Source organism: Paraburkholderia sp. BR14312 (assembly GCF_040948675.1).
Taxonomy (GTDB): Bacteria; Pseudomonadota; Gammaproteobacteria; order Burkholderiales; family Burkholderiaceae; genus Paraburkholderia; species Paraburkholderia nodosa_A.
On the sequence record NZ_JBFPKI010000008.1, the window covers coordinates 1 to 111,128 of the forward strand.

116 protein-coding genes and 1 pseudogene (1 of these 117 running past the window's edge) are annotated in these 111,128 nt (G+C 63.3%); 85 read left to right on the forward strand and 32 right to left on the reverse strand.

Annotation, left to right across the window (positions count from 1 at the left end; genetic code table 11):
- Both AB3X98_RS22495 and AB3X98_RS22500 read right to left on the reverse strand, forming a co-directional pair.
- The coding region (locus AB3X98_RS22495) for a ParB N-terminal domain-containing protein (protein ID WP_368603267.1) at positions 1–244 on the reverse strand (244 nt) is incomplete at its 3' end.
- Between the two features lie 221 nt (positions 245–465).
- A complete protein-coding gene (locus AB3X98_RS22500) occupies positions 466–699 on the reverse strand; it encodes a hypothetical protein (RefSeq protein ID WP_368603689.1) in 234 nt (77 codons plus the stop codon).
- Between the two features lie 247 nt (positions 700–946).
- On the opposite strand from AB3X98_RS22500, the gene AB3X98_RS22505 reads away from it, so the two are divergent.
- Together AB3X98_RS22505 and AB3X98_RS22510 are read left to right on the forward strand one after the other, a co-directional pair.
- On the forward strand, positions 947–1,279 hold the full coding sequence (locus tag AB3X98_RS22505) for a hypothetical protein (protein ID WP_368603688.1): 333 nt from the start codon (positions 947–949) through the stop codon (positions 1,277–1,279).
- A gap of 23 nt (positions 1,280–1,302) precedes the next feature.
- Positions 1,303–1,611, forward strand: coding sequence for a hypothetical protein (locus AB3X98_RS22510; protein WP_368603687.1), 309 nt, complete (start codon positions 1,303–1,305; stop codon positions 1,609–1,611).
- 400 nt (positions 1,612–2,011) lie between these two features.
- On the opposite strand, the gene AB3X98_RS22515 is transcribed toward AB3X98_RS22510, so the two are convergent.
- Both AB3X98_RS22515 and AB3X98_RS22520 read right to left on the reverse strand, forming a co-directional pair.
- Positions 2,012–2,242: a hypothetical protein gene (locus AB3X98_RS22515; RefSeq protein ID WP_368603686.1), complete on the reverse strand. Its 231-nt coding sequence runs from the start codon at positions 2,240–2,242 to the stop codon at positions 2,012–2,014.
- Positions 2,243–2,348: 106 nt separating this feature from the next.
- Entirely contained in the window at positions 2,349–2,696 is a 348-nt protein-coding gene (locus AB3X98_RS22520) for a hypothetical protein (RefSeq protein WP_368603685.1), read from the reverse strand.
- A 165-nt stretch (positions 2,697–2,861) separates the two neighbouring features.
- Here AB3X98_RS22520 and AB3X98_RS22525 point away from each other — a divergent pair, with 165 nt between their 5' ends.
- Positions 2,862–3,812: a LysR family transcriptional regulator gene (locus AB3X98_RS22525; RefSeq protein WP_368603684.1), complete on the forward strand. Its 951-nt coding sequence runs from the start codon at positions 2,862–2,864 to the stop codon at positions 3,810–3,812.
- 35 nt (positions 3,813–3,847) lie between these two features.
- Here AB3X98_RS22525 and AB3X98_RS22530 read toward each other — a convergent pair whose 3' ends face one another.
- Positions 3,848–4,207, reverse strand: a complete 360-nt coding sequence (locus AB3X98_RS22530) for a helix-turn-helix domain-containing protein (protein ID WP_368603683.1) — start codon at positions 4,205–4,207, stop codon at positions 3,848–3,850.
- Between the two features lie 657 nt (positions 4,208–4,864).
- Between AB3X98_RS22530 and AB3X98_RS22535 the strand changes: the two genes are divergently transcribed.
- The 3 genes from AB3X98_RS22535 (at position 4,865) to AB3X98_RS22545 (ending at position 6,586) form a co-directional block, all read left to right on the forward strand.
- A complete protein-coding gene (locus AB3X98_RS22535) occupies positions 4,865–5,155 on the forward strand; it encodes a hypothetical protein (protein ID WP_368603682.1) in 291 nt (96 codons plus the stop codon).
- A 643-nt stretch (positions 5,156–5,798) separates the two neighbouring features.
- A complete protein-coding gene (locus AB3X98_RS22540; protein WP_368603681.1) occupies positions 5,799–5,975 on the forward strand; it encodes a hypothetical protein in 177 nt (58 codons plus the stop codon).
- Positions 5,975–6,586: a hypothetical protein gene (locus AB3X98_RS22545; RefSeq protein ID WP_368603680.1), complete on the forward strand. Its 612-nt coding sequence runs from the start codon at positions 5,975–5,977 to the stop codon at positions 6,584–6,586. Before AB3X98_RS22540 ends, AB3X98_RS22545 begins: the two co-directional genes overlap by 1 nt.
- An 89-nt stretch (positions 6,587–6,675) precedes the next feature.
- Here AB3X98_RS22545 and AB3X98_RS22550 read toward each other — a convergent pair whose 3' ends face one another.
- Both AB3X98_RS22550 and AB3X98_RS22555 read right to left on the reverse strand, forming a co-directional pair.
- Positions 6,676–6,963, reverse strand: coding sequence for a hypothetical protein (locus tag AB3X98_RS22550; RefSeq protein WP_368603679.1), 288 nt, complete (start codon positions 6,961–6,963; stop codon positions 6,676–6,678).
- Positions 6,964–7,512: 549 nt separating this feature from the next.
- Complete coding sequence (locus tag AB3X98_RS22555; protein ID WP_368603678.1) at positions 7,513–7,821, reverse strand: hypothetical protein; 309 nt, start codon at positions 7,819–7,821, stop codon at positions 7,513–7,515.
- A 187-nt stretch (positions 7,822–8,008) separates the two neighbouring features.
- On the opposite strand from AB3X98_RS22555, the gene AB3X98_RS22560 reads away from it, so the two are divergent.
- The 47 genes from AB3X98_RS22560 to AB3X98_RS22790 all read left to right on the forward strand — a co-directional run bounded on the left by AB3X98_RS22560 (position 8,009) and on the right by AB3X98_RS22790 (position 44,421).
- The gene (locus tag AB3X98_RS22560) at positions 8,009–8,530 is read left to right on the forward strand and encodes a phage regulatory CII family protein (protein ID WP_368603677.1); all 522 of its coding nucleotides are present in this window, start codon (positions 8,009–8,011) and stop codon (positions 8,528–8,530) included.
- Complete coding sequence (locus AB3X98_RS22565) at positions 8,527–9,675, forward strand: hypothetical protein (protein WP_368603676.1); 1,149 nt, start codon at positions 8,527–8,529, stop codon at positions 9,673–9,675. The genes AB3X98_RS22560 and AB3X98_RS22565 overlap by 4 nt, the downstream gene beginning before the upstream one ends.
- Positions 9,676–9,692: 17 nt before the next feature.
- Entirely contained in the window at positions 9,693–10,037 is a 345-nt protein-coding gene (locus tag AB3X98_RS22570; RefSeq protein WP_368603675.1) for a hypothetical protein, read from the forward strand.
- Between the two features lie 3 nt (positions 10,038–10,040).
- Entirely contained in the window at positions 10,041–10,397 is a 357-nt protein-coding gene (locus AB3X98_RS22575; protein WP_368603674.1) for a DUF2591 domain-containing protein, read from the forward strand.
- Positions 10,394–10,567 (forward strand): hypothetical protein, encoded by a 174-nt coding sequence (locus tag AB3X98_RS22580; RefSeq protein ID WP_368603673.1) that lies wholly within the window; start codon positions 10,394–10,396, stop codon positions 10,565–10,567. The genes AB3X98_RS22575 and AB3X98_RS22580 overlap by 4 nt, the downstream gene beginning before the upstream one ends.
- A 47-nt stretch (positions 10,568–10,614) precedes the next feature.
- The gene (locus AB3X98_RS22585) at positions 10,615–11,178 is read left to right on the forward strand and encodes a hypothetical protein (protein WP_368603672.1); all 564 of its coding nucleotides are present in this window, start codon (positions 10,615–10,617) and stop codon (positions 11,176–11,178) included.
- On the forward strand, positions 11,175–11,693 hold the full coding sequence (locus AB3X98_RS22590) for a hypothetical protein (protein ID WP_368610320.1): 519 nt from the start codon (positions 11,175–11,177) through the stop codon (positions 11,691–11,693). The genes AB3X98_RS22585 and AB3X98_RS22590 overlap by 4 nt, the downstream gene beginning before the upstream one ends.
- Before the next feature lie 319 nt (positions 11,694–12,012).
- Positions 12,013–12,315 (forward strand): hypothetical protein, encoded by a 303-nt coding sequence (locus AB3X98_RS22595; protein ID WP_368610321.1) that lies wholly within the window; start codon positions 12,013–12,015, stop codon positions 12,313–12,315.
- Entirely contained in the window at positions 12,312–12,671 is a 360-nt protein-coding gene (locus tag AB3X98_RS22600) for a hypothetical protein (RefSeq protein WP_368603669.1), read from the forward strand. The genes AB3X98_RS22595 and AB3X98_RS22600 overlap by 4 nt, the downstream gene beginning before the upstream one ends.
- Positions 12,671–13,039, forward strand: a complete 369-nt coding sequence (locus AB3X98_RS22605) for a hypothetical protein (RefSeq protein ID WP_368603668.1) — start codon at positions 12,671–12,673, stop codon at positions 13,037–13,039. Before AB3X98_RS22600 ends, AB3X98_RS22605 begins: the two co-directional genes overlap by 1 nt.
- 197 nt (positions 13,040–13,236) lie before the next feature.
- Positions 13,237–13,632 carry a hypothetical protein gene (locus tag AB3X98_RS22610; protein WP_368603667.1) on the forward strand — a complete coding sequence of 132 codons (396 nt, stop codon included), beginning with the start codon at positions 13,237–13,239 and terminating at the stop codon, positions 13,630–13,632.
- 484 nt (positions 13,633–14,116) lie between these two features.
- Entirely contained in the window at positions 14,117–14,782 is a 666-nt protein-coding gene (locus tag AB3X98_RS22615; protein ID WP_368603666.1) for a hypothetical protein, read from the forward strand.
- A 140-nt stretch (positions 14,783–14,922) separates the two neighbouring features.
- Complete coding sequence (locus tag AB3X98_RS22620) at positions 14,923–15,477, forward strand: hypothetical protein (protein ID WP_368603665.1); 555 nt, start codon at positions 14,923–14,925, stop codon at positions 15,475–15,477.
- Positions 15,467–17,476, forward strand: coding sequence for a phage terminase large subunit family protein (locus tag AB3X98_RS22625; protein WP_368603664.1), 2,010 nt, complete (start codon positions 15,467–15,469; stop codon positions 17,474–17,476). The genes AB3X98_RS22620 and AB3X98_RS22625 overlap by 11 nt, the downstream gene beginning before the upstream one ends.
- A 19-nt stretch (positions 17,477–17,495) precedes the next feature.
- Positions 17,496–17,699: a hypothetical protein gene (locus AB3X98_RS22630; RefSeq protein ID WP_368603663.1), complete on the forward strand. Its 204-nt coding sequence runs from the start codon at positions 17,496–17,498 to the stop codon at positions 17,697–17,699.
- 1 nt (position 17,700) lies between these two features.
- Positions 17,701–17,973, forward strand: coding sequence for a gpW family head-tail joining protein (gpW, locus tag AB3X98_RS22635; protein ID WP_368603662.1), 273 nt, complete (start codon positions 17,701–17,703; stop codon positions 17,971–17,973).
- Between the two features lie 7 nt (positions 17,974–17,980).
- Positions 17,981–19,645: a phage portal protein gene (locus AB3X98_RS22640; RefSeq protein WP_368603661.1), complete on the forward strand. Its 1,665-nt coding sequence runs from the start codon at positions 17,981–17,983 to the stop codon at positions 19,643–19,645.
- Between the two features lie 74 nt (positions 19,646–19,719).
- Positions 19,720–20,508 carry a S49 family peptidase gene (locus tag AB3X98_RS22645; RefSeq protein ID WP_368603660.1) on the forward strand — a complete coding sequence of 263 codons (789 nt, stop codon included), beginning with the start codon at positions 19,720–19,722 and terminating at the stop codon, positions 20,506–20,508.
- Positions 20,509–20,529: 21 nt separating this feature from the next.
- Entirely contained in the window at positions 20,530–21,192 is a 663-nt protein-coding gene (locus tag AB3X98_RS22650; RefSeq protein WP_368603659.1) for a hypothetical protein, read from the forward strand.
- A 37-nt stretch (positions 21,193–21,229) separates the two neighbouring features.
- Positions 21,230–21,898 (forward strand): head decoration protein, encoded by a 669-nt coding sequence (locus tag AB3X98_RS22655; protein WP_368603658.1) that lies wholly within the window; start codon positions 21,230–21,232, stop codon positions 21,896–21,898.
- Between the two features lie 68 nt (positions 21,899–21,966).
- Complete coding sequence (locus AB3X98_RS22660; RefSeq protein WP_368603657.1) at positions 21,967–23,019, forward strand: major capsid protein; 1,053 nt, start codon at positions 21,967–21,969, stop codon at positions 23,017–23,019.
- Complete coding sequence (locus AB3X98_RS22665; RefSeq protein ID WP_368603656.1) at positions 23,016–23,354, forward strand: hypothetical protein; 339 nt, start codon at positions 23,016–23,018, stop codon at positions 23,352–23,354. Before AB3X98_RS22660 ends, AB3X98_RS22665 begins: the two co-directional genes overlap by 4 nt.
- 12 nt (positions 23,355–23,366) lie before the next feature.
- Positions 23,367–24,074, forward strand: a complete 708-nt coding sequence (locus tag AB3X98_RS22670; protein WP_368603655.1) for a hypothetical protein — start codon at positions 23,367–23,369, stop codon at positions 24,072–24,074.
- Position 24,075: 1 nt separating this feature from the next.
- Positions 24,076–24,270, forward strand: a complete 195-nt coding sequence (locus AB3X98_RS22675; RefSeq protein WP_368603654.1) for a DUF2635 domain-containing protein — start codon at positions 24,076–24,078, stop codon at positions 24,268–24,270.
- Positions 24,271–24,293: 23 nt separating this feature from the next.
- Positions 24,294–25,778: a phage tail sheath subtilisin-like domain-containing protein gene (locus AB3X98_RS22680; protein WP_368603653.1), complete on the forward strand. Its 1,485-nt coding sequence runs from the start codon at positions 24,294–24,296 to the stop codon at positions 25,776–25,778.
- Between the two features lie 64 nt (positions 25,779–25,842).
- Positions 25,843–26,217 (forward strand): phage tail tube protein, encoded by a 375-nt coding sequence (locus AB3X98_RS22685; RefSeq protein ID WP_368603652.1) that lies wholly within the window; start codon positions 25,843–25,845, stop codon positions 26,215–26,217.
- A gap of 10 nt (positions 26,218–26,227) precedes the next feature.
- Complete coding sequence (locus AB3X98_RS22690) at positions 26,228–26,500, forward strand: phage tail assembly protein (RefSeq protein WP_368603651.1); 273 nt, start codon at positions 26,228–26,230, stop codon at positions 26,498–26,500.
- A gap of 141 nt (positions 26,501–26,641) precedes the next feature.
- Positions 26,642–29,026: a transglycosylase SLT domain-containing protein gene (locus tag AB3X98_RS22695; protein ID WP_368603650.1), complete on the forward strand. Its 2,385-nt coding sequence runs from the start codon at positions 26,642–26,644 to the stop codon at positions 29,024–29,026.
- The gene (locus AB3X98_RS22700) at positions 29,023–30,381 is read left to right on the forward strand and encodes a DNA circularization protein (RefSeq protein WP_368603649.1); all 1,359 of its coding nucleotides are present in this window, start codon (positions 29,023–29,025) and stop codon (positions 30,379–30,381) included. Before AB3X98_RS22695 ends, AB3X98_RS22700 begins: the two co-directional genes overlap by 4 nt.
- Positions 30,378–31,463, forward strand: a complete 1,086-nt coding sequence (locus AB3X98_RS22705; protein WP_368603648.1) for a phage baseplate assembly protein — start codon at positions 30,378–30,380, stop codon at positions 31,461–31,463. The genes AB3X98_RS22700 and AB3X98_RS22705 overlap by 4 nt, the downstream gene beginning before the upstream one ends.
- A 3-nt stretch (positions 31,464–31,466) precedes the next feature.
- Positions 31,467–32,051 carry a phage baseplate assembly protein V gene (locus AB3X98_RS22710; RefSeq protein ID WP_368603647.1) on the forward strand — a complete coding sequence of 195 codons (585 nt, stop codon included), beginning with the start codon at positions 31,467–31,469 and terminating at the stop codon, positions 32,049–32,051.
- Positions 32,048–32,479, forward strand: coding sequence for a phage GP46 family protein (locus tag AB3X98_RS22715; RefSeq protein ID WP_368603646.1), 432 nt, complete (start codon positions 32,048–32,050; stop codon positions 32,477–32,479). Before AB3X98_RS22710 ends, AB3X98_RS22715 begins: the two co-directional genes overlap by 4 nt.
- 1 nt (position 32,480) lies before the next feature.
- Positions 32,481–33,635, forward strand: coding sequence for a baseplate J/gp47 family protein (locus AB3X98_RS22720; RefSeq protein WP_368603645.1), 1,155 nt, complete (start codon positions 32,481–32,483; stop codon positions 33,633–33,635).
- Entirely contained in the window at positions 33,636–34,277 is a 642-nt protein-coding gene (locus tag AB3X98_RS22725; RefSeq protein WP_368603644.1) for a YmfQ family protein, read from the forward strand.
- Between the two features lie 12 nt (positions 34,278–34,289).
- Positions 34,290–35,639, forward strand: a complete 1,350-nt coding sequence (locus AB3X98_RS22730) for a hypothetical protein (RefSeq protein ID WP_368603643.1) — start codon at positions 34,290–34,292, stop codon at positions 35,637–35,639.
- 2 nt (positions 35,640–35,641) lie between these two features.
- The gene (locus tag AB3X98_RS22735) at positions 35,642–36,190 is read left to right on the forward strand and encodes a DUF4376 domain-containing protein (protein WP_368603642.1); all 549 of its coding nucleotides are present in this window, start codon (positions 35,642–35,644) and stop codon (positions 36,188–36,190) included.
- Between the two features lie 16 nt (positions 36,191–36,206).
- Positions 36,207–38,492, forward strand: a complete 2,286-nt coding sequence (locus AB3X98_RS22740) for a beta strand repeat-containing protein (RefSeq protein ID WP_368603641.1) — start codon at positions 36,207–36,209, stop codon at positions 38,490–38,492.
- Between the two features lie 67 nt (positions 38,493–38,559).
- Positions 38,560–38,781 (forward strand): hypothetical protein, encoded by a 222-nt coding sequence (locus AB3X98_RS22745; protein WP_368603640.1) that lies wholly within the window; start codon positions 38,560–38,562, stop codon positions 38,779–38,781.
- Positions 38,778–39,416: a glycoside hydrolase family 19 protein gene (locus AB3X98_RS22750; RefSeq protein WP_368603639.1), complete on the forward strand. Its 639-nt coding sequence runs from the start codon at positions 38,778–38,780 to the stop codon at positions 39,414–39,416. The genes AB3X98_RS22745 and AB3X98_RS22750 overlap by 4 nt, the downstream gene beginning before the upstream one ends.
- Before the next feature lie 66 nt (positions 39,417–39,482).
- Positions 39,483–40,121, forward strand: coding sequence for a hypothetical protein (locus tag AB3X98_RS22755; RefSeq protein WP_368603638.1), 639 nt, complete (start codon positions 39,483–39,485; stop codon positions 40,119–40,121).
- A complete protein-coding gene (locus AB3X98_RS22760; protein ID WP_368603637.1) occupies positions 40,118–40,336 on the forward strand; it encodes a hypothetical protein in 219 nt (72 codons plus the stop codon). The genes AB3X98_RS22755 and AB3X98_RS22760 overlap by 4 nt, the downstream gene beginning before the upstream one ends.
- Before the next feature lie 72 nt (positions 40,337–40,408).
- The gene (locus tag AB3X98_RS22765; protein WP_368603636.1) at positions 40,409–40,876 is read left to right on the forward strand and encodes a hypothetical protein; all 468 of its coding nucleotides are present in this window, start codon (positions 40,409–40,411) and stop codon (positions 40,874–40,876) included.
- Positions 40,876–41,451 carry a lipase gene (locus tag AB3X98_RS22770; protein WP_368603635.1) on the forward strand — a complete coding sequence of 192 codons (576 nt, stop codon included), beginning with the start codon at positions 40,876–40,878 and terminating at the stop codon, positions 41,449–41,451. The genes AB3X98_RS22765 and AB3X98_RS22770 overlap by 1 nt, the downstream gene beginning before the upstream one ends.
- Positions 41,452–41,537: 86 nt before the next feature.
- Positions 41,538–42,332 (forward strand): DNA adenine methylase, encoded by a 795-nt coding sequence (locus AB3X98_RS22775; protein ID WP_368603634.1) that lies wholly within the window; start codon positions 41,538–41,540, stop codon positions 42,330–42,332.
- Positions 42,333–42,429: 97 nt separating this feature from the next.
- Complete coding sequence (locus tag AB3X98_RS22780; protein ID WP_368603633.1) at positions 42,430–43,098, forward strand: hypothetical protein; 669 nt, start codon at positions 42,430–42,432, stop codon at positions 43,096–43,098.
- Positions 43,099–43,129: 31 nt separating this feature from the next.
- On the forward strand, positions 43,130–43,657 hold the full coding sequence (locus tag AB3X98_RS22785; protein ID WP_368603699.1) for a PAAR domain-containing protein: 528 nt from the start codon (positions 43,130–43,132) through the stop codon (positions 43,655–43,657).
- Positions 43,654–44,421 (forward strand): hypothetical protein, encoded by a 768-nt coding sequence (locus tag AB3X98_RS22790; RefSeq protein ID WP_368603632.1) that lies wholly within the window; start codon positions 43,654–43,656, stop codon positions 44,419–44,421. Before AB3X98_RS22785 ends, AB3X98_RS22790 begins: the two co-directional genes overlap by 4 nt.
- Positions 44,422–44,868: 447 nt before the next feature.
- Here AB3X98_RS22790 and AB3X98_RS22795 read toward each other — a convergent pair whose 3' ends face one another.
- Entirely contained in the window at positions 44,869–46,134 is a 1,266-nt protein-coding gene (locus AB3X98_RS22795; protein WP_368603631.1) for a tyrosine-type recombinase/integrase, read from the reverse strand.
- A 311-nt stretch (positions 46,135–46,445) separates the two neighbouring features.
- Positions 46,446–47,096 (reverse strand): SGNH/GDSL hydrolase family protein, encoded by a 651-nt coding sequence (locus AB3X98_RS22800; RefSeq protein WP_368603630.1) that lies wholly within the window; start codon positions 47,094–47,096, stop codon positions 46,446–46,448.
- 114 nt (positions 47,097–47,210) lie between these two features.
- On the opposite strand from AB3X98_RS22800, the gene AB3X98_RS22805 reads away from it, so the two are divergent.
- The 4 genes from AB3X98_RS22805 to AB3X98_RS22820 all read left to right on the forward strand — a co-directional run bounded on the left by AB3X98_RS22805 (position 47,211) and on the right by AB3X98_RS22820 (position 50,266).
- Positions 47,211–47,813: a TetR/AcrR family transcriptional regulator gene (locus AB3X98_RS22805; protein ID WP_069267360.1), complete on the forward strand. Its 603-nt coding sequence runs from the start codon at positions 47,211–47,213 to the stop codon at positions 47,811–47,813.
- A 148-nt stretch (positions 47,814–47,961) separates the two neighbouring features.
- Positions 47,962–48,645: a type 1 glutamine amidotransferase domain-containing protein gene (locus AB3X98_RS22810; protein WP_368603629.1), complete on the forward strand. Its 684-nt coding sequence runs from the start codon at positions 47,962–47,964 to the stop codon at positions 48,643–48,645.
- 181 nt (positions 48,646–48,826) lie between these two features.
- Positions 48,827–49,924 carry an NADH:flavin oxidoreductase/NADH oxidase gene (locus AB3X98_RS22815; protein ID WP_368603628.1) on the forward strand — a complete coding sequence of 366 codons (1,098 nt, stop codon included), beginning with the start codon at positions 48,827–48,829 and terminating at the stop codon, positions 49,922–49,924.
- Positions 49,925–49,966: 42 nt separating this feature from the next.
- Positions 49,967–50,266: a putative quinol monooxygenase gene (locus AB3X98_RS22820; RefSeq protein ID WP_368603627.1), complete on the forward strand. Its 300-nt coding sequence runs from the start codon at positions 49,967–49,969 to the stop codon at positions 50,264–50,266.
- Between the two features lie 102 nt (positions 50,267–50,368).
- Here the strand turns inward: AB3X98_RS22820 and adhP are convergent, their stop codons facing one another.
- On the reverse strand, positions 50,369–51,397 hold the full coding sequence (adhP, locus tag AB3X98_RS22825; protein WP_069267483.1) for an alcohol dehydrogenase AdhP: 1,029 nt from the start codon (positions 51,395–51,397) through the stop codon (positions 50,369–50,371).
- Positions 51,398–51,624: 227 nt separating this feature from the next.
- Here adhP and AB3X98_RS22830 point away from each other — a divergent pair, with 227 nt between their 5' ends.
- The 4 genes from AB3X98_RS22830 (at position 51,625) to AB3X98_RS22845 (ending at position 61,532) form a co-directional block, all read left to right on the forward strand.
- A complete protein-coding gene (locus AB3X98_RS22830) occupies positions 51,625–53,979 on the forward strand; it encodes a tetratricopeptide repeat protein (RefSeq protein WP_368603626.1) in 2,355 nt (784 codons plus the stop codon).
- Between the two features lie 223 nt (positions 53,980–54,202).
- Positions 54,203–60,100 carry an excinuclease ABC subunit UvrA gene (gene uvrA / locus AB3X98_RS22835; RefSeq protein ID WP_368603625.1) on the forward strand — a complete coding sequence of 1,966 codons (5,898 nt, stop codon included), beginning with the start codon at positions 54,203–54,205 and terminating at the stop codon, positions 60,098–60,100.
- 305 nt (positions 60,101–60,405) lie between these two features.
- Positions 60,406–60,636: an H-NS histone family protein gene (locus AB3X98_RS22840; protein ID WP_069267441.1), complete on the forward strand. Its 231-nt coding sequence runs from the start codon at positions 60,406–60,408 to the stop codon at positions 60,634–60,636.
- A gap of 317 nt (positions 60,637–60,953) precedes the next feature.
- Positions 60,954–61,532: an NnrU family protein gene (locus AB3X98_RS22845; RefSeq protein ID WP_069267442.1), complete on the forward strand. Its 579-nt coding sequence runs from the start codon at positions 60,954–60,956 to the stop codon at positions 61,530–61,532.
- 169 nt (positions 61,533–61,701) lie between these two features.
- Here AB3X98_RS22845 and pcaG read toward each other — a convergent pair whose 3' ends face one another.
- Both pcaG and pcaH read right to left on the reverse strand, forming a co-directional pair.
- Positions 61,702–62,289, reverse strand: coding sequence for a protocatechuate 3,4-dioxygenase subunit alpha (gene pcaG, locus AB3X98_RS22850; RefSeq protein ID WP_069267443.1), 588 nt, complete (start codon positions 62,287–62,289; stop codon positions 61,702–61,704).
- A 3-nt stretch (positions 62,290–62,292) separates the two neighbouring features.
- Positions 62,293–62,997: a protocatechuate 3,4-dioxygenase subunit beta gene (pcaH, locus tag AB3X98_RS22855; protein ID WP_368603624.1), complete on the reverse strand. Its 705-nt coding sequence runs from the start codon at positions 62,995–62,997 to the stop codon at positions 62,293–62,295.
- Positions 62,998–63,137: 140 nt separating this feature from the next.
- Here pcaH and pcaQ point away from each other — a divergent pair, with 140 nt between their 5' ends.
- The gene (gene pcaQ / locus AB3X98_RS22860; RefSeq protein WP_069267445.1) at positions 63,138–64,154 is read left to right on the forward strand and encodes a pca operon transcription factor PcaQ; all 1,017 of its coding nucleotides are present in this window, start codon (positions 63,138–63,140) and stop codon (positions 64,152–64,154) included.
- A 40-nt stretch (positions 64,155–64,194) separates the two neighbouring features.
- On the opposite strand, the gene AB3X98_RS22865 is transcribed toward pcaQ, so the two are convergent.
- Positions 64,195–64,857 carry a helix-turn-helix domain-containing protein gene (locus AB3X98_RS22865; RefSeq protein WP_368603623.1) on the reverse strand — a complete coding sequence of 221 codons (663 nt, stop codon included), beginning with the start codon at positions 64,855–64,857 and terminating at the stop codon, positions 64,195–64,197.
- Positions 64,858–65,210: 353 nt separating this feature from the next.
- On the opposite strand from AB3X98_RS22865, the gene AB3X98_RS22870 reads away from it, so the two are divergent.
- Positions 65,211–65,414 (forward strand): hypothetical protein, encoded by a 204-nt coding sequence (locus tag AB3X98_RS22870; RefSeq protein ID WP_342946330.1) that lies wholly within the window; start codon positions 65,211–65,213, stop codon positions 65,412–65,414.
- Positions 65,415–65,614: 200 nt separating this feature from the next.
- Here AB3X98_RS22870 and AB3X98_RS22875 read toward each other — a convergent pair whose 3' ends face one another.
- From AB3X98_RS22875 to AB3X98_RS22885, 3 genes are all read right to left on the reverse strand, one after another.
- Positions 65,615–66,121 carry a metal-dependent hydrolase gene (locus AB3X98_RS22875; RefSeq protein WP_069267448.1) on the reverse strand — a complete coding sequence of 169 codons (507 nt, stop codon included), beginning with the start codon at positions 66,119–66,121 and terminating at the stop codon, positions 65,615–65,617.
- 131 nt (positions 66,122–66,252) lie between these two features.
- Positions 66,253–66,507, reverse strand: coding sequence for a sugar ABC transporter ATPase (locus AB3X98_RS22880; protein ID WP_256094947.1), 255 nt, complete (start codon positions 66,505–66,507; stop codon positions 66,253–66,255).
- 296 nt (positions 66,508–66,803) lie between these two features.
- Complete coding sequence (locus AB3X98_RS22885) at positions 66,804–67,967, reverse strand: porin (RefSeq protein WP_368603622.1); 1,164 nt, start codon at positions 67,965–67,967, stop codon at positions 66,804–66,806.
- Positions 67,968–68,639: 672 nt separating this feature from the next.
- On the opposite strand from AB3X98_RS22885, the gene AB3X98_RS22890 reads away from it, so the two are divergent.
- Positions 68,640–69,161 carry a hypothetical protein gene (locus AB3X98_RS22890; protein WP_069267451.1) on the forward strand — a complete coding sequence of 174 codons (522 nt, stop codon included), beginning with the start codon at positions 68,640–68,642 and terminating at the stop codon, positions 69,159–69,161.
- Positions 69,162–69,179: 18 nt separating this feature from the next.
- On the opposite strand, the gene AB3X98_RS22895 is transcribed toward AB3X98_RS22890, so the two are convergent.
- The gene (locus tag AB3X98_RS22895; protein WP_368603621.1) at positions 69,180–69,614 is read right to left on the reverse strand and encodes a hypothetical protein; all 435 of its coding nucleotides are present in this window, start codon (positions 69,612–69,614) and stop codon (positions 69,180–69,182) included.
- A gap of 212 nt (positions 69,615–69,826) precedes the next feature.
- On the opposite strand from AB3X98_RS22895, the gene AB3X98_RS22900 reads away from it, so the two are divergent.
- The 7 genes from AB3X98_RS22900 to AB3X98_RS22930 all read left to right on the forward strand — a co-directional run bounded on the left by AB3X98_RS22900 (position 69,827) and on the right by AB3X98_RS22930 (position 77,538).
- Positions 69,827–70,528, forward strand: a complete 702-nt coding sequence (locus AB3X98_RS22900) for a CDP-alcohol phosphatidyltransferase family protein (RefSeq protein WP_342946641.1) — start codon at positions 69,827–69,829, stop codon at positions 70,526–70,528.
- Entirely contained in the window at positions 70,525–71,334 is an 810-nt protein-coding gene (locus AB3X98_RS22905) for a 2OG-Fe(II) oxygenase (protein WP_368603620.1), read from the forward strand. Before AB3X98_RS22900 ends, AB3X98_RS22905 begins: the two co-directional genes overlap by 4 nt.
- The gene (locus AB3X98_RS22910; protein ID WP_368603619.1) at positions 71,331–72,341 is read left to right on the forward strand and encodes a flippase-like domain-containing protein; all 1,011 of its coding nucleotides are present in this window, start codon (positions 71,331–71,333) and stop codon (positions 72,339–72,341) included. Before AB3X98_RS22905 ends, AB3X98_RS22910 begins: the two co-directional genes overlap by 4 nt.
- Positions 72,342–72,368: 27 nt before the next feature.
- Positions 72,369–73,148, forward strand: coding sequence for an NTP transferase domain-containing protein (locus AB3X98_RS22915; protein WP_069267455.1), 780 nt, complete (start codon positions 72,369–72,371; stop codon positions 73,146–73,148).
- A gap of 228 nt (positions 73,149–73,376) precedes the next feature.
- A complete protein-coding gene (locus tag AB3X98_RS22920; protein ID WP_069267456.1) occupies positions 73,377–74,780 on the forward strand; it encodes an MFS transporter in 1,404 nt (467 codons plus the stop codon).
- A gap of 135 nt (positions 74,781–74,915) precedes the next feature.
- Positions 74,916–76,646, forward strand: coding sequence for a gamma-glutamyltransferase (gene ggt, locus AB3X98_RS22925; protein WP_368603618.1), 1,731 nt, complete (start codon positions 74,916–74,918; stop codon positions 76,644–76,646).
- A 349-nt stretch (positions 76,647–76,995) separates the two neighbouring features.
- Positions 76,996–77,538 carry a LuxR family transcriptional regulator gene (locus AB3X98_RS22930; RefSeq protein ID WP_069267457.1) on the forward strand — a complete coding sequence of 181 codons (543 nt, stop codon included), beginning with the start codon at positions 76,996–76,998 and terminating at the stop codon, positions 77,536–77,538.
- Between the two features lie 18 nt (positions 77,539–77,556).
- On the opposite strand, the gene AB3X98_RS22935 is transcribed toward AB3X98_RS22930, so the two are convergent.
- From AB3X98_RS22935 to AB3X98_RS22945, 3 genes are all read right to left on the reverse strand, one after another.
- Complete coding sequence (locus AB3X98_RS22935) at positions 77,557–77,748, reverse strand: hypothetical protein (protein WP_368603617.1); 192 nt, start codon at positions 77,746–77,748, stop codon at positions 77,557–77,559.
- Between the two features lie 34 nt (positions 77,749–77,782).
- Positions 77,783–79,486, reverse strand: a complete 1,704-nt coding sequence (locus AB3X98_RS22940) for an FAD-dependent oxidoreductase (RefSeq protein WP_368603616.1) — start codon at positions 79,484–79,486, stop codon at positions 77,783–77,785.
- A gap of 176 nt (positions 79,487–79,662) precedes the next feature.
- A complete protein-coding gene (locus AB3X98_RS22945) occupies positions 79,663–80,481 on the reverse strand; it encodes a helix-turn-helix transcriptional regulator (protein ID WP_368603615.1) in 819 nt (272 codons plus the stop codon).
- 229 nt (positions 80,482–80,710) lie between these two features.
- Here AB3X98_RS22945 and AB3X98_RS22950 point away from each other — a divergent pair, with 229 nt between their 5' ends.
- Positions 80,711–81,733 (forward strand): VTT domain-containing protein, encoded by a 1,023-nt coding sequence (locus AB3X98_RS22950; RefSeq protein WP_133184787.1) that lies wholly within the window; start codon positions 80,711–80,713, stop codon positions 81,731–81,733.
- A gap of 39 nt (positions 81,734–81,772) precedes the next feature.
- Here the strand turns inward: AB3X98_RS22950 and AB3X98_RS22955 are convergent, their stop codons facing one another.
- Positions 81,773–83,200 carry an MFS transporter gene (locus AB3X98_RS22955; RefSeq protein WP_368603614.1) on the reverse strand — a complete coding sequence of 476 codons (1,428 nt, stop codon included), beginning with the start codon at positions 83,198–83,200 and terminating at the stop codon, positions 81,773–81,775.
- Positions 83,201–83,487: 287 nt separating this feature from the next.
- On the opposite strand from AB3X98_RS22955, the gene AB3X98_RS22960 reads away from it, so the two are divergent.
- Positions 83,488–84,513 carry an aldo/keto reductase gene (locus tag AB3X98_RS22960; RefSeq protein ID WP_069267463.1) on the forward strand — a complete coding sequence of 342 codons (1,026 nt, stop codon included), beginning with the start codon at positions 83,488–83,490 and terminating at the stop codon, positions 84,511–84,513.
- Positions 84,514–84,540: 27 nt separating this feature from the next.
- Here the strand turns inward: AB3X98_RS22960 and AB3X98_RS22965 are convergent, their stop codons facing one another.
- The 7 genes from AB3X98_RS22965 to AB3X98_RS22995 all read right to left on the reverse strand — a co-directional run bounded on the left by AB3X98_RS22965 (position 84,541) and on the right by AB3X98_RS22995 (position 91,586).
- Entirely contained in the window at positions 84,541–84,717 is a 177-nt protein-coding gene (locus tag AB3X98_RS22965; protein WP_154677984.1) for a hypothetical protein, read from the reverse strand.
- Between the two features lie 574 nt (positions 84,718–85,291).
- On the reverse strand, positions 85,292–85,993 hold the full coding sequence (locus tag AB3X98_RS22970; protein ID WP_069267464.1) for a carbonic anhydrase: 702 nt from the start codon (positions 85,991–85,993) through the stop codon (positions 85,292–85,294).
- 340 nt (positions 85,994–86,333) lie between these two features.
- Entirely contained in the window at positions 86,334–87,167 is an 834-nt protein-coding gene (locus AB3X98_RS22975; RefSeq protein ID WP_368603613.1) for an ABC transporter ATP-binding protein, read from the reverse strand.
- Positions 87,168–87,204: 37 nt separating this feature from the next.
- Complete coding sequence (locus tag AB3X98_RS22980) at positions 87,205–88,038, reverse strand: ABC transporter permease (RefSeq protein ID WP_368603612.1); 834 nt, start codon at positions 88,036–88,038, stop codon at positions 87,205–87,207.
- Between the two features lie 48 nt (positions 88,039–88,086).
- A complete protein-coding gene (locus AB3X98_RS22985) occupies positions 88,087–88,950 on the reverse strand; it encodes an ABC transporter permease (protein ID WP_368603611.1) in 864 nt (287 codons plus the stop codon).
- A 21-nt stretch (positions 88,951–88,971) separates the two neighbouring features.
- Positions 88,972–90,048, reverse strand: coding sequence for an ABC transporter substrate-binding protein (locus tag AB3X98_RS22990; protein ID WP_069267468.1), 1,077 nt, complete (start codon positions 90,046–90,048; stop codon positions 88,972–88,974).
- 290 nt (positions 90,049–90,338) lie between these two features.
- A complete protein-coding gene (locus AB3X98_RS22995; protein WP_342946318.1) occupies positions 90,339–91,586 on the reverse strand; it encodes an MFS transporter in 1,248 nt (415 codons plus the stop codon).
- 106 nt (positions 91,587–91,692) lie between these two features.
- Here AB3X98_RS22995 and AB3X98_RS23000 point away from each other — a divergent pair, with 106 nt between their 5' ends.
- Together AB3X98_RS23000 and AB3X98_RS23005 are read left to right on the forward strand one after the other, a co-directional pair.
- Positions 91,693–92,574 carry a LysR substrate-binding domain-containing protein gene (locus AB3X98_RS23000; protein ID WP_069267470.1) on the forward strand — a complete coding sequence of 294 codons (882 nt, stop codon included), beginning with the start codon at positions 91,693–91,695 and terminating at the stop codon, positions 92,572–92,574.
- Between the two features lie 480 nt (positions 92,575–93,054).
- Positions 93,055–93,453 carry a BON domain-containing protein gene (locus AB3X98_RS23005; RefSeq protein ID WP_069267471.1) on the forward strand — a complete coding sequence of 133 codons (399 nt, stop codon included), beginning with the start codon at positions 93,055–93,057 and terminating at the stop codon, positions 93,451–93,453.
- Between the two features lie 157 nt (positions 93,454–93,610).
- Here AB3X98_RS23005 and AB3X98_RS23010 read toward each other — a convergent pair whose 3' ends face one another.
- Positions 93,611–94,564 carry a LysR family transcriptional regulator gene (locus AB3X98_RS23010; protein WP_069267472.1) on the reverse strand — a complete coding sequence of 318 codons (954 nt, stop codon included), beginning with the start codon at positions 94,562–94,564 and terminating at the stop codon, positions 93,611–93,613.
- A gap of 345 nt (positions 94,565–94,909) precedes the next feature.
- On the opposite strand from AB3X98_RS23010, the gene AB3X98_RS23015 reads away from it, so the two are divergent.
- Both AB3X98_RS23015 and mmsB read left to right on the forward strand, forming a co-directional pair.
- Positions 94,910–96,436, forward strand: coding sequence for a CoA-acylating methylmalonate-semialdehyde dehydrogenase (locus tag AB3X98_RS23015; RefSeq protein ID WP_368603610.1), 1,527 nt, complete (start codon positions 94,910–94,912; stop codon positions 96,434–96,436).
- Between the two features lie 51 nt (positions 96,437–96,487).
- The gene (mmsB, locus tag AB3X98_RS23020) at positions 96,488–97,378 is read left to right on the forward strand and encodes a 3-hydroxyisobutyrate dehydrogenase (protein ID WP_368603609.1); all 891 of its coding nucleotides are present in this window, start codon (positions 96,488–96,490) and stop codon (positions 97,376–97,378) included.
- A 62-nt stretch (positions 97,379–97,440) separates the two neighbouring features.
- Here mmsB and AB3X98_RS23025 read toward each other — a convergent pair whose 3' ends face one another.
- Complete coding sequence (locus AB3X98_RS23025) at positions 97,441–98,496, reverse strand: phytoene/squalene synthase family protein (RefSeq protein ID WP_368603608.1); 1,056 nt, start codon at positions 98,494–98,496, stop codon at positions 97,441–97,443.
- Positions 98,497–98,567: 71 nt separating this feature from the next.
- Here AB3X98_RS23025 and AB3X98_RS23030 point away from each other — a divergent pair, with 71 nt between their 5' ends.
- The 3 genes from AB3X98_RS23030 (at position 98,568) to bamA (ending at position 102,396) form a co-directional block, all read left to right on the forward strand.
- Complete coding sequence (locus AB3X98_RS23030) at positions 98,568–99,311, forward strand: hypothetical protein (protein WP_368603607.1); 744 nt, start codon at positions 98,568–98,570, stop codon at positions 99,309–99,311.
- Between the two features lie 238 nt (positions 99,312–99,549).
- Entirely contained in the window at positions 99,550–99,942 is a 393-nt protein-coding gene (locus tag AB3X98_RS23035) for a hypothetical protein (protein ID WP_368603606.1), read from the forward strand.
- A 138-nt stretch (positions 99,943–100,080) separates the two neighbouring features.
- Entirely contained in the window at positions 100,081–102,396 is a 2,316-nt protein-coding gene (gene bamA / locus AB3X98_RS23040; protein ID WP_083245500.1) for an outer membrane protein assembly factor BamA, read from the forward strand.
- Positions 102,397–102,994: 598 nt separating this feature from the next.
- On the opposite strand, the gene AB3X98_RS23045 is transcribed toward bamA, so the two are convergent.
- On the reverse strand, positions 102,995–103,723 hold the full coding sequence (locus tag AB3X98_RS23045; RefSeq protein ID WP_368610331.1) for a LysR substrate-binding domain-containing protein: 729 nt from the start codon (positions 103,721–103,723) through the stop codon (positions 102,995–102,997).
- Positions 103,724–103,819: 96 nt separating this feature from the next.
- Positions 103,820–103,945, reverse strand: a pseudogene (locus tag AB3X98_RS23050) (LysR family transcriptional regulator); the annotation flags it as partial.
- A gap of 121 nt (positions 103,946–104,066) precedes the next feature.
- Between AB3X98_RS23050 and AB3X98_RS23055 the strand changes: the two are divergent.
- From AB3X98_RS23055 to AB3X98_RS23075, 5 genes are all read left to right on the forward strand, one after another.
- On the forward strand, positions 104,067–105,242 hold the full coding sequence (locus AB3X98_RS23055) for a M20 aminoacylase family protein (RefSeq protein WP_368603605.1): 1,176 nt from the start codon (positions 104,067–104,069) through the stop codon (positions 105,240–105,242).
- 63 nt (positions 105,243–105,305) lie between these two features.
- Positions 105,306–106,631 (forward strand): MFS transporter, encoded by a 1,326-nt coding sequence (locus tag AB3X98_RS23060; protein WP_069269307.1) that lies wholly within the window; start codon positions 105,306–105,308, stop codon positions 106,629–106,631.
- 138 nt (positions 106,632–106,769) lie between these two features.
- The gene (locus AB3X98_RS23065; RefSeq protein ID WP_368610322.1) at positions 106,770–107,129 is read left to right on the forward strand and encodes a hypothetical protein; all 360 of its coding nucleotides are present in this window, start codon (positions 106,770–106,772) and stop codon (positions 107,127–107,129) included.
- A gap of 519 nt (positions 107,130–107,648) precedes the next feature.
- A complete protein-coding gene (locus AB3X98_RS23070) occupies positions 107,649–109,163 on the forward strand; it encodes an efflux RND transporter periplasmic adaptor subunit (RefSeq protein ID WP_368603603.1) in 1,515 nt (504 codons plus the stop codon).
- Between the two features lie 3 nt (positions 109,164–109,166).
- Positions 109,167–111,128, forward strand: the 5' portion of a protein-coding gene (locus AB3X98_RS23075) for an efflux RND transporter permease subunit (protein ID WP_368603602.1). 1,203 nt of this gene lie beyond the right edge of the window; only the first 1,962 of its 3,165 coding nucleotides appear in the window; its start codon is at positions 109,167–109,169; its stop codon lies beyond the right edge, outside the window.

The following is a 111,128-nucleotide window of genomic DNA, read 5'->3' on the forward strand; positions in this document are numbered from 1 at the left end:
CAGGCTTGACGTGGCCCTGCGAGAGCAGCAGCCCGAACGCGCGCAGCCGTCGGCCGCCGTCGGCCACGCCATAGTCGTCGCCATCGGGGTGCACGACCATGTTCTGCAGCTGACCTTGCGATCGCAGCAGCGCCGCGAGCCCGGTGACGTCGGACGTGTCGTTTGGGCGTGCGTTGCGCGCGGAGACATGAAGCTTGTTGAGCGGGATCGCGATGATGCGGCCCGCGGCAGAAGATTTAGCCATATTGGATCCGGATAGGTGAGGGGATTCGGGAGCGGTCGGCGTTTTCATGGCCTTGGCCTCTTCGATTGATGCGTCATGCGCTGGCGCGTGGCGGCGCGCAACTGCGCGCGTGCAATTCGGTATGCGTCCCGGAAATCCAGGCTCCCGTCGTCGACGGCAGCAAAGAGCTGGAAAAGAGTCGGTGCGGGCGCGCGGCGTCTACCGCGGACTATGCTCATGGATCACTTCCCAAGCCGTTGCAACGCGGCGTCGCGCTCTTCCTGCGTGAGCACCTGCACGACACGAACGATGCGAGCGCGGCCGGATGCGGGAATGACCTCGTACACGGCAGCTGTCGGAGCGGGCACCGTCGCGGCATCGTCGAATGCGGCGTGAGCGTCCGTCGTGACAACCTTGGGCTGAAGAAGGTACTGGCCTTGTTGAAGGTGGCCAGCTCCACCGTGGTAGTAGCGCATGCACTACTCCTCATCAAAGTCGTTGGCGGCCCGACGCTTCAGATCCTCGAACACACCGCCGAAAGCGAAAGACGTCGGTGCGCACGGCTGGCGGCGGGGCGCTTTGCGGTTCGGCTGCATCCCGGCGCGAGTTGCTCCCTGTACGGCGGCACGAGTGGCCTCGTTTAGACGCTCGGGCTCTTCGAGCCCCATCGCGCGGCACACCGGAGCGAGCAGCTCATCCGGAAGTCGTGCTGGAGTCGGACGCATGGCAATCTCAAATGCAACGCGTGAGGGTGCAGGACACGTCACCAGCTTCGATTCGGTCTTCGTACTGCATGAAACCCGTATAGAGCAGGTACACGAACAGCACACCGAGAATCGCGAAAACATTGCGCGCGACTCGTATAACTGCCTTCGTAGTCCTAATTGCATGTTGCTTGCGTTGGGATTGCTGGAGTTCCATGTGCGTACCCCTTTACGACGACTGGAAAACTGCTTTTCGCGAATTGTTAAGGCGCGCCTGACAGTCTGGGTTGGCGGGCGATTCCCCGATGGCACAATGAAAGAGCCGGACCACCAAGAACGGCATTTTCATTAACCCTGTTGCACGAGGAATCTCCCATGAACGAGATCGACAAACGCGTTGCCGCGCTGGAGCTGGTTATTTCGCGTCTTCTCGGCCATTTGACGCCGAACAATCAATCGAAAGTCGTCCATTCCATCGAGTTGGAGTTAGATGCGCATCGACAAAAGTCGAGTCCTCCGGCCACATTACGCGCGACTTCCCTTTACGGTCGACAGAACGGGGTCCAGGAGCGTCCCAATCCGGAGGCCTGGCGTAAAGAGTGGCGGGAGAGAGAAGCAGTTTTGCAGCTTGCGTTGCTGCTAGCCGAGTCTGGGTCAGAGCATCCGAGAGAGGAAACACGCTAACGGCGACGACGGCCGCGTCTCGGTGATTTTCGGCAAATTCAGGACAGTTAAGGATTTCGAGGCGTTCTGCTCGAACGTCGTTAATCCATCCCCATCCCGGATAACCGATGGAATCGCTGATAAGCGCAGCGAGTCGTGGGGGGACGGCTTCCTCATACGGAAAATCTTCGAACGTGGCGATGCCATCGAGACAGCGACGGTCGCCATCGACAACGACGACATACGGCCCGGGAGTGGTCACATCGTAACGCCAGATCAGTACAACGGTTTTGCGATCACGGGCTTTTTGCAAGTCCGCCTCGGTCCATGGATTCACATCGCCCACTGCGTGGGGCGTAACTTCCCACGTTTCTCTCTGAGTCGAGTCCATCATCTCTTCTCCCTATGATTGCGTAAGCGATTACGGTGCGACGCCGCGCACTTGAGCCAGCTTCGCGTTTGCGAAGCGAGTTACTTCGTTGAAGTCGAGCTGACCGAGGCGGGTGCGTTTTGCCAAACCGGCAATGTAGCCGCGAAGGTTCACGAGCGGGTCATTGCTGCGAGCGAGGCGCTCGATGAATTCGAGTTCACTCGCGGTGCTCCAGCTGCCATGAGCGAGCCGCGCGGGTGGGGACTGCTGGAGGTGCGTCATTCGTGCGTCCATTGAAGGGTTGCGTGCTGCGATGGACGAATAATAGTAGGACTGATTTATATAGTCAATAGTAGCTACACTAATATTGCAAGTCGAACAAACGGCTTCAAGTTGCCTCGTTGTGCAAATGACGCGTGAACTCCACTAGTTGTATGGCTGCAGCGGTGGCGTCGTCCTCCACATCGAGGTAGATACCATCGATCGAAATGTGGATGGAGCCGTCTGGAAAGTGCTGCAGCCGAAGCTCGCCGTCGGGTAGTGCAAGTTCAGCTAGAGTCGGCGCACGGTGTATGCACTCGTCTTCAGCAATCTGAATCGATCGCCGTTTGAACTGCAGAACATTCGCAGCGGCGTTCGGCGCCACGGAGGCGTGGCTGCCGGTCTGGTTCCCCGTAGTGAGCTGCATCGACCGTTCGTCGACCACTTCTTTGATGCTTTTTGCATATTCCGACATAAACTTTTTGTAGGTAATTGGGCTAACCGAACAGTAATGCTGTTTCCGTCTTATGAAAAGATCGGCAAAACCGAACGCTCCCCCAAACGCCGTACACCATGACGATTTCGGTGTAGGTATGAGAGATATTCATGTGGTCGACTCCTCAGGCGGGGAGATCTCGCAATGACTTTTGACGAACTGCGGGTGTTTGTCGCCGTCGCAGACACTGGAAGTTTCCGGGGTGCTGCACGGATGCTCGGCATGGCCGCGTCATCGGTCAGCGACAGCGTGCGCAATCTGGAGGAGCATTTCAAAGAAGAACTCGTGACTTCTTACGTCAAGGGAATCGCCTTGACCGAGTGCGGTACGGCTCTACTCGTTCACGCGCGGTTTATCCTCGCCGAGTTTGATAGGGCACATCATGCGCTTCAAGCGGTGCGCGGGGAACACCCCGGAAGGTTGTCAGTCGCGATCGCGCCGTGGATCACGATGACCTTTCTAGCCGCCGCCGCAAAACGCTTTCTTGCCGAGCTGCCGGAAGTCACGCTTGATTTGTATGAGGGTTTCGTCGCGAGCGCCAACCCACTCATTCGAAACGGCACCATTGAGCTATTTATTGGCAGAGGCGAGGTGCCAGAGGTTAGCCAGGATCTGGATTTCCGACCCTTGCTGTCGACAAGCTACGCAATTGTTGTGCGGGAGGGGCATCCACGCGCCGAGAGTCGATCGCTAGCGGAGTTGCTGGACTGTGAATGGCTTATGCCCCGGCATCCGTACTCAGAAGGGCAAGTGAAGTACGGCTTGTTCGAGAACAACAAGCTCCCGCTTCCCAGGCGCATTCATTTCATGCACTCCCTCACTTTTGTTTTCGCCCTGCTTCCGCACAGCGATATGGTGGGATTGCTGCCGTGGCCGCTGGTTGAACTGTTCGCGAAGCAGGGCGGTTTGCGAGCTGTTCCGATACGCGAACAACTGGATGAGATGGTGGTCGGCGTCGTTTCTCGCTCGGGCCGGCCTATGAGTGCCTTGGCCGAGTGCTTTCTCGAATTCCTGATGGAGGAAATCAAAGAGCGTATCTCTGTAGGCAACGGGGGCGCGGCCCCGGGGTTGCATTCGATCGAGCTTCTCTTTTAGGGCGAAGCCAGCTCGAGATAAAGGCGGTAGATCACTTAGACGGTCGGTGCAGCACGCAGGGCCTCGATCGCTGCGGCGATCTGCTTGACTTGCTCTATTGTTAATCCTCTCGCAGCAAAGCGTAGCTGATCGAGTGCTGCATCCAGTTCCGTGGGGCCGTCCGAGGGAAGTCCATTTTCCACCATCGGCCCTTCCCCGGTCGCAAGCCACTGAGGCCGAATGCCGAGGGCAGCCGCGATCTCGACGGCTCTTGACGTCTCCGAACCGCTCTCAATTTTCCCGATCATCGGCTGAGAAATCTGCACCCGCTCCGCAAGTTGTGCCTGCGTCAGGTGGGCTCTCTTTCGAGCAAAGCGGACGCGATCCGCGAGGGTTTCCAATTCACGTTTTGCCATGTCGGGAGCCAAGTTATGCCGTGCAGGTACTAGCCAGCTTGTCGATGGCGATCGCGAGGCCGGCGCGGAACGGTGTCTCGCACCTCGCCGGACGGTGAAATCGTGCGCGTCGCCGCACCTTTGGATCGACTGCGCTCCCGCAACGTCTCAATTGTCCCGGCGATCTGTTCAATCTGCTCTGCACTCAGCCCTTGCGTCGCGTCGCGCAATCGACGAAGCGCAGACGCCATATCACGCTGAGCGGGCTCTTCGACGTCCGGACGGGGGGGCACTTTGGCCTGGCGTCCTCGCGACTGCGAGCTGTGGGACATCGCAAGTTGCGCCCCTAGCACTGGACTGATTGACGATGGTTCCGCCCCCAATACCCGCGAAAATGAAAGTAGCGCGGGGAGGTTCAGCGGGATCTTCCCGTTAAGGTACTGATTCACCGCAGCCTGGGTTTTCCATCCACATTGGTCCGCGAGCCACTCTTGGGTCGACTCGGGGTTACGGAGCTTGAAGGCTGTCCAGGTAGCCCGCAGCCGCGCTGCGTCGGCGATCTGGTCCGGTGTCAAAGGTTTTGCTGGCATCTACGGAATTTATTAGCGACGCTTATGTTTTGCAAATAGCCCAACTATTCTCTTGCGCGCAAATAACAGTCGGACTAATATACGGCGCATGCGACTCGAAGACTTCATGCGTAAGCGCGGACTCACGCAAACTCAGCTCGGTGCCCTGCTTGAACCGCCCGTTACGCAGGGGCTGGTAAGCCAATGGATCCAGGGCAAGGTACGCGTGATGCTTGACCAAGCGTTGCAAATCGATCACCTCAGTGGTGGCCTTGTCACGCCGCGTGAATGCGCCGAAATGTATGACGCGAAACGGCCGATCAAATCGAAAGGCGATCCGCATGTACCAGCCCCGGCAGACACAGAACAGGCACCTCAACCCAGAAAGGAGGTGGCGTGAAGTACTTGTACGCACGTCTTGTCCTTTGGCTGATCCAGCCAGCGCTTGATGTTCGTTGGGAAGTAACGGATCGGGCGCAAGCGGCGAGTCGCAAGCTGGAGCATTCGCCGCTGTGCGCGAGAACTGATGTCTCCCCGGAAGAGTGTGGGTGCTGGGAGGTTATCTCTGCCGTTGAGTGATTTGGCTAACGGTGGAATTTGACATGACGACGGGATCGATCTGGGCGCCGAGTACGGTATTGCATGAGGGGCAACAGAGGGTAATGCATCTCCAGTTCCGCTTTGACGTGACATTTCCGATTGTCCCCCGAATGGTGAGCTCGGTGATTGGTGCGCGGCATTGCGGGCAGCGACCGGCTTCCGAATTCTTTGCTGAAGTTTGACTGTTTTGATTGGATGAGTCGTTCATATGCGTGTTCCTTGTTTGCCGGATGGCTTCTTTGCGCGGGGCCAGGCACCTCAACCCACAAGAGAGGTGGCGTGATGTCATCGCGGCAACTTCCCGACGATGGTTCTGATACGGCTAGCTTGATTGGCGAGGGCGCATCACTTGCTCGATTTCGTCAGTGATTTTTCGAATTTGTTCGGAGTTTTTCATGGGCGTTCCTTGTCATTTGCCACCTGATAGGGCGGAGGTGATACCTGTGATCGCGTTGTCAGCGGCGCGAGGCGATGGCAGCGAGGGGAATCCCGAGCGCACCATCAACCTGTATTTCTCCCTCGACGGCCGCATGCTTGCCTGCTACGACCCGCTGAACGGGCCGCCGGATGGCTTCTTTGCGAACGGCCGGGCACCCCAACCAACAAAGGAGATGACGTGATGTCCTCATTTCGTCGATTTGATGCGACCCTCGGGGCTCTCTTCGCCATCCCCCCAGCAACCCGTCACGACCGCTGCGTGATTAAGCGCACGCGCAACGGTCTCCGCATCAAGCTCAGGCGCTTTTCTCACATCGGTCAGTTCGTTGAGCAGGACCAAATGCGCGTAGATGAAGTAGGCCGTCGTACGCGGGAGCGGAAGGTTCTTCTCTCCACGTTTGAAGCTCGCCTCGTAGGAATCAATCTGAACTCGAAATTCGGCCATTCCCGCTTCGTAGGCTCGCTCGATCAGCTGCTCGCGACGTCGCTGTCGCGCAACTTGACGACCGATTGCAAGGTTCGTTATCGCGCTGATCGCAGCGCCACCTACGGCGCCGGCCGCGGCGGCCACAGCTATAAGTATTCGGATTTCCATGCTCGTTTTCCTTTCGATGAAGCGGCGCTGCGCAGGAAATTTCCGTTGGAAACGGCTAGGGTGCTCGCCGATGTTTATTTCCCGCCTCGCCGTAGTGCGTTCGACGGTGTGCTCCGCTTCTTCCGCGGCGTGTTTCGTCGCGTAGGCGGCAACAGGGGGCTCGCACGGGCACCTCAACCCAGAAAGGAGGTGGTGTGACATGCGCCACCTCAGATTTGCATTCAAGCGCGAGCTCAAGTTGCTGCGAAGACAGCGGCTGCGACCGAAGGTGGAAGACAGCGGGCTGCTCACTCTTCAGCGGGAGGTTCAACTGGACGTTCTTTGGGCACAAATGGATGCTCCGTTTGCGCCCTATCAGCCCACACCTGCATCCACGCTGTGGTATCGCGTACCGCTTGTTGGTAGGGTCCGTCGTCTCCTCTCATGGCTCCGCGTAATGCGCGCTGGTCCAAGACGTCGGCCGTAGCCTGCGCGGGAAGAATGCCGTTGTCGTGAAGTGCACGGATCAAATACAGCACCGTCAACATAGCGGGGTTTGTGGGCTGCTCCGGTTGCGTTTCGTGATCGAAAGTCATGAGGGTTCCTCCAGAGATGGAAGTGAAAGAGGTTTGTGTGAGAGCTGCTGATTTTGCTGGCGAGAGCCGAAACCCTCACCCCAATACAAAGGAGAGTGCCTGAAATGGGCAACGCACCTAGCGAAAACAAGCTGCTACGTGAGCACGCGGTATATCGCGCATTCGACGCAGCCCGTGACAAGTCGGAAGACTGTTTTTGGACCGTACCCGCGCGACCTAAGCTGCGGCTCAACCGCCGCAAGCAGAAGAAGCGCAAGGCACTACCTCGACACGAGCCGAGCGGTGCCCGATTCATCCGAAGGATCCGCAAGCGCATGCACCAAGGGCGAGAAGTGAAAGGGCCCATGCGAGCGGCGCTTCGTGCGCTCGAAGAGCTGGACTCGACGGAATCCCGCGATTCGATGAGCGACACGCCGACACTGGTGTGCCACGCGGTGCGTTGGGGCGATAGCACCGATTCGGAGTGGCGGGAACTGCTCGACCAACGCGCACGTGAGGCCGAGGCGCTTCGTAGTCGGGGACTCCAGGCGGAACCCATATCACGCGCAGCTAGTTCTTCTTCGGTGGCGGAAGGATGCAGCCTTTTGCCCAACCAATGCCACGGAGATATTCGTCGGAGTTCTGGCTGTGCAGCCCGATTGCGGAGAGCCTTTCGACATTTCTGGCGACGCATGCAGCCGAGGCGGCCGGATCGGGCGACGCAAGGATGAGCGCCCGCAAGGCAGCTTGCGTGCCGATGAGCTGTCCTTCGAGGAAGTCGATCCTTGAGAGGTAGGCCGCCTTGTCCTCGATGGCCAGCTTCGCCAGTTGAGCAAGCTTTGCTTCGAGAGTTGCGACGCGCTCTTCCGTGTTGCTCATGAGGGTCCGTCTTGTAGGAATGGTTTGTGTAGGAGCCACCAATTCTACGGGCGAGAGCGGAGGCCCTCACCCTAACTGTTAAATATTTGTCAAGACGCACGCTGCTTACTCCATGTGGACTACTAAACACGCAAGCGGCCAATTTAATGGCAGAGGTCGTGCCAAACAACATTCGTTTGGAGCAGCGGTGAACACAGCAGATGCGGCATACGCAGTCGCGCACGATTACCCGGGTGGTACTGAGGCGCTCGGCCCGCGGATGGGCATCACGCCGGCGGTACTGAGAAACAAGGTGAACCGCAACCGCGACCCTGAGAATCGGAATGTGCTTTCGCTTGCCCAGGCCGTCGCGATGACGGATCTATCGAACGACGAGCGGATTCTCGAAGCATGGGCCGCGCAGCGCAACGCCGTGCTCGTGAAGCTGCCGGATGCGCAGCCCGGCGACCATGACGCACTGGTGTCGAAGTTCAACGAGCTCTATGCCGAGCTCGGCGACCTGTCACGGGATTTCTCCCGCTTCTCGGTGGACAACGAGATCGATTCGGCAGGGATGGGCGTGCTTGAGGCTGATGGCATGCGCGCTATTCGCACGGTGGAAGAGCTGCTGATGCTGATCAGAAAGCTGTACGCGCGCGAGGCAGAACCCGGTTCGCTTGGGAAGCCGACTGGATCTCGCGTGAAGGTTCTGCCTCAGGGTGATGCATGAGTAGCAACGCAGTCACCTGGGCGCGCGCGCAAATCGTCGGCGACGGCACAGCGAAGGCTGTGCTGAAGGAGTACGCGCACTGGGCCAGCGAAGACTACTCGTCATGGGTCAGCAATCCGACGCTGATCGAAGTGCTCGAGCTGAACATCAAGACGATCCGGGCGGCGCGCGATCGCCTCGTCGAGTTGGGGTTTCTGATCGAGACGAAGAAGCGCGCCGGCGGCACCGGGAACATCGTCGTCTACCAGATGTTGGCGCCCGAGGGAGCGTCGATGGTCCAGGCACTCGATCGCCGAACTGGTGAACCGATCTCTCTCAGTCCGCCATCGCTCGACGAGTACAAGTCCAAGCAGGACCAAAAACGGAGCCCCTCCAAATCTGGTACCCCTAAGGGGCACCAAAAGCGGAGCCCCTCCAAAAACGGAGCCCCTCCAGATTTGGATCAAAGGGGTACCAAAAACGCCCTTCAAGGGGTACCAGATTTTCCTCAAGGGGTACCAAATCTGGACCCCGATTTTAGTGATTTAGGTTTTGAGTTTAGTGAGTTGGGTGAGACGCGCGCAAGCGAGGTCGACAACGCCGACAAAACCTCGCACACACTCAACGAGAACCCCATACCTCAATCGAGCGGCTTTGAGCGCTTCTGGTCCGCATGGCCAGCGGCAAGCGGCCGGAAGCAGGCGCGCGACGTCTGCCTATCGCACTGGATCGCGAAGGGCCTCGAGACGGACGCCGAGCTGATCGTCATGCACGTCGAGGCGATGAAGCGCACGCAGCACTGGAAAACCGGTGGCGATCCGACGCCGATTCGATATCTCGAAGGTCGTCGCTGGCGGGATTGCTCGCCGGAGGAGGTGGCTGCGGCAGGTCAGGAAGCCGGAAAAGATGCGAACGACGGCAACGGCGAGTGGCATTTGAGCGATTCGAGCATTGGCGAGCAGGGCAAGCGTGTGCGCGTGGAGCGGCGACCAAACGAGTCGACGCCTGAGTACCTGATCCGCGTGGCTGCAGCGAGCGGCCGTGGGCCATGGATCGAGGCGGCGCTGCGCCGCGCACGTGGCATTGGCGATGCGTTTTACCGGCAGGTCTATGCGCATTTTTCGGAACTGGATCTGCTTTCGCCGGACCAGTGCGTGACATCGTGATTTTCAGGGGGTAGGCAATGGCAAGGAAGAAGGGTATTGCGGTAACGCTCGACGACGTGATGGCGAAGATGCGCGCGGGCCGCGTGTACACGGCGCCGGGTCTGGCGAAGCTTTGCGAGCTGAGTGAATCGACGATTCGCCACGTGCTCGCGAGCGACCGCGCGATTACGGCGTTGGACTGGCACGCACGCACAAAGGGGGCGGGTGGGCGATCGGTCTCGCTGGCTGGCACGATCGTGAACGAGCGGCGACATGTCGACACGCGTGTGCGCCCGGACCTGACGTCGACGATCCGCGGCTACGACGCATCGCTGCGCACGGCCGGTGATCTCGCCATGCTGACACGCTGCCAATCGAGGTGAAGCATGAAAGTGAGCGAACTGCATGGTGCGCTGCTCGATTTCTGGGTCGGGCGTTGCCAAGGCTGGCATCCGAGCATCATCGGTGATCGATGTATGCAAGGGCGTGAGACATCTCACGAATGGATCGAATTCGAACCGTGGTCGCCGTCGACGGACTGGAGCATCGGCGGTCCGATCATCGAACGCGAGCGCATCGAGCTCGCTCCTTGTTCCGATCTGGATACGTTCCTCGCATCGATCAAGCCGGTGCGCGTTTTCTTTTACGACGAGGGCCTGCATCCCCAGTTCGGACCGACGATGCTTGTTGCAGCCATGCGCTGCTACGTCGCCTCGAAGTTTGGTGAAGAGGTGCCGGCATGAAAGTTATTGCTTTCGCGATCTACAGCATCTTCTTCGAAGCGATCGTGTGGGGAATCTTCGGTTACGCGGTGTTCTGGCAGGGGCACTCCGGATGGTGGGCGCTCCTCGCTGTGTTTGTTTCGTCGCGCCAGATGAGACCCAAGCATTTCGGCATTCGAGTAGCCGAATGAGTAAGGGAACCATTCGTCTGCCCGCCAGTGCGATCACGGGCGGCCGCGTGGGCACGGCGCGGGTCCGCGAGCAGATCGCTGACGCGGCGCGCGAGCTGGCGGACTCAACGCCTGTCCCGCTCGACAAGCCGATGCGCACCCTCGCGGCAGGCCTGATGACGCTTGATGAAGCGTTTGGGGCGCCGCCCGGTACGGTTGCCCGAATAGATGCCATCCGCGCGAAGGAGCTGGCGGCCTTCGCACCTTCGGTCGCGCTGTCGCCAATTGAGCGCATGCAGCAGCTCGGCCGCATGCCATGCGGCGCCATGAACAAAACCGAGGCCGCATATGCGCAGCTCCTCGACGCAAGGCTCGCCGCTGGCGAGATCCTCTGGTACCGCTTCGAGGGAATCAAGTTGCGGTTGGCGGCGCGCACGTTCATCACCATCGACTTTGCCGTAATTCCGCGTGGCGCTCCGCTCGAATTCCACGAAGTAAAGGGTCGATGGACCGACGATGCAAGGGCCAAAACGAAGGTAGCGGCCGAACAGTTCCCATTCCGTTTCATCGCTATTCAGCGCGACGGCCGTCACGGCTGGCGCACCGAAGATCTCACCAGCCGCAGCTGGTGACCCTCAAACCACCACGAACAATCAGACCCATGAAGAAAATAAACATCATTGACGCGTGCCTGTGGTTGGGCGGCATCCTGACCATTGTGCTGCTGATCGGCGTGCTCGTATCCTGTGACAACCGACCGTCGGGCTACGCGCCCGCCGCGCAGCTCGCGCCGCAGGTTGGTCAGCCGGCTCCCGTCATTGTTCAGCAGAGCAACGACGGCTTCTGGCAGGGCTTGATGCTCGGCCACATGTTCGGCAGCGGCCCGACGGTCGTGCACCACTACGACAGCCGTCCAGCCTATGTCGCGCCGCGCACCACGACGGTGATCAACAACACGACGGTCGTGAACAAAACTGTTGTGCGACCAACGTCACCGGCGCCCGCGCCGGCGCCTCGCACCACTTACAGCGTTCCTTCGTACAGTGCGCCACGCGCTTCGTCGTACAGCGGCAGCTATTCGTCGCGCTCATCGTATTCGAGCTATTCATCCCGCAGCAGTTACAGCGGGTTCAGTTCGCGCCGCTGATCAAGGGAGAGCGAATTGCACAAGCCAATACTACGCCCACCAGTTCAGGCTGAACAATGCTCGCGCGCCGGCAAGCTGATCGGTGGATGCCAGTTCGAGCCGCGCTATGACGAAGTTCCGCCCAAGCTGCGGATTGGCCTTTTCGAACCGCCCGTCGGCTTAAGAGAGATCGAGGCGCTCACTGAGCGCCGATACGTCCGAGACGTTTGCACGCGTTGTGGCAAGACCGTCGAGCGAGATGGTCCATGAAGCAGATGTCCATCGACGAACTGTTCGCCCGGGTGCTGATCGAGCGCTCGGACCTCGTGCTGAAGGATAGATGGCCAGCATGAGCCATCGATCGAACAAGCGCGAGAGCGCGCACATGGGCCGGGTCGCGGCGATGCAATGCATCTGCTGTTTCCTCCTCGATCGCAAGCAGGAAAGCAAGACTGATGTGCATCACGTTCGCGTCGGCCACGGCGGCGCGCAACGCGCGGGCGACTTTTGCACTGTGCCTCTCTGCCACGACGACTGCCATCAAGGGAGGAACGGCGTGCACGGGGATCAGACCTACCTGCGCATCCTGAAGATGACGCAAATCGACTTGTTGAACGCAACACTGGAGAGGTTGTACGGATGATGATGCGAACCCCAATGACGCTAACGGTTGACGTTGCGGCGCTAACTGTCGAGATGTCCGGCCGTTACCGGAATCGTCCAGTCTCAATTATTGGCCCGACAACAGTGGACAAGACGGTGCTGGCGGTGCGGCGGATTGTCGAAAACGGCGCGGTCGATGAGGATCGCGTTGAAGTCGAGTTCTTTGTGCCGGAAGGCGAGCGCGGTATGTATGACGTGGCGGGGATGAAGCGCATGCGCGGGGAGTGGCCCCACGGCATCAAGGCGGGCATTCTGCGCACGACCGCGCAGGTGAGAAACAATCCCAAGACCCTGGCTCCGTTTCTTGCGAGCGGCGAAATGGAGATGACGGCTTGATGGAGCAATTGATCCTCGATGTGAAGCTGACTTTACCCGGCGATCATTCGCGTCACCCCGGACGCATGTGCGGCGGGCCGCCGCCGGTGTATGTGTTTGAAGCGAGAGTGCTGGTGCTGCAACGAATCATGTGGGGACCAAATCAGTTCTATGGCAGTGCGATTCGCGTGCTCGCTGTCGTGCCCGAGGCGTTCCGGATGCATCTTCCGTCGCTAAATTCGAAACGTGTAACAAGCATTAAGCGCGTGTCCGAAGACCAGTGCTGGCTGACGGCCGACATCGACGGGCGAAATGAAAGCAACGCCGCGAAGACGCGCCCGTTCATCGCGAGCCGCGCCATGGAGTTGGACTTGAGGACGCAGGCATGAGCGAACTGAGGCGCGGCGAGTATCGCGATCCGTCGCTCGTACTTGCCGCCCGCGAAATGCGTGCGTGCGCCGGGTGCCCGCACGAGCGTATCTACCAGTTCGTCGACACAGCGCAGGCGATTTGCGCGTTGGGCCGCCATCACGGCAGACGTTGCGACCAATACGGAAAGAGGCAAAAACGGATGACAACGGACGCAATGGAAATCGACGAGATCGACGCAGTCCTGATTGACTGGTACGAGTGGAGCGAGGGCTACGCGCCGGCGCTCGGATATGGTCGTGCGGACGCCACATGTCGCGGCTTCAAGATCAGCAGGCAATGGATGGAGTACGACGACCTGTCAAGCGCGGTCGACGGGCAACTACGCGCGTCGACGGGTAAAGCTGTCGAGCCGATTGTTTTGGGGTTGGCGCTCCACCATCGCATCGCAGTCACGACGGCTGTCCGGAATTTCATTGCGGGCGGGGTCGTTTTCCGGAACCCGCGAAGCCCGGAAACCCAGGACGCGGACTATGCGGATGCGAAGCGTGCGATGATGCCCGCGCTCGTTGTCAAGGGGCTCATCCGCGGCAAAGATAGAAAACAGTTGTAAACCCGCAGTTCTTTTGTTATTGTCGTGTTCGTGGGGGCGTTCGCACGCCCATACGAAACGCAAGCCCGCCAGGTGAAAGCCTCGCGGGCTTTTTGCATTTCCCGGGGCCTCACCGGGCGTTCACGCTTGCGGGCGGGTGTGGGCGGCCAATTCCCGTGCAGCTGTCGCACGATGAGGCGAGACAGCGAACCGTGGCTTGCAGCGCCTGGCAGTGCCTTGCGTGAGCCGGATGCACGCCGAGCGCCAGCATGGCGCGGAGCTGGTGGAAACCCAGCGCCTTCACGCATGAAGTCGTGCGCCGACTTCATGCGTGAGGGTGACAGCCGCAATCGATCATTGATGCACCAAGGCGTCCCAGAGACCAGGGTCGAGTGCATTGCCGCATGTGATGTGGCTCACTAGATTGCGCCGCCGGTTAGGCAAACGCAAAGAACCGCGACCGCCGTTACGGATTCCCTCAACCTGTTGCGAGTTCCTCTTCGAGATGCTTGATATCTCCTTCAAATCGAACGTCGACGTGATATCGCGTCAGCTATCGGCGCTCGCGTACAAGCAACTGCCGTTCGCCGAAGCCCGCGCCGCCACCGAGCTGGCGAAGCTTGCAGCGACGGCGGAGAAGGCAGCAATTCCGGCCGTGTTCGAAAAGGCCACGCCATTCACAGTGAATTCGGTAGGCGTGCAGGCAGCACGGAAGGAATTGCCCATCGCGCGCGTGTACATCAAGGACAAGGCTGCCGAATATCTCGTGCCATACGAATTCGGTGGCACACAGTTCGTCGGCAAGAAGCCCGGAGACCTCGTACCAGTTGGTGCGGCTGCGAATCAGTACGGCAATCTGCCACGCAATCTGATCCGGCGATACCTCAACCGCAAAGACTGTTTTCTGGGTACGGTGAAGACGGCGCGCGGCGACGTGTTTGGACTGTGGCAACGCCCAACACCGACTGCGCCAGCGACGAATCGGCGACGCAAGAAGGTTGCGATGGAAAACACAACCGGCAAGCTCAAGCTGCTCGTTGCTATTCATGCTCCAGTCGCGACGAAGAAGCGGCTCAAGTTCGGCGATCGCGCGCAGTCGGTGGTCGCAGCGAACTTCAGTCGCGTGTTCGGCGCCGAGCTGGCGAAGGCGATCGCGCGGACGCGGGGATGAAGGCCGAGATGGCGGAGGGTGCGGAGGGTGATCAGTGCTGAAGGGAAATTGTCAGGGTCCTCCCTGAGCCCTCCCGCATCGGGGGCAATTGCGCCCCGCGATCTTTCCCTAGGTTTGAGGAGTTGAAATTTGGGTAACACATGGCCACGATGAATCAGGCGAAGTTCGCGGAGCTTCACGGTGTCTCCCGCAAGACGGTCACCAAGTGGAAAGAGCGCGGCTGGCTTGTGTTTGCGGGCAATGAGGTCGATGTCGACGCGTCGAACGAGGTCCTGAAAAAGTATCGGCGCGATGGCGTGGAGATTCCTGTTACCCAGGAGCGAGGTAACACGACAGGTAACAAGCTCGTCGAGCTGGCGGCGAAGGCTGGCGAGTCGCTGGAAGACGCAGCGCTGCGCGTGCTCGAGACGAACGGCGCGACCATGAACCTGGACGAGGCCCGCCGCGTCAAGGAAAACTATCTGGCGCTGCTGAACCAGCTCGAGTACGACGAGCGGTCCAAAGCGGTTGTGGCCGCCGATGAGGTGGCGAAGGCGGTCGGGTCTGAGTACGCGAGGGTGCGCACCCGGCTACTGGCCATCCCGGCCGAGCAGGCGCCGCGCCTGCATCGTGCGAAGACCGTTGTCGAGGTGCAGGACGCTCTGCACGAAATCATCACGGAAGTGCTGGAGGAGTTGACGCGAGATGAAGCTTGATCTTCGGCGGTATGCCATCGGGTATGACACCCTGCGGCGCGGGCTCGCGGTGGCGCGACGTGAGAACCTCCTGCCGCCGCCCAAGCTGTCGCTGAGCCAGTGGGCGGACCGTTACGCGGTCCTGTCGCGTGAAACGAGTGCACAGACCGGTCGGTTCCGGGCGTTCCCGTACCAGAACGGGATGATGGATGCGATTACCGACTCCACGGTGACGAAGGTCACGGTGATGAAGTCAGCCCGCGTGGGCTATACGAAGATCCTCGACCACATCGTTGGCTTCTTCGTGCACCAGGATCCATCACCGATCATGGTTGTGCAGCCCCGCGTTGAAGACGCCGAGGACTACAGCAAGACTGAACTGGTTCCGATGTTCCGTGATACGCCGGTGCTTGCCGCGATCGCAGGCAGTCCGAAGTCGAAGGACAGCAACCAGACGATCCTCAAGAAGACGTTTCAGAATGGCGCGAGTGTGACGCTGGTTGGCGCGAACTCCCCTGGTGGCTTTCGCCGCATCACGGCCCGGATCATCCTGTTCGATGAGGTGGACGGCTACCCGGCCGACGGCGCGGGCAACGAAGGCGACCAGATCGCGCTGGGTTCGAAGCGCAGTGAGACGTTCTGGAACCGCAGGATCGTGCTGGGCTCGACGCCGACGGTCAGGGGCTACAGCCGGATCGAGAAAAGCTGGGCGGAAAGTGATCAGCGTCGCTATTACGTGCCGTGTCCGCACTGCGGTGAGTTTCAGGTGCTCGAATGGGGTGGCGTCGACACGCCGCACGGCATGAAATGGGACAAGGACGAGAGCGGTAGCGGCGTTCCTGAATCCGCGTACTACGTCTGTCGGCACAATGGTTGCGTGATCCACGAAGCCGACAAGCCGGACATGGTAGCGGCCGGTGAGTGGCGGGCGACGAAGCCCTTCAACGGGCATGCCGGGTTCCATATCTGGGCTGCGTACTCACTGTTCCCGAATGCGTCGTGGCCGAATCTGGTGGCGGAATGGTTGCGGGTAAAGGATGATCCGCTCGCGCGGCAGACTTTCATCAATCTCGTGCTCGGCGAGCCCTATGAGGATCGGGGCGAACGCGCGCTGAACGAGACTACGTTGGCGGCGCGCACCGAGGTGTGGGCGGCGGAGGTGCCGGATGGCGTGGCCGTGCTGACGGCTTCCGGTGACACGCAGATCGATCGGGTTGAGATCGAGGTTGCCGGCTGGGGGCGCAACGAGGAGAGGTGGTCGATTGCTCACGAGGTGTTCGAAGGCGATCCGGACAGCGATGAGCTGTGGGATCGCGTCGACGCTTACCTGAAACGGAGATGGACGCGTGCGGATGGGCGTCCGTTCGAGATCATGGCGGCGTGTATCGATTCGGGCGGCCGTAGCACGCAGAAGGTTTATGAGTTCTGCAAGGCGCGTTTGGGTCGCCGGATCTGGGCCGTCAAGGGCGCCTCCGAGCGTGGTGGCGCGCGATCTCCGGTGTGGCCGACGAAGAAGCCGGTGCACCGCACGCGCGCCTCGTTTCGGCCCGTCGTCATCGGCGTGAACGCAGCGAAGGATGTCATCCGCAACCGGTTGCATATCGAAGAGCATGGGCCTGGATATATGCATTATCCGGCCGATCGCGACATCAACTTCTTCGCGCAACTGGTTTCCGAGCGCTCCATCACGAAGTTCGTGAACGGGCAGAAATTCCGCGTCTGGGAACTCCAGCGCGGACTGGCCAATGAGGCGCTCGACCTCACTGTCTATAACTACGCCGCGCTGTGTGGCCTGATCCACTTCGGATTCAAGCTAAACCAGACGGCGGACAGGGTGGGTGCTGCGTATGCGTTGCCACCTGCTGAGCCGCGTCCGGCAGTTGTAGTTCCGGACGCGGCCACAGCGCCATCGCAGCAGGTGACGCAGCCGGCCGCAGTCACACCACAGGCGCTGCCGCCGGCGGCACCGCCGCCGCCGAAAAAGAGGAGCCTGAAGGCGCTGATAAGCCGGCTGGCCTGATCAATCTCGAGTGTTGAACATGCTTACACAGACGAAACACGGACACGTGGTGTTCGAACACGACGATGAGTTCCGCGGCGAAGTGCGAATCATCAAGGGCGACGTGACGGTCAAGGTATCGATGGACGCACTACGTGCGCTCGTCGCCGAGAGCGTTCGCCACGATATGACGGCTCGCGTCCTGAAGATGAAGGCAGCGGACCTGCTGCGCGGGGTGGCGTGACATGGCGTACAGGTCGACCAGCATTCTCGATGGCGTGTCGGTTACCGCGTTGCAGGCTCAGCTCGTGCAGATGCAGCAGGCGTATCTCCAGCTGACGTCTGGCGGGAAGATTGAATCGGCATCCTATGCGCAGGCGGACGGTAGCCGGTCGATTACGTACACGCGCGCCAATATCGCGGATCTGACCCAGGCAATTCTCGCCGTACAGACTCAGATCGACCAGCTGAGCGGGCAGCGCATCAACCGCCGCAGGCCGCTGCGCCCTTACTTCTGAGGTTCCCATGGGTGTAATCGTAGGCACGGACGGCCAGCCGCTAGCAGGCCGAGGGAAGGCGCGCGCCGACGTCGGGATGCCAGGCATGCCGCTGGGGAGCGTGTCTTATGCTTTTCCGTACGACGCCTCGAGCTGGACATCGCAGGAGATGGGCAACTGGTTGCCCGGGATCCGTTCGCCCGATACCGAGATCAATCCTTACCGGGACCGGGTCGTTGCGCGTGCGCGCGACCTGTCCCGCAACGACGGGTGGATTAACGGTGGCGTTACCCGAATCCTCGATAACACAATCGGCACGAATCTCAAGCTGTCAGCAAGTCCGGACTATCGGGCGCTCGCGCTGCGCTTTGGCATCGGGGCATTTGATGCGAAGTGGGCCGACGAATACCGGCGGACGGTCGAGGCGCTGTGGCGTGGTTACGCCGAAAACGCAGGTCGCTACAACGACGCTGCCCGACAGCTAACGGTCGGTCAGCAGTTCCGTCTTGCGATGCGACACAAGTTGATCGACGGTGAGTCCCTTGGACTGGTCTACTGGATGGATGACCGGGTGGGATTTGGAGGCGCCGATTATGCGACGGCGCTAATGCTGGTTGATCCGGACCGTCTGAGCAATCCAAATCAGCAGATGGATACGCGTTATCTGCGCGGGGGTGTCGAGATTGACAATCACGGCGTGCCGATTGCATATCACATCCGGGAGGCCGAGCAGAACGACATGTATCTGGCCATCGAGGCCAATACGTGGGAGCGCGTCGAGCGCGAGGACGAGGACGGCTGGCTGCGCGTTCTGCACGACTACGATCGTGACCGCGCGGGCCAACATAGGGGCATCGGCGTGTTCACGCCGGTGCTCGCGCACGCGAAGATGCTCGCGCGTTACTACGGTGTCGAGTTGCAGGCTGCGACCATTGCGGCAACGCTTGGTACGTATATCACGAGCCCCTACGATCCGAAGCTCGTGCAGGACGCGATCGCTCCCGATGATCCAGCGCTCGAGGAGCTGCTGACGTACCAGTCACTGAGGGCGGAATGGGCGGACGAGCGTCCCGCGATGCTCAACGGTGCGCGAATTCCGACGTTGGCCACCGGGGAGAGCATCCAAAGCGTGTCGAGCGCGCATCCGCACGGCAACTTTGAAGGGTTTACGCATGAGATGCAGCGCTTGATCGCAGCATCGATCGGCCTGAGTGCCGAGCAGGTTACGCAGGACTGGAGCAAGACCAATTACAGCAGCGCGCGGGCGGCGTTGCTCGAGTCGTGGAAGACGCTGCAGCGCCGTCGCGATGAGTTCTGTCTGAACTTTGCTTCACCGTTCTACGCGACGTGGCTGTGGGAAGCGATGGACCGCGGCGAACTGCCGTTGCCGGCCGGGGCGCCGTCGTTCATCGAAGCACGGTCGGCATACGCACGTTGCTCATGGATGGGTGTCGCGCGCGGCTGGGTCGATCCGGTCAAGGAAAAGGCCGGCGCCGTAATGGGCCTCGATGGTTGCCTGTCGACACTCAAGCGCGAATGTGCTGAGCAGGGACTCGACTTTGAAGAGGTGCTGCATCAGCGCAAGGTCGAGCTCGACCTGATGGCCGAGCTCGGAATCAAGCCGCCGGACTGGGCAGGCGAGGTTGCCGCGGCCGAGGCCTCGAAACCGGAAGAACCTCCGAAACCGCAATGAAGAATCTCCCGTTTCTCGCGCAGCGGCTGTTCAATACGCCGCTTGCGATTACGCCAGCGAAGGCCGAGCTGGTGATGGCCGCGCTCGCTGATCGCTTTGGCATCACGAAGCTGTTCCGCGCGAACGGCGAGGCTGTCGCCGCGAGCGAATTCGGTGTCGAGGATGACGACGAGCCCGACTACCGCTATTACGACGTGGTCCAGGGCGTTGCGATCATCCCGATCAGCGGCACGCTGGTGCAGAAGTCCGGCTACATGCGGCCGACCTGCGGCATGACCGGGTATGACGGCATCCGGGCCAACCTCAGCATGGCGCTCGAGGATCCGGCTGTGGGCGCGATCCTGCTCGACATCGACAGCGGGGGCGGCGAGGTTGCCGGCTGCTTTGATCTGGTCGACGCGATTTACAGTGCGCGCGGCAGGAAGCCCATCTGGGCCGTGCTCTCCGAAAGCGCGTACTCGGCAGCCTACGCGATCGCCAGCGCGGCAGACAGAATCACCGTCCCGCGTACGGGCGGCACCGGGTCGGTTGGCGTCATCTGTGCTCACGTCGACTTCTCGAAGGCGCTCGCAAAAGAAGGTATCACGGTGACGATGATCCACTACGGCGCGCGCAAGGCCGATGGCAACGAGTTCAGTCCTCTGTCGGACGAAGCGCTGGCGCGCTATCAGGCCGATGTCAACGCGATGGGCGAACTGTTCGTGAAGACCGTCGCCCGAAACCGCAAGCTGTCTGTAGCCACGGTGCGCGGCACCCAGGCCACGACATTTCTTGGTGCCGATGGCGTCGAAATCGGTTTTGCGGACGCCGTAATGGCACCAGACGAAGCATTCCGCTCCCTGCTCGACGAGCTGGGTCAGTAGCTAAAAACAGAGAGGTATCCAATGGCATCTGCAGTGAAAAGAGTGGCGGGCGCTCTCGGCTTTGCCCATTTTGCCAAGATCGGTGCGCGTGCGCGCGCTGACGACGACAAGCCTGAAGACGAGCGGGCTGAAGACGACGAGCAGGACGATTCAGATCGCAACGACAGCAACGACAATGGGTCGAAAGGCAAGAAGGGCCGAAGGGCAGACGACTGCACCGACGACCCGGATGCCGAAGACGATGACCCGGATGCCGACGACGATCCGGACAACGACGACTCCGGCAAGGGCAAGAAGGGCAAAAAGGCCAAGGGCTCGCATGCCGGTGACGAAGGCGACGACGAAGACGCGGAAGACGACGACGAGTCCGAGATGCGCGGTAGCTCGACCGCGGCGGCAGCGCGCCGTCGAGAGCAGGCCCGTTGTGCTGCGATCTTCGCCTCGAAGGCTGCGGGCCGCAATCTGCAACTGGCCGCGAATCTCGCCTTTAATACGCGCATGACCCGCAAGGAAGCGCTCACCGTGCTCGAGAGCACGCCCGCGCCAGCCCAGTCGATTGCGCCTGACCGTGCCGCGCGCAACCCGCGCGTGGGCCCGGGCGCCAGCTCGCAGCCGAGCTCGAAGCAGGCTGTCGACTCATCGTGGGATCGCGCGTTCGCATCGGTCAATCGCCGTTCGCGCTAACCGCTTCTTCGGAACCAATCAGAAGGACAATTGAATTATGGGCAATCCAACTATGATGCCGCTGACCGAGCAATGGCACGATGGCGGGTTTCTGGTCTCCGAGGCGAACGGCCACCAGTCGCGCGACCAGGTCACGCTGACGGGCGGCATGCTGACACTCGCTGGCACCGTGCTCGGGCAGATCAGCGCGACGGCCGCTCCGAGCGCTACCGTTACGCCGGGCGCAACAAACACCGGCAACGGGGCATTGACGGTCGGCACGCAGCCTGTGGCAGGTGAGACGCCGGCAGGTATCTACACCGCTACCTTCACGGGCGCAAACACATACGACGTGAGTGGTCCGGGCGGGCTGCTCGACCGCGACCAGCAGGTTGCCTCCAACTTCGACGCCGACGGCATGGTCTTCTCGATCGCAGCTGGCGCCACGCCGTTTGTTGCGGGCGATACCTTCACGATTGCCGTTGCGATGCCCGGCACGGCGGGCGCATGGGCGCCGTGGAATCCCGCGGCGGCAGATGGATCGCAGGTGGCCGCCGGTGTCATCTTCGCGACAAAGAACGCCACGACAGGCGACTGTCCGGCACTCGCGATTACGCGCAACGCGGAAGTCAACGCCTCTGAGCTGATCTGGCCGCCGGCAGCGACGCAGGCTCAGATTGTCGCGGCGACCGCGCAACTGCAGAAGGTCGGCATCCTGGCACGCTGATCCAGCGTCCGCAACTGCTCAGACGAAACCGCCTCCGGGCGGTTTTTCATTTTCAGAAGGAGCCAGCGATGGCCGAAATTCTTGACATCTTTCACCAGGATCCGTTTCGGGCTGTTGCCCTAACCGATGCGGTTCAGCGCAATCCGTTTCAACCAGTCGGTCTCGGTGAACTGGGTATTTTCGATCCCAATCCGATCCGGACAATTGATCTGGCGATCGAAGAACGCCGCGGTCAACTGAAGCTCATCGGCTTCAGCGAGCGTGGTGCCGAGGGAACCCAGCGCACGATGGAAAAGCGCGACATGCGCTACTTCAGCGTGCCGCGCCTTATGCACGACGACACGATCCACGCATACGAACTGCAGGGTATCCGCGAGTTCGGCACCGAAAGCGTGCTGATGCAGATCGAGCAGGAAGTTGCGCGCCGTCTTTCGGGACCGACCGGCCTGCTGGCCTCTGTGGAATATACGAAGGAATACCTGCGCCTCGCAGCGCTGCAGGGGCTGGTACTTGATCCGAAGAACGGCAGCATCCGCTACAACATGTTCGACGAGTTCGGGATTGCAACGCCGCAAGCTATCGAGTTTGATCTCGGTGTGAACGACGCAGGCAAGCCTAATGTCCCGCTTCGGCCGATCTGTAACGGCATCATCCGGTCGATGGCGCGCAAGGCGCAGGGCGCATTCACAGCGACCACCACGGTGCATGCGATGTGTGGCGATGCGTTCTATGACGCGTTCACGAATCATCCGGATGTGATCCGCACGTTCGTGAACTGGTCGGATGCGAAGGCGCTGCGTGATAACTCACAAGGCGCTGCGTTCGATGCCTTCGATTTTGCCGGCATTCGCTGGTTCAACTACCGCGGCTCGGACGACAACACGACGATCAAGGTGCCGGACAACGAGGTCAAATTCTTCCCGGTCGGCGCGCCGGGAGTGTTTCGTGAAGCGATGGCTCCGGGTGAAACGGTGGACTGGATCAACACGCCGGGCAAGCCTGTCTATGTGCTGCCCATCTTCGACATCCAGCGTCGCTCGTACTGGAAGATGGAGACGTATGCCTATCCGCTTTTCATCTGCACACGCCCCGAAGTGTTGTTCTCCGGCGAGATGAAATGATCGACTGGGACGGCGTTTTGCTGGGGCCGGTCGAGGGTGTGTTCGGGCAACCGGCGGTCTACCAGACCGCTGATGGGCGTTCATTCCCGTTGAATGGGGTGTTCGACGAGGCATTCACGGATGTCGACGTCGTCAACGGGGAGCAGGTGACCACGACCAAGCCCTGTTACGGCTTCCGTGTCGCCTCGCTTCCGGTGCCTCCGCGCCAGAAAGACAAGCTCTTCATTCCCTCCGCGCCCGGCGCGCCGCTCGTCGACACCACCTACGTGATCAAGAAGGCGCCGCAGATCGACGGTCATGGATGGTGCCTGCTCAAACTCAACGTAGCCAGCTGAGTTCTCCTTCAGATGAAACTGATTCAGCCACAACCGATGTGCGGTCGCCGCCAGTTGCGACTCGCCGCAATAGGTGCATTGCAGAAGGCCAGTCTGCAGGTGAGCGGCACTGCGGTCGAAATCGTATCACCAGGCGACTGGGATGCATCGCCGGAGGATCTGCCGGCGATCTTCGTGCGAACCGGTCACGAGACGAAGGCCGCGATCCTGCGCGGGCCGTCTGAGGACACCACGACCTGCAATCTCGAAGTCAAGGTGATTCTCGAGGCAGGTACGGCGGAGGCGGCGCAGGATGCGATTGAGGCCCTCTGGTACGACGTCGAAAACGCGTTGCTCACCAACTATTCGCTGCTCGGCATGCTTCAACAGATATCGGGCATCGAAAGCGCACTTCAGATCAGTGCCGAAGGTGCGCGGCATCTCGCGGGCCTGGCGGCGGTGCTGCGCTGCGAGTTCTTCGAATCGTTCGATCCGCAAGGTACGTCTGGCCCGAAGGACCTCTACGACCCAGCTAGCGGAGCGGCGGTGTGGCCCAACGATGCCGCCGCACCGGTGCCGCTTACGGGGGGCGGCATTACCGTGGATCCCACCAACGTCGCGGACCCGTCGGGCACTTATCCCGATGCGCCGTTCCCGCAGGCTGTGACGCCCGCGCCGCGCACTCAAGGCCCTGATGGGCGCAGTGAGGGCGTGCTCGATATACCGCTTCAAGGAGCATGACATGCATGTAAAACCCGCTGCGGGCCTGAAGGTCCGCGATCCTGATCTGCGCGATTTTCTGCCCGACGAAGGGCGCGTCGTGCCCGATTCGCAGTACTGGCTGCGTCGCTTGCGCGATGGCGACGTCGTGCCCGTTGAGCCGGCGAACACGCTGGCCTCGCCGGCGCGCGTCACGAAGGCTGCTGACGCGGCCTGATTCTCATCCGGAGAAACCTCTTCATGGTTCCGTTTACCAAACTCCCCGCGAATACCCGCGTGCCGTTGTTCTACGCGGAAGTCGACAATTCGCAGGCCAACAGCGGGCAGTTGAACCAGCGCACGTTGATCATTGGCCAGATGACGGCCGCTGGCACCGGCACGCCAAATGTGCCGCGCATTAGCGCGGGAGTCGGCGATGCGCAGACGCAGTGGGGTCCAGATTCGATGCTCGCCGCAATGACTTCTGCATACCGCGCGGCGGACGACTTCGGCGAGCTTTGGTACCTGCCGCTCGACGATGACCCTGGCGCGATCGCGGCGACCGGAAGCGTGACGATCAACAGCGCACCGACGCTCTCTGGCGCGCTTTCGCTGTATATCGGCGGCACCCGTTACCAGCAACCCGTACTGCCGACCCAGACGACGGCGCAGATCGCCGCGGCGCTGGCCGCACTTGTTTCAGCGGACGCGCTCGCGCTGGTGGAAGCGACGGCGGCGAACAACGTGGTCACGCTGACCGCAGTAAACAAGGGGCTCGTCGGCAACGAGATCGACCTGCGCATGAACTACCTCGGCGCGACGGGCGGCGAAGTGACGCCGACGGGCCTGGCTGTCACGCTCGCACCGATGTCCGGGGGCGCGATCAATCCGACGACGGCGTTGCAGACGGCACTGGCGAACTGCGGTGACCAGGCATTCGATTTCATCGTGTGCCCGTACACCGACACGGCGAGCCTGGACGCGCTCAAGGCGTTCATGAACGACCAGGCCGGACGCTGGGCGTGGAGCCAGCAGATCTACGGCCACGTGTTCGCGGCTTACCGCGGCACGCTTGCAACCTGCACGACGTTCGGTACGGCGCGAAACAACCAGCACGAAACGGTGCTGGGCTACTACGATTCGCCAACGCCCGCGTGGCTTGTTGCCGCGCAGCTTGTCGGCTCGATCGCGCCTGCGCTGCGCGACGACCCGGGTCGCCCGGTGCAGACGCTGCCGATCATCGGCATGATGGCGCCGCCTGTTGTCTCGCGGTTCCAGCTGACTGACCGTAACACGCTGCTGTACGACGGCATCAGCACCTTCACGGTGGGTGACGATGGGACGTGCTATGCGGAGAACATCATCACGACCTACCAGAAGAATGCGTTCGGAGATCCGGACGACAGCTATCTGGAGCTTGAAACATTGTTCCTGCTCATGTACGTGCTGCGCGCAATGCGCACCATGGTCACGAGCAAGTACGCGCGCATGAAGCTGGCCGCAAACGGGACGCGCTTCGCAGCTGGCAGCGCGATCGTCACGCCGAACATCATCAAGGCGGACATCATCGCGAAGTACCAGGAGCTGGAATTCAACGGTTACGTGCAGAACAGCGACGCCTTTGCCACGCAGGTGATCGTTGAGCAAAACGCGCAGAACCCGAACCGCGTCGACTGCCTGTGGCCGGGAACGCTGATCGACCAGCTGCGCGAGTTCGCGCTTCTCGCGCAGTTTCGCCTGAGCTGAGCGTCACGCCGACAAACCAAGGGCCGCCTTCGGGTGGCCATTTCGTTTCTGAAGGAGCCACTCAATGGCTGCCAATCCGAATCGTCTTGCCGGGATTGCCTATATCTCGGTTGACGGTCAGAACTACATGCTCGCGGCCGATCTCACGTATTCCACGGCCGATGTCTCGCGCGAGTCGCTCCTCGGGCAGGACCGCGTCCACGGCTTTGGCGAGAAGCCGCGAGCGCCGTTTATCTCATGCTTGTTTCGCGATGCCGGCAACCTGACGGTCAAGACGTTCAACAGCATGACCGACGTCACAGTTACATGCGAGCTGGCCAATGGCAAGACGGTGGTCGGCCGCAATATGTGGACTGTCGAGGCGCAGGAAGTCAAGACCGCGGAAGGCACTTTCGAGGTGAAGTTCGAAGGCTTCTCGGGCAGCGTCACTGAACAATAAGGAGAGTTAAATGAGTGAAGTCAATGAAGCCAATGAAGTGAACGAGGAAACCGGGGTGCTCGAGCTCAGGGCGCCCGTTGACGGTGTGACCGAAATCACGTTGCGCGAGCCGACGGTGGATGAGATCGCGACGATCAACGAACAGACCCAGAAGTTCGGTGCCGTGCGTGCGATGAAGAACATCATCGCGAAGATGGCAAAGATCGAGGTCGCAACGGTGGGCAAGATGGGCGCGCGTGACTTCAACGCCTGCAACAAGTACCTGTCGGGTTTTTTCGACTAGCGCCCCCCAACCTTGATGAACTCGTCGCGGACGTGACCGAGTTCTATAAGTGGGGGCCTCGTGAGGCCGGTTCGCTGACATGGCGCGAACTGGAAAAGTGGCTGGCACAGGCGCAGCGCATCATTGACGTACGGAGAGGCGATGACGGCTAACCAGGCAATCCAGTTCACGATCTCGACCGTCGACAAGGCGACGGCCACCATCAACCGGATCAACAACACGGTCTCTAAGATGGTGCGCCCGTACGAGAATCTCGCAAAGAGCGTCAAGCGCTTCTCGCAGGCCTCGGGCCTTACCGAAATGGCGAACAAGCTGGACGTGGTCGCGAAGAAGGCGAAGGCGACCGCGGCGAGCATCGGAAGGATGGCCACTCCGCTGCTCGCCATCGTCGGCGGCGGCACGCTCGCAGGCCTTGGCGAAATGGTCGTGCACTGGGAGCGCATCGGCGCGGAGACCGAGCGCACGTCGCGGATGCTCGGCATCACCGCTGACCAGCTCACGAACATGCGCAGCGCGGCGACGCTCATGGGCGTGTCCGCCGACTCGATGACGTCCGGCTTCCGGTCGTTTGCGGACACGCTGCAGGACGCGAAGTGGGGGCGCAACCAGGGGGCGTATGCGATGCTGCAGGCGCTCGGCATCACGCTGCATACAACCAAGACTGGTGCCATCGACGCACAGGCGGCGATGTATGACCTTGCGGACCGCATTCAGCGACTGCAGAAACGCGATCCTGCTGCCGCGCGCAATCTGGCGCGCTCGCTTGGCGTCGAGCAGCTGCTGCCCATGCTGGGTCTTGGCAGCGAGGGTATGCGTAAGTACGAAGCCGAGGCGCGCCGGCTGCGTGGCGAGTTCACGCCGGAGATGGCTGCGCGGGCGCAGGCCTTCTCGACGTCGCTCAATATGCTGGGCGTTGCCTCCGATGGCCTGAGAGCATCGATCGCAGACCGGCTCGCGCCGATCATCCAGCCCGTTATCGACCGGATGAGCGACTGGATTTCGAAGAATCGCGAATGGATCTCGCAGCGGGTTGGTGAGGTCGTCGATCACCTCGCGAAGATGCTCGACAAGGTCGACTGGCCAACGTTCATCAACGGCTTTGCACGTGCAGTGGATAAGGCGGTCGATTTCGCCGGCTGGATCCTCAAGGTCATCGACAAAATCGGCGGCTTGAAGACGGTGCTCGTTGCCGTCGGCGTGTATATGGCTGGCGGATTTGTTCTGTCCGTTGGCGCAGCGGTCGTGAGTATCGTGGCTCTGATCGGCAAGATCGGGCTGCTCATCGGGAAGTGGAAGGGTGCGGGTGCTGCGGCCAGGGACGCAGCGTCAACCATGAATGCGGCAAGCAGCGCAGGCGGCGCGGCGGCGGGCGTGAGCCGGGCTGCGAGGGCGATGGGTGGTCTGAAGGCCGGGCTCAAAGGCGGTGCGGTGCTCGCCGGGATTGTGGGTGCGGTCGAACTGGGGGGCATCGCGATGTCCAACGAATCGAGCCAGCAGAAAAAGCGCGATGCATCGGGTGCCGTGGGCGGAACGGCAGGCAGCATTGCCGGCGCAGCGCTCGGTGGCGCAATCGGATCGGTACTGCTGCCCGGGATTGGCACGGCCATCGGCATGTCGCTCGGTGGCGTGGCGGGTGATGCGATTGGTCGCTATATCGGCAATGCCGCCGGCCGGGCAATGTTCGGTCACGCTCAAGGGAAACAGGCCGCAGGTACGAACAGTAAGCAGGCCCAGGCGTCGGGCGATGACGCATCATCGCCTGGTGACAAGCGCTCACTTGCCGCTCGCGTGACCGATGCGGCGGATGCTTTTGCGAAGAAGATCAGCGAGGCGGCCGACGATCTGGTCGACCGCCTGGGACAGCTTGGTGGGAGCATCGCATCGGGTGTGTCGAGCACTGCTTCGGGTGTTGTCTCTGGTGTCATGTCGACAGCTGGACGGTTCGGCCGCGGTGTGAACGACCAGGTCAAATCGCTGGCGTCGAAGCTCAATTTTGGGGGCCTTGAGAAGCAGTACGGCCTGCAGTCCGGGCTGCTGTCAGCGATCGCGATGCAGGAGTCGGGCGGCAACACCAATGCCGTGAGCCCGACGGGCGCCTCGGGCCTGTTCCAGTTCACGGGCGCAACGGCGAAGCAGTACGGCATCACGAACCGCTTCGACCCGGCGCAGGAAGCCCAGGGCGCGGCGAAATACATGCACCGGCTGCTTGACATGTTCCACGGCAACCTGCGACTCGCGCTCTCGGCATACAACGGCGGCGAAGGCAACGTCATGAAGTACGGCCCGAACTTCCGTGCGGAGACGGCGAACTACGCGCCACAGGTGCTGTCGCGCCTCCCGTCGCTCAACTCGGGCGAGCCGGTGCCGTCGCTGAACCAGCGGGCGCAACAGGTCGCGCCGACTGCGCCGGAGGTGCACGTGCATAACCAGGTGCATGTCGCGAGGGATGGGGGCGTGACGGTTCGGACGCAGACTCCGAGTGGCCTGAAAATCGCTAGACCAGTGGCCTCTATGGTGAACGCATGATCAACCTGCCATTTTTCAGTGCGCTGCAAACAGCGTCATGGCGAGGCGTGCCGTTTGGCGTGACGTCATCGACCTTGAAAGTAGGGCGGCGCAACGTCGTGCACGAATACCCGTATCGCGACGATGTCTGGGTCGAGGATCTCGGGCGCGCGGGGCGGCGTGTCACGCTGACCGGCTTCCTCGTTCAGGACGCTGTCTATGGGGGCGGCGACGTCATCGCGCAGCGCGCGTCGATGATCGCTGCGTGCGAGCAGCAGGACGACGGCGCTGGGGAGCTGGTACACCCGTCGCTCGGGCGCCTGACCGTTTCGCTGGTGGACTTCGAATGCGAAGAGCACGCCGAGCGCGGTCGCGTTTTCGAGCTGCGCTTCTCGTTCATCGAATCGGGCGAGCAGCAGTTTCCGACGCTGTCGATCGCCACGCAGGCATTGACGGAACTGTCGGCGGTGGCTGCCTTCGCCGCGGCGGCGGAGGATTTCCTCAGTGGCATTTCAGCGCTGCTCGAGACGCCAGCAATCATCGATGAGGTCGTGGGCGTCTTGGAGGGGTTCGTCACTCAGGCGCAGGGGATCGTGCAGCGCGCGACCAGTCTGCTCTCGATGGTCGCGACGCTGCCGGGGCAGTTCGGGCGTTTCGTGGGGCAGTTCACCACGGGCGTCACGCGCCCCGCCGCGACGTTTCAGGGGCAGGGAACAGCCGGTGCCGGAGGTTCTTCGGTGGCAATGCAGTCGTTGATCGGCGCTGGCGCCACGGCGCGTGCCGCAGTGGCCACCTGCGGCACGACACTGATTGCCGCCGCATCGGGCTCAAACCATACGGGCGTGGCGAGCGCCGCACAGTCGCTGGTCACGGCCGTGCGCACCGCGAATGCCGACCCGCATCAGGCGGTGCAGTCGCTGCTCGCGCTACGGGCCGGATCGAGTGCTCAGGCCGGCACCACGTCCGCGTTGACGACAGCCAACACCGTCACGGTCGCATTGTGCCGACGCAGTGCAGTGATCGCGCTCGCACAGTGCACGGAGAACTACGCGCTGACGTCTTTCGATGACGCACAGACCCTGCGCACGATGGTGTGCGATGCGCTCGACACGGAGATCGTGACGGCGGCCGACGCGGGCGAAGACGCGACGTACAACGCGCTGCGTGCGCTGAAGGTGGCGGTGGTGCAGGATCTGACCACGCGCGGCGCATCGCTTGCGGCGATGCAGACTGTGACGACGCTGCAACCGGTACCGCTCATCGTGCTGTCGCAGCGTCTGTATCAGGACATTGCGCACTATGACGCGCTGGTGCAGCAGGCCGATCCCATTCACCCGGCGTTTTCGCCGACCAGTTTCAGGGCTTCACTGGCATGAGTGACGACGTTTCACTGACCGTCAATGGCATGACCATTGCGGGCTGGAAGAGTGTGCGCATCACGCGTGGCATTGATCGCATCCCGGCCGACTTCGAGATCGGACTTACTGAGCGCTTTCCGAACGTGACAGAAGTGGTGGTGAGCGAGGGCGATCCGTGCGTGGTGAAGATCGGCGACGATACGGTGATCACCGGCTACGTCGACCGTGTTTCAGAGGTGATCAGCGCGAAGGACCACGTGCTGAGCATCTCCGGGCGGGGCAAGTGCGAGGACCTGGTTGACTGCTCGGCGCAGATCGATTCGTTCCAGTTGCTGAACGTGCAGACGGCCGATCTCGCGAGGCAGCTCGCGGCGCCGTTCGGCATCAACGTCAAGGCGCTCTCGTCTGGCATCGTGCACCCGCAGATCTGCCTGAACGTCGGCGAGCCGCCGTTTTCGAAGATCGACATGGCGTGCAAGCTGGCCCAGCTGCTGTGCTACGAGGATGCCGACGGCGATCTCGTGATCGGGCCGCTGTCGACGGATGAGGCGGCAAGCGGGTTCCAGCAGGGTGTGAACGTCGAGCACGCGAGCTATACACGCGACATGTCGCAGCGCTTCAGCGAGTATCGCGTGTACCTGATCGGTACGGGCATCTTTCTCGAATCCGGGCAGCAGCCTCTCGCGGAATACACCGTGGTCGACGATCTGATTCGTGCCATGCGCCGCGACGACGGGGCGTCGCGTTACCGGCCGAAGGCGTTCATCGCACAGAACGGCGATGCGGGCGCTGTGGTGTCGAACGCGCACGCGCTGTGGGAATGCAACCGACGCATCGGTCGCGGCAACGTCATTACGGTCACCACGAGTTCGTGGCGTGACAGCGCCGGTTCGCTATACACGCCCAACACGCTCGCTCCGCTGTCACTGCCGACCCTGAAGGTGATCGACGGGTCGAAGTGGACTATCGGTGAAGTGACCTACCGCCGCGACATGGGCGGTACCGCGTGCGAGCTCGCGCTGATGCCACCGCAGGCATTCCAGCCCGAACCGATCCTCTACATGCCATTGCCAGCTGACGCTGCGCCGGCGCTTCGATAAGACATGGAAAACCTTTTCTGGAGTCTCGTCCGCTCGCTCGGACGGGGACGGCTCACGCGCGTCGATGACAGTGGGCCGACCCAACTCGTGCAGATGCAGTTGTCTGCGAACGAGACACGGGACCACACACCACGCCTCGCCCAGTACGGATTCCAGTCGAATCCTCCTGCGGGCAGCGATGCCATCGCGGTGTTCTTCGGCGGCGATCGCACGAACGGTGCGGTGATCGCATGCGGGAATCAGGAGTACCGGGTCAAGGGGCTTGCGACAGGCGAGGTGTGCATCAGCGACAACAGGGGACAAAAGGTCTACCTGACGCAGGCTGGCATCGTGATCGACGGTGGGGGGTTGCCGATGCGGTTCACGAATTCACCCCAGGCAACGCTCGACATACCGACGGTGCACTGCACGGGCGACCTGAATGTCGATGGCAACGTGACGAGCGGCAAGAGCGTCACGGCGGCTCAGGACGTGGCCGACCAGGGCGGCACGAAAACGATGGCCGGCATGCGTGAGACGTTTGACGGCCACGACCACGACGTGCCGCAGGGCGGTGTGACCTCGAACCCGCTGCAGAGGATGGAATGAGTGACATCACCACCGTCTGGAACGTTGCACGCATGCACGGCGATTGGGTATTGCAGGGACCGTCGCTTCAATCTGGCGAAGACCTGCAGACGTCTGTTCTCATCAGCCTCTTTACGGACCGCCTGGCACTGCCGAGCGACGAAACACCCGACGGCAACCGGCGCGGCTGGTGGGCCGACGATCCGAAATATCCGATTGGCTCGCGTCTCTGGCTGCTCGAGCGCGTGAAGGGACCACGCGACGTGCCGCAGCGAGCCTTCGACTATGCCACTGAGGCGTTGCAGTGGTTGATCGATGACAACGTGGTCGCGCGCTTCGATATCACCACACAGTGGGCGTCCCGCAGCCGCCTCGATCTGCAGGTGGTCGCCAACCGGCGCGACGGCACGCGCATCGCCATGAAATTCGAACAGGTCTGGACAAACTGACATGCCTTTTGCACGACCCACACTCACGCAGTTGCGCAACCAGGTGGCGCAGGACCTGAATGCGAACCTCACGGGGGCAGACGCGCTGTTGCGCTTCTCCAACCTCCGCGTGCTTGGCGAAGTGCTCGCCGCGCTCGCGCAGATGCAGTACGGCTATACGGACTGGGTCGCGAAACAGTCCAACCCGTTCACGGCGACCGATGAGTATCTCGACGCGTGGGCGGCGCTCAAGAACGTGCTGCGCAAAGCAGCAACGCAGGCCGGAGCAGAGACGCCGGGACAGGTGACGTTTCCTGCAACGAACGGTGTTGTGTTGCCGGCTGGCTCGTCGATCACGCGCGGCGACGGAGTCGGCTATACGACGTCCGCAGATGCGACGGCGGCGAACGGGGCTGTTACCGTCAATGCTGTGGCCAACGAGGACCCGACGGGCTTGACCGGTGCGTTCGGCAACTGCGTCGCCGGGACCGTGATGACACTCGGCACGGCAATCGCGGGCATCACGTCAACAGGCTTGGTAACGACCGCCTTCACGGGTGGTGCTGATATCGAGACCGACGACAGCCTGCGCTCGCGCATGCTCTTCGCCTACCAGAACCCGCCGCAGGGCGGAGCGGTAAAGGATTACATCACGTGGGCGCTGCAGGTCGCGGGCGTCACGCGCGCGTGGTGCAATCCGAACGGTTTTGGGCCCGGCACGGTCGTCGTGTACGCGATGCTCGACAGCGCCGAATCCGGCAACGGCGGCTTTCCTGTCGGCACCGATGGTGTCGCGGCGAACGAGTCGCGCGGTATCGCGGCGACGGGCGACCAGTTGACGATCGCAAACTGGATCTACCCGCTGCGCCCGGCCACGGCACTCGTCTACGTTTGCTCGCCTACCCGCAAGGTGGTCGACTTCACGATCACCGGCTCTGGAACTTTCTCCGCGGCGACGAAGGCGTTGATTGCCGCGGCGATCTCGGGCGTGTTCGTCATGTATGGCGACCCTCTGGGCAGTGAAGACCTGGGTGGCGGCATAGATCTGTCGTACATCGGGTCGGCCATCGCGGCGATCTCGGGCACTGCAGGTTTCGTCATTACCTCTCCGGCGGGGAACATCGTTGGCACAACTGGCCAACTGCCCGTATTGGGCGACATCACCTGGCTTCCTTAAATGGCCGCACCGAACTATCAGGCCTCGGATTTTGCCGGGGTCATCCACGCCCTACTGCCGCGTGGACTCGTGTGGCCGCGTGACCCGCACACCGTCATGGCGCAGGCGATCGCAGGCCTCGCGCCGACGTGGGCGCGCCACGCGCAGTCGAACGGCGATCTGCTCGTCGACGCGTTTCCCGCAACCGCTGTCGACCTGTTGACGGAGTGGGAGGAAACATTGGGTCTGCCGGATCCGTGCGCCGGTGAGTCCCCCACGCTGCAGCAGCGGCAGGCGCAGGTGGTGGCGCGCCTGACAAATACCGGCGGCCAGTCCGTACCGTTCTTCATCGGCTATGCACAGACCCTCGGTTACGCAGTAACGATCACCGAATTCACGCCGTTCCGTGTGGGTCAGCAAACAGTCGGCGATCCCGTCGGAAGCGTCGCCTGGGCGTTCGCCTGGCAAGTCAATGCGCCTCCGGTCACCGTGGAGTACTTCCGGGCGTCGCGCTCGGCGGTGGGTGAACCCCTTGCGTCATGGAACAACGCGGTGCTGGCTTGCGAGATGAACTCGCTCAAGCCGGCCCATACGACCGTGATCATCGCCAACACTGGCTTTCTCGATACGACATTCAGACTCGATTCATCAACGCTGTCATGAACAGGACCTTAGATGTTTGCCATTGATCAACAAACGGCGGCGTCCGCGTTACCAGCGCCGAGTGCGGCCGGTACACCGGGCTATTTCACCGGCGGGAATCCCGCGACCGCCGAGCCTGCGACGATCCTCGATCCCGACTGGTGCAATATGGTGCAGGAGGAGTTGCTCAACATCGTTGCGGCAGGTGGCCTCACGCCCAGCAAGACAACCTACAACCAGGTGCTCACGGCGATCAAGGCGATCGTGCAGTCCGGAACTTCGCAGTTGTGCGCCGATACCGGTGCGGCCAACGCCTATGTCACCACGATGTCGCCGGCGCTCGAGGCACCCGTCGACGGCGCACCGTTCTGGATGAAGGTGGCCAACGCGAACACGGGCGCATCGACGCTCAATGCCACTGGCACCGCTTATCCGCTCGTGGGCGCCGGCCACGCCGCGCTGCAGGGCAATGAGATGGCGAAGAACGGGTGGGCCCTGATCGAATTCGATTCGTCGATCGGCGCTAACGGTTCTTACGTTCTGCGGCACTGCACGGGCGGGATCATGCAGGTTGCCGGGTTGTACGCCTCGGGGATCCTGTGCGGGGTCAACCTGCCCAACATGCTTTTCAATGGCTCAGCGGAATACGGCAACGCGGGCTGGACCCCGGGCAACTTCAGTGCAGTGGCGGGGCTGGCGGGCGAGGGGACGTACTGGACGAACACGGCCGCTCTGGCAGCGACCGCACAGGATACATCCGGACAGGTTGCTGTTGGCGCTGGTGTGCCGCTGACCCTTTCGCTGGACATCTATGCCGCGGGCGTGACTGCGGGGCGTGCTTACGCATATATCGAGGCCTTCAGTTCCGCAGGCGTGTCGCTCGGCTCCGTCTGCGCAGCGTACGGCACGGCAGGCTCCGGCTGGAAGCGATACTCTGCGTCGGGCACCACACCCGCGAATACCGCGTTCTGCGTCCTTCACAGGCTGGTGGACACAGCGCCCGTCGTCAGTGCCGCGGGCGTTGGATTCCGCCGGATCAAGGTGGAGGGCGCCACGCAGCAGTCACTGTATTCGATGGAGGCGAGCCTGGCCGCGTTCGGCGCAACGCTGGCCACCAATAGCTATCAGAAGCTGCCGAGCGGCTGGATCATCCAGAAGGGCGTCGCGGGACTGGCCACTGGAAACGGCGACGTGGTGACGTTGCCGCTCGCATTCCCGAACCAGTTTTTCGGTGTTGTCGGCTCGGATCAGGGCGGTGGCTGCAATTCCACCAGCTGGGCTCGCAACGGGTCGTCGCTCTCCACCTTTCTCGGTTATGGGAAAGCGGCCGGCACGAACACCAACTCTGCAACCACCTACAGCTATATCGCGATTGGATGCTGATCATGGGACAGAAATTCGCAGCAAAGGACGCGCAAGGCAATCTTGGGTTCTACGACAGCGTCGACAGCCCGTTGCCGGAAGATGCAACGGATGCTGTCGCGATTACCGACGAGGAGTGGGAGGCGGCGAAGGTCACTCCCGGCTACGCGATCATGAACGGCGTGTTCACGCCGCCGTCCGCGGACGTGCTCCTCGAGCAGGCGCGTGTGCAGCAGATAGCGGTATTGCGCGCAGCGTACAACACCGCCATCCAGCAGCCGGTTAGCTACACGAGCAAGGCAGGCGTGACGAAGGGCTATCAGACCGACTCGGTTAGCGTGTCCAACCTCTCGCAGATGATCCTCGCCTTTCAGGCGACGGGTGCAGTGCCGGACGGCTTCTACTGGGTGGCTGCTGACAACACGCAGGTGCCATTCACGTATGCCGATCTGCAGGGCCTGGCGCAGGCAATGGGCGCGCAGGGCGCGGCAGCCTTCCAGAAGTTCCAGACGCTTAAAGTCGAGGTGGCTGCAGCGGCGACCATTGCCGCAGTGCAGGCCATCGACTGGTAATTGTTCAAGGCAGATCATGCTGAAAAAAATCCTTACCTTTGTCACCCTGGCGTGCCTGGCCGTCTCTCAGCTGGCGCTCGCGCAGTTCGTGCCGGGCCAGATACTCACCGCGACACAGCTCAACGCTGCACTTGCTTCGCCGCACATCACTGGCGGTACGATCAGCGGGCTGTCGACGCCCGTTCCTCTCGCATCGGGTGGAACGGGGGCCACTACTGCACTCGGCGCGACGGCGGCATTGCAATACCAGAATGCCGCATCAGGCAGCACCTCGCGTGCAGTAAGTGCAAAGCTTGGCGATCTGGTGAGCGTGCTCGACTTCGGCGCCGATCCGACCCATACGAAGGACAGTGCGTCGGCATTTGCGGCCTGGTATGCCTATCTCCTCTCGACCGGCAAAGCTGGCTATATCCCTGCGGGTAACTACCAGATCGCGAGCAGCGTCACGTGGGATCAGGCCACTGTCCGGACCAGGGGGGTGAAAATCTATGGCGACGGGCCGCAATCCCATCTTGATCTGACGTCGATCGGCTCGGGAATTCCGTTCCAGGTGCTCGACTCGGGAAACACCGGCTGCTTCTATACGGTGCTCGAAGACTTTTCCATCGAGACCAATGTGAATGGCCCTGGCGTTGTGCTGGGGCAGGAGAGCAACGCCGATGCGCTGAACGCGTTCCGGATCAGCCTGGTCATCAATAACGACAACACGGGGTCCAGCGCGACGGCCGCTGAGCTGAACTACGTCGTCAATTCGAACATCTACATCGTCGCGAACGTCGAAGGGCCGAGTGCCGGTGAAGCGCTCCGGATGCGGCAAGCGCAGTTCAACTACATCGGCGGCTCGTTCTCGAACGCTCTCACCGGATTGCACCTGACGGCGGGTTATAACTACGGGAATATCTTTCTCGCCCCGGATATTGAAGTCGTCGGTACCGCTGTTTCAATCGACACCGCAACGGCTGTTCACAACACGATGCTGGGCGGGACGCTCGTATGGAACACGGTTGCGATCAACGCCACGGCCGGCAATGCGAACCGCTTCGTCGGGGTCAATTTTGGCAGCGGATCGGGGGTGCCGACAAACGGGACCGGCGTCATCATTGATGACATCGGGTACGGTGCCTATCCCATCGGCGTAGCGAACCCGAACACGGGAAATTTTACGTCGCTTGGCGCGGCGAGCCTCAACGTTACGGGAAGCACGACGCTTGCCGGTCTGACTGCAAGTGGCGTGGTCTCCGTCAACAGCCTGTCCACGTCCAGTGCTACGATCAGAGGCGGGACCATCGATGGCACGCCAATTGGGGCGACCACCGCGAGCACCGGTTCGTTCACGACTCTTGCTGCGAGTGGCGCTGCTTCGCTCGGCAGCCTGTCAAGCGCTAACGCGACGATTACCGGCGGCTCGATCAATGGCGCACCGATAGGGGCAACTGCCGCGAGTACCGGTGCATTTACCACGCTCGCCGCGAGCGGTGCTGCCACGTTGAACACGCTCGCTAGCTCCGGCGTGACGATCACTGGTGGCACGATCAATGGTGCAACGATCGGTGGTACGACGCCACAAAATGGATCGTTCACGACCGCGTACCTGACGCGGCCGGTGGGAACCGACCGGGACGTTGTTTTTCAATCGGCGGGCTCGACGCGCTGGCAGTTGAGAGTGCCAGGGACGGCCGAAAGCGGCTCGAACGTGGGTTCCGATTTCAGCGTTGATCGATTCAGCGATACCGGGACGTTTCTCGGCTCGCCACTAACGATCACGCGCGCGAGCGGCCTGGTGACCATTGGCTCGCTCGGCAGCTCCGGCGTGGCAATCACTGGCGGCGCAATCAACGGTACGCCAGTTGGCGCGAGCACTGCGAGTACTGGTGCTTTTACAACGCTCACTGCAAGTGGCACGGCCACATTGAATACGCTCGCCAGTTCCGGAGCAACGATTACCGGCGGATCGATTAACGGCACGCCTGTGGGCGCCGCGACCGCGAGCACGGGTGCGTTCACCACATTGAGCGCCAGCAGCCTGTCGGTCGGCAGCACGAATGTTCTGCCGAACCTCGGTGGCACGACTGGCAGCATTGGTGGTAGCTCACTTGCGGCGGGCGCGTGCACATCTGGAACTGCATCGGTAAGCGGTGCAACGAGCGCGATGGGAGTTGTGGTCACGCCGTCCACATATCCCGGCGATGGCTTTCTCTGGGAGGGATATGTGTCATCGAGCGGTGCCGTGACCGTGAAAGTGTGCGCGGCCTCTGCCGGGACGCCTACCGCGTCCACCTATAACGTCCGTGTGCTGCAATAAGCAACTCCGCATCAGATCAGGCCGCCTTCGGGCGGCCTTTTTTATTTCCATCTTCGACGGAGGTCGCGTGAGCAATCACGACGAGATGAACACCGCGATTGCGGAAAACGAGCGACGCATCGATGTGCACGAAGCCGTGTGTGCCGAGCGCTACAAGGGTATCGAGGATGCGTTCCGCAGAGGGGACAGGCGGATGCAGCGAATCGAGTACGTGATCTATTTCCTTCTGCTTGCGGTGGTCTTTGGGCCTGCCGGCGGCCTGAAGGCATTCGAGGCGTTTATCAAATGAATCTCACTGTACCCATCATCGCCGCCGGGTGCGGCGCCCCGATTGCATCTGCAACGCAATGGGCCCCTTTACTACAGGCCGCGTGCGACAAGTTCGCCATCAATACGCCGCTTCGCGCAGCAGCATTCCTCGCCGAGATAGGTGTCGAGAGCGCGCGGCTGACGGCCATCGTCGAAGACCTCAACTACAGCGCCGAGGGTCTGCTCTCTTGCTTCCCCGGACACTTCACCGAGGCGCAGGCGCAGCAGTATGCGAACAAGCCGCAGTCGATCGCGAATCGTGTCTACGCGAACCGCATGGGTAATGGCGATGAGGCGAGCGGCGACGGATGGAAATATCGCGGCCGCGGCTGCATCCAGCTCACTGGCCGCGATGAATACGCGCTCTGTGAGATGGGCCTCGACCTCGACCTCCTCAACCATCCCGAGCTGCTCGAGCAGCCCGCGAATGCCGCGATCGCGTCTGCCTGGTATTGGGCGAATCGTGGTCTCAGCATCCTGGCGGACACAGGTAATTTCCTCGGCATTTCCAGGGCGATCAACCTCGGCAGCGCGACGGCGTCTGGGACTCCCGGACAGTACTCGCAGCGACTTGCGCTCTACGGGGCGGCAAAGAAAGCGCTCGGTATCGCCTGAATCTCCCGCTTGCGATTTTGCGCAAGTTGCCGCCTTCGGGCGGCTTTTTCGTTTCTGGAGCATTCCATGCCCCGATGCAGTCACAGCGTGCCGCTCGCGCACGCGAGCAAAGGCCCGGCTGAAGGCCTCGCAAAGGCCCCGGCGATTACCGGTGAGCACCTCGTGAAGGTCACCGATGTCGAGCTGGAGTACTACCCGGACCACGCCGAGCCGCGCACGGAGTCAGCGACTTTCCGGCACACCAAGCAGGCTGGCCACAAGGCGGCACTGCGTTGCGCAGTCAGTGGCCAGCCGGCACCGGAATACCACCACCTCTTCTGCGAATGGGCCGACGCCGATGCCGTTGACTGGACGATCGTGAAGGCGATCGCGGTGGGCGAGATCACCGAAATACCGGTGCTGGACCTCGTAACCGATCAGCCGACTGGAGAAACCTTCCCCGCCGAGCAGTCGCTCATCTGGCTGATCTGCAAGCTCGCGGAGCTGCGCGGCTTCGACTGGCATTCGTTCGATCCCGCCGAACCCTCGACCTTCGTTGACGGCATCGCAAATATGCTGCCGCTCGTCGCGAAATTTCACCGCTCGCCCACACACGGAATCCATCACCGCTCGTGGCCGACCTTCGTGTTTCAGGCGTACCCGCGCAAGGCCGGGTTCGTCTTTACCCCTGACGAGTTCGTCAGTCCTTCCAGGGAGCATCCATGAATCGAACTTCCCCAGCCGCAACCGGTACCGCAGGCGCGGCGATCGCATGTCTTGTCGCTGTCATTGCGTCAGTGAACAACTACTTCGACCTTGGTATTTCAGCGCAGGATCAGGTGTCGCTCGCCGGCGGCATCGTGGTCGGAGTGCACTGGCTCGCGCAGCAGTACGCCGCGCGCGTCGCTGCGAAGCAACCCACAGCACCTGCCCAGCAGTAACCCTCTCTCCGCGCGCGCGGCTCTTATAGGCAGTAACCAAACAGAAGGATCTATCCCATGAAACGCTCTCGTATGCTGCTTGCGGCAGGCCTCGTCGCGTCTGTCGCTTTCGCAGGCTGTACGCTGACTCAGTTGCAGAACACTCAGACGGCCGCCCAGAAGTTCCAGGGTGAAGTTACGGCGGCCTGCAATGTATTCCAGCCTGCGATCGCTCCATTTGCCCCGTTCTTCATCGGCAACGCGCCGGTGACGGCGTTCAACTCTGATGTTGCGCTGGCATGCGGAAGCAATGCGCTCGTGAATCTCACGTCGATCAACAACGTGATCAACAGCTCGGCTGCCGCGGCGAAGGCCGTGATTCCGCAATTCAAGCACCTGACACCTGAGCAAGTGGCCCTCGTTCAAGGCCTGATCGGGGCATTCGAAGGTTCGCTGAGGAACGCCATCGCTGCCTATCAGGCGTCGACGGGCGCTGTGCTGACAACCGCCCCGGCTGTCACTTCGGCTGTCGCATCGTCCCCTGTCGCAGCGATCCAGTAATGACGCCTCGCGACTATGCGTTGCTCGCGCAGCGTGCGTACAGTGAGCCGCCCAAAATCGGCCTCGAGGCGAGCGCCGCGCGCGCGATAGTGGAGGGCACAGCGGTCGCCTTTCCCGGCACAAATAACGTTGCCTGCTGGCTCGCCGATCTCGACGCGGCCACGGTCAACGTGCCGGGCTATGGCACGCTGCATGCGGGATTCTGGAGGGCGTTCTGCTCAATCCAGGGGCCGTTGTTGCTACTGCCGACGCCCGAAGTGACTGTGGGGCATAGCGAGGGCGGGGCGCTTGCGATCCTGTTTGCCGCGGCATTGTGCCAGGCGAGGCGGCCGCCGAAGGAGGTCTACGCATTCGAGCCGCCGCGTGTGAGCGCGGACGGCACGCTTGCCGCGCTATTCCAGGCGAACGGCGTCGCCGTGCATATCTACCGCAATGGCGAGGACGTCGTGCCGCTCGTACCGCGCGTGCTCCACGCGTGGCAGCACCCGGCGCCAGTGATCCCCATCGGCAAGGCGTCCCTGCCGGTGCCGAACGTCGAGGACCACTTCATCGATCATGTTGTGGCGGCGCTTTAACGCACAACTGACGTGCACAAAGATCTGCACGTCCCCCCGCTACGGCGGCGTGCGATCCAAACGAGACCAGAACAATTCGCACATTCATGACACAACCTATCATTCCCTGGCTTGGCGGCAAGCGCCGTCTGGCCGATCAGCTCATTCCGCTCTTTCCGCAGCACGAATGCTATGTCGAGGTCTTCTGCGGCGGCGCTGCCCTGTACTTCCTGCGGCCGATGCCAGCACCGGTCGAAGTGCTCAACGACATCAATGGCGAGCTGGTGAACCTCTATCGCGTCGTGCAGCACCACCTCGAAGAGTTCGTGCGCCAGTTCAAGTACGCCATTTCGAGCCGGCAGGTGTTCAAGTGGCACCAGCTCGCAGTCCCGGAAACCCTCACCGATATCCAGCGCGCGGCGCGCTTCTATTACCTGCAACAGCACGCGTTCGGCGGCAAGGTGGACGGGCAGACGTTCGGCACGGCCACCACCGCGCCATCCGTCAATCTGTTGCGCATCGAGGAGGCGCTGTCGGCCGCGCATCTGCGACTCGCGGGCGCGCACGTCGAGAACCTGTCATGGCAGGAATGCATGACGCGATACGACAGGCCGCACACGTTCTTCTATTGTGATCCGCCGTACTGGCAGACAGAAGGCTACGGTGTGCCTTTCCCGTTCGAGGAATACGAGCGCATGGCGGCCGTGATGCGTTCGTGCAAGGGCAAGGTGATGGTCAGCGTCAACGACCATCCAGACATCCGGCGCGCTTTCGACGGCTTCCCGATGCTTGGTCTCTCGATCAAATACAGCGTGAATAACAACAGCGGCGGGCCGTCGACGAGCCGCGAGCTGGTCATCACCAACTGGGAGCCGGGAACCCAGACGGGTGGGCTCTTCTAGTTTTTGTGTTTACTTGTCAAGAAGGTCAAACATTGCAAGGGCTGGTTTCTCCGCTTGTTTCCGGTCTTAGGATGGGGCCTTTAACCCCATCCTTCTCATGAGTGACCAAGTCCACGAAGATTGCCCGTACCTCTTCCATTCATCGCTGAAACTGTATGCGATGGTGCACAAGCCGCTTGATACACCGTCCATACCGTCTGGCACGACGTACTGCGGCGACATGCAGATGCTCTGCCATCGTTCGCAAGGCGAGCGCCTGATCTGCACCTACCTGAGCCCGCTCGATGCGGTTATGGGATCGAAGGGCTTGAGCGGTGACGATCACTTCTGGCCAATTGATTTTCGATGCGTCGATACCCGTCACTTCATGGAGCTGCATGGTCGTCTTACGGTATCCGTGAACTATGCGTACGCGGCCGACCGGAACCGTCTTGTGATTGGAGAGCGCGGTGAACCGGTCATGGTCTACACGGGTGACACGTTCGACGTGCCCCCCGACTTGCGTGACCACTTCACGATCCGCTTTTCTGAACGCGTGCCGAACCTGATCAACGAAGTCTACGAGAAAGCGGGCCTCTTGAATTTTGCGGACACGCTGGATGCGATGGATCGATGGTCGGCCGCGCAGATCGCCGATGCCGAGGAGCAGGCACGCTCCAGGCTGCCACCGACGGTCCACGTTGACGATATCGGTAAAACCTCGATGGATCAGTGTGCGATCTACGACCCGGAATCGGGTGATTGGGTGTTTGTGAACTTTGACTGAAGGAGGCTTGGTGAGGCGATATTTCATCGTGATGGGCGACAAGACAACGGCTGGCGGCGTCGTGATTCAAGGCGAGGAAAGCTGCAGGAACGACGGTAAGGCATTGGCCTATCACGGAGCGCAGATCTATTGTCATGCATGCAAGACGACCGGCTACATCTGCAACGTGCCCCCGTATCGACCGATGCTCCTGATGGGCAAGCAGGTCGCGATGGAGAATGACATCTGTATCTGCAAGTGCGATCCGCCGCCGCGTCTGATCGCGTCTCAGAACAACGCATCCATGTCGTTCGATTCAAGTGAAGCTGCCGCAATGTTGTATGGGGCAAGCGAGAGGGGTTCTGACCAGCGTGGAGCAACTGAGGATACTGGCTTCGACCGTCATTTTCGCTTTGTCGATGAGAGTGGTCATTCGGTTTCAGGAATTCGAGTTCATCTAATCGACACGAGCGGCCAGAGCCGCGCGATAACGACCGACAGCTCGGGTCAAACGCCCAAAATTTCGGGGAGCGAGGGACAACAAATTGGCGTGCGCCTTTCGAGGAGGCAGACGCAATGAGCAACGTTATTTGGGCACCGCTCACACGCAAAGAGGATGAGTCTCCGCACACTTGCAGGCTGAAGGTCTACTGGAAGACAACGAAGGAATGGACGCCCGCCGACATACGCGCATATCACGCTTCGATTCCCCAGTTGGCTGAAAGCGCGAGAGTTTCTGGACGGCGATTCACATGCGAAGATTTCGCACTGGAGCTGCTTTGCGAGTTCGCTTCAACACGGGGGTTGCCTGTCAAGCTTACAGACGGGGTCCGTGAGTATCGCAACATGGACATCTATGATCCGAACTACCACGAAAATTATCCACAGACGCCGCGCGGGTTTACCACAATGGTCATGGTTAGCTTTGGCGCTCCCGATATACAGCGAAGCGGAAGCAATACTGAGCGACTTAGCAGCGCGTCCGATCTGCTGCCCGGCGATCTACTGGCCCTAGCGCTAGACGCGAAGGGTCGAGCATCGGGGAACCGGGCTCACCACGTCCAAGTGGTCGTAGAAAAGACGGACGCGAAAATCCGCATCTATCAGGGCAATTCTGACTGGACGATTCATAAGCCCATAACCTGGTTTAATCAGGCGTTAGGCAGGAACTCGGCGGATCCGGATCAGAGTGCCTACGCGGGAATGTCGCCTGAGACCGGGCAGTTCACGAGGATAAATGGCATCCAATGGGACTACCGAAACAGCATCACTGGCCACGAGGAGACGGATTTCCTGAGATATTTTGAGTTCTACCGATGGAACTTCATGGAGTTTAACGATTGAGCGCCTATTCTCAGAATGTCGCATACGCCGCCGCGTTGGCCGATGGGGATGCCTCGTATTTTCTATGGATTATCGGTGCGCTGTGCCTGATGACCTGGGTTGTTGGGCTTAGGAAGGCGGTACGAGAGAGCGGATGGTACCGGCTACTGGCCACAGTGGCCCTCTTGGCGCTTCCAGCGCTGCTAATCGTCGGCATGGCTGCGTCTATGATGCCGGCCGCATAGCTTCCCCTACGACATTCCCACGTTTTTAGAACCACAACGCCCGGTTGTTGAAAGCCACCTTTGGGTGGCCGCCTGAGCTTGGTCTTGACCGTGCAGAAGGCCCTTGTCATGACAGTGGACCGAGAGAAGCAACGAGTGCCGATTGGTGGCCGCTGCGTAGCCGATCGTCGAATGCCTGTATAAAAACACAGTGCGGCCCGGGTCCCGCTACCTTCTCGGCAGCCTATGCAGCTCTTCGCGGCTTGAACTGCACAACGTTCGAGGTGCGATCCTCGTGCGGCGTCGTTCCATCGCAGCAATCGCTAATGAACTTCGCCCATGCTTCCATGGCGTGCCGGCGCTCCGGTATCTCTTCGCGCACGTCGTAGACACCTTCGATGCCCGGGAGCTTGTGATTGAGTGCGATTTCGCTGATTTCGCGCGAAAAGCCCAGGTTGCGCAGGTGTCCCTTCGCCGTCGAGCGCGTGTCGTGCGGCGTGAAGCGGCGCACGTCGAAGTCCTCCCGCTCGAACGCGCGCCGGATGGCGTGCTGTAAGACACTGCGGCCGACGCGCCCAGAGTGGCTCGTCGATCTGCGCGCCGGGCATAGCCATTCGGAGTCGCCCGCCATCGCGATGAGCTCGCACATCCACTCTACGACGAGCGGTGCGAGAGGCACGAGGAACGCCTCACGCGTCTTTGTTGTATCGGCCTCGATTAGCCAACTCCCGCGCGCCAGGTCGATCGCATCTTTCCTGCTCCGCACGAGTTCCGCCTGACGTACGCACGTCGCGAGAAGGATGCGGAACATGAGGCCGTCTTGGCGCCCGAGCTTGTCGTCGAGCCCCGGCAGGACGGTGGCCAGTTCATTCTCGGAGAGCATGATGCGCTTGCGCTTGGCGGGCTGCTTGCCCTTGATCGTCGAGAGGTCGATGCCAGCAGCCGGATTGACGTCGATCAAGCGCTTGCCGATCGCATGAGCGAACACCTGACGCGTGAGCCCGAGCAGCGCCTTGGAGGTCGACCACGGGCGGCCGGCGCATTCGATCATGTAGACGACGTCTGACGGGCGTACGACATGGGCGTCAAGCGCGCCGATCGCGGGCTTTACCAGCGTGGCGATCAGCCATTTATATTGGGACACGCTCGAGTGGGACAGATCGGGATAGCGCTTGTCCTCGAAGTCGTCGCAGAGCTTGCTGACCGTCATTGCCGCACGCACGCGCGCCTTTTCGACCTTTCGGTCGGTCGCCGGGTCTTCGCCAGCGTCGATGCGAGCGCGGTACATTCGCGTCTGCTTGCGTGCCTCGGAGAGTGTCAGTTCGGGATAGCTGCCGAGGGTCATCTCGCGCCGGCGGCTACCGCGGCTGTAGCGCAGCACCCAGGTTGCGGCCCGGGTGTCCGACAGCGTGAAGGTGAGGCCGTCGCCGTCTGCTCGGGCGACGGGTTCGCCCGCGGCGAGCCAGCGGCGCAGTTGGAGCTCGTCGAGGACATGGTGATTGCGTGCCATTGCGTTATGTGTGAAGTGATCGCACGCGGATTATGTTTCGTGCTCCAGCTACCAGTCCACCCACCATGCGGAGGCGTGTCTGTGTGACTCATCGTGATCCAACGTGACACGTTCAACCTTAGGAAAATCAGGGGCTTAGCCGCACTGATGATCCGTCGTGACTCGTCCTGATTCAACCAATAACATGATGTCGCGTTAAGCGTTCATCGTTGCTGGACTTGCGCTTCGCCCGCTGCGGGTGAAGCGCAAAAGAAAAACGCCGCCAGGCCTTCAGGCCGGCGGCGTTTTTCTTTTTGCGGCCCGATGTGCGCTTATGCGCCGAAGCGCTGGCGCACGACTTCCGCGACGGCCTTGCCGAGCCGGTGGTGTTGCGAGGCTTCGTAGTGAATGCCGTCGGTGGGGCTAACAGTGGCGAATTCGCCGGCGTCGAGAAACGCCGAGCCGTATTTGACGGCTACGCGCTCATAGAGCGGCGCAAGCAGGCGCGATTTCGCGGCGCCCCCCGTGAAGATATCGCCGAGAAAGCCAATCTCTTCGATCGGCACCGGCGACATGAGCAGCACATGCGGCGTCGAGCCGCCCGGACCCGCCCGGCACGCGACGAGCGTTTCGAGCAGCACATCGACCGAGTTCGCAACGTCGGTGGGCGTGACGGAAAAGCGTGTCTTGAGGTCGTTGGTGCCGAGCATCAGCGCGACCACATCGATGGGCAACTGGCTTTCGAGGCATGGGCGCAGATAGGCGAGACCGTTCTTGTGCCGGCCTTCGATGGGATCGTCGTGAACCGTGGTGCGCGCGGGCAGGCCTTCCTCGATGATCGCCCAGCCCGGCCCCAGCGCCTCGCGCAGCACGCCGGGCCAGCGGTCGGCGGGGCCGAATCGCTCGGACACACCGGGCACGGTCAGCGGCTTCGTGCCGTGCGTATTGGAATCGCCGTAACAGAGCAGGGTGCGTGACGTCATGGGTTGCCTCTTCCTGGTTACTGGTTAGCTGGTTGCGGGGTGCGATGCAATGCCATTACTCATCGTGGGAGATTACTAGACGACTGGTCTAATCGCTCTGTACCATGTCACCTCATGAATGCAGCGGCAGCCGTCGAAGTGCGGCAACACATACTCGATACCGCCATGCCCATTCTGCTGGGCAAGGGCTTTTCCGCAGTCGGTCTCAATGAGATCCTCGCGGCCGCCGGTGTGCCTAAAGGGTCGTTCTATCACTATTTCGGCTCGAAGGAAGCGTTCGGCGAAGCCTTGCTCACGTCGTATTTCGACGAGTATGCGGAGCGTCTCGACGATCTGCTGGTGCGGGCGCCGGGCACGGCGGCCGAGAAGCTGATGCGCTACTGGGACGAGTGGCGCCTGATCCAGTGCGCCGACGATCCCGTAGGCAAATGTCTCGCGGTGAAGCTGGGCGCGGAGGTGAGCGACCTTTCCGAGGCGATGCGCGAGGCGCTGCGTCTTGGCACCGATGCGACGATCTCGCGCATTGCTGCGTGCCTCGAAGCAGGGCGCGTGGATGGCTCGCTCGCAGGTGTAAACGACGCCGCGACCATGGCGGTGACGCTCTACGAACTCTGGCTCGGCGCGACGCTGCTCGAGAAGATCCACCGCGACCGCAAGCCGCTCGACGCGGCTATGGCGACCACGCGCATCCTGTTGAACCTGCCTCCGGGCAACTAACCGAACGCGAAGCCGCGGCGGCGTGTGAAGTGCGCGCGATTGTCGCGTTTTGCGCAGAAGTACTAGACGACCGGTCTAATAGAGCATGAAGAGACCGGTTTCCGAAGGGCGTGCGAGCGCCCGAACCTAACGCAAAAAAGGAACGCCGATGAAGGTACTGATTGTTTTGACCTCGCACGAGGACCTCGGCAACACGGGCAAGAAGACGGGTTTCTGGCTCGAGGAGTTCGCCGCGCCTTACTACGCGCTGCGCGACGCCGGCGCCGAGCTCACGCTCGCGTCGCCCAAGGGCGGCCAGCCGCCGCTCGATCCGAAGAGCAGCGATCCCGCCGCGCAGACCGATGCGACACGGCGGTTCGCATCCGATAGCGTGGCGCAAACGGCGCTAGCCAGTACGAAACGTCTCGCCGAGATCAACGCGAGCGCGTTCGACGCCGTCTTCTATCCGGGCGGCCACGGCCCGCTCTGGGACCTGGCCGAAGATCCGGTTTCGATCGCGCTGATCGAAAAGACGATCGCCGCGGGCAAGCCTGTCGCTGCCGTTTGCCATGCACCGGGCGTGCTGCGTCACGTGAAGGGGGCAGACGGCAAGCCGCTCGTGGCCGGCAAGTCGGTCACCGGGTTTTCGAATGACGAAGAAGCCGCCGTGCAGTTGACGGCCGTCGTGCCGTTCCTCGTCGAGGACATGCTGAAGGCCAACGGCGGCCAGTACTCGAAGGCCGCCGACTGGCAGCCGCATGTCGCAACCGACGGCCTGCTCATCACGGGCCAGAACCCGGCTTCGTCGGAGCCGGTTGCCGAAGCCCTGCTCGCGGCGCTGCGACGCGCTTGATGTTGCGCGAACGCGCGCGTCTTTGGCGAGCGCGTTCGCTTCCCTCGATTTCCTTTCGGCAACGCTGCGAGGCGCGCTCGCAGCGGGTGTGCGGCTGCGCGTTGCCGCAAGGAAATCCCGTTTTTGCCAACCGGCGCAGGTGCCGCGCGACGCGCGACCCGTGCCAAGAAAGGAGCTGTAGATGTCCGCATTGTTCGAGCCGTTCAAGCTCAAGGGCGTGTCCCTGCGCAACCGCATCGCCGTGCCGCCGATGTGCCAGTACATGGCCGTCGATGGCGTGATCAACGACTGGCACCACGTCCACTACGCGCAAATCGCGCGCGGCGGCGCTGGCCTCGTGATCGTCGAGGCGACGGCGGTTTCGCCCGAAGGCCGCATCACCCCGGGCTGCACGGGCCTGTGGAACGACGCGCAGAGGGAAGCGTTCAAGCCCACCGTCGCGGCGATCAAGGCAGCGGGCGCCGTGCCTGGCATCCAGATTGCGCACGCGGGGCGCAAAGCGAGCGCGAACCGCCCGTGGGAAGGCGACGACCACATCGCCGAAGGCGACGCGCGCGGCTGGCAGACCATCGCGCCCTCGGCAACGGCGTTCGGCGCGCATTTGCCGAAGGTGCCGAAGGCGATGACGATCGACGACATTGCACGTGTGCGCGAGGACTTCGTGGCCGCGGCGAAGCGCGCACTCGAAGCCGGCTTCGAATGGCTCGAACTGCACTTTGCGCACGGCTATCTCGGCCAGAGCTTTTTCTCGACGCATTCGAACCAGCGCGACGATATCTATGGCGGCAGCCTCGAGAACCGCAGCCGTTTCCTGCTGGAAACGCTGGCCGCGGTGCGCAAGGTCTGGCCGGAGCATCTGCCGCTGACGGCGCGCTTTGGCGTGATCGAGTACGATGGCCGCGACGAGGAAACGCTTGCCGAATCGATCGAACTGGCCAAGGGCCTCAAGCGCGAAGGCCTCGACATGCTGGGCGTGAGCGTCGGCTTCTCGACGCCCGCCGCGCAGATTCCGTGGGCGCCCGCATTCCTCGCGCCGATCGCACAAAAAGTGCGTCGCGCAACCGGTCTGCCGGTGTCGTCGGCATGGGGGATCGGCACGCCGGAACTGGCCGAGCGCTCGGTGGCGAAGGAGCAACTCGATATCGTGATGGTCGGGCGCGCGCATCTCGCGAATCCGCACTGGCCGTATTTCGCGGCTCAGGTACTGGGTGTCGAACGCGCCGCATGGACCTTGCCGGCGCCTTACGCGCACTGGCTCGAGCGCTACAAGGTCGGCTGAAATGTGCCGACCGGTTCAACCGTTGACGATGAGGGAATACCGATGACCGTCTATCTATTCGCGAGCATTACGCCCAAGCCCGAGCATGTCGCCGATGTGGAGGCGCTCATGCGCGATATGGTTTCGCACACGCGCAAGGAACCGGGCAATTTGCGCTACGACCTGCTGCGCCGCTCCGATGGCGCACCGGGCTTTTACCTTTACGAAACCTATGTCGACGAGGCCGCGGTGCAGGCGCATCGCGAAAGCGCACACTTCGTGGCATACCGCGCGAAGATTGGTGCGTGGGTGACGGAGCCGCCCGAAGTGAAGCTGCTGAAGGGCGTGGACGTCGCGGACTGAGGCCGCGCTTCTTGCCGCAATCGTTGCGGCGATCCATTGACGCGCCGGATATCGCTTCGCAGCGGTGTCCGGCGCGTTTTTCATTGAGCGGCCACGCTCGGCTCAGCCCGCCATATCGAGCACGACGCGGCCTTCGATCGCGCCGCGCTCCATGCGCGCGAACACGTCGTTGATGTTCTCCAGTTTTTCCGTGGAGACGGTCGCCTTGACCTTGCCTTCCTGCGCGAACATCAGCGACTCTTCGAGATCGAGCCGTGTGCCGACGATCGAGCCGCGCACCGTCACGCCGCCCAGCACCATGTCGAAGATCGGCAGCGGAAAGTCACCGGGCGGCAGGCCGTTCAGCGACACCGTGCCGCCCCGGCGCACCATGCCAAGCGCCTGCGAAAACGCAACGGGCGAGACCGCGGTCACGAGCACGCCGTGCGCGCCGCCAATCTCCTTCTTCAGATACGCCGCGGGATCGGTGGTTTTCGCGTTGACCGTCACGGTCGCGCCGAGGCGTTTCGCCAGTTCGAGTTTCGTATCGTCGACATCGACGGCTGCGACGTTGAGCCCCATCGCGCGCGCGTACTGCACGGCCATGTGGCCGAGGCCGCCCACGCCGGAAATCACGACCCAGTTGCCAGGGCGCGTGTCGGTGACTTTCAGGCCCTTGTAGACCGTCACGCCCGCGCAGAGCACGGGTGCGATTTCGATGAAGTCGATATTTTTCGGCAGCAGGCCGACGTAATTCGCGTCGGCTTTCGCGTATTGCGCGAAGCCGCCATTGACCGAATAGCCGGTGTTCTGCTGCTGCTCGCAAAGCGTTTCCCAGCCGCCGAGGCAATGTTCGCAATGGCCGCATGCCGAGTAGAGCCACGGAATGCCCACGCGATCGCCTTCCTTCACGTGCGTGACGCCCGCGCCCACTCCCACCACATAGCCGACGCCCTCGTGACCGGGAATGAACGGCGGCTGCGGCTTCACGGGCCAGTCGCCGTGCGCGGCGTGCAGGTCCGTGTGGCACACGCCGCAGGCTTCGATTTTCACCAGCAGCTCGCCTGGCCCCGGAGTGGGGACGGTCACTTCCTCCAGCACGAGGGGTTTGCCAAATGCGCGGACTACCGCGGCTTGCATCGTCTTGCTCATCGTCGGGCTCCTGTCGAAGCTGAGTGGCGGCGCGCGGCCGGATGCGTTGCGCATCGCGGTGTCGCCGCACGTCCGCCTGCCTTTCGAGTTTGAAGGAAAGGATTGTCGTGTGCGATGAACTTGCTCAATAGTCGGTAGTAGAACGGCTGTGAAGGTTTCGAAAGAAACTGCCGTTAATATTGAATAAGGTTTGGTAACGACTTCGTTGCACGAATTCAGTGAGCCCGATGCAGAACGACTCCCTTTACGAGCGCGCCAGTGAGCGCCATTTCGCCGGCGACCTGCCGCGCGCGCGTCAGTTGTACACGCAATTGCTCGAAGCCGACGCAGCGCACGCGGGCGCGATGTTTCGCCTCGGCGTGATTGGTCTACAGGAAGGCGCGCCGGCCGATGCGATCGGCTGGCTGCAGCGCGCGCTCGCCATCGAGCCCGGTCAGCGGCGCTATCGCGAAGGCCTGGGGCAGGCCTATGCCATGGCCGCGCGCCACGCCGAAGCGGCGCAGATCTATCGCGGTCTGCTGGCGGACGACGCGTCGTCGGCCGATCTCTGGTGCGGGCTCGGCGCGGCGCTGCAGGCGCAGGGTGCGCTGGCGGAAGCGGTGGAGGCGTGGCGCGCGGCACTGGAGCGCGAGGCGAACCGCGCCGATGCCTGGAACAATCTCGGCAATTGTCTGCGTCTGCTGGGCGATTCCGGCGAGGCTCAGGCCGCTTACCGTCGAGCGCTCGCCTTGCAGCCGGGCGATGTCAACGCATTGACGAACCTCGGCACGCTGCTGCAGGAAGCGGGGCAGGACGAGGAGGCGCTCGAAAGCTTGCGCGCCGCGTTGGCGGCTGCGCCGGAAACCGCCGTCGCGATGATCAACCTCGGCGTGCTGCTGACGCGTCTTGAGCGTCTGGACGAGGCATTGCCCCTGCTCGAACGCGCGGTGGCCATCGAACCGCATATGGCGCATGCGGCCTACAACTATGGCGTCGCGCTGCAGGCGCGCGGCCGTTTGCGTGAGGCCGAAGCGCAATATCGCCGCGCGCTGGCGCTCGACGCGGCGCATGCGGAAGCGGCGAACAACCTTGGGAATGTCTGCCGCGATCTCGGCGATTACCCGGCTGCACGCGAAGCGTACGAAACGGCTATCCGCGCCCGGCCGGATTTCGTCGACGCGTTCAACAACGCCGCCAACCTGATGCGCACGCTCGGCAGCCTCGACGAGGCGCAAGCGCTCTTGCGCCAGGCCCTCGACCTCGATCCGTCGCGCTCGGCCACGCTCAACAATCTGGGCAACGTGCTCAAGGACTGCGGGGACCTGGACGAAGGCATCGAATGCTTTCGCCGGGCCGTGGCGAGCGAACCCGGCAACCTCATCGCGCACAGCAATCTTCTGTACGCGTTGTCGTTCCAGGCCGAAGACCCGCAGGTGATTCTCGACGAGGCGAGACGCTGGTCCGCGCAGCACGAAGCGCCGCTCGGCGTGCAACGCACGCGGGCGGCTGTCGAACCCGCGGCGGGAAGGCGCTTGCGCATCGGTTACGTATCGGGCGATTTTCGTGAGCATTGCCAGGCATTGTTCATGACGCCGCTGTTTGCCCACCACGACCGCACGCGCTTCGAGATTCACGCATACTCGAGCGTGGTCAGGCCCGATGCGACGACCGCACGTCTCGCCGCGCACGTAGACGAGTGGCACGACGTGCGCACGTTGAGCGACGCGGCGCTGGCGGACCAGATCCGTGCGGACGGCATCGATATCCTGGTCGATCTCACGATGCACATGTCCAATGGCCGGCCTCTGCTGTTCGCTCGCAAGCCGGCACCGGTGCAGGTCGCCTGGCTCGCTTATCCCGGTACGACCGGCATCGGCGCGATGGACTGGCGGCTCACCGATCCGTGGCTCGATCCGCCTGCACACGATCGCCACTACAGCGAAAAGTCGTGGCGTTTGCCGCACACGTTCTGGTGTTATGACCCGCTTGCTTCGGAACCCGAAGTGAATGCGCTGCCGGCATCGAGCGCGGGACACGTCACGTTCGGCAGCCTGAACAACCCGTGCAAGCTCACCGATACGACGCTGAACCTGTGGGCCCGTGTATTCGCGCGCTTGCCTGCGGCGCGCCTCGTGCTCATGGCCGCCGAGGGCGAAGCGAGGCGCGGCCTCGTACAACGGCTTGCGCGGGCAGGCATCGCCCCGGCGCGCGTGCGCTTCCTGCCGTTCCGGCCGCGCACGGATTATCTGCGCAGTTATCACGAGGTCGATCTCGGGCTCGACACGTTGCCGTACAACGGCCACACCACCTCGCTCGACGCGCTGTGGATGGGGGTGCCCGTCGTCACACGCATCGGGCCGACCGTGGCTGGGCGCGCGGGCTTGAGCCAGCTCGCGAACCTTGGTCTTGCCGAATTGGCCGCCGATTCCGACGAGGCATTCGTGGAGACGGCGGTGAGTCTCGCGAACGACTTGCCGCGCCTCGCGAATCTGCGCGCGGCGCTGCGCGAACGCATGGTGCACTCGCCGCTCATGGACGGAGAGCGGTTTGCGCGCGGCGTCGAAGCGGCGTACGGCGGCATGTGGCGCGCTGCAGCGCAATAGGGCCATCTGGCGCGTAAATACGGGCAACTGGGCCGAGACCCAGTCGAACGGCCATCCAGCGTGCTGTATAAATATACAGTAGAATTCTAGCCTGACAGCCAGGGCCGCGCGCCGATTTCCCCGCGCGCACCGCGCTGCAAGTTGCCGGGCCGCGCCGCGTATTTGCCCCATTTCGCGCGCCGTCCGGCCCCACGCGTGTGATCCAGCCGGAATGCCAGCGCAAGTGAGCGAAAACCGATCCATCCGAATCCGTGGTGCCCGCCAGCACAACCTCAAGAACCTCGACCTCGACCTGCACACCGGCGAAATGACGGTCGTCACCGGGCCTTCGGGCTCGGGCAAGTCGAGCCTCGTCTTCGATACGCTTTACGCGGAAGGCCAGCGCCGTTACGTCGAAACCTTCAGCGCCTACGCCCGTCAGTTCCTCGACCGCATGGACCGGCCGCAGGTCGATCGCGTGGACGGTGTGCCGCCCGCCATCGCCATCGACCAGACCAACCCCGTGCGCAGTTCGCGCTCCACGGTCGGCACGATGACGGAGCTCAATGACCACCTGAAGCTGCTGTACGCGCGCGCCGCGAATCTGTTCGACCGCGTCACGGCGCAGCCCGTGCGGCACGACACGCCTGAGACGATTTACGCCGAACTGATGGCGCGTACGGCCGCGGGCGACCCGCGTCTTGTGGTCACGTTTCCGGTCGAGTTGCCCGATACGACCACCGAGGAAGAAGTCGCGCAGTGGCTCTCCGCGAGTGGCTATACGCGCGTGCAGGCGCAGCGCGAGGTGAAGACGGCCGAAGGCACGCGCAAGCTGCTCGACGTGGTCGCCGACCGTTTCCGCATGCAGAACGTGGAGAAGAGCCGCGCGATCGAGGCGATCGAAGCCTCGCTCAAACGCGGCAGCGGGCGCGTGAACGTCTACGTGCTGGCCAGCAGCGATGACGATGCGCAGGCCGAGCCGCAGATCTGGCGCTTCTCGACGGGGCTGCATTGCCCGGACAGCGATTTACGCTACGCCGATCCGCAGCCCGCGTTGTTCTCGTTCAACTCGGCGTACGGCGCCTGCGACGCGTGCCGCGGTTTTGGCCGCGTGATCGGCGTGGATTGGGGCCTCGTGATCCCCGACGAACGCAAGACGCTGCGCGGCGGCGCGATCAAGCCGCTGCAAACGCCGGCGTGGAAGGAATGCCAGGACGACCTGATGCGCTATGCCGCCAAAGCCGGCATTCCGCGCGATACGGCATGGTCCGAGCTGACGCAGGCGCAGCGCGACTGGGTGATCAACGGCGCGCCCGACTGGAAGGGCAGCTGGCAAACGCAGTGGTACGGCGTGAAGCGCTTCTTCCAGTATCTGGAGTCGAAGGCCTACAAGATGCACATTCGCGTGCTGCTGTCGAAGTACCGCAGCTACACGCCGTGCGACACCTGCGGCGGCGCGCGCCTGAAAACCGAGGCCCTGCAATGGCGCCTCGGCACGCAGCAGAACGCGGACGACGTGCTCGCGCCGTCGGGACGTTTCCTGCCGCGGGGCGTGGACTGGACACGCGCGCAGCTCGAAGCGTTGCCGGGCCTCACCGTTCACGACGTGATGCTGCTGCCGATCGAGCGCATTCGCCGCTTCTTCGACAATCTTTCGCTTTCCTCAGCATTGCTCGACGACGCGCTGAAGCTGCTGCTCGAGGAAGTGCGCACGCGCCTGAAGTATCTCTGCGACGTGGGTCTCGGCTATCTGACGCTCGACCGCCAGAGCCGCACGCTTTCGGGCGGAGAAGTGCAGCGTATCAACCTGACCACGGCGCTCGGCACGTCGCTCACGAAAACGCTGTTCGTGCTCGATGAGCCGAGTATTGGCCTGCATCCGCGCGACCTCAACCGCATCGTCGAAGCGATGCAACGTCTGCGCGACGCGGGCAACACGCTCGTCGTGGTCGAGCACGATCCGTCCGTGATGCTCGCGGCCGACCGCCTCATCGACATGGGCCCCGGCCCGGGCGAGCGCGGCGGCTCGATCGTCTACGACGGCACGCCGAACGATATCCGCTCCTCGGGCACCCTGACGGGCGAGTATCTGGGCGGCCACCGCGCCGTTGCTGACGCTTCGCACTGGGAGCGACGCCCGGTTGATGCGTCCACGCCGAACCTCCTGCTCGAAGGCGCGAGCGAACACAACCTGCGCGACGTGACCGTGCAGATTCCGCTGCAGCGGCTCGTGTGCGTGACGGGCGTCTCGGGCTCGGGCAAATCCACGCTGGTGCAGGACGTGCTCTATCCCGCGCTCGCGCGGCATCTGGGCAAGGCGACGGAGGCGCCGGGCACGTTCCGCAAGCTGAGCGGCGCGGAGCAGATCAGCGACGCCGTGTTCGTCGATCAGTCGCCGATCGGCAAGACGGCGCGCTCGAATCCGGCCAGCTATGTCGGCGCCTTCGACGAGATCCGCAAGCTGTTCGCCAAGGCGACGCTCGCGAAGCAACGTGGGTACACGGCGGGCATGTTCAGCTTCAACTCGGGCGAAGGTCGCTGCCCGACCTGCGGCGGTTCGGGTTTCGAGCACATCGAAATGCAGTTCCTGAGCGATGTGTATCTGCGTTGCCCCGATTGCGACGGCAGCCGCTATCGCGCGGAAGTGCTCGAAGTGAAGATCGAGCGCGCGGGCCGCACGCTTTCGGTGGCGGACGTGCTCGACCTCACGGTCAGCGAAGCAGTGCAATGCTTCGCTGAGGATGCCGAAGTATTGCGCGTGCTGCAGCCTATCGTGGACGTCGGTCTCGAATACGTGAAGCTCGGCCAGCCGGTGCCGACGCTGTCGGGCGGCGAGGCGCAGCGACTGAAGCTCGCGGGCTATCTCGCCGAAACCGCGCAGTCGCGCGGCAAGGAAGCGGGCGGCCGCCTCTTCATGTTCGACGAACCGACTACGGGCCTGCATTTCGACGACATCGCCAAGCTGATGCGCGCCTTCGGCAAGCTGCTCGCGGGCGGTCATTCGCTGCTCGTGATCGAACATAACCTCGACGTGATCCGCGCCGCAGATTGGCTGATCGATCTCGGCCCCGAAGGCGGCGACGCGGGCGGCGAAGTGGTGTGCGTCGGCACGCCCGAAGACGTGATCGCGTGTCCGCGTTCGCATACGGGCGCGGCGCTCGAGCGCTACGAAGCCGCGCTTGGCAGCGGCGTCGAACTGCTGGCGGAAGAAGAGGGCGTGGCGCTGCAAACCGCATTGCGTGCCGCGCAGGCGCGCCGCGACGTGCAGGGCGAGGACGTGGTGCGCATCGTGAATGCGCGCGAGCACAACCTCAAGGCGCTCGACGTCGATATCCCGCACGGCCGCTTCAACGTCATCACGGGCGTGTCGGGCTCGGGCAAGTCCACGCTCGCGTTCGACATCCTCTTTCACGAAGGCCAGCGGCGCTACCTCGAATCGCTCAACGCGTATGCGCGTTCGATCGTGCAGCCCGCGGGCCGCCCCGAAGTCGATGCCGTGTACGGCATTCCGCCGACCGTCGCGATCGAGCAGCGCCTTTCGCGCGGCGGCCGCAAGAGCACGGTCGCCACGACCTCCGAGGTGTGGCACTTCCTGCGTCTGCTTTACGTGAAGCTCGGCGTGCAGCACTGCGTGCATGACGGCACGCCCGTCACGTCGCAGAGCGTCGATGCGATCGTCGCGCAACTGCTGCGCGAGCATCGCGGCCAGCATGTCGGTTTGCTCGCACCGCTCGTCGTCAATCGCAAGGGCGTGTACACCGATCTCGCGAAGTGGGCGAAGGCGCGCGGCAATACGCATCTGCGCGTGGATGGCGAGTTCGTGCCCGTCGCGCCGTGGCCCAAGCTCGACCGCTTCCGCGAGCATACGATCGAGTTGCCGGTGGGCGACCTCGTGATCGAGCCTGAAAACGAGGCGCAGTTGCGGACGATGCTCGGCGCGACGCTCGAAGCGGGCAAGGGCATCGTGCACCTGCTCGCGCCGCTCGACGGCCTCCATCACGTGCTGGGCAATGGCGGTTCGACGGCGAGCATCGGCGAGGTGAAGGTGCTGTCGACGCGGCGCGCCTGTCCCGTGTGCGGCACGAGCTATCCCGAACTCGATCCGCGTATGTTCTCGTACAACAGCAAGCATGGCTGGTGCACGACCTGCGTAGGCACGGGCCTCGCGCTCACGCGCGAGCAGCGCGCCGCCTATGACGACACGATCGTCGCCGAAGACGGCCGTGGCCGCGAGCAGACCCTGCCTTCGGAAGAGCAGGAACCCGACGGCATGGTCGACGAGCCGTGCCACGATTGCGGCGGCACGCGCCTGAATCCGGTGGCGCGCGCCGTGACGTTCGACGCGCATCCCATCGTCGATGTCGCGCAGTGGACCGTGGCGGATACGCGCCGCTGGATCGATACGCTGAAGCTCAATGGCCGCGACGCGCAGATCGCGCGCGACGTGGTGAGCGAAATCCGCAGCCGACTGCAGTTCCTGGAAGAAGTGGGGCTCGGCTATCTGAGCCTCGATCGCGCCGCGCCGAGCCTTTCGGGTGGCGAGGCACAGCGCATTCGTCTCGCTGCGCAACTCGGCAGTAACTTGCAGGGTGTGTGCTACGTGCTCGACGAACCGACCATCGGCCTGCATCCGCGCGACAACCAGATCCTGCTCGACGCGCTGCGCAGCCTCGGCGAGAAGGGCAACACGCTCGTGGTGGTCGAACACGACGAGGACACGATCCGGCGCGCCGATCACATCATCGACATCGGTCCGAGCGCGGGCAAGCGCGGCGGCCGTGTGGTCGCGCAGGGCAGCGTGGCCGATCTCGCGGCGCAGGCCGATTCGCTCACGGGCCGCTATCTCGCACAGCCGATCCAGCACCCGCTGCAGCCGCGTCGCGAAGTGCGTCCGGCGCGCGCGGGACGCGAGGCGGTGCCGGGCCAATGGCTCACCGTGCACGGCGGCAAGCTGCATAATCTGCGCAACGTCACCGCGCAGATTCCGCTCGGACGTCTCGTGGCGATCACCGGCGTGAGCGGCTCCGGCAAGTCCACGCTCGCGCGCGACGTGCTGCTTTCCAATCTGCTCGACGCCGTGGGGCGTTCGGTGCTGTCTTCGCCTGCCGAGCGCCGCGCGCGCAAGGCGGTGAAGGAGAAAGCGCCGAGCGCGGCGGAGCGCCGGTCGAGCGTGCTCGCCCGCACGAGCGCGAAGCCGAAGCTCGAGGTTTCGCATACGTGGCAGGGCTGCGATTCGATCAGCGGATGGGAAAGCATCGACCGCGTGCTCGAAGTCGACCAGACGCCGATCGGCAAAACGCCGCGCTCGTGCCCCGCGACCTATATCGGCGTGTGGGACGCGATCCGCCGGCTTTTCGCCGATACGCTCGAGGCGCGCGCCCGCGGCTATAGCGCGTCCCGTTTCTCGTTCAATACCGGCGACGGACGCTGTCCCGCGTGCGAAGGCCAGGGCGTGCGCACCATCGGCATGAGCTTCCTGCCCGACGTGAAGGTGCCGTGCGACGTGTGCCACGGCCAGCGCTTCAATCCGGAAACGCTGGCCGTGACGTGGCGCGGCCGGAACATCGGCGAAGTGCTGACGATGGAAATCGACGAGGCGGTGGAGTTCTTCGGGTCGATCACGAGTATTTCGCATCCGCTGCAGCTCATGAAGGACGTGGGTCTCGGCTACCTCACGCTCGGCCAGCCTTCGCCCACGCTCTCGGGCGGCGAGGCGCAGCGCATCAAGCTCGTGACCGAACTCTCGAAGGTGCGCGACGACATCACGCGCCGCGGCCAGAAGGCGCCGCACACGCTCTACGTGCTCGACGAGCCCACGGTGGGCCTGCACATGGCCGACGTGGCGCGCCTCATCAGCGTGCTGCACCGGCTTGCGGACGCGGGACATAGCGTCGTCGTGATCGAGCACGACCTCGACGTGATCGCCGAAGCCGACTGGATCATCGATCTCGGGCCCGAAGGCGGCGTGGGCGGTGGCACGATCGTCGCCGCGGCCGATCCCGAAGCGCTTGCGAAGGTGCGGGCGAGCCACACCGGTGCGGCGCTCGCGCCCGTGCTGGCGCGTGGCCAGGGTGACGTGAGCGCCGCCGAAAGCAAGCCTGCACCAGAGCGGCGCGCAACGGGCGCGGCGGCTTCAGGCTAAAGGAATGGAGCGGGCCGCAGAGGCCCGCTCCGCCTTGAAACCGCTTGATCTGTGCCGCGCGCGCAAGGTATCATCGGTTCCGCTTGCAGCAAACGTTCGCTCACCTGTAGCGGCGTCACCTGAGAGCGGAGCAGCGGACTACAGATCCCCTCCGAACCGGTCGCGGGCTCCATACCCAGGCTACCTCATCAGTGCAGCAAGGCTTCGCAGTTCGTGCGCGAAGCCTTTGTCTTTTCAGGGAAGACCATTCTTTGCCGATCGTTGTATCGGTGCCTTGCCCTTGACGAAGCGAGAGGAATTAATCGATGTTCGACCTCGATGGAGAGGCGCGCGAACGGCTCATCGTGTGGATTCGACGCCGCATGGAAGAGTACGGCATTACGTTCGAAGAGCTTGAAGCGTCTATTGCTGAAAGCGAAAAACTACCCAAGTACCGCGACGCATACGGGAATACGTGGAATGGCGAGGGCGATATGCCGGCCTGGCTGTTGCGCTATAAGCACGCGGGACAGGATATCGAGCATTTTCGCTGCTAGCCATGACGGTGCGTGAGTGCGCGCCGGTGTTGCCCTTCGACCGCCAGACCGTTCGCGGCGCATGCCGCAAAGCCGCACATCGGTGCGGCGCCCAGTATTATTCAGCATAGTTTTAAAATGCCTTTCGGCGCGAGCCGGGATTTAATTGCGCCTCCTAATGTGCCGTGCCGGTTTAGGCGCGCAATGATTTATGCATTCTTTTTTGCTGGCATTTGCGCGCGTAATTAGTCAGCTTTTTTGAAAACTTCGGTTGGCTGCGCGATCAAGCTGCGCGACAATCTCGCCCATTGCGTTCTTGCTACGGCAGGGAGGTAGTCATGGCGATACTCGTGCTGGGCCTCGTGATTTTCATTGGTGTCCATTCGATCCGCATCGTGGCAGGGCCCTGGCGCGCCGCGCAGATCGAGCGCCTGGGTCCGCGTGCCTGGCGAGGCGCGTTCGCGTTGCTCTCCATTCTGGGCTTCGTGCTGATCGTCTATGGCTACGGTCTGTCACGCCGCTACCCCGTGCCGATCTGGCTGCCGCCGTTCTGGATGGCGCATGTCACGGCACTCCTCACCGCCATTGCCTTCATTCTGATCGTCGCGGCCTATGTGCCGGGCAATCACTTCAAGCGCGCGCTCGGCCAGCCGTTCGTGAGCGGCGTCGCGCTTTGGGCGTTCGCGCATCTGCTCGCCAACGGCACGCTCAACGACATCATCCTCTTCGGGGTCTTCCTCGTCTGGGCGTTGTTCGAGCTGCGAGGCGAGAACCGGCGCGACCGAGAAGCCGGGGTGGTCTATCCGCCGGGAGAGGTGTCGCGCGATGCGATCGTCGTCGTGGTCGGGCTCGTCGTCTGGGCCGTGTTCGCCTTCTGGCTGCATGGCGTGCTGATCGGCGTGCGGCCGCTCGGCTGAGTGCGCGGCAGGCCGCGAGCGCACTGCAAAAAAAGAAGCCTGCGCATGGCAGGCTTCACAAGGTACAGCTCGGAGTTCCGCGATCAGATCGCAGTGTCACGATCATAGGGCCAGTTCATGAAAGCCGCGTGAAAGTCCGCGCGATTCGTCTCGCGTGTCCGTTGATGCATCAAAGATCGAAGAACACCGTTTCCTGTTCGCCCTGCATGCGGATGTCGAACGTGTAGACGATGCTGCCGGCCTGCTCGCTACGGCGCGCGATGAGCGTGTCGCGGCGCGCCGCGGGCACGGCGGAGAGCACCGGGTCCGCGGCGTTGGCGGCGGCTTCGTCTTCGAAGTAGATGCGCGTAAAGGTGTGCGTGAGCATCCCGCGCATCATCACGATCACATTCAGATGCGGCGCTTCGCCGGCGTTCTCGACGCCCGGCTTCACGGTGTGCACGATGAAACGGTGCTGCGCATCCGTGCCCGTGCCCACGCGTGCAAAACCGCGGAAGCCGTCTTTGGCGATTTCCTCGCGCGAAGCCGGATAGCGGCCGTTTGCGTCGACCTGCGAAAACTCGAGCATCGCGTCGAACACGGCGTTGCCGTCGCCGTCGATCACGCGGCCGATCAGCGTGATGTGCTCGCCCGGCGTTTCAGGCCCGACCACGTTGGCCGTGAAGAGGCTCTTCAAATCGAAGTCGTATTGCTGCGGACACAGGCCGTAGGCAAAGTACGGGCCGACCGTTTGCGAAGGCGTTTCCTTGAGGGCCATGGTTCAACGCTCCGTGGGGGTTTGGTTCGGGCCGCGCAGCACGATGTCGAATTCGTAGCCGAGTGCGTAGCCTTCTTCGGTGGTGTCGAGCGAGAAGCGCGAAATCATGCGCTCGCGTGCGTCTTCCGGCGTGCCCTGATAGATCGGGTCGAACGCGAGCAGCGGGTCGCCGGGGAAATACATCTGCGTGACGAGACGCGAGCCGAAGTAGTCGCCGAACAGCGAGAAGTGGATGTGATTCGGACGCCACGCGTTCGGGTGATTGCCCCAGGGATACGCGCCCGGCTTGATCGTGAGGAAACGATAGCGGCCGTCGTTATCGGTGATCGCGCGGCCGGCGCCGAGGAAGTTCGGATCGAGCGGCGCGTCGTGCTGGTCCTGCTTGTGGACATAGCGGCCGGCGGCATTGGCCTGCCAGATTTCGACGAGCGTGTTGCGCACCGGCTTGCCGCCTTCGTCGAGCACACGGCCCGTCACGATGATGCGCTCGCCGAGCGGCGCGCCATTCCTGGCCGCGTTGCGCGTGAGGTCGTGGTCGAGCGCGCCGAGGTCTTCGGTGCCGTACACGGGCGCGTGCTGGTTGCGCAGCTTTTCCTTCAGGGAGATGAGCGGGAGCGTGGGGCCGCGTTTGACCGACGAACGATACGGCGGATAAACGTACGCGGGATGCGAGTCGAAGTCGCGCGGCGACAGGATGGACTCGTCCATGGGGTGTCTCCTGGGGTGGATTATTGGGGAAGGGCTCGTTGCCTGCAGCGATTTGTCGCTACGAGCCGATGCAGCCACTTTATCCAAAGCGAAAAGTTATGCAAAATGATGTTTTTTCGCACTTCGTATAACGAACCGTTATGCAAAACCGGCTCGCGGACGGACGCGTCAAATTCCGCCATCTCCAGTGTTTTCTTGCCGTGGCGCAGATGGGCAGCGTGCAGCAGGCTGCCGAGAGTCTTTCGGTCACGCAGCCCGCGGTGTCGAAGACGATCGCCGAGCTGGAGCTCGTGCTGGGCGTGAAGCTGTTCGAGCGCGGTCGGCACGGTGCGGTGCCCACGCGCGAGGGGCAGCTTTTCATGCCGCACGCGAGCGCCTGCGTGAGCGCGCTGCGCCAGGGCGTGGCCTTGCTCGCGCGCGACGAAGGCGCGGTGGCCGCGACGCTTGATATCGGCGTGCTGCCCACGGTGGCGACGGCGTTGCTGCCCGGCGCGTTGCGTCACTTCGGCGAGGAATGGCCGCGGGTGAGCGTGCGGCTCGTGACGGGCGCCAACACGGAGTTGCTAGAGCGGTTGAAGACAGGGGCAATCAGCTTTGCAGTGGGCCGTCTGGCCGACCCCGAGCGCATGGTGGGCCTGAGCTTCGAGCAGTTGTACAACGAGCCGCTCGCCGTGGTGGTGCGCGCGGGACATCCGCTCGCGCCGGGGGCGGGGCTGCCGGCGCAACTCGCATCGTTTCCGCTTGTGCTGCCGCCGTTCGGCACGTTGATCCGCCAGGCGGCGGACAGTCTGCTCGCCGCCTGGGGGGCGCCGCCGCTGTCGGCGTTCGTCGAGTTGCTATCGGTTTCGGTGGGGCGCGCGCTCGCGCTCGAGAACGACGCGGTGTGGTTCGTGCCCGCCGGTGCCGTCGAGTACGACCTGCGGCGCGGGACGCTGGTGCGGTTGCCGTTGCCTTCTGCGGGCGGCGAGGAGCCGGTGGGGGTAATTCAGCGTACCGATACCCAGCCCACGCCTGCCGGTCGCGCGCTGATCGAGGCGGTGCGGCGTGCGGCGCGCGAGCGCGATGTGCGGCCGGATGGCTCAGCGGCTCCGCGGGCGCGGCGTGCGCGTACCGCAAACCCTTCCGCTGGCAAGCGTTCGCCCGACGCCGGGGGGTGAGGCTTTACGGCTCCAGCAGACCCAACGCCGCGCGCCACATTTAGCTGGCCGTGAGCTTCGTCCTGGCGCGTGACTTCGAGGTTGCCGACGCTTCCGGTGCGACGCCGGGCAGGCGCGCACTCGTTGCCATCCACAGCACTTCGGCGTCTTCTTCGCTCGTCGAAATGGCCGCGTGGCCGGTGCGGCTGTCGAAGTAGAGGCTGTCGCCGGCTTCCAGACAGGTGGGCGCGTAAAGCTCCGAATACAGGCACACCCTGCCGCTGATCACGTAGAGAAACTCTTCGCCTTCGTGGCGGCCCCAGTCGTCGAACGCATCGAGCGAATGCGCGGTGATGCGGATGCGAAACGGCAGCATGGCCTTGTGCGCGAGATCGGTTGCGAGCAACTCCATTTGATAGCCGCGATAGGCGTGGCGTTGACCCGCGCCATTGCGCGTGAGCGCGCGGCGGCCGCCGGCATTGAGCTTGGGCGGGGTGCCGAACAGCTCGGCCAGGTCGATTCTGAGCCCGCCGACGATCTTTTGCAGCACGTCGAAGGTCGGCGACATGAGCCCGTTTTCGACTTTCGACAGGGTCGAGCGCGAGACGCCGCACAGGCGGCTGGCCGTATCGAGCGTCAGCTCCTGGGCGACGCGCGCGGCGCGCACGCGGCGGCCGAGGTCGGTGGTCGCCGTGCTGGCGGATGGGGTGAGCGTGGAATCCATGGGCTACGTTCGAATGCTGACGAAAAGCCCTAGTTGGGCCCCGCGATGTCTTACCGATCATACCAAACGGTTGCCCGCAAGAAACCCTGGACTGGCCTGGCTGGGCCGCGCCGCGACGTCGGCTCGGCGGTATGGGTTAACCCATCGTGGATTGACGCCCTGTTCAATTGCGATCAAAACGATTCGACTTAACGATATCTAAAAGTTAATCCGCCGATGTTTTAACAAATTTTAAAGATTTCTGGTTTTGATATTAGAGTGACGCCTCAATATGCGTCCATGCGCCGCGGCTCTCACGGATTTTGATATTTATCATTGTAATCAGATGATGTGGATCAAGTGGAGAGAGCAAAATGCATGACGAACGACTGGAGTTATTGCTGGCAATCTCGCGAAGAACGCTCGGGATCGAGAGCTTCGAACTGACCGGGAAGCCGACCGCCGACGCGCACCTCGTGAGCGCGGAGGATATTGGCCGCGCGCTGGAGTCGGCCTATGACGCCGGGCTGATCGTCGGCTACCGCATGGGACGCGTGGAGTGCGAAGAGAACACCTGATTACCGCATGACGCGATTTAGGAGCGGCGCCCTTTAAAGGGGCGCCGTTTTTATTTTGGTTTTGGTTAATACGATAATAAACGTTGCCTGATGAATGGGCGATGTGGCGTCTGATCAGTTCCGACGATTGTCAATCGACGTTTCATCGGCTGCATGACTCCCCAGGGTGCCTGCACCTGTTGCCAGGAAAACCTGACCGATCAGACGAGCCGACGCAATGGCGCGAGCGACCAATCGTGCGGCACGCCATGCACGGCGAAAAACCACGCGGCCACCCATGACGCCGCGACGACGATCAGGTCGCAGCGTCCGCTGCGCCACCAGTTCAGCGAATGCCGTTGAAAGATCCACGGCACACCGAGCGGATTGGGCCAGTCCGCGAACAGGTGGATCACGCCTCCGCAAGCGAAGCCGAACGCGGGCGCCGCGAGCGGCACGTGCCCGAGTTTGTGATACGACCACACGAGCAACGCGATCCAGCCGATGCCCCAGTGCGTGAACGTGCGATGCGTGATCCAGAGGCGCCGCTTCTTGCGCCACCAGGCGACCTCCAGCCAGTCGGGCGCCGATCCGCCCGCGACACCCGCTGCGAACGCGAGCGCGGCGTAGAGATGCCAGGCGCTATCGGCGCCCTGATGCGTGACGATTGCGGCGGCGATGACGCCGGCGGCCCAACCCGTGGCGTGATGTGCGGTGCCTGATGCCATGAAGCGGTGTGTTGCGAAGTCGAAGGGGGCGCAATCTTCGCAGATGTGTCGCCGTTATGACAGGGGTGACATGCGGGCGACTTGCGGTACGTCGTGTGGCGCGTGCGGTGCCCGCGCCAGCCGTTCGCGCGTCAGGTCGTGCAGCGCGCCACGTCGAAGCGCAGTTCTTCTTCAGGCGGATCGTTCGACGCGGAAGCGCCGTGCGTCACGCGAATGACCGAGCCGTGGCCGTTCGGCGTGAGCGTGACGAAGTACGACGCGTCCGAGCGCGAGCCTACGCTCAGTTCCGTCGTATTGCCGTCGCGCGAACTGTGCACGTGCGGCAAGCGGTCTTCGAGGCAGCTCGCGACCGACGACGCCGAACGCGCCGACGAAGCGTAGATCATCGGTTCGCCATTCGAAGCAGTGCCGGACGGCGGTGTCGAGCCACAAGCGGCGATGAGCGCGAGCGGAGTCGCGGCGAGAAGTCGTTGCGTGAGCGTTTTCATAGGCGGCGTGACAATATCGAAGCAGCGGATTATGCCAATGAGTATACGCACCCTGATCTGAATCAAGGCCCACGCAGACGTAAAAAGATGCAACAGTTCACAAGAAAAAACGCACATGCGCTTGTGGCGCATGTGCGTTTCGCAAAGGACAGGCAGCGTGGCGGGTCGCGCCGGGTTTGCCCAACCGCGAGCGATCAGAAGCGGTGACGCAGACCGACTGTCGCGGCCACCTGGTTGTTCGTTAAAGAAGGCGAGAGCGTATTGATCGCAGCGACGTTTGCGATGCCCGAGCCGTCGGCGTTATAGCCGAGCGAGCCCGAAGCGTGCTGGTAGACGCCGGCGAGGTAGACGTCCGTGCGCTTGCTCAACGAGTAGTCGGTGCCGAGCAACACGGTGTGCCACTTCGGGCTGTTGTTGCTGCCGTTGCCGGTGACCGTGCCGTCGGTGAACGTGTAGGAGCCGACGAACGCGAGGGCGGGCGTCAGATGGTAGGCGCCGTTGATTTCATAGTTGTCGACGTGCAGGTTGAGGCCTGAGAGGCCCGGCAGCGGCGCGCTGCCGCCACTCGAGAGACTCTGCATGCCGTCGATCTGCGAGTGTGTCCACACGAAGCCAACTTGTGCCGGGCCGTAGGTGTAGTTCACGCCCGCGCCAAACGAGCGCTGCAGCCGCGCCGAGATGTTCTGGTCGGCCGAGGCCGCGCTGTTCGCGGCGCCGAGGCCGCCGGAGTTGTTTTGTTGCGAGTAGGCGGCCGCGAAGTTCAGCGGGCCGTTGCCGTACGATGCGCCCACGCTCCACGCGCGGCCATTCGCGAAGCCGTTCGCGTCGTTGCTGAAGCCGTACAGGCCGCCGAACTGGAGGCCCGCGTAGTTTGCGCTGGCGTACTTGACCGAGTTCTTGATCGAATAGCTTTGGGCGAGGTTGTCGTTGTCGAACGGGTGGCCCGCGAGATTGTTGCCGTAGCCCGCGCCGGCTTCCGAGAGCGGCGAGAGGTAGTCGACCATCGAGTCGTACTGCCGCCCGAGCGTGAGCGTGCCGAACTTGTCGCTCTTCAAGCCGACGTAGGCCTGGCGGTTAAAGCCGCTGTCGCCGTTCTTGTAGCCGCCGTTGTTGAGATTGAAGCCGCTTTCGAGGGTGAAGATCGCCTTCAGGCCGCCGCCCAGGTCTTCGGCGCCGCGAAAGCCGAAGTAGTTGTTCGAGAGAGCGCCGCTGCCCTGAGCCCACAGGCTGTGGCCGCCGACGTTGTTCGCGTAGACGATGCCGGCGTCGAGCGAGCCGTAAAGGGTGACGCTGCTTTGCGCATGGGCGCTGATGGCAAATGCACTGAGGACGCCTGCAGCAATGAGTGCTTTTTTCATGTTTTTCTCCGGTCAGAACTTGGGGAATCTCAGGCCGAATATTCTGAAAATCGATTTCGTGCCCGGATGATTCGCAACGAAGTGTAAGCCCGGTATTCGGCGTATTTACGCAAATCGACGCAACAATGCATTCATCTCATTTCGCGATCGGCATTAATCGCCGTAAGTGATTGCATATAAAGACTTTTTCTATTGGATTATCGGGTGCGACAAAATGGTCGATCTGGATAATCCGTTGTGCACCCGCGACGATGCGACAAACCCACGCAGGAGCTGGCCTAACGCGAGTTCAACGCTTTTTCAAGTGCGATTCTTGTCGTTTGGTGAAAGGTACTGTTCCAGATCATGGGCTGAACCCACGCATTGCGCGGCGGTACAATGGGTTCAGCCCTCGACCAAGGGTGGTCTTTTTTCATCTGTTTTTACGCGGCTCTCGGGCCGCGTTTTTTTTGCCCGCAGGAAATTATTTTAAATTAATGCGCAAGGCGGAATGGTGCGTTGCGGAAAGCGCAATGATTAAAATCGCCAGTCGATATTCTGCTCTGGTGGCGCGATAATCCGAACCGGCTGGATAGAAAGACGTGGTGCCCGACGCGCGACGCGATCCGGGTAGAATCTTGCCCTTGCCCCGCGACGGGCAAGTCCCCCGCAGAACCCGATGAAAACCCCGCCATGACCGATTCCTCACCCGCAACCGATTCCGATTTCCCCGCCGATGACCTCGCCGCTGAAGCCGAGGTGATCCAGGAGGCGCGCCTGTGGCGCAAGGACGGCTGGACCGCGCGCGTGATCAAGAATGAGGACGACGACGGCTGGGCCGTCGAAATGATCAAGGACGGCGAGCCTGAGCCTGCACTCGTCGGCCCGTGGACCATGGGCCGTGACAAGAAGAATCCCAAGCCGCTCGACACGTCGGCGTTCAACACGCTCGTGAAGACCGCTTCGGAGGTGCTGCGCCGGCACGAGCAGCAATTGCGCGCACTGCTGCACAAGCGCGTGAGCGTGCAGACCGCCGAAGGCGATGTGGACGTGACGCTCGACATCGTTCCCGACGAGTACGAGCCCTACGGGCTCATCAGCGCGATCGACGCGTTCGGCGAGCAACTCGCTCAGGCGCGCGTCGCGCCGAACTTCAAGCTCACGAAAGCCCGCGCCGAGGCCTGGGCCGAAGGCGGTTTCGGGCGTATCGAATAACGCTCAAAGCCTGCCCGCTTACTCCTGCTTGCAGAAGATCGCTGTTAATAGCGGTCCGGCATGGTGGACGATGGCGTTATTGCCTGCCGCCGTGAGGGCCGCCTGCACCCTGGTCTGGGTGCCGACCACGACGGCCCCGTAGGCGGAAGGGGCGATGGGTGTGCCGTCGCCGGTCTTGAAGAGCGGGTCGTCCTTCTGGAAACCCACGATGGCGAACACGCTGAAGCCATAGGCGGTCATGTGCTGGCCGCGCGCGGGCCAGAATGCGTTGATCGAATTGCTTTCGACCTTCATGGGCTTCGGATCGATCAGGTTTTGCGTGATCAGCCCGGAGATGAAGTCGTGTGCGGACTCGCTGCAGGTCAGCGAATCGTCGATGGCGGCGGCGCGGGCGTTGGCGGCGAGAAGCGTCAGGACAGCGAGAAAAAGGGCGGCAAAGGTAAAGCGTTTCATTACGTGAATGGCGAAAGTGCGTGCGCCGGAGCCGTTGGACGCAAAACGTCCGGGCTGGCGCGAAGGGTTGCACTCTACGCGTGTTCGGGCAACTTCGCTTGCGGCGCCGCGGGAGCCGATTGAGCGCTTTGCCTTACAGAACCACAAGCAAAAAGTGGGACGATCGTCGGAATACCTGCAAGATTTCTGGAAGGCGTATATATTGCGCGGTTATGACCGAAAAAGACAAACCTGTAAAAATGGCTCCGAAAGCGGTGCCGCCGCCGCGCACGTGGGACGCTCGCGCGGCGCGCTGGCTTGTCACTCCGCTTGTACCCACGCGCGTTACCCCGAATCATCTGACCACGCTGCGACTCCTGATTGGCGTTGCCGGCGGCTTTTTTCTGGCGCGCGGAGACTTTCTGCACGTCAATATTGGCGCGTTTCTGATCGTACTGTCGAATTTTGTCGATCATACCGACGGCGAACTGGCGCGTATCGGCGGTAAAACCAGCCGCATCGGGCATTTCTACGATCTCGCGGCGGACGCGCTCGTCACCGTCCTGCTGTTCCTCGGCATGGGCTACGGCCTCGGCGTCGTGGCCGCCCACACCGGCGCCGAATGGCATGCGCCGCCGGCCGTGCTGGGCGGCATCGCGGGCGTCGCGGTCGCCGTGATCTTTTTCCTGCGCATGCGCATCGAGGAAATGGCCGGCAAGGCGGGCACCCAACAGGCGTTCGCCGGCGGCTTCGAGACCGAAGACGTGCTGTATCTGCTACCCCTTGTCACGCTGACGGGCGTCGTGTCGCCGTTCATTATCGCGGCTTCGATCGGGGCGCCGTTGTTCGCCATCTGGGTGGTGCTCGACTATGTGCGCGTGACGCGCCGCCTGCGCCCCGCCAAGGAAACCCGCCAGGTGTGGAGCAGCAGATGAGCCTGCAAGCAGAACAAGAACAGGTCGTAGCGCCGCGCGCCCCCGCGCCAGCCCGCGCCTCACGCGCGGCGGCTGGCGAGCCGGACGGCGCGATCGGCCGCGCGCTGCAACCGCTGAACACCGCGCGCCTGCGCGACGACTATCAGAGCCAGGGCTCGTTCCTGTATCTCTCCGATTTTCTGCCCGCCGACGCCACGCAACAGTTGATCGACGCGGCCAACGCGCTGCTTCCCGAAGTCAACCGCAACTATCTGCCGGGCCACAAGGCGGGCGGAAGCGTGAGCCGTCACACCATCGACCGCTTCGCGCCGTACATCGCCGAGCTTTACCGCTCGCCGCAGCTCATCGCGTGGCTCGAAAAGATCACGGGCGACCGCCTGCAGCTTTCGCCCGAAGACGACCCGCACGCTTACGCTCTCTATTACTACACGCGCGCCGGCGATCACATCGGCTGGCATTACGACACGTCCTACTACGACGGCCGCCGCTATACGGTGCTGCTCGGGGTAATCGACGAGTCGTCGTGCAAGCTCGACTACGAACTGCACACGAAAGACCCGAACAAGGCGGATGAGCCGGGTTCGGTGCAATACCCGCCGGGCGCGCTCATCGTGTTCGACGGCGACAAGCTTCGCCATCGCGTCACGCCGAGTCTCGAAGGCGAAGTGCGCGTTTCGCTCACGCTCGAATACGTGACGAACCCGAATATGCGCCCGTGGCGGCGTTTCATTTCGAACATGAAGGACGCGATTGCGTACTTCGGTTTCCGCCAGGTGTTCCGCAAGGCATTCGGAGGCAAGGCGTGAGCCGTGCTGCCATCCTGCTGCTGTCGATCGGCACGGCGCTCTTCATTGCGCTGCTCGCCTGGCAGGGGCTCGGCTCGGTCACGGGCGCACTTGCGGCCGCGGGCTGGGGCCTCGTCCTCGTTGCGACGTTCCACGTCGTGCCGCTCGCACTCGACGCGGGTGCGATCGCCGTGCTCTTCGGCCTGGACGAGCGTGTCGACCAGCGCGATGCATTGCTCGCGCGGTGGACCGGCGAATCGGTGAACAGCCTGTTGCCCGCGGGCCAGATCGGCGGCCCCGTGGCGATGGTGCGCCAGCTCGGTCAACGCGGCATGTCGATGCGCAATGCGGCTGCGGCCATCACCGTGAGCACGACGCTGCAAGCCGTCGCGCAGATCGTCTTCGCCGTATTCGGCATCGTGCTTTTTTCGGCCTACGCCGCGAATGGCGCGCCGCGCGACCTCGGCGTCGCCGCGCTGATCGCAACCGCCGTGCTCGGCGGCCTGATCGCGCTGTTTTATGTCGCGCAGCGTCGCGGTCTGTTCGGCCGCCTGCTGCGTCTGGCATCGAAAGTGTTCGGCCAGCGCGACTGGTCGGCGCTTGCCAAGCGCGCCGACGCCATCGACGAAGCCGTGAAGTCGCTTTATGCCCGGCGCGGCCGCGTGGCGGCCAGCTTCGCGCTGAGCCTCGCGGGCTGGCTCGTGGGCACGGTGGAAGTGTGGCTCGCGCTGCGCTTTCTCGGCCATCCCACAGGCTGGATCGATGCGCTGCTGCTCGAGAGCATCGGCCAGGCGATTCGCGGTGCGGCCTTCGCCATTCCTGGCTCGCTGGGCGTGCAAGAGGGCGGTTATCTGCTGCTCGCGCCGCTCGTCGGCCTGCCGCCCGAGGCGGCGCTCGCGCTCTCGCTTGCCAAGCGCGCGCGAGAAATCCTGCTCGGCTTGCCGGGCCTTCTGTATCTGCATTTCAGCGAACGTAGCTGGCAACGCCGACGCGCCTTGCGCGTCCCCGCTGTCGAAGTCGCCGATTGACCTTTTTCTTCCAAGGAACGTTTGCGCATGCGCGCCATCATTCTCGCGGCAGGCCTCGGCCTGCGCCTTCAGCAACCCGCTGGAGAACAGTTTCCGAAATGTCTGCTGCAGTTCGAGGGCGTGACGCTGCTCGAACGCCATCTGCAATTCCTGGAAGAGGCGGGTGTCACGGAAGTCGTGCTCGCGCTCGGTTTCCAGCCTGAGCTGGTCGAGGCCGAACTCAAGCGCATCGGCTGGCCGCACAAGGTGGAGGTCGTGATGAATCCGCGCTTCGACCTGGGCAGCGTGCTCACGGTACATCGCACGGCAGAGGCGCTTACGCGCGGCGGCGATGTGCTGCTCATGGACGCCGACGTGCTCTACGACGAGCGCGTGTTCGCACCGCTCGTGGCGGGCGAGGCGCCTGCCAACCGTCTCTTGATCGACCGCGACTTCGAAGCCGGCGACGAGCCCGTGAAGCTGTGTCTGCGCGACGGCGTGCCCGTCGAACTGCGCAAGCAGCTGGCGGTCGGTCTGAAATACGACACGATCGGCGAGTCGGTGGGATTCTTCCGCCTGAACGAAGCGACGGCGCGCCGCTTTGCGCAGATCGTCGAAGGCTATGTCGATACGGGCCGCGCGAACCTGCCGCACGAAGAAGCGCTGCGCGACCTGCTGCTCGAACGCGGCAGCGAGTTCGAAACCGCGGACGTCACCGGCGCGCCGTGGATCGAGATCGACTTTCCCAACGACGTCACGCGCGCCGCGCAGCAGGTGCTGCCGCAACTGCGTCCCGTGGTGAGCCGCGTGAAGCAGGCCGCTATCTAAAGCATCTGCGCGGATTGCCTCACGCAGATCGCTTGAATCAGGCCGCGAGGTCTGTCTCCGCATGATGGCGGAGGCGGGCTTCGCGGCTTTTATTTTTTGCGCGCGCGTTTGCTGCGTGGCGCACACGCAAAGGGCGCCGCTTCATCTGTTGCCGGGTTCCCGTTTTCCGCAACAAGGGCCATAATGGCAGCTTTACGCCATCAGCCACGCTGATCGTCGTTCCTGCCCATGCCATTAGCCCTCGGCACATTCATCGTTCCGCTCATTGTCGCGTGCTCGATGTTCATGGAGAACGTGGACGGGACGGTCATCGTCACCGCGCTCCCCGCACTGGCCCGCGATCTCGGCCAGGACCCCATCACACTCAAGCTGGCCGTCACGAGCTACGTGATCGGCCTTGGCGTGTTCATCCCGATCTGCGGCTGGGTGGCCGATCGCTTCGGCTCGCGCAATGTGTTTCGCACTGCCATCGGCATCTTCATGGCAGGGTCGCTGTTGTGCGCGGCTTCGCGCTCGCTCGAGATGTTCGTGGCCGCCCGCTTCGTGCAGGGTATCGGCGGCGCGATGATGGTGCCGGTGGGCCGGATCATCATTTTCCGCTCGCTGCCCAAATCGGACTTCATTCGCGCGGTCAACTATCTCACGGTGCCCGCGCTGCTTGGCCCGGTCGTGGGGCCGCCGCTCGGCGGGTTCATCACCACGTATCTGCACTGGCGGCTGATTTTCTTCATCAACATTCCGATTGGCGTGCTCGGCATCTGGCTCGCGAACCGGCATATCGAGAACATGCACGAGGAGCATCCTGGGCGGCTCGACTGGGTCGGCTTCGTGCTCTCTGCGGGTGGGGCGTCGCTGTTCATGCTCGGCCTCTCGCTCGTGGGCGGCGAGATCGTGGCCACCGGCACCGCGGTGACGATGTGCGTGATCGGCGCGTTGCTGCTGGTGACCTATTGGTTGTATGCGCAACGTGTCGAGCGACCCGTGCTCGATCTGAAATTTCTGCGCATCCCCACCTTCAATGCGAGCGTGGCGGGCGGGTCGCTGTTTCGCATCGGGCTCGGCGCCGTGCCATTTTTGTTACCGCTCACGCTGCAGGAAGGGCTCGGCATGACGGCGTTCGCTTCAGGCGCCATCACTTGCGCTTCGGCGTTCGGCTCGATCTTCATGAAGGCGATCGTCTCGCGCGTGCTCGGGCGCTTTGGCTTTCGCCGCACGCTGATGGTCAACGCGGTCCTCGCGGGCACGGCCATCGCGATATGCGGCTCGTTTTCGCCGGGCATGCCCGTGTGGCTCATCTGGGTCATCGTGCTCGCGGGGGGGATCTTTCCTTCGCTGCAATTCACCGGCCTCAATTCGCTCGCCTACGCCGATATTCCGACGCGCGACATCGGCCGCGCCACGAGCGTGGCAAGCGTGATCCAGCAGGTGTCGCTCGGCCTCGGCGTGACGATCGCGGGCCTCGTGCTGCAGATCTCGCACCGGGTGCAAGGGCATTCGGCCATTGTCTGGTCCGATTTCTGGCCCGCGTTTCTCGTGGTCGGGCTCTTTTCGGCAGCGTCCATTCCGGTGACGATGCGTTTGCCCGCGAATGCGGGCGACGAAATTGCGCGCGGCCGGCGCGGCGAGGCCTGATCCAGTCCAGAACGGACGCCGTCTTGCACGGCAGCGGAATCAGCGGATCGCCGGATCGCAATCGTTTTCCTGGCGTGCTATAAGGCCAAGGCAGGTTTCTGGTAGGCCAACAAACCGAATCATGGGGTGAACTCGATGAAGCTGGTTGAAAAAACGAAAATTTCCGCTGCCGCTCTCGCACTGCTTTCGCTATCCGCCTTGTCCACGGGCTTCCTCGAAGCCACGCCGGCCTTTGCGAAGGATACGCAGCAACGCCCTGCGGTCCTCAATGCATCCGCCGTGGCCGTTGCCGACAAGTACGCGGCCGACGCCGCCGAGCAGATCCTCAAGGAGGGCGGTAACGCCGTCGACGCGGCGGTCGCCATCGCCTTCTCGCTCGCCGTGACGTACCCCGAAGCCGGCAACATCGGCGGCGGCGGGTTCATGACGCTCTACGTGAACGGCAAGCCGTACTTTCTCGACTATCGCGAGCGCGCGCCGCTCGCCGCCACGCGCACGATGTACCTCGACGACAAGGGCAACGTGATCCCGGGCAAGAGCCTTTACGGCTACGACGCCGTGGGCGTGCCGGGGACGGTCGAGGGCATGTGGGAGGCGCAGAAGCGCTTCGGCAGGCTGCAATGGAAGCAGGTGCTCGCGCCGGCGATCAAATATGCGCGCGACGGCTTCGTCGTGGACGAGCAGCTCGCGAAGCGCCGTGAGGCCGCGGAAAAGGACTTCGCCGGCAAGACCAATTTCGACGACTACTTCGGCAACCTGAAGGAGGGCGTCACGTTCAAGCAGCCCGATCTCGCCAATGTGCTCACGCGCATTGCGAACCAGGGCGCGAAGGACTTCTATGACGGCAAGACCGCGGATCTGATCGCCGCTTCGATGAAGGGTCAAGGCCTCATCACGAAGCGCGACCTGCAGGAGTACAAGGCAGTGTGGCGCCAGCCCGTGGAGGCGAAGTGGAACGGCTACGAGATCATCACTGCGCCGCCCCCGAGCTCGGGTGGCGTGGGCCTCGTGCAGCTGCTCAAGATGAAGTCGATGCTGGCGCCGCAATTCAAGGATGTGCAGCTCAATTCGCCGCAGTACATCCATCTGATCGCGGAGATCGAGAAGCGCGTGTTCGCGGATCGCGCGCAATATCTCGGTGACCCCGACTTCTACAAGGTGCCGGTCGCGCAGCTCACCGACGACGCGTACCTCGCGAAGCGCGCTGCCGAAGTCGACCCCGACAAGCCATCCGACACCAAGAGCGTACAACCGGGCCTCGGCACCTCGATGCCTGAGAAGGCGGAGACGACGCACTTCTCGGTGGTCGACAAGTGGGGCAACGCCGTTTCGAACACGTACACGGTCAATGGCTACTTCGGTTCGGGCGTGGTCGTGCCGGGCGCCGGCATCGTGCTCAACGACGAGATGGACGATTTCGCGTCCAAGCCCGGCGTGCCTAACATGTTCGGCGTGGTGGGCAGCGACGCGAACGCGATTGCGCCGAAGAAGCGTCCGCTTTCGTCGATGACGCCGACCATCCTCACGAAGGACGGCAAGGTGGCGCTCGTGATCGGTACGCCGGGTGGCTCGCGCATCTTCACGTCGGTGTTCCAGGTCATCAACAACAACTACGACTTCGACATGCCGTTGAAGGACGCGGTGGCGGCGATGCGCTTCCACCACCAGTTGCTGCCGCCCAACACGATTTTCTGGGAGCCGTATGCGCCGATCGACGGCGAACTCGCCAGGCAGGTCGAGGCGAAGGGCTACGTGCTGAAGGCGCAGGACTTCAACGGCGACATCCAGGCGATCCGTATCAACGGCGATACGCCCGACGCGGTTTCCGATCCGCGCGGCCGTGGCGTCTCGCGTCTGATCCAGTAAAACCGCGACGCCGATGCGAAACGATGCGCTGCGCATGAAAGCAAACCATTTCGCATCGGCAAGCTGGCATGAGGCGGCAAAAGTTTGCATGACGTGAGCGTTTGTCCTCAAATCTGGGGATGCCGCTCCGTAATTCATCGCGTACTATGCAACCTCCGGCGGAAGACAGCCCTTTGCCGGCGTGTGTTTTTCTTGGGGCGGCATTTGCCGCCCCATTTTCTTTTCGGCATGCCCGCTTCACGCTTTACAGTCGCACTGCATATTGAATCCGTCAGGCGAGGTCATTAAGCTCTGACGTTTGCGTCGCCGCGCAAGCGGGGCGCGCGCCCACTTCTCATCGCACCCGAGCATGGACCTGACGAGCCGCGAACTCGCGTTGATCGCCGACGTCTTCAAGCTGCTGGCCGACCCTATCTTGCCCGAGGGTGCCTTGCGTCTCGAAGTGGGGCGGCGCCTGCTCGAACTGCTGCGCGCCGACGGCCTGCATGCGGGCGCGGACCTGTTCGTCTGGTCGGGCGAAGAGTATCTCGATCATCTGCGCATCGGGCGCGGCAAGCGGCGCGAGCATCTTTCCGATCGGGAGCTGGCGCTGTTCGATCTGGTGCGCCCGGCTTTCATCGCCGCGCTGGCGCGCTCGCGCGCGCAGACGGGCCACGTTCAGCCGCCGCCAGCCGACCCATCCACTGCGGATAACGAAGCGATCAACCGCTTGACGCGGCGCGAGCGCGACGTGGTCGCGCTCGTGGTGGAAGGGCTGCTCGACAAGGAGATCGCCGAGCGGCTAGGCATTTCCTATACGACCGTGCGCACTCATCTCGATCGTTCGTTTCAGAAACTCGGCGTCAGCAACCGCTCGCGCCTCGCGCGACTCGTGCAGTCGACGCAGCGCTGAGGCGTGCCGCGCTTCCCCTTATTCCGGCACGGCTGCCGAAACGTTCTTGCCTGCGGCGTCGATCAACCCGAGGCAGGTTTGCGCGTTGCCGATCCGCTCGATCGCGAGCAGCGCGAAGCGCGCAAGAAAGAGCGGGCCGTTGACTTCGCCCAGATTGGTCATGGTCTTGCACAAGTGCGTGTAGACGGTGTCGAGTTCGCTGTCGGTCATGGCTTTCTCCATCTGTACTTGATTCCGCCAGCGCTCAGGCGCACAGCGCATGGTCAAGGGCGGCGAGCGCCTGCGTGGCGACTGTGCCGGCTTCGCCGTGCCAGCGGCCGAGCACGTGGCCGTCCGGGCGCACGAGGTAGAGCGTGCCGGGCTTGGCGCCGTACATCGGGAACAGGCGTCCCGTTCGGTCCCAGCCGCTGCGGCGTGATGCGTCGTCGGGCTGGCGCTGTGCGAGCGGCACCAGCGCGAACGGCAGCGCGCGGGCGGCCAGCGTCGTTTCGAGCGCGGCGATCGGGGCGGGCGTCGCGCCATCCTCGCTGAAGTAGAACGCCGTAAAGCATGGCGCGATCAAGTCGGTCATGTGCCCTTCACGCACGCCAGCCTGATCGACGATCGTGAGCGGGCATTCGGGCAGCACCGTGCCCGGCACCGGACCGCTCGCGAATGCGTCGGAGGCCGCGTTGAGCGGCGAGGCCGCGTAGGCGATGGCCGAAGTCTGGCGCGGATTGATCAGCGAGCGCACGGCGGCGTGCTCGCGCGCGAGGCTCAGCACGGCGGTGCGCATCAGGTCGAAGGCGAACGACGGCGGCGCCATGAATTCTGTGCTCTTCGTGCCAAAGCTCAGGTTTTCGTGCGCGGCGTAGACGCGCTCATCGGAGTAGCTGTCGAGTAACGCGTCGCTCGCGAGCCCCTTCACGACATGCGCGAGTTTCCACGCCAGGTTGTCGGCGTCGTCGATGCCGGAGTTCGCGCCGCGTACGCCGAAGATCGGCACGAGATGCGCCGCGTCGCCCGCGAACAGCACGCGGCCGTGGCGATAGCGCTCGAGCGTGAGCGCGTTGGCCTTGTAGATCGTGATCCAGACCGGCGACCACGATGCTTTCTCGCCCATCATGTCGAGCAGGCTCTGCACGCGCGGCATGACGTTTTCGGGCTTGATCGCTTCGTCGGCGTCCTCGCCGTCGCGCAGCTGATAGTCGATGCGCCAGACGTTGTCGGGCTGCTTGTGGACGAGCACGGTCGAGCCGGGATTCGACGCCGGGTCGAAATACGCGAGCCGCTCCGTGGGCCGCGCGCTGTCGAGCAGGATGTCGACGATCACATAACGGCCCTCATAGCTCGTGCCCTGAAGCTTCAGGCCGAGCGACTCGCGCACCGTGCTGCGGCCGCCGTCGGCGGCGATGAGCCAGTCGGTCTGCGCGGTGTAATCGCCTGCGGGCGTGGAGAGCGAGAGCGTGGCGCCATGCGCGTCTTCTTGCAGGGCCGTCACCTTCGTGCACCAGCGAATGTCGATGAGATCGGCGTGCCGCTCCGCTGCGTCGAGCAGGAACTGCTCGATGTGGTACTGCGCGAGGTTGACCATCGGCGGCAGCTTCTGGTTTTCGTCCTGCGGCATCGTGAAGTGCAGCACTTCGTCGTTGCGATAGAAGCTGCGGCCGCCGGTCCACGGCAGACCTTTGGCGAGAAAGCCGTCGAGCGCGCCGAGGCGCTCGATGATTTCGAGGCTGCGGCGCGAAATGCAGATCGCGCGGCTGCCGTAGCAGACCGATGCGTCGGCTTCGATCAGCACCGAGCGCACGCCGTGCTTCGCGAGGCCGAGCGCGATGGCGAGGCCCACTGGACCGCCGCCGACGATCGTCACGGCGTGGCGTTGCGCTTCACGGCCGCCTTCGAGTTCGGGCAGGCGGGCGGCGTGCTGCCTGGCCTCGAACGGATAGGGTTTGAATCCGGCGCTCATGGGGATTGCGTCTCCGATACGTAAGTCTTGTGCTTGCCGGCATGCCCCGAGCGGGGCGCTGGCGATGAAGGCAGTATGGAGCGCGAGGCGCGGCCCGCTGTCCTCAATTTGGGTACAGGGGGCTTACGGGCGGATATTTTGCGCAGTGGTTTTGTGCGCGCGCTTGCGGCGGGTGTTTAACCGTGATCCGTCGCGAGACAAAGCGCAAAAAGCTGCCGCTGGCTCGAAATGCCCAGCCGCTGATAGGCGCGTTTCTGATACGTCACCACACTGCTGGGCTTCACGCCCATGCACTCGGCAATTTCAACCGCGCTACGCCCTTCGAGCACCCCGCGCAGGGCGTCGAGTTCGCGTTTGGAGAGCGTGGGGCAGAGCCCGCGCAGGCGCGCGAGCATCATCTGAGGAATGCCGAGCTGGCTCTGGCCGCGAATCGTGTAGTGGTGCCGGGCCGACTCGCCGATCAGCGGCGCGAGCGATTCGACCAGTTCCACTTCGCCCGGCTGAAAATTGCCGGCGTCGCTTTCGCGGTACAGGTTCACGGAGAGCCAGATGTCGGCGGCGGGCTGCAGCAGCAGCGAGAGCCGGTCGGATACGTTGGGCGTGGCGTAACACGCGGTGCGATAACCATCGTGCGCGATGTCCGCGCTGCTTTGCCAGTGCAGCACGAGCGACGAGCCGGGCTTGTCGGCCGAGGTGCCGCAAACGATCTGCTGATTGCCGTCGAGCGCGTAGAAGAGGCGCGCGTAGGTGTCGGCGACGTCGCGCAAAAAGCGCCCGCCGCGATGATCGGCCACGGAAACCGTGCGCGGCCGGTTGCCGAATTCGTAGGCGAACACGGTGCACTGCGTGACCGACGTCGCCGGGCCGAGCATGTTCAGCACTTCGGCGGCGAGTGCGTTGGCGTCGTCGCGGCCGATGGCCGAAACGAGGCTGGTGACGCGCGAGAGGTCTAACTGACCTGCCTGCCTCGGTCGATCGAGATGCCAGTAACGCATGTGTCTTGACGGAAAACGGCTGGAAAAAGCAACTTTTAGGAGATTAGCACCGTTTCGCATCGCCGCGAAAGCGCCGGCAGCGGGGCCGGATCGCCCGCCCGATGCCGCCGCGAAGCCTGCGTCAACGAGAGCAAGGAATGGCACGTTGGGGTAATCTCCACCCTCGGCCGGCGCGGTATGCGCGCCACGTTTCCTTACCTGAATATCCCTGCGCGCAGGTTATCTCGAAATGTTGACGCTCCCCACCGCGATTCCACCCGATTTCGGCGCCGGAGCGGTCTTTCTCAGCGTACTCGTCACGCAACTGGGCGTGCCCGTCCCGGCCGCGCCGGTGTTGATTCTCGCGGGCACGATGGCGGCGAGCGGCGAGACGTCCTACGGGAGCCTGCTGGCGGCGGCCGTGATCGCGACGCTGCTCGCGGATTCGCTGTGGTTCGCCGCAGGCCGCAAGCGCGGGCGGCGTCTGCTCAATGGGCTCGTGCGTTTTTCGCTGTCGCTGGACACGACGATCCGCATCGCGCGCAACGTATTCGAGCGCTACGGCGCGCCCATTCTCGCGGTGGCGAAGTTCGTTCCGGGGCTCGGCCTGATTTCCGCGCCGCTGCTCGGCACGACGACGGTGGCGGTTCACGTCTTCCTGCTGTGGGACACGGTCGGCGCGGCGTTGTGGGCGGGCACCTGGCTGCTCGGCGGCGCGGCGCTGCATGCGGAAATCGTCCGCTTCGCGGCGTTCGTGCGCGCGAACGGCATGACGATTTTCGACGTGCTCGCCGTGGCGGGCGTGCTGTTCCTCGCCTGGCGCTGGCTGCGGCGCATGCAGTTCCGCCACTGGCTGGCGACGCACCGCATTTCGCCCGATCAGCTCGACGAGATGATGAAGTCGAGCGCGCCGCCCATCGTGCTCGACGCGCGCCCGCAATCCGTGCGCGCGAAGGAGGCCTACCGGATTCCTGGTGCGCGTCCGCTGAATCTCGATTCGAGCGAAGAACTCTCACCCGAGCTGATCGGGCGTCCAATCGTCGTGTACTGCGTGTGCCCGAACGAGGCGACGGCCAAGCGCATCGTCGATCAGTTGCGCAACAAGCACATCTACCACGCGCGCGCGCTCAGGGGCGGCCTCGACGCCTGGGAGCGCCACGGTTATCCGGTCGAGCCGCTGTCCAACGAGTTCCACGCGGCGCATGCCCATGCCGATGAACTCGAGGCGGGCGAGGAAGCGGAATTCACCGTGCGGGCAAGCCTTTCCAAATAACGGCAGTTCCGCCGCGCGTCGCCAGGCGCGCGGCGTGACCTACGCGCGCTGCCTGTGCGAGCCGCCGCCCACGTTCTGTCCCGCATCGCGCGCCATCTGCGCATAACCCCACACCGAAATCAGCGTGAGCACGCCGGCCGCGAGAAAGGCGAGCCGGAAATCGTCGAGCGTGAACACGTGGCCCGTGGTTTCGCCGTTCAGGTTCGCGGCCACGCGCAGCGCGAGCGCGCCGAACGCAATGCCAAGGCCGATCGTCATCTGCGCCGCCGCGCTCCAGAGCGTGCTGGCCGCGCTCATTTGCGGCTGCGCGACGTCGGCGTAGGCCAGCGTGGCGAGGGTCGAAAACTGCATGGAGCGCGCCATGCCGTAGACGAACACGACGATCAACACGATGGCGAGCGGCGTGCCGGGCGTGAGCAGGCCGCACGCGATCAACGAGACGCTCGCGACGCTGACGTCGACGACGGAAACGAGCCGGAAGCCCCAGCGTTCGAGAATGCGCGTCGTGAGCGCCTTCATGCCGAGATTGCCGAGCGCGCTCGCGAGCAGCAGCAGGCCGGACTTGAACGCCGAGAGACCGAAGCCGATCTGGAACATCAGCGGCATCAAATACGGCGCCGCGCCGATGCCGATACGCGTGATCGAGCCGGTCACGATCGTGACGGAAAAGGTCGGAACCTTCAGCGTGGAAACATCGACGAGCGGGTGCGGATGACGTTTTGCATGCACGAACGCGACGACCCCAATCGCGACGCCCGCCGCCACGAGCGCCATTGCGCGCCAAGGATTCTGGCCGACCTGGCTCGCGAGTTCCGCGCCGTAAAGGATGGCGGTGAGCGCGGCGCCGCTCAGCACGAGACCCGCCACGTCGAGCGGCCGGCGCTGTTCGCCGCGCAGGTTCGGCACGATGGCGCCGATGGCCGCGAGCACGGCGATGCCGAACGGCACATTTAACAGAAAGATCCAGCGCCACGACGCATACGTCGTGATGAAACCGCCGATCGGCGGTCCCACCACGGGTGCGGCGATGGCGGGCCAGGTGATCGTCGAGATCGCCTGCATGAGCTTGCTTTTCTCGGTGCTGCGCACGACGATCATGCGCCCGACCGGCACCATCATCGCACCGCCAATGCCTTGCAGAATGCGCGCGGCCACGAACTCGTCGACGTTCTGCGAGATCCCGCACAGCACCGACGCCACCGTGAACGTGACCACGGCGCTGAAGAACACGGTGCGCGCGCCGCAGCGGTCCGCCACCCAGCCGCTGGCCGGAATGAAGATGGCGAGCGCGAGCATATAGGCGGTCACGCCGAGACTCAGGCTATTCGGGCCGATGCCGAACGAGCGCGCCATCTGCGGCAGCGCCGTGGCGATCACGGTCGTGTCGAGGTACTCCATGAAGAACGTGGCGGCGACGAGGTACGGCAGCCAGCCGACGCCGGGGGAACGTTGTGCGGGAGCGGTCATTGCGCCTCCACGCAGCAGCGGAGAATCAATGCGATCTTGTTACGGAGCATGGGCAGGCAGCGGAGATATTGCCGATCGGTACGTTGCGGACCGGATAGTGAAGCACAAAGCCCGCGGCGAAAGGCGACAGTTTCCATCAGGCAAAAGCATCTGTACAGCCGCGCGGCGGTCCGCGGCGCGGCGAGCCGTTCGCCGTGTGACCCGCGCGGCAAGCCCGAATCGAAGCGCGTAGACTCGTCCGCTGTCGGCATCACATCGTCAACCCGTTGATTAATGGAGAGTCGGAAATGGAATACCGTTTTCTGGGTGCGTCCGGAATGAAGGTGCCGGTGCTGAGCTTAGGCACCGGCACGTTCGGCGGCAAAGGCGAGTTTTTCGAGGCCTGGGGCGCAACCGATGTCGCCGAAGCGCGCAAGCTCATCGACATTTGCCTCGACGCTGGTGTCACGATGTTCGATACGGCCGATATCTATTCGAGCGGCGCGTCGGAGTCGGTGCTCGGCGAGGCGCTCAAGGGGCGCCGCGACAAGGCGATCATCTCGACCAAGGCGACCTTCCGCTTCGACGACGAACCCAACAACGTAGGCTCATCGCGCTTCCACCTGAAGCGCGCGGTCGACACGGCGCTCAAGCGTCTGCAGACCGACCATATCGACCTGTTCCAGTTGCATGGATTCGATGCGCGCACACCGGCCGAAGAGGTGCTGTCCACGCTCGACGAACTGGTACGCGCAGGCAAGGTTCTCTACACGGGCGTGTCGAACTTCTCGGGCTGGCACCTGATGAAGTCTCTGGCCGTGGCCGATCGCTACGGCTATCCGCGTTACGTCGCGAACCAGACGTACTACTCGCTGATCGGCCGCGACTACGAGTGGGAGTTGATGCCGCTCGGGCTCGACCAGGGTGTGGGCGCGGTGGTGTGGAGTCCGCTGGGCTGGGGACGGTTGACGGGCAAGATCCGGCGCGGCCAGCCGCTGCCGGAGAAGAGCCGTCTGCACAAGACGGCGGAGCAGGGGCCGCCGGTGCCGGACGAATACCTCTTTCGCGTGCTCGACGCCATCGACGAGATCGCGCAGGAAACCGGCAAGACCGTGCCGCAGATCGCGCTGAACTGGCTGCTGCAGCGGCCGACGGTCGCGACGGTGCTGATCGGCGCGCGCGACGAGGCGCAGTTGCGCCAGAATCTCGGCGCGGTCGGCTGGGACCTCACGCCCGAGCAGGTGGCGAAGCTCGACGCCGCGAGTGCTGTGCGGCCTGTGTACCCCTACTGGCACCAGGAGGGTTTTGCCGAGCGCAATCCGTCACCGGTGTGACGAGTCGCCTCGCCCGGTGAGGCTTCATCAAGCCGCTTCGGTCTGGCGCAGGATCTGGGTCGCGCCCAGATGCAGCGCCAGCGCGAAGAACTCGCGCTCCGCGAGATTGAGGGTCTTCGCGGCGGCCATCGCGCGGTAATGATCTTCCGGGTGCAGGAACAACTTCACTTCGACTTTCGACTGACGGTTCTGCGCGGACTCCATGGATGCTTCTCCTTCGGTAACCGGGCGCTCGGCCCGTGACGGGTGCGAAGCCCATTACCGGGCGTCCATACGCGCAAAAGCGCGCGCCGTTTGCCGCGACGTGAATAGCAGCATGAAAACGGCAATGACGCGGAGTGGGCCTTTCAAGTTCGCCTGCCGCGGCGCGTGCGCGACGGCAGGACACGCGCGCTGAACTAGCGAAGCGTGGGACGACGCAATGCGCCGGTAGTGCGATTGAAGCCGGGATGAGACAGGTGATGCGACGGCGGGGCAACGTGCTGCATAGCGACCAACCTCCGGAATTCTTCTTCTTGTGCGGCAGGGCGCCGCAGGTAGTACGGGCCAGAGTGTAGTCGGGTTTTGTCCTAGGGTAAACCCCTAATTCGAAAAGAATTATTGCGCAGATTGAGAAAATCGCTCGCCAAGACCTGGAAATGCGCTGTGGACGCACTTCAATTCATGCGGAATGCATAAGGGGAGTGTGAATGGGGCGGCGTGAGTCGCCGCCCCGGCGCTGGCCAGAAGTGAGCCTGGCAGTCAGCGTGAAGGCGTGGGGCGCATCAGCGCCCGGCCATTATTCCTCGACGCGCTTGCGCAGGCGCGCACGCGCTTCGCCGAGCGACAGGAACTTGCCGTGTGCTTCGTCCAGCACAGTGACCTTGCCGTGGCCGATGTCATAGACCCAGCCCTGCAGTTCGAGCTGGCCCTGGGCCACGCGCGCCGCCACGGCGGGGTGCGTGCGCAGGTGCGTGAGTTGCAGGCGGACGTTTTCTTCCACGAGCGCCTGAACGATCTGGTCGTCGTCCAGACCGCGGGTTTTGACCACGCTGCGCGCGGCTTCCGCGTTGCGCAGCCACGCGTGCACGGTGGGCATGTCGGCCGTGGCTTCCGCACCCGAGGCGAGCCCCTTCATCGCGCCGCAATCGGTATGGCCGCACAGCACGATCTGCTTCACGTTGAGCGCGAGCACCGCGAACTCCACGACGGCGGAAACGCCGCCGAGCATTTCGCCGTACGCCGGCACGATATTGCCGATGTTGCGGCACACGAACAGATCACCGGGCTTGGCCTGCGTGATCATTTCCGGCGAAACGCGCGAGTCGGCGCAGGTGATGAAGAGCGTGTGCGGCGCCTGGCTGTGGGCGAGGCTGCGGAACAGCTCCTTGTTGCCCGGGAAAACGTGATGAGTGAATTCTTCCACGCCGTCGAGCAGGTGTAACAGGTCGCAGCCGCACGAATCGGAGTGACCGTCGTGCGAGTGGGTGTTGTCTGGCATGGATGTTTCTCTCTTTATCATGAATCGACACTATCGAATGGCAACAGCGGGAGTTTACGCTGAGCCGACCCCTTGCGGATCGGAAAACTTCGCGTCACGTTGCCCCGGACAGCCGTTTCCCCGGTACTCAATCGTCGAACCCGCGGGATATGCCGACAAACCGGCAGAAAGACGGCTAATTACCGGAAAGCGTGCTGCTGCGAAGGCGCTGACGCGTCGTGCGTTTCCGTTCGAAAGGAGATTTTCTCACGCCGGGCGCAATTGGCACACCCGCGGTGTCGCCGGCGATGTCGGGATCATGAGGAAGGAGGAGCCGCGACCGACCAGTCGGTCGGCGCGCTCACCACGCCATGCGCCATTGACCTGAAGATTGGCCAGGGGTGTCGGGCAACAGCGTGTCGCCGGGCGGTGTCGCGGCGTCCGAGAAGTCGGAGAGAATCTCGTCGCGCAGCCGCACGAAGCGCGGATCCGCGCGATCGCGCGGGCGCGGCAATGCCACGTCGACGATGCGACGAATGCGGCCGGGGCGCGGCGCCATCGTCACGACGCGCTCGCCCAGGTAGATCGCCTCGTCGACATCGTGCGTGACGAGGATCATCGTGATGCGTTCGCGTTCCCAGATGCGCAGCAGTTCGTTTTGCAGACGGCTGCGCGTGAGGGCGTCGAGTGCGCCGAAGGGTTCGTCGAGCAGCAGCACGCGCGGGCGATTGACGAGGCCGCGCGCGATCGCCACGCGCTGCGCCATGCCGCCCGAGAGCTGATGCGGATACGCCCGCTCGAAGCCCGTGAGGCCCACGAGTGCGATGTGCTCGGCCACCGCGTCGTGTTTTTCGCGTGCCGACAGCGGGGCGTTGCGCAGTGCCGCCAGGATGTTCTGTTCTGCCGTGAGCCAGGGAAACAGACGATGATCCTGGAACACGATGCCGCGCTCGAGCGAGGTGTCGCCAACACGTTCGCCGCGCATCATGATGGCGCCGCTATAGCCCGCGTCGAGGCCGGCGATCAGGCGCAGCAGCGTGGATTTTCCGCATCCGCTCGCGCCGAGCACGCTCACGAATTCGCCGGGGCGCACATGCAGCGTCACGTCGTCGAGCACGACGAGCGTGGACTCGCCCGTGCCGTAGCGCTTGCTCACATGCAGAATGTCGAGTCCGGCGGGTTCAGTGGCGCTCATCGGCTTTTCTCCAGTTTCTGTTGATTGGTAGTCCGGATCATTGGGCGGTGATGTGCAGCCGCGCCAGCACCGTTCGCTCCACGCGCCGAGCGAGCGCATTGAGCGCCCAGCCGATCGCGCCGACGACGACGATGCCGCACAGCACGAGGTCCATGCGGAACTGCTCGCTGCCGTCGATCAGAAGATTGCCGATGCCGCTGCCCGCCACGAGCAGATACTCCGCGCCGAGCGTGGCGAGCCACGAATAGATGAGCGCGAGATAAAGGCCCGTAAAAATAGAGGGCAGCGCGGCGGGCAACAGCACGTAGCGGACAAGCTGCAGGCGCGAATAGCGCAACGCCCGCGCGAGTTCGACGTATTTGCGTGGCACGGCGTGAATGCCGTCACACGTATGGGCGGCAACCGGGAGCAGCGCCGCGAGCGAAAGGAAGACCACCTTGGCGGCGTCGCCGAGCCCGAACCATACGGAAATGAGCGGAATCCATGCGAACAGCGAGATCTGCTTGAAGGTGTCGAAGCTCGGCCCCACGACGCGTGCGGCGATGCGCGAAAGACCCAGCGCGCCGCCCAGCAGGAACCCCGCCGACGCGCCGATGGCAAAGCCGCAGGCTTCGCGGGCAAGCGACGCCGAAAGCGCGCGGAACAATGCACCGCTTTCGATTTGTTCATAAGCGGTGCGAATCACATCGCCGGGACTCACGAGCAGGCCGCTTTTCACGAGATGCGAGGCGCTCAAGGCCCACCACAGCGCGATGGCGACGAGGGGCAGGGCGGCGCCACGCAAATCGACAGTGCGGCGCGGCCTCGCTTCGGTGGCCGCGTCACAGGCGCAATCGGGACGCGCGGATGCTCGTGCAAGCGATATCTTCATGGCGAATTCTCCCTTGTCCTCAATGGCGGCAGTTATTCATCGTCAGCGTCAGCCGCGAAACGCCGAAGGCGTGCCGCGCCGAAAACGTCGCTCGAGCACATCGAGCAGCCGATTGATGACGAGGCCGACCGCGCCCACCACGACCACTGACGCCATCACGAGATCGAGCTGAAAGAGCTGGCGGCCATACACGATCAGGTAGCCGAGGCCTTCCGAGGACGCCACGAGTTCGACGACGACGAGCGCGAGCCACGCCTTCGTGAAGGCCAGGCGCACGCCGGTGGCGAGCGTCGGAATCGCCGCGGGCAGCACGAGCCTCACGATGCGTTGCCAGCGGGTGTAGGCGAACACGCGCGCGACTTCATCGAGTGCAGCGGGTGTTTGCCGAAAGCCCTGCATGGTGCTGAGCGTGACGGGCACGAGCGCCGCGTGAGCGATGAGCAAATACTTGAGCGGCTCGCCCACGCCGACGAGCAACAGCAGAAACGGCAGCCAGCCGAGCACGGGAATCTGCACGATCGCGTTGAAGCTGGGCAGCACCCACGCTTCGAGTGTGCGGGAGAGCCCGAGCGCACCACCGATCAGGAACCCGAGCGCGGTGCCGCCGGCGAAGCCCAGCAGCACGCGTTGCAGGCTGATCAGCGTATTGCGCGCAAGCTCGCCACTCTGGGCGAGGTCGACGAAGGTTTCATAAACGCGCTGCGGCGCAGGCAGGATTTGCGGCGCGATCCAGCCACGCGCGCAGCCGACGCTCCACAGCAGATACAGCATCGCAGGCAGCAGCCAGGGCGCGAGATGCCAGGTGCATGCGCGCAGTACGCTGCGCCAGCGCACGTGCGCGCTCGTCGTGTCGAAACGTGGTGTTGCTGCACGCGGCGCGTCCGAAGCAATCGTGATCGCGGTTTCCGTCATGATGCGGCTCCTCTCGCGTGCTCAGCCCAGCGGCTTGCCGGCGGCGTCGTAGCGGGTCCAGTAGTGTTCGAGCTTTTGCGCACGCAGCGCGTTGTCGAGATAGCGCGGCTCGAACCACGAATCGACGTCCACGGGCTGGCGGATCAGCTTCAGGCGCAACGCGTCCTGCGCAACGGCTTTGTAGCGCGCCACGATGAACGGATCGATCAGCGGCGAATTGCGGTACTTCAGCGGCTGGTCGCCGAATTCGGCTTGCCAGGACGAATAGCTCACGCCGCTCTTCGCCCAGAGCTTGAAGAGCGCGTCGCGGTTTGCTTCATCGGACGACCATTGCGCCGCCTGCACGAAGACATTGACCACGCGTTGCACGATGTCGGGGTGTGCCTTCTCGAAGCCGTCGAGCACGAGCAGATGCGCCTGGCGCGTCAATTGCGGGCCGTCATGCTGCGATTCGTAGACGATGCGAACGAGCCCCTGATCGCGCAGCCGGTAAAGGTGATAGTCGTTCACCGAGGCGTCGATGCCTTTCGATGCGAGCGCCGCGAGCGAACTTGCGTTGTCGAGGTTGATCACCCGTAGCGCGCGCTCGTCGAGCTGGTTCTCCGCGAGCGCGTTGTCGGCCACGAGTTGCAGATTCGTGCCGCGAAAAATGGCGACGCGCCGGTCCTTGAGGTCCTTGATCGATTTGATGTCGGAATCGGCGGGCACACCCACTTTCACGCCGGAGCGCACGCCCGACTCCAGCAGGATGCGGGTCTTGAGGCCGTTGGCGCGCGCGAGCACCGAGGGCAGGTCGCCTTGATACGCGAAGTCGAGTGCATTGTTGGCAATGGCCTCGTTCACTGCCGGACCCGCGCCTTTGAAGAAGAGCCACTCGACCTTGATGCCGTCGGCGGCGAATTCCTTTTCGAGCAACTGCTGGCCGCGCACTGTGGCAGCGGTCGAACCGCCGAAAGTGGGCGGGTCGCCCGCGCCTTGCTGCGCGACGCCGATGCGGATCACGGCGGGCTTCTCGGCCGCAGCATGCAGGGAGACGAACGAAAGCGCAGCAAAAATCAGAAACTGCGGCAGGTACTGCAGTACGCGATGTGAACGCATGGGCAGGTCGGATCTGGGTGACGAAACGGGGTGCGCGGACTGGCGGGCTTGCTTCGCTGTCGTTGCCGTTGGGTCATTCTTTTCCGGGTTTGCCGATGAGGACAACCAATGATTCGAGATTTGCATTTCTCGACAAAGGCGCTGCGTTTTATGGGGAAGGTGAACGGCAGGGCGCATTCATGGTAGTGGAACGTGGCCCGTGCAGTAGGAAGAAATCGTGCTATCGATGTGAGCAGAAGCGCAAAGCCGCACCGCGCGTCGGGGCGCGGTGCGGTGTGTGAAAGCGCGCCTTAAGGTGTTTCGACCGCGTGGCGCGGTGCAGCGGCACGCCGCGACGGCATGAAGTACCACACGGCGCAGAGTACTTGCAGACCGACGAGTACGGCCCACACGGTCTGATGCGCGACCGCGGGGTAGTGGCCGTCGAGTGCGGGCCAGTGTGCGAGCGCGGCGCCGATCGCGATCTGCAGCAGGAAGATGCCGATGAAGATGACGAGCGTGAACGTGGTGTTCACGCGGCCGATCAGACGCGGCGGGAAATATTCGGCGAGCACGGCATACGTGAGGATGCCGGTGCCCCCGAACGCGCCGTAAGCCGCCCAAAGCAGCGACGCGGGAAGCGGCACGCGCGCCGCGAGCAAGGCTTGCACGAGCACGAACACAAGCATCGTGACGCCGGAAAAGAGCTGGACGCTCACGCCGCGCCGCTCGAAGCTGCGCGCGAGCGCGCCAAAGCCGATGTTACCGACAATGAAAGCGCCGCCCAGCACGGAAACGAGCGAGGCCGCGCGCGCGCCGACATCGGCGGTGCCGGCCGGCACGACGTCGCGCAGAAACGCGCCGACCCACAACGACTGCATGGCGTAAAACACGGCCTGGGTGAGGCCCGAGAACGTTGCGGTCTTCCAGAATGCATGGCTGCACAGGATATGCGCGGTGCCCTTGAACTGCTCGAGCACGCTCGCCTGGTGGTGGGTGTCGCGCGTACGCGGCCCGCCAATCCAGATGATGGCGGCCACGAGCACCGTGAGCACCGCGAGCCCGATGCTCACCGCGCGCCAGGGCGCGATCGAGAGCAGCCACGAGAGCGGGGCGCCCACGGCCACGCCGCCCAGGCCGCCCACGGCCATCACGAGGCCGTTCACGAGCGTGAGCTGCGCCACGGGAAAGTGCTGCGCCGTGGCTTTGAACGCGCCGCCGAGGCACACCGACACGCCCACGCCGATCAGCAGCCGGCCCACCATCATCGCGGCCATGTTGTGCGAGACGCCGAAGATCAACGCACCCGCCGCCGCCACGAGCATGACGCACGCGGTGACGCGGCGCGGGCCGTAATGGTCGAGCAGCACGCCGCCCGGAATTTGCGCGCCCGCGAAGCCGAGGAAATAAAGGCTCGTGAGCGTGCCGAGATCGGTCGCCGTGAAGCCCATTTCACGCGAGAGAAACGGCGCGAAGCCGAGATTGACGCCGCGAAACAGATACGAAATGAAGTAGCCGAGCGCGAATACGGCGAATACGCGCAGTCTGAGTGAGGTCATGTTGGGGGCGAAAGCGGATTGAATGCCTGGCTGTCGATTATTGGCGATTGCCGTTTGGGAGGCCAGCGAGAGATTTCAGACGGCATTGTGAGTAGAATTTGACGTCATGGCCCGACCTCTCCCTCCTTTGCAGGCGCTGCGCGCCCTTGAAGCCGCTGCGCGGCGCCGCAGTTTCAGCCGTGCCGCGGAAGAATTACATTTGACGCACAGCGCCGTGAGCCATCACCTGCGCGCGCTCGAAACGGAATTGGGCGTCGAGCTGTTCCGCCGCGCGGGCAGCCGCATGATCCCCACGGCGGCGGGCGCGCAGCTGGCCGAGCGCGTGCGCCGCAGTCTGGACGACCTGCGCGATGCGCTCGACGCCACGCGCCCCGGCGTGAGCGGCGTCACGCGGCTGGAACTGAGCGTAATGTCCGATTTCGCATCTGTCTGGCTGATTCCGCGCCTGGGCGACTTCTACGATCGCCATCCCATGGTCGACCTCTCGCTACGCATGCACGCCGACGTGACGCCGCCCGACCCCTATCCTTTCGACATCGGCATCTGGCATCGGCGGGTCGACGAGCCCGGCTTCCAGATCCGCAAGCTGCTGGACGACCAGGTCGTTGCGGTATGCAGTCCGGCCTTGCTCGCACGTCATCCCGACTTTCGCATGGAAGGTCTCGCGAGCATGCCGCTCCTGCGTTTTTCGCGCCGCTCGTGGCGCGACTTCTTCGAAGCCGCGGGCGTGGCCGGCGACGAGCCAGAGCGCGGACCGGTGTTCGACGACGCGGGCCTGCTGCTGCAGGCAACGGTGGCCGGGCAAGGGGTGGCTACGGCGCGCCTGCAACTCGCACGCGGTTTCATCGAGCGCGGTGAGCTGGTGCAGTTGGGGCAGGTCCGCATTCCGGCCTCGCTCGACTATTACTTCACGTGGCGAGAAGGGCATCCGCGCGAAGCGGCGATCCAGCAGTTCTATCGATGGATAAAGGCGCAATTGGCCAATTGATACCGGCCTCTCGTATTGCGCAATGGGTATTCGGGTTAACCGCTGATCGTATTGTCAACGCTACTTGAGTGATGCGCGTTGCTGTTTGAATAAAGCGGCTCAATCCCGCTCTGGATTACGCGATTAGTCATTGTATTCATATCGCATGCACCAAAGCGGATCATGGCTGAAAGCATTGCGCCGGACGTTTAAAAACGGCAATGAAACGCCGGTGAATGGACCGTAAAGCGGGCTTTGAAGCGATTCAATTGCCGGCTTGCGCAATGGCTTCACTATTTGGACTATCAACTGTATTCGTCTGCGGAAAGCGCCAGGAGTGTGGCGTGGAATCACAGGTTGGGCACGCTTCGTGTCAAGAATGAAATAGTTGCGGTATTGTTACTCCCCATCGCCGTTTGGCGCGTGAATGTTTTGTAGTCAATGGTGTAGTTAACGGCCCATTCCTGGGCCTGCAATAAGACTGACAACAGGAGAAACTGCATGAAGGCTATTCAGATGTTCAAGCTTGCCGCAGCCACGGCACTCGTGGCGGCCTCGTTCCAGGTCTACGCGCAGGACGCTTCGGCCCCGGCGGCCGCAGAAACCCCTGCCAGCGGTCCGACGGCCGCAGCCCAGCACAACGTCAATCAATCGAAGGCAGCATTGCGCCAGGCACGTGCAGCGAACCGCGCGCTCGGCCGCAAGGTCCGTGCGGCGCTGGCGCGTGAAAAGAACGTGAGCGTCTCCAACATCACCGTGCGTGCGAAAGACGGCGCCGTCACGCTGCAAGGCACCGTGCCCGATGCGTCGCAGATCCAGCGCGCTGGCGATGTCGCCAAGGGCGTCGAAGGCGTGACGTCGGTGCGCAACGCGCTGACCATCCGCCCGGTTGGGACCTGAGCATTGGCTAGCCGGCGCGCGCCCATCGCCCTTCGAGGTGCGGGCGGCGACGCCGGAGCGGGTGTCTTCCTTCCTGAAGGCCGCACATGCAGTCCCGTTCGTGGACTGCATGTGCGGCTTTTTTAATTGCTTATCGACACTGTAAAGCGCTTTGCGCTCACGGCTCGACGTAATGCATTTCCGGCGATTCGCCCATCAGCAGCGGGCGATTGGCGTCGGCGGCTGCGCGCAGATAGTCCCAGAGCGACGTGATGCGCCGCAGCTTGCGCAAGTCCTCGCGGCTGCACAGCCAGAAGCGCCGCGTCACCACGACTTCGTCGGGCAGGATCGACACGAGGCGTGGGTCCGGTTCGGCCATGAAGCAAGGCAGGATGGCGAGCGCGCTGCCCTGCAGCGCAGCATGGTATTGCGCGATCACGCTGGTGCTGCACAGGTTTGCGCTCACGTTCGGCGCTGTGCGTTCGAGATAGAGCAGTTCGTGGCTGAACGCCAGATCGGCGACATAGCTGATGAAGGCGTGATTGCGCAGATCGGCGGGTGTGCGTATGCGCGCGTGGCGCTCGAGATAGGCCGGCGTGCCGTACAGGCGCAACCGGTAGTCGCATAGCTTCGTGTAGACGTACTGTCCGCGCTCGGGGCGTTCCAGCATGATCGCGAGGTCGGCCTCGCGCTTCGAAAGGCTCACGAAATGCGGCACCGGCAAGAGGTCGATCGACATGTCGGGATGCTGGCCCGTGAAGCGCGCCAACTGCGGGGCAAGAAAGAAGCAGCCGAAACCCTCCGTCGAACCCACGCGCACATGGCCAGAGAGCGATTGCGCGCCGATCGCGAACTGCTCGCTGGCCGATTGCACCGTGGTTTCCACCGCATCCGCGTAGGCCAGCAGCCGCTGGCCTTCGGCCGTCAGCACGAAGCCGCCCGAACGCGATTTGTCGAACAGGACGGTGCCTAGCGCTGCCTCCAGCTCGCGCACCCGGCGTGCAACGGTAGTGTGGTCGACGCCCAGGCGCTTCGCGGCGCCGCTCGCACGCTGCGTGCGAGCGACTTCCAGGAAGTAGCGCAGATCGTCCCAGTTCAGTGTCTCCATGCTGCTCGTTGTGTTTTTTTGCATATCGGATGGGCTTTTTCATCTCTATGCCGTGGATATTCGAATAACTATACTCGTTGGAGAAGGCGACTGAAACAGACACGGTCGCACGACAACAAGGATGGAGACAGACGATGCAAATGCAGTCGTTCCCCGCGCGGGCGCCGCAGGCATGCACACAGGCGCGTCCGTGCTCAGCAGGACTCTCCTTTACCTCGCCCAGTTCCATTCCCGGCACGCTCGATATGTCCGCATGCATTTGCACAGTGTGCTTGCGTGCGTGCTGCGATTGAAGATTTCGCCGACTCCGCATATTTCGCTATATCCGGCCACGGCCGGCCCGTTCGAATCCATCAGGGAGAGTTCACGATGAACGCAGTGACCCAGGCATCCAACGCGCAAGTTTCCACCGTCAAGCTGCTCATCGACGGCGAGTTCGTCGAATCGAAAACGAAGGAATGGCGCGACATCGTCAATCCGGCCACGCAGGAAGTGCTCGCGCGCGTGCCGTTCGCGACCGTCGAGGAAGTGGATCGGGCCGTGAAGGCCGCGCACGCCGCGTTCGCCACGTGGAAGAACACGCCGCTCGGCGCGCGCCTGCGCATCATGCTCAAACTGCAGGCCTTGATTCGCGAGCATATGCCGCGCATCGCGCAGACGCTCACCGCCGAGCAGGGCAAGACGCTGCCCGACGCCGAGGGCGACATCTTCCGCGGCCTCGAAGTGGTCGAGCACGCCTGCTCGATCGGCACGCTGCAGCAAGGCGGCTTCGCAGAGAACGTCGCAGGCGGCGTGGACACCTATACGCTGCAGCAGCCGCTAGGCGTGTGTGCCGGCATCACGCCGTTCAACTTCCCTGCGATGATTCCGCTGTGGATGTTCCCGATGGCGATCGTTTGCGGCAATACGTTCGTGCTCAAGCCTTCGGAGCAGGACCCGCTCTCGACCATGCAACTCGTCGAACTCGCAATCGAAGCGGGCATTCCGAAGGGCGTGCTCAACGTCGTGCACGGCGGCAAGGAAGTCGTCGACGCGATCTGCACGCACGAACTCGTGAAGGCGATTTCGTTCGTCGGCTCGACGGCCGTGGGCACGCACGTCTATCGTCTGGGCAGCGAGCACGGCAAGCGCGTGCAGTCGATGATGGGCGCGAAGAACCACGCTGTCGTGCTGCCCGATGCGAATCGCGAGCAGGCGCTCAATGCGCTGGTCGGCGCGGCGTTCGGCGCGGCCGGTCAGCGCTGCATGGCGACTTCGGTGGCCGTGTTCGTGGGCGCCGCGCAGCAATGGGTGGACGAGCTGGTGGAAAAGGCGAAGACGCTCAAGGTCAATGCGGGCCATGAGGCGAAGACCGACGTCGGACCAGTCGTTTCGCGCGCCGCGAAGACGCGCATTCTCGGCCTGATCGACTCGGGCGTGAAGCAGGGCGCAACGCTCGCGCTGGATGGCCGCGACGTGAAGGTGGCGGGCTACGAGAACGGCAACTTCGTCGGCCCCACGGTGTTCACGAACGTGAAGACCGACATGGACATCTACACGAAAGAGATCTTCGGGCCGGTGCTCGTGGTGCTCTCGGCGAAGACGCTCGATGAAGCGATCGCCATCGTCAATGCGAATCCGTTCGGCAACGGCGTGGGCCTCTTCACGCAGAGCGGCGCGGCGGCGCGCAAGTTCCAGAGCGAGATCGACATTGGCCAGGTCGGCATCAACATTCCGATTCCGGTGCCGGTGCCTTATTTCAGCTTCACCGGTTCGCGCGGCTCGAAGCTCGGCGACCTGGGCCCGTACGGCAAGCAGGTCGTGCAGTTCTACACGCAGACCAAGACGGTCACCGCGCGCTGGTTCGACGACGCGACCGTGAGCGACGGCGTGAACACGACGATCAGCCTGCGCTGATGCGCTGCCCGGCATCAACATGCAGTACTGAACAATAAGGGGGAAAGGCTCATGAAAATCGGATTTGTCGGGCTGGGCCACATGGGCGCGCCGATGGCGCTCAACCTGCTCAAGGCGGGACATACGGTGACGGTGTTTGACTTGAGCGCGAGCGCGATGCAAACGCTCGCCGAGGCCGGCGCGCAGCGGGCCGCATCGGCGAAGGCCGCGGTAAGCGGCGCGGAGTGGGTCATCACGATGCTGCCCGCTGCGGCACACGTGCGAAGCGTGCTCACTGCGGAAGACGGCGTGCTGGCGGGCGTTGGGAAGGGCGTGACGATCATCGATTCGAGCACGATCGATCCCGCGAGCGTCAAGGAGTTCGCGAAGCTGGCGCAGGCGCAGGGGAACGCGTTCGTCGATGCGCCGGTGTCGGGCGGCACGGGCGGCGCGGAGGCGGGCACGCTCACCTTCATGGTGGGCGGCAGCGCCGCGCACTACGAGAGCGTGAAGCCGGTGCTCCTGGGCATGGGCAAGAACATCGTCCATTGCGGCGAGACGGGCACGGGGCAGGTGGCGAAGATCTGCAACAACCTCGTGCTGGGCGTCACGATGGCCGGGGTGGCCGAAGCGATGGCGCTAGGCGAGGCGCTCGGCATCGATCCGAAAGTGCTGGGCGGCATCATGAACACGTCCACAGGCCGCTGCTGGAGTTCGGATACGTACAACCCATATCCGGGCGTGATCGAGACGGCGCCTTCTTCGCGCGGCTACACAGGCGGTTTCGGCACGGACCTCATGCTCAAGGACCTGGGTCTCGCCACCGACGCTGCCAAAGGTGTGCATCAGCCCGCGTACATGGGGGCGCTTGCGCAGCAACTGTATCAGGCGATGAGCAGCCACGGCGACGGCAAGCTCGACTTCTCGGCGATCATCAAGCTGTATCGCGCGGAGAAAAGTTGAGGCGCGTTGTTTCGAGTCGCGAAAGGCGCGCTGCGAAGCGCGCTTTTTTTTGACCGTACTTTTCAGGCCTTGATGCGCGCCTCGACACGCGCGAAGAGCCGCTTGAACCAGACACGGAGCAGCGCGTTCGAAGGCGCGAGCGCGGTGGAGCAGGCAAGAATGCGATAGACATCGTTGCGCGTGACCTTCGAGGTCTTCGCGGGATCGAGCCAGTCGTCGTTGTCGACGAGGCGTTCGAGCGTTTCGAGGCCGATGAGAATGGGCCACAGGCAGGCGAGCCGCAGACGCACCGAAAAGCGCGGCAGCGCGAACGTATAGTCGATGGCCGCGCGGAAATGATCGAGCGAGATACGCACGAGTTCGAGCATGATCGGCCGTGCGCGCGCCGAGGCGCCGGGCTGCATCAGGTCCTGCGCGGTGAGCCCCGCCTGGGCCAGCATCGAAGCGGGCAGATAGCAGCGGCCAATGCGCAGATCCTTGCCGCAGTCCCGCAGCACGTTCACCATCTGCAACGCCTTGCCGAAGCGGATGCCGCGCGTGTACATGGTTTGTTCCAGCGAGGGCGCGAGCGTGCCGGGCAAGTGCATGTAGGTCATCTTCGTCCAGAACTCGCCTACGCAGCCCGCCACGAGATAGGTGTAGCGGTCGAGTTCGTCCCACGTGTTGAGCGCGGCCACCTGGCCCGAGCGCTCGTCGGGGAACGTGCGTAGATCGAATTCCATGCCTTCGGTGAGCGTCGTGACGATCCCGCGCACGGCCTGGCGGTCGGCTGGGTCGAGTTGCGCGAGCACGTCGAGCGCGCTGCCCAGCGATTCGAGCAGCAGCTTCTCGTCCGATTGCGTTTGCTGGCCCGCGACCTCTCCCGCGAGATCGGCGAGCAGGGTGTCATGGTTCGTCGCGCCGTTCACGCGCTCGCGCAGCGCGAGCAGCAGGGCGAGCCGCCGCTCGGGCGGGATCAGCGCGGTGTCGGCAATGGTGTCGGCGGCGCGCGCGAGCAGATAGGCTTCGCCCACGGGGTCGCGCATGCCGGCGGGCAGCACGCGCATCGTGAGGTAGAACGAACGGGAAACGCCTTTGAGCAACGGGCCCAACAGGAAGGCCCGGGTAGTATTCTGCATGTCGGATAGGGGCAGCGGGGGACGGATCGAACGCAGCCGCATTGTATCGTGGACGAAGGAGACTAGGCCCGTTGAGACCCGAACGCGCGTTTTACGACCTCCAGGTGCGTTTCGCGCGCACGGCGGCGCGCCTCGAGGACATCCCGCTCGCGGCGGCGTTGCTCGACTGCACGAATCTTTATGTGCGCTTCGGCGCGGGACGCACCTTCGATCGCACGCACCCGCTGTGGGCCGGCTATCTCGATGGTCTCGATGAGCACGCAAGCGTTGCTGAGCAGTGCGAGTGGACGTGGCGTTACCTGCAGCGCTGCCCAACGCATCAGGCGGCGCCTGCGGTCGACCAGACGGCTGGCTGTTTCTCTTACGCGCAGGAACCGCATGGCGGGGTGCGCCTGCATTTCAATACTCGAACCGACAACGGCATGTCGCCGCTCGATTCCCGGCAACTTGCCGAGCGGCAAGGCGAGTTGCGGACCTTGATCGACCAGTTGTGCGGGCAACTGCGCGAAAGCGGTCGCGCGTCGAGCGACGTGCTCGTCCACGGCACTTCCTGGCTGTACAACGTGCCCGCTTACCGGCGGATCTTTCCCGCGGCCTATATCGCAAGCGCACAGCCCGTCGCCCGCCTGCGTGCGCTTTCGCTTTGGGGCCAATTTCTCGACCGTAACGGCTGCGTGCGCAACGGCGCAGCCACGATGCTGCTCGCGTGTATCGAACGCGCAGGTGCCTTCGCCGATCTCTTGTCTTGCTTTCCCTTACAGGCACTCGCGGTACAGGCGAGCGTCGAGGTGTTTGCCGATAGAAAGCGAACGTAACCGGTACGGTTACCAAAAATTCTTCAAGGTGACCGTGACAGTGTGCGAGAGAGAGGAGATCGAAAGCCGCTGCATGTACGCAGGGTATTGGCGTAGCGCGGAAATGGATGCGTGCGAAACGACCGTACAGGGCCGCAGCGCAATATTGATGAAAGTAATCCCTGTAATGCAGGGGTAACGCGCACACCGCGCCCAGCGCACTAGACTCCGCCGATGCTTTCGTAACGGAGCGACGCACATGTCCCCGGCTCTTGCCATTCATTCCCTGCGCGATTTCGAGCTGACTGCGGACGGCCAGTACCTGATGGTGAACGGCAATCAGCCGGATAGCGTCGCGCTGCATTGCTCGGTGATGCATGAACTGCTCGCCGCACTTTCCAACGCGATTGGCCGCTCCGAGCGCATTCGCCACAAGACCGCTAGCGTGAAATTCACCATGCCTTGCGAGGCCTGGGAGGTCGGGCGTGAGTCGGGCGACGTGCAGCATCTCGTTGTGAGTTTTCGTCTGCCTGGCGGCGCCGAACTGTCGTTCCGTCTGCAGCCTGCGCAGGCCGTGCACATGACTGAGGTGCTCTCGCTCGCAACAGGGCTCGCGAAGATGCGCCTGCCTGGCCGCGCGAGCATGCAATAGGCGTGGCGCGCCGGCCTCGCCTGGCGCACTCGTTGTACACCCCGCATCCGTGGATGCCGGCCGCGCGCGTCTCGCGCCGGTCATGGCGCATTCGGCACTCTCACGGCTCCTTCGTTGGCTTCACATTCGACCTCCCGCATGACGGCATCAACTACCACGGCGCGCTATGCACGCGCATTGACTCTCGCCGGCTTCGGCATCGGCGTGACCGCTGCGGCGCACGCCACCGAGCCCTTCGTGGTCCAGGACATCCGCATCGACGGGCTGACGCGCATCGAGCCGGGCACCGTGTTCGCCTATCTGCCGATCAAGCAGGGCGAGCCCTTCACCGACGACAAGGCCTCCGACGCCATTCGCGCGCTCTACGCGACGAGCCTCTTCAGCGACGTGCGCATTTCCACGCAGGGCGGCACCGTGATCGTGCAGGTGCAGGAGCGGGCCGCCATCGGCACGATCGATTTCGCGGGGATCAAGGAATTCGATAAGGATAACTTGACGAAGGCGCTCAAGTCGGTCGGGCTCGCGCCGGGCCAGAGCTACGACAAGGCGCTCGTCGACAAGGCGGAGCAGGAGCTCAAGCGCCAGTACCTCACGCGCGGCTACTATGCGGCCGAAGTCACGACGACGGTCACGCCGATCGACCGCAATCGCGTCGGGCTGCTGTTCTCCGTGGTCGAAGGGCCGAGCGCGAAGATTCGCCAGATCAATTTCATCGGCAACAACACGTTCAGCGGCGGCACGCTGCTCGATGAAATGCAGCTTTCCACGCCGAACTGGTTCTCGTGGTACACGAAGAACGACCTGTACTCGAAGGAAAAGCTCACGGGTGACCTCGACAACGTGCGCTCGTACTATCTCGATCGTGGCTATCTGGAGTTCAATATCGATTCGACGCAGGTTTCGCTGTCACCCGACAGGAAGGACATGTACCTGACGATCGGGATTCACGAGGGTGAGCCCTATACGATCTCGAGCGTCAAGATGGCCGGCAATCTGCTCGACCGCGAGGCCGAGTTGAAGAAGCTCGTGGGCGTCAAGCCGGGGCAGCGCTTTTCGGCGCAAAAGCTCAAGGACACGACCAAGGCGATCGTCGACAAGCTCGGCGAATACGGCTACGCGTTCGCGACCGTGAACGCGCTGCCGGAAATCGACCAGAAGGACCACACGGTTGCGCTCACGCTGCAGGTCGATCCGAGCCGACGCGTGTACGTGCGGCGCGTGAACGTCACCGGCAACACACGCACGCGCGACGAAGTCGTGCGCCGCGAAATGCGCCAGCTCGAAAGCTCGTGGTTCGATTCGAACCGTCTCGCGCTCTCGAAGGACCGCGTCAACCGCCTTGGCTACTTCACCGACGTGGACGTGACCACGGTGCCGGTGGAAGGCACGCCGGACGAGGTGGACGTGAACGTGAAAGTGACCGAGAAGCCCACCGGCACGCTTTCGCTGGGCCTCGGCTATGGTTCGGGCGAAGGGCCGATCATCTCGGCGGGCATTTCGCAGGACAATGTGTTCGGCTCGGGCAACAGCCTCTCGCTAAACGTGAATACGGCCACGACATACCGTACGCTCTCGGTCACGCAGGTCGATCCGTATTTCACCGTGGACGGCATCAAACGCATTACTGACGTCTACTACCGCACGACCGAGCCGCTTTACTACTCGAGCACGAACGACACGAGCTTTCGCATCATTTCCTATGGAGCGGACATGAAGTTCGGCATTCCGTTCTCCGAGACCGACATGGTGTATTTCGGCCTCGGCGTCGAGCAGGACCGCCTCGATGTCGATGCCAACACGCCGCAGACCTATAAGGACTACGTGAACGATTTTGGCCGCGTCTCGAACACGGTGCCGCTTACCGTGGGCTGGTCGCGCGACAACCGCGACAGCGCGCTGGTGCCGAGCCGCGGCTACTACGCGCAGGCCAATGCCGAATACGGCACGCCGGCGGGCACGCAGTACTACAAGGGCGATGCGCAAATGCAGTATTACTACTCATTTGCGCGCGGCTTCGTGCTGGGGTTGAACTTCCAGGGTGGCTACGGCAATGGTTTGGGTGGCAAGCCGTATCCGATCTTCAAGAACTACTACGCGGGCGGTATCGGTTCGGTGCGCGGCTATGAGTCGGGCTCGCTCGGGCCGCGCGACACCACGACGAACGATCCTATCGGCGGATCGAAGATGGTGGTGGGGAATATCGAGTTGACGTTTCCGCTGCCGGGCACGGGGTATGACCGCACGCTGCGTGTATTCACTTTCGTGGATGGCGGTAATGTGTGGGGTACCGAAGGCAGCAGCACCGGGGCGAACGGCTTGCGTTACAGCTATGGCGCGGGGCTCGAATGGATCTCGCCGATCGGGCCGCTCAAGCTTGATCTGGGGTTCCCGATCGTCAGGCACGCCGGTGATCAGTATCAGAAGTTTCAGTTTCAGATTGGGACTTCGTTCTGAGTTTTTTTTGCGGCTTTGGCCTTTCCTTGTTTTCGTGGCGGTATGCAGGCGTTGCCCCTGTGCGGGGCGGCACCTACTTTCTTTGCGGCGGCAAAGAAAGTAGGCAAAGAAAGCCGCTCAAACCGCTAATGCCTGCCACAGTTCACATCTCGACGTACATGGTGAATGGCTCCGGAGCGTCTGTCACCTCGCACCACCCAACTTAGTGACAAGGCAGTCATTCATCCCGCTGCTCGCTACGCGCGCTGCGGTCGCGTCTGCATGGGAAACCAGATGGCACGCGTGAGCATTCGCGAGAATGCACGCGTACCAATGGTTTTAGGTTATGCCCTTCGGCGCGCGTAGCGCCGCCGGAAGGAAGAGCGCCTTGTCACTAACTTTGAAGGTGCGAGATGGCGGACGCTCCGGAGCCATTCACCGTGTACGTCGAGATGTGAACCGTGGCAGGCGCAGGCGGTTTGAGCGGCTTTCTTTGCCTACTTTCTTTGCCGCCGCAAAGAAAGTAGGTGCCGCCCCGCACAGGGGCAACGCCTGCATACCGACGCGAAAACAAGGAAAGGCCAAAGAACCCAGAACAAAAGACAAAAAAAGCGGCCAATCAAATCAGCAACTCAAGCGAGTGATAAAGCCGCCTACGCTCAGGATTAGCAGAAGCCTCACCAGCATGAATCGCCTCCTTGAGGCACTCTAGAAAGCACTCAGCCGCAGCAGAAAGCGGCACACCACGCCGGGCAACCACGCTCACCACCGTGCGATCCACTTCCTCCTGAAGCGCGAGCGCACGCAAATTGTCACGCGCAAACCGCGTTTCCACCAACGGCCACGGAAAAATACTCACCATATCCGTGTTCATGATAAGCCCCATCGCCACCACGAACGAGTGCGCTAAATGCACGTTGTTCGGCATCGGGAGACCGTGACGCAGGAAAACATCGTCGGCGATCATCTCCTTGCTGGCCGGGTCCCAGTTGAGCAACCATTCGCAATCCTGAAGTTCTTTCAGCGATTGCGCATGCGAGAGCGGATGGTCCTTGCGTACCACCACGGCCGACTCCGTGGCGAAGATCGGCGTCTGCGTAAATTCCGCATGCAGCGAAGCGGGCCCGGGCTTGCCTAGCGAAAAGTCGAGCGACCCGTCGCGCAGCCGCGGCATCACGATATTGAGCAGGCCCTCGTAGAACTCAAGCTGCATGCCGGGCATGCGCTCGCGAAACAGCGTGACGGCGTCGGGCAAAAAGGACAGGGCAAGCCACGGCGTCACCCCGATCGCGAGCTTGCCGCCGCCGCGCCCGCGCCGCGCATCGAGTTCGTCCTGGGCGCGCGACATCTGGTGCACGACCAGCCGCGCATGAACGAGCAGCGCCTGTCCCGCCTCCGTGAAGGCGATGCCGTTCGCATTGCGCGTGACGAGCGCGATTTGCTGCTCGGCTTCGAGCTCGCGTACCGCTTTCGTTGCCGCCGCCGGCGAGATGCCAAGCGCACGCGCGGCCGCACGAATGCTGCCGGTATCGGCCATGGCGACGAGCGCGCGGAACTGATGAAACTTCATAGGGATAACCCGAGTGCGCACTTCTGGTTGGCGGGCCAACTATTTTAGGGCTGTCGGCCAAAAGGAGACGTCATTATTCTCAAGCGAATTCACACTCACGCTCGCCCTGGAGGGAATTCGTATGAACACGATGGCTATCCCGGCCGCAATCGCCGCGATCGAAGAGGAGATGATCGCGCTGCGCCACGAGATCCACGCGCATCCCGAACTGGGCTTCGAAGAATTCGTCACGAGCGACCTCGTCGCGCAGCGCCTCACCGAGTGGGGCTACGAGGTGCACCGCGGGCTGGGCGGCACCGGTGTCGTGGGCACGCTCAAGGTGGGCGAAGGCACTCAGCGCCTCGGTCTGCGCGCCGACATGGACGCGCTCCCCATCCACGAAAACACCGGCCTCGATTACGCGAGCCGCATTCCGGGCAAAATGCACGCGTGCGGCCACGACGGTCACACGGCCATGCTGCTCGCAGCGGCGAAACATCTCGCGCAGTCGCGCAACTTCAGCGGCACGCTGCACCTCATTTTCCAGCCCGCCGAAGAAGGCCTGGGCGGCGCGAAGCGTATGCTCGACGAAGGCCTTCTCGAACGTTTTCCCTGCGACGCCGTGTTCGCCATGCACAACATGCCGGGCTTCCCCACGGGCAAGCTCGGCTTTCGCGCGGGGCCGTTCATGGCCTCATCGGACACGGTCATCATCGACATCGACGGGCGCGGCGGTCATGGCGCGGTGCCGCATAAGGCGATCGACCCGGTGGTGGTGTGCGCCAACGTCGTGCTCGCGCTGCAGACCATCGTGTCGCGCAACGTGCCGCCGCTCGACATGGCGATCGTCACCGTGGGCGCGATCCATTCGGGCGACGCGCCCAACGTGATTCCGCAAACCGCGCAGATGCGCCTCTCGGTGCGCGCGCTGCGCCCCGAAGTGCGTGACTTGCTGCAGGAGCGCATCACGTCGCTCGTGCATGCGCAGGCAAGCGCCTACGGCGCGACGGCGCGCATCGACTATCAGCGCCGCTACCCGGTGCTCGTGAACGACGCGGCGATGACGGCGTTCGCGCAGGATGTGGCGCGCGACTGGCTCGGCGAAGACGGCCTCATCCACGACATGGCGCCGCTCACCGGCAGCGAGGACTTCTCGTTCCTGCTCGAGCGCTGCGCGGGCAGCTATCTCATCATCGGCAACGGCGACGGGGAGGGCGGCTGCATGGTGCACAACCCCGGCTACGACTTCAACGACGATTGCCTCGCCACCGGCGCGGCATACTGGGTGCAGCTCGCCGAACGCTTCCTGCGCGGCTGAAGCCCAAAGCCGGCGGGTAAACGCACCACGATACGAGACACGAGACACACGAGGAGACACCCGATGAACGCCACGTCGATTCAGGCGCCGGCCGCTGCCGCCCCGGCTTCCACGCGCCGCTCGCGCGCGAAGGCCATCTTCGCGATCACGCTCGGCAACGGGCTCGAGTTCTTCGACTTCACGGTCTACAGCTTCTTTGCGTCGATCATCGGCTCGCTGTACTTCCCGGTGCACGGCTCGCTGAACCAGTTGATGCTCGCCGTGGGCAGCTTTGGCGTGGGTTTCGTCGTGCGTCCGATCGGCGGCATCGTGATCGGTGCGTTTGCGGACCGCGTCGGCCGCAAGGCCGCCATGACGCTCACGCTCTGGCTCATGGCGCTCGGCTCGGCGCTCATCGCGTTCGCGCCCACTTATGCGCAGATCGGGCTCGCGGCGCCCGCACTGATCCTGCTCGCGCGTCTCGTGCAAGGCTTCGCGGTGGGCGGCGAAGTGGGCGCCTCGACATCACTCCTGCTCGAATACGCCGACGACCGTTCGCGCGGTTTTTACGGCAGCTGGCAATTCGTGAGCCAGGGCCTGAACACGGTGTGCGGCGCGCTCATCGGCGTTGCGCTGTCCACCATGCTCTCGCAGGCCGCGCTCGAAAGCTGGGGCTGGCGCGTGCCGTTCGTGATCGGCATGCTCGTCGTGCCGGTGGGCGTATATATCCGCCGTCATCTCGACGAAACGCTCGCGAACCCCGTCGAAGTCGAAGACGCCGAACCCGTGGCCGACGTGGCGCGGCCGCTGCGCGAGATTTTCGGGCGTCATCGCACGGCGCTCGTGGCGGGTGTCGTCACGACCATCGGCGGCACGGCGGCGAACTACATCGTGCTGTTTTACATGTCGACCTATGCGATCAAGATTCTCGGCCTGCCGATGTCGGTCGGCATGAGCGCGGCCCTCGTCGCGGCGCTCGTCACGGCAGTCTGCTCGCCGTTCGCCGGCTCGCTCTCCGACCGCCTGGGCCGCAAGTGGGTGATGGGTGTTTCGCGCGTGCTGCTGATCGCGGTGATCTATCCGGCCTTCATGGTCATTCACGCCATGCCGACCATCCCAACCGTGCTCGCGGTCGTGGCCGTGCTGGGCGCGATCGTCGCGTTCACGGCGGTCCCCAATATCGTGATGCTGCCCGAACTCTTTCCTCAGTCGATTCGCGTGACGGGCATGTCGGTGGTGTATTGCGTGGGCGTTTCGATCTTCGGCGGCTTCGCGCAGTTCTTCGCGACCTGGCTCATCAAGCTGCTCGACAATCCGCTCGCGCCCGCCTGGTATCTGATCGGCTGCGGCGCGGTCTCGCTGCTCGCGCTGCCGCTCATTCGCGAGCCGGCGGGTCGTCCGCTCGATTAACGCTTCTCTCTTCTGCCGCTACGCACTTTTAGCGGCCGCGCAGTGTTTGTTTACCCGACTTTTACGCGGCGCTGCCTAGAATCGGTTCGTGTTCAACTCGAGCGCGCCGCCCCGAACGACGGCGTGCGCACAACACGTATGCCGTCTATCGTCTCGCAGGGCCCGAATTCCCGCGGTTCCCGCTCCGCCGCCGCGCCGCGGCCCGTTCTCTCGCTGCACAATCCGGGCAAGCCCCTTCACCCGGCAACCCATCGCACGACAGTGCAACTGGTCGTGCGCGTGCCCACGCGTGAAGCGCAACTCGCTCGTTGCACGCTGCATGGTCTGGTTGGCAGCGCGCTCGGCGTGCATACAATCGATATCGATCGCCGCAGCGATCTCGCTTGTCTGCACGTCGAACTCGATCGCCGCCGTGTCGCCGAGGCCATGGCGCTGCTGATGCGCACGCTTTCGTGTGCGGAGTTCGGCTCGGTGCGCCGGCTCGATCGCGCCGCCTGATTCGCAGCGCGTGTCGCAACCGCTGCTGCGACGGCTGCGACATGCCTTGATGTTCTCCCGCCCGCCCTCCACGCGACGCACGTTCCGTGCGTCCGCAATCTCCGCTTTCCGCGCTCTCCCTTTGTTCCTACGCAAGCGTTGCGCATTTTCACGCGAACGTTAGCGAACGATTCCGTCATTTCGGATTTCGAAATGAATCCGGCCACTATTGCTCCGCGAGTGCCGGTCTTTTCATCGAGTGCGACTTTTTGGCCGTCCTGATCCTGCGTTCTCCCGAAAAACAGTAGTATTCGCTCGAGCACCAAAGTCAGTTTGGCGATTTGGTTCGATTCGATCGCCCGCGCGCGCCTGATTTGGGGTTCGTCGGTCCAGCGCAGATCGTCGATAACAACGGAGAACAGCATGACTCACGGATTTCGGGTGGCCAGCTTGTGCCTGTCGCTGGGATTGCTGGTAAGCGTCGTTGCATGTCATGACAATAAACCTGCTGCTGAAACACGACCTGCCGCAAACGTCGACGTGATCAATGTTGCGCTGCGCGACGTGCCGGTGGTCTTCGAATACGTAGGGCAGACAGAAAGCTCGCAACAGGTCGAAATTCGCGCGCGAGTGAACGGCTTCCTCGAAAAGCGCGTGTATACGGAAGGCTCGCTGGTCCACGCGGGCGACGTGATGTTCGTCATGGACCGCAAACCCTTCGAGGCCGCGCTCGATGCCGCGCAGGCCGAGCTTGCGCAGCAGAAGGCGCGGCTCGTCACCGCGCAGGCCAACCTCAATCGCGTGCGTCCGCTCGCCGCGAAGAACGCGTTGAGCCAGAAGGATCTCGACGACTCGGTCGGCCAGGAGCAGGCGGCCGCCGCCGCGGTCGAAGGCGCGCGGGCGAATGTCATCAGCGCGACGCTCAATCTCGGCTATACGAAGATCGTTGCGCCAGTCACCGGTCTTTCGAGCTTCGCAAAGAAGCAGGACGGTTCGTATATCGATGCGAGCAACAGCCTGCTCACCTATGTGGCGAAGCTCGATCCCATGTGGATCAACTTCTCGCTCTCCGAGAACGAGATGCTCGATCTGCGCACGCAGACGCAGAACGGCACGCTCAAGCTGCCGCCCGTCGGCAAGCTCGAAGCGGTAATCGTGCTCGCCGACGGCAGCATCTATCCCGAACGCGGCCACATCGCGTTTACCGATGCCTCGCTCAGCTCGGAAACCGGCACCTACCTGATTCGCGCCGCCATGCCAAACCCCACGGGGTCGCTGCGGCCCGGTCAGTTCGTGCGTATCAAGCTGCTGGGCGCGCTGCGGACTTCCGCGGTGGCGGTGCCGCAGGCGGCGGTGCAGCAGGGGCCGCGCGGCGCGTATGTGTGGACCGTCGACAAGGACGGCAAGGCGCAGCAGCGCGTGGTCGAAACGGGTGAGTGGAACGGCAACGACTGGGTGATCAAGTCGGGTTTGCATCCGGGCGATCATGTCGTCATCGACAATACGCTGCGGCTCATGCCCGGTGCGCCGGTCAAGTCGAACCTCGTGGCGACGCCGCCCGCAACCGTCAATATTGGCGGGCCCGACGCCGGTGCAGGCGGCGGGGCGCAGGCGGGCGCGGCCGGAGCTTCGGGCCCGGCGGCTGCGAACGCGAATACCAACGCTCAAGCCAACGCTGGCACGAGCGCCGCTCAACCGGCCGCCGCATCCGGCGCTGCCGACGTGCTGGGCGAACACACCGCGCTTTACTTCGCGTCGGGCAGTTCGAGCCTCGACGCCCAGTCCGCCGACGCACTCGCAGCCGTGGCGCGCCGTCTCGTCGCGGAGCCGGGCATGCGCGTGGTGATTTCCGGCTACACCGATTCGAGCGGCTCGCAAGCCGCGAATGAGCGTCTCGCCGCCGCCCGCGCAGGGACGGTGCGTGCCGCGTTGGTCGTGGCCGGCGTGAAAACCGAGCGCATCGAGATGCGCAAACCGGCGCGGATCGTCGCCAACGATCCGCCCGACAAATCCCGCCGCGTGGACGTCACGTTCTCGCCCGCCGCGGGAGGCTGAACGATGAAGTTCTCCCACTTCTTTATTGACCGGCCAATATTCGCGTCGGTCCTCTCGATCGTGCTCGTCGTCGCCGGTCTGGTGTCGATGTTCAACCTGCCGATCGCGCAGTTTCCCGACATCGCGCCGCCTACCATCACGGTGAGCGCCACGTATCCGGGCGCGAGCGCCGACATCGTCGCGCAGAACGTGGCCGCGCCGATCGAACAGCAGGTGAACGGCGCGGACAACATGATGTACATGAACTCGTCGAGTTCCTCGACGGGCAACATGACGCTCACGGTGTACTTCAATATCGGCACCGATCCGTCGCTCGCCCAGGTGGACGTGCAAAACCGCGTGAACCTCGCGCTGCCTTTCCTGCCCGACTCGGTGACCGCGCAAGGCGTGTCGGTGCAGAAGCGCTCGTCGGCGTTCATGATGGTGATCGCGATCTATTCGCCCGATAACGCCTACGATGCGTCTTATGTGGCGAACTACGCGAACGTCTACGTGCTCGACGCGCTCAAGCGTATTCCGGGCGCGAACCAGGCGTCGATCTTCGGTTCTGCTGACTATGCGATGCGCGTGTGGCTCAAGCCCGACCGCATGGCCAAGCTCGGCATTACGGTAGCCGACGTGCAGAACGCGATTGCGCAGCAGAACCAGCAGTTCTCTGCGGGGCGCCTTGGCCAGGCGCCGACCAGCAAGCCCGTGAACCAGACGTTCCCGGTGACGACGAAGGGCCGCCTCACGGAGCCCGCCGATTTCGACAACATCATCCTGCGCGCGGCATCGGGCGATGCGGCGATCGTGCGCCTCAAGGACATCGGCCACGCGGATCTGGGCGCCAAGGACTATTCGCTGCGCGGCCGCTACAACGGCAAGACGGCCACACTGCTCGCCGTGTATCAGCAGCCGGGCGCGAATGCGCTGCAGGTGGCCAAGCAGGTGCGTCAGACACTCGAACAGCTGAACAAGAGCTTTCCGCCTGGCCTCAAGTATGAAATCGCGCTCGATACGACCGAGTTCGTGCATGAATCCATCAACGAGGTGGTCCATACGCTGCGCGATGCGGTGATTCTCGTGATCATCGTGGTGTACATCTTCCTGCAAAGTTTCCGGGCGACGCTCGTGCCGCTGCTCGCGGTGCCCGTGTCGATCATCGGCGCGTTCATCGGCATGGAGGCGTTCGGCTTCTCGATCAACATGCTCACGTTGTTCGGCATGGTGCTGGCCATCGGTATCGTGGTGGACGACGCGATCGTGGTAATCGAAAACGTCGAGCGCAACATGACCGAATTCAAGCTGCCTCCAAAGGAAGCGGCCAAGCGCGCGATGGACGAAGTGAGCGGCCCGGTGGTGGCGATCGTCCTGGTGCTGCTCGCGGTGTTCATACCGGTGGCGTTCCTCTCGGGCATCACGGGGCAGCTCTACAAGCAGTTCGCGGTGACGATCGCGGTCTCGGTGGTGCTTTCGGGTATCGTCGCGCTCACGCTGTCGCCCGCGCTCGCGGCCATCCTGCTCAAGCCGGGCGAGCACAAGAAGAACCGCTTTTTCCGCTGGTTCAACGAGAAGTTCGAGCGCCTGACCGAGGGCTATGGCAGCTGGGTGCAGACCGCGATACGCCGCGTGATCCTCTCCATCGGCCTGATCGTCGTGATGCTGATCGCGACCGTCGGCCTGTTCAAACATATTCCATCGTCGTTCCTGCCCGTGGAGGATCAGGGCTATCTGTTCGGCGCGGTCGTGATGCCCGACGCGGCGAGTCTGGACCGCACCGGCGACCTGTCGAAAAAGGCGGAGGACTGGTTCGCGAAACAGCCTGCCGTGCGTTCGGTGGCGGCGCCGATCGGCTACAGCCTGATCGACTCGCAGTACAAGTCGAACGCGGGCACGCTGTTCGTGACGCTCAAGGGCTTCAAGGATCGAGGCGAAAACGGCTCTGCGCAGGACTTGATCCGCGATGCCACCAAGGCGTTCTCC

Excerpts from the sequence above, each read along its gene's own strand:
- AB3X98_RS22500 (WP_368603689.1), bottom strand. The coding sequence starts at position 699 with ATGCGCTACTACCACGGTGGAGCTGGCCACCTTCAACAAGGCCAGTAC.
- AB3X98_RS22505 (WP_368603688.1), top strand. The coding sequence starts at position 947 with ATGGCAATCTCAAATGCAACGCGTGAGGGTGCAGGACACGTCACCAGC.
- AB3X98_RS22510 (WP_368603687.1), top strand. The coding sequence starts at position 1,303 with ATGAACGAGATCGACAAACGCGTTGCCGCGCTGGAGCTGGTTATTTCG.
- AB3X98_RS22515 (WP_368603686.1), bottom strand. The coding sequence starts at position 2,242 with ATGACGCACCTCCAGCAGTCCCCACCCGCGCGGCTCGCTCATGGCAGC.
- AB3X98_RS22520 (WP_368603685.1), bottom strand. The coding sequence starts at position 2,696 with ATGTCGGAATATGCAAAAAGCATCAAAGAAGTGGTCGACGAACGGTCG.
- AB3X98_RS22525 (WP_368603684.1), top strand. The coding sequence starts at position 2,862 with ATGACTTTTGACGAACTGCGGGTGTTTGTCGCCGTCGCAGACACTGGA.
- AB3X98_RS22530 (WP_368603683.1), bottom strand. The coding sequence starts at position 4,207 with ATGGCAAAACGTGAATTGGAAACCCTCGCGGATCGCGTCCGCTTTGCT.
- AB3X98_RS22535 (WP_368603682.1), top strand. The coding sequence starts at position 4,865 with ATGCGACTCGAAGACTTCATGCGTAAGCGCGGACTCACGCAAACTCAG.
- AB3X98_RS22545 (WP_368603680.1), top strand. The coding sequence starts at position 5,975 with ATGTCCTCATTTCGTCGATTTGATGCGACCCTCGGGGCTCTCTTCGCC.
- AB3X98_RS22550 (WP_368603679.1), bottom strand. The coding sequence starts at position 6,963 with ATGACTTTCGATCACGAAACGCAACCGGAGCAGCCCACAAACCCCGCT.
- AB3X98_RS22555 (WP_368603678.1), bottom strand. The coding sequence starts at position 7,821 with ATGAGCAACACGGAAGAGCGCGTCGCAACTCTCGAAGCAAAGCTTGCT.
- AB3X98_RS22565 (WP_368603676.1), top strand. The coding sequence starts at position 8,527 with ATGAGTAGCAACGCAGTCACCTGGGCGCGCGCGCAAATCGTCGGCGAC.
- AB3X98_RS22570 (WP_368603675.1), top strand. The coding sequence starts at position 9,693 with ATGGCAAGGAAGAAGGGTATTGCGGTAACGCTCGACGACGTGATGGCG.
- AB3X98_RS22575 (WP_368603674.1), top strand. The coding sequence starts at position 10,041 with ATGAAAGTGAGCGAACTGCATGGTGCGCTGCTCGATTTCTGGGTCGGG.
- AB3X98_RS22580 (WP_368603673.1), top strand. The coding sequence starts at position 10,394 with ATGAAAGTTATTGCTTTCGCGATCTACAGCATCTTCTTCGAAGCGATC.
- AB3X98_RS22595 (WP_368610321.1), top strand. The coding sequence starts at position 12,013 with ATGGCCAGCATGAGCCATCGATCGAACAAGCGCGAGAGCGCGCACATG.
- AB3X98_RS22600 (WP_368603669.1), top strand. The coding sequence starts at position 12,312 with ATGATGATGCGAACCCCAATGACGCTAACGGTTGACGTTGCGGCGCTA.
- AB3X98_RS22605 (WP_368603668.1), top strand. The coding sequence starts at position 12,671 with ATGGAGCAATTGATCCTCGATGTGAAGCTGACTTTACCCGGCGATCAT.
- AB3X98_RS22610 (WP_368603667.1), top strand. The coding sequence starts at position 13,237 with ATGGAAATCGACGAGATCGACGCAGTCCTGATTGACTGGTACGAGTGG.
- AB3X98_RS22615 (WP_368603666.1), top strand. The coding sequence starts at position 14,117 with ATGCTTGATATCTCCTTCAAATCGAACGTCGACGTGATATCGCGTCAG.
- AB3X98_RS22620 (WP_368603665.1), top strand. The coding sequence starts at position 14,923 with ATGGCCACGATGAATCAGGCGAAGTTCGCGGAGCTTCACGGTGTCTCC.
- AB3X98_RS22625 (WP_368603664.1), top strand. The coding sequence starts at position 15,467 with ATGAAGCTTGATCTTCGGCGGTATGCCATCGGGTATGACACCCTGCGG.
- AB3X98_RS22630 (WP_368603663.1), top strand. The coding sequence starts at position 17,496 with ATGCTTACACAGACGAAACACGGACACGTGGTGTTCGAACACGACGAT.
- gpW (WP_368603662.1), top strand. The coding sequence starts at position 17,701 with ATGGCGTACAGGTCGACCAGCATTCTCGATGGCGTGTCGGTTACCGCG.
- AB3X98_RS22640 (WP_368603661.1), top strand. The coding sequence starts at position 17,981 with ATGGGTGTAATCGTAGGCACGGACGGCCAGCCGCTAGCAGGCCGAGGG.
- AB3X98_RS22645 (WP_368603660.1), top strand. The coding sequence starts at position 19,720 with ATGGCCGCGCTCGCTGATCGCTTTGGCATCACGAAGCTGTTCCGCGCG.
- AB3X98_RS22650 (WP_368603659.1), top strand. The coding sequence starts at position 20,530 with ATGGCATCTGCAGTGAAAAGAGTGGCGGGCGCTCTCGGCTTTGCCCAT.
- AB3X98_RS22655 (WP_368603658.1), top strand. The coding sequence starts at position 21,230 with ATGGGCAATCCAACTATGATGCCGCTGACCGAGCAATGGCACGATGGC.
- AB3X98_RS22660 (WP_368603657.1), top strand. The coding sequence starts at position 21,967 with ATGGCCGAAATTCTTGACATCTTTCACCAGGATCCGTTTCGGGCTGTT.
- AB3X98_RS22665 (WP_368603656.1), top strand. The coding sequence starts at position 23,016 with ATGATCGACTGGGACGGCGTTTTGCTGGGGCCGGTCGAGGGTGTGTTC.
- AB3X98_RS22670 (WP_368603655.1), top strand. The coding sequence starts at position 23,367 with ATGAAACTGATTCAGCCACAACCGATGTGCGGTCGCCGCCAGTTGCGA.
- AB3X98_RS22675 (WP_368603654.1), top strand. The coding sequence starts at position 24,076 with ATGCATGTAAAACCCGCTGCGGGCCTGAAGGTCCGCGATCCTGATCTG.
- AB3X98_RS22680 (WP_368603653.1), top strand. The coding sequence starts at position 24,294 with ATGGTTCCGTTTACCAAACTCCCCGCGAATACCCGCGTGCCGTTGTTC.
- AB3X98_RS22685 (WP_368603652.1), top strand. The coding sequence starts at position 25,843 with ATGGCTGCCAATCCGAATCGTCTTGCCGGGATTGCCTATATCTCGGTT.
- AB3X98_RS22690 (WP_368603651.1), top strand. The coding sequence starts at position 26,228 with ATGAGTGAAGTCAATGAAGCCAATGAAGTGAACGAGGAAACCGGGGTG.
- AB3X98_RS22695 (WP_368603650.1), top strand. The coding sequence starts at position 26,642 with ATGACGGCTAACCAGGCAATCCAGTTCACGATCTCGACCGTCGACAAG.
- AB3X98_RS22700 (WP_368603649.1), top strand. The coding sequence starts at position 29,023 with ATGATCAACCTGCCATTTTTCAGTGCGCTGCAAACAGCGTCATGGCGA.
- AB3X98_RS22705 (WP_368603648.1), top strand. The coding sequence starts at position 30,378 with ATGAGTGACGACGTTTCACTGACCGTCAATGGCATGACCATTGCGGGC.
- AB3X98_RS22710 (WP_368603647.1), top strand. The coding sequence starts at position 31,467 with ATGGAAAACCTTTTCTGGAGTCTCGTCCGCTCGCTCGGACGGGGACGG.
- AB3X98_RS22715 (WP_368603646.1), top strand. The coding sequence starts at position 32,048 with ATGAGTGACATCACCACCGTCTGGAACGTTGCACGCATGCACGGCGAT.
- AB3X98_RS22720 (WP_368603645.1), top strand. The coding sequence starts at position 32,481 with ATGCCTTTTGCACGACCCACACTCACGCAGTTGCGCAACCAGGTGGCG.
- AB3X98_RS22725 (WP_368603644.1), top strand. The coding sequence starts at position 33,636 with ATGGCCGCACCGAACTATCAGGCCTCGGATTTTGCCGGGGTCATCCAC.
- AB3X98_RS22730 (WP_368603643.1), top strand. The coding sequence starts at position 34,290 with ATGTTTGCCATTGATCAACAAACGGCGGCGTCCGCGTTACCAGCGCCG.
- AB3X98_RS22735 (WP_368603642.1), top strand. The coding sequence starts at position 35,642 with ATGGGACAGAAATTCGCAGCAAAGGACGCGCAAGGCAATCTTGGGTTC.
- AB3X98_RS22740 (WP_368603641.1), top strand. The coding sequence starts at position 36,207 with ATGCTGAAAAAAATCCTTACCTTTGTCACCCTGGCGTGCCTGGCCGTC.
- AB3X98_RS22750 (WP_368603639.1), top strand. The coding sequence starts at position 38,778 with ATGAATCTCACTGTACCCATCATCGCCGCCGGGTGCGGCGCCCCGATT.
- AB3X98_RS22755 (WP_368603638.1), top strand. The coding sequence starts at position 39,483 with ATGCCCCGATGCAGTCACAGCGTGCCGCTCGCGCACGCGAGCAAAGGC.
- AB3X98_RS22760 (WP_368603637.1), top strand. The coding sequence starts at position 40,118 with ATGAATCGAACTTCCCCAGCCGCAACCGGTACCGCAGGCGCGGCGATC.
- AB3X98_RS22765 (WP_368603636.1), top strand. The coding sequence starts at position 40,409 with ATGCTGCTTGCGGCAGGCCTCGTCGCGTCTGTCGCTTTCGCAGGCTGT.
- AB3X98_RS22770 (WP_368603635.1), top strand. The coding sequence starts at position 40,876 with ATGACGCCTCGCGACTATGCGTTGCTCGCGCAGCGTGCGTACAGTGAG.
- AB3X98_RS22775 (WP_368603634.1), top strand. The coding sequence starts at position 41,538 with ATGACACAACCTATCATTCCCTGGCTTGGCGGCAAGCGCCGTCTGGCC.
- AB3X98_RS22780 (WP_368603633.1), top strand. The coding sequence starts at position 42,430 with ATGAGTGACCAAGTCCACGAAGATTGCCCGTACCTCTTCCATTCATCG.
- AB3X98_RS22785 (WP_368603699.1), top strand. The coding sequence starts at position 43,130 with ATGGGCGACAAGACAACGGCTGGCGGCGTCGTGATTCAAGGCGAGGAA.
- AB3X98_RS22790 (WP_368603632.1), top strand. The coding sequence starts at position 43,654 with ATGAGCAACGTTATTTGGGCACCGCTCACACGCAAAGAGGATGAGTCT.
- AB3X98_RS22795 (WP_368603631.1), bottom strand. The coding sequence starts at position 46,134 with ATGGCACGCAATCACCATGTCCTCGACGAGCTCCAACTGCGCCGCTGG.
- AB3X98_RS22800 (WP_368603630.1), bottom strand. The coding sequence starts at position 47,096 with ATGACGTCACGCACCCTGCTCTGTTACGGCGATTCCAATACGCACGGC.
- AB3X98_RS22805 (WP_069267360.1), top strand. The coding sequence starts at position 47,211 with ATGAATGCAGCGGCAGCCGTCGAAGTGCGGCAACACATACTCGATACC.
- AB3X98_RS22810 (WP_368603629.1), top strand. The coding sequence starts at position 47,962 with ATGAAGGTACTGATTGTTTTGACCTCGCACGAGGACCTCGGCAACACG.
- AB3X98_RS22815 (WP_368603628.1), top strand. The coding sequence starts at position 48,827 with ATGTCCGCATTGTTCGAGCCGTTCAAGCTCAAGGGCGTGTCCCTGCGC.
- AB3X98_RS22820 (WP_368603627.1), top strand. The coding sequence starts at position 49,967 with ATGACCGTCTATCTATTCGCGAGCATTACGCCCAAGCCCGAGCATGTC.
- adhP (WP_069267483.1), bottom strand. The coding sequence starts at position 51,397 with ATGAGCAAGACGATGCAAGCCGCGGTAGTCCGCGCATTTGGCAAACCC.
- AB3X98_RS22830 (WP_368603626.1), top strand. The coding sequence starts at position 51,625 with ATGCAGAACGACTCCCTTTACGAGCGCGCCAGTGAGCGCCATTTCGCC.
- AB3X98_RS22840 (WP_069267441.1), top strand. The coding sequence starts at position 60,406 with ATGTTCGACCTCGATGGAGAGGCGCGCGAACGGCTCATCGTGTGGATT.
- AB3X98_RS22845 (WP_069267442.1), top strand. The coding sequence starts at position 60,954 with ATGGCGATACTCGTGCTGGGCCTCGTGATTTTCATTGGTGTCCATTCG.
- pcaG (WP_069267443.1), bottom strand. The coding sequence starts at position 62,289 with ATGGCCCTCAAGGAAACGCCTTCGCAAACGGTCGGCCCGTACTTTGCC.
- pcaH (WP_368603624.1), bottom strand. The coding sequence starts at position 62,997 with ATGGACGAGTCCATCCTGTCGCCGCGCGACTTCGACTCGCATCCCGCG.
- pcaQ (WP_069267445.1), top strand. The coding sequence starts at position 63,138 with ATGCAAAACCGGCTCGCGGACGGACGCGTCAAATTCCGCCATCTCCAG.
- AB3X98_RS22865 (WP_368603623.1), bottom strand. The coding sequence starts at position 64,857 with ATGGATTCCACGCTCACCCCATCCGCCAGCACGGCGACCACCGACCTC.
- AB3X98_RS22870 (WP_342946330.1), top strand. The coding sequence starts at position 65,211 with ATGCATGACGAACGACTGGAGTTATTGCTGGCAATCTCGCGAAGAACG.
- AB3X98_RS22875 (WP_069267448.1), bottom strand. The coding sequence starts at position 66,121 with ATGGCATCAGGCACCGCACATCACGCCACGGGTTGGGCCGCCGGCGTC.
- AB3X98_RS22880 (WP_256094947.1), bottom strand. The coding sequence starts at position 66,507 with ATGATCTACGCTTCGTCGGCGCGTTCGGCGTCGTCGGTCGCGAGCTGC.
- AB3X98_RS22885 (WP_368603622.1), bottom strand. The coding sequence starts at position 67,967 with ATGAAAAAAGCACTCATTGCTGCAGGCGTCCTCAGTGCATTTGCCATC.
- AB3X98_RS22890 (WP_069267451.1), top strand. The coding sequence starts at position 68,640 with ATGACCGATTCCTCACCCGCAACCGATTCCGATTTCCCCGCCGATGAC.
- AB3X98_RS22895 (WP_368603621.1), bottom strand. The coding sequence starts at position 69,614 with ATGAAACGCTTTACCTTTGCCGCCCTTTTTCTCGCTGTCCTGACGCTT.
- AB3X98_RS22900 (WP_342946641.1), top strand. The coding sequence starts at position 69,827 with ATGACCGAAAAAGACAAACCTGTAAAAATGGCTCCGAAAGCGGTGCCG.
- AB3X98_RS22905 (WP_368603620.1), top strand. The coding sequence starts at position 70,525 with ATGAGCCTGCAAGCAGAACAAGAACAGGTCGTAGCGCCGCGCGCCCCC.
- AB3X98_RS22915 (WP_069267455.1), top strand. The coding sequence starts at position 72,369 with ATGCGCGCCATCATTCTCGCGGCAGGCCTCGGCCTGCGCCTTCAGCAA.
- AB3X98_RS22920 (WP_069267456.1), top strand. The coding sequence starts at position 73,377 with ATGCCATTAGCCCTCGGCACATTCATCGTTCCGCTCATTGTCGCGTGC.
- ggt (WP_368603618.1), top strand. The coding sequence starts at position 74,916 with ATGAAGCTGGTTGAAAAAACGAAAATTTCCGCTGCCGCTCTCGCACTG.
- AB3X98_RS22930 (WP_069267457.1), top strand. The coding sequence starts at position 76,996 with ATGGACCTGACGAGCCGCGAACTCGCGTTGATCGCCGACGTCTTCAAG.
- AB3X98_RS22935 (WP_368603617.1), bottom strand. The coding sequence starts at position 77,748 with ATGACCGACAGCGAACTCGACACCGTCTACACGCACTTGTGCAAGACC.
- AB3X98_RS22940 (WP_368603616.1), bottom strand. The coding sequence starts at position 79,486 with ATGAGCGCCGGATTCAAACCCTATCCGTTCGAGGCCAGGCAGCACGCC.
- AB3X98_RS22945 (WP_368603615.1), bottom strand. The coding sequence starts at position 80,481 with ATGCGTTACTGGCATCTCGATCGACCGAGGCAGGCAGGTCAGTTAGAC.
- AB3X98_RS22950 (WP_133184787.1), top strand. The coding sequence starts at position 80,711 with ATGTTGACGCTCCCCACCGCGATTCCACCCGATTTCGGCGCCGGAGCG.
- AB3X98_RS22955 (WP_368603614.1), bottom strand. The coding sequence starts at position 83,200 with ATGACCGCTCCCGCACAACGTTCCCCCGGCGTCGGCTGGCTGCCGTAC.
- AB3X98_RS22960 (WP_069267463.1), top strand. The coding sequence starts at position 83,488 with ATGGAATACCGTTTTCTGGGTGCGTCCGGAATGAAGGTGCCGGTGCTG.
- AB3X98_RS22965 (WP_154677984.1), bottom strand. The coding sequence starts at position 84,717 with ATGGAGTCCGCGCAGAACCGTCAGTCGAAAGTCGAAGTGAAGTTGTTC.
- AB3X98_RS22970 (WP_069267464.1), bottom strand. The coding sequence starts at position 85,993 with ATGCCAGACAACACCCACTCGCACGACGGTCACTCCGATTCGTGCGGC.
- AB3X98_RS22975 (WP_368603613.1), bottom strand. The coding sequence starts at position 87,167 with ATGAGCGCCACTGAACCCGCCGGACTCGACATTCTGCATGTGAGCAAG.
- AB3X98_RS22980 (WP_368603612.1), bottom strand. The coding sequence starts at position 88,038 with ATGAAGATATCGCTTGCACGAGCATCCGCGCGTCCCGATTGCGCCTGT.
- AB3X98_RS22985 (WP_368603611.1), bottom strand. The coding sequence starts at position 88,950 with ATGACGGAAACCGCGATCACGATTGCTTCGGACGCGCCGCGTGCAGCA.
- AB3X98_RS22990 (WP_069267468.1), bottom strand. The coding sequence starts at position 90,048 with ATGCGTTCACATCGCGTACTGCAGTACCTGCCGCAGTTTCTGATTTTT.
- AB3X98_RS22995 (WP_342946318.1), bottom strand. The coding sequence starts at position 91,586 with ATGACCTCACTCAGACTGCGCGTATTCGCCGTATTCGCGCTCGGCTAC.
- AB3X98_RS23000 (WP_069267470.1), top strand. The coding sequence starts at position 91,693 with ATGGCCCGACCTCTCCCTCCTTTGCAGGCGCTGCGCGCCCTTGAAGCC.
- AB3X98_RS23005 (WP_069267471.1), top strand. The coding sequence starts at position 93,055 with ATGAAGGCTATTCAGATGTTCAAGCTTGCCGCAGCCACGGCACTCGTG.
- AB3X98_RS23010 (WP_069267472.1), bottom strand. The coding sequence starts at position 94,564 with ATGCAAAAAAACACAACGAGCAGCATGGAGACACTGAACTGGGACGAT.
- AB3X98_RS23015 (WP_368603610.1), top strand. The coding sequence starts at position 94,910 with ATGAACGCAGTGACCCAGGCATCCAACGCGCAAGTTTCCACCGTCAAG.
- mmsB (WP_368603609.1), top strand. The coding sequence starts at position 96,488 with ATGAAAATCGGATTTGTCGGGCTGGGCCACATGGGCGCGCCGATGGCG.
- AB3X98_RS23025 (WP_368603608.1), bottom strand. The coding sequence starts at position 98,496 with ATGCAGAATACTACCCGGGCCTTCCTGTTGGGCCCGTTGCTCAAAGGC.
- AB3X98_RS23035 (WP_368603606.1), top strand. The coding sequence starts at position 99,550 with ATGTCCCCGGCTCTTGCCATTCATTCCCTGCGCGATTTCGAGCTGACT.
- bamA (WP_083245500.1), top strand. The coding sequence starts at position 100,081 with ATGACGGCATCAACTACCACGGCGCGCTATGCACGCGCATTGACTCTC.
- AB3X98_RS23045 (WP_368610331.1), bottom strand. The coding sequence starts at position 103,723 with ATGTCGCGCGCCCAGGACGAACTCGATGCGCGGCGCGGGCGCGGCGGC.
- AB3X98_RS23055 (WP_368603605.1), top strand. The coding sequence starts at position 104,067 with ATGAACACGATGGCTATCCCGGCCGCAATCGCCGCGATCGAAGAGGAG.
- AB3X98_RS23060 (WP_069269307.1), top strand. The coding sequence starts at position 105,306 with ATGAACGCCACGTCGATTCAGGCGCCGGCCGCTGCCGCCCCGGCTTCC.
- AB3X98_RS23065 (WP_368610322.1), top strand. The coding sequence starts at position 106,770 with ATGCCGTCTATCGTCTCGCAGGGCCCGAATTCCCGCGGTTCCCGCTCC.